Raw genomic sequence first — 115,343 nt, 5'->3', positions numbered from 1 at the left:
TCTAGTTTATAAAAGTGTTTCATTTTTAAAATACAGACCTTTTTCGTATCTATACCTTAACCAAATATGGGTCTTAGTCTAAGCCTCTTCATTAATTAAACATAGCCTATACTATATCCTAAGATGGGAGGTAAAAAGTCCAATGCATCGACACTCAATGGTTCCCGTTATTAGATCGCGTTTTGGAGACGGTTATGAAGACGGTTATGCAAACCAAATGTTGCCCGAATACGGAAACCAAATGTTTCCCGGATACGGAAGCCAAATGTTTCCTGGATACGGAGGCCAAATGTTGCCCGGATACGGAGGCCAAATGTTTCCCGGATACGGAGGCCAAATGTTTCCCGGATACGGAAGCCAAATGTTTCCCGGATACGGAAGCCAAATGTTTCCCGGATACGGAAGCCAAATGTTTCCCGGTTTTCCTAGATAAATAAGAACAAGAGGATACCATGACGGTTCACGCCGTTCAAGGAATCCTTTTTTTAGTTTCTGTTTTGAAAGAGAGGGGTCGAGGAAATCTTATGTAATGCTTTCATTATATATTAATTAATCTGGCTCTACATGAACCTGAATAAACAAATAATCTATCTCAATTTCTTTTGGATCTCGGAAGAATTCGACTTTCTTCTTATTTGTCTCCTTGGTAACGTATGCTTTTTTTCTTGAAATTCTACATCTATCAAACCTTTGAGAATATTTTCTCACGTATTCAACTGAACTGCCCCGAATTAATTTGTCTCTACTTTCTTTACAGAAGACCAATTTTTCCAACTACTCATCACATCCCATAAAAAAGCGAGAAATCCAATATTAGATTCCCCGCCCTTATTATATTATTCCTATTTTTACAGTTACTTTAAATAAGTCTCCATCTACTTCCATTCGTAAACTGCCGCCGTGTAAATCTACGATTGATTGCGCAATGGCAAGGCCAAGTCCAGATCCATCTGTATGGCGCGATGTGTCTGCTCGTTTGAATCGCTCGGTTAATTCATTGACGTCATTGCCTAATTCATACTTTGCAATATTTTTGATAACGAAAACAGCTTCTCCGGCCACTTGATCCAAATTGATATACACCCTTGTATTTGGGAGCGCATATTTCAACGTGTTAATGATTAAATTATCAAGCACTCGCCACCATTTTTGTCCGTCAACGTAGGACATAATTGGTTTTGTTCCAATCGCTACACGGTAATCTAACCCTGATTTATCGATATCTTCTTGGTGTTCGGCAATTGCTTGTTGCAATAATTGCGTTAAATCGACCTTCCGTTTATCTAACTCGATATTACCCGATGCCATTTTCGACACTTCAAACAAGTCCTCAATCAATGTTTTCAAACGCATTGATTTTTTATCCAAAATCGCAATATAGGATGCTCGCTCTTCATCTGTAATATTGGGATTTTTTAATAAGTCCGTATACGTAATGATCGATGTTAACGGGGTGCGAAGATCATGACTTACATTTGTGATAAGCTCCGTTTTTAATCGTTCACTTTTTGCTTGCTCAGAATGAGAAGACTTTATTAGGTTGCGTATTTCATTCAACCCGTTGGCATGCTCTGCAATTGCGGATTTTCCTTTTACTTCAATTTCATTTCCAGTTATGCCTTTTGCCATCTCCTCCGTTTTCACGAAAATGCGGTTTAAGTATGCTGTTCTAGACATTAAAACAACGAGTACTGGAATTCCGATCAATAAAGTCGCTGGTATCCAAACGATTATTACCACTGGTATCATAAGTACAAGTAGGGTTCCAACACCCCAGAAGAACACGACGATTAACATAATCAACGTTTGAAGCCCGATAGATTGCTTCAAGAAAAATCCTTCTAATGATTTCACCCAGCTATAAGTAAGACTACCCTTCCAATCGATTGTACCAAGACCAGCGCGCATCCACTTCCACTGATACAGCGTGAATGCCATAAAAATTACTGCAAAAACAAATGTAAATATTTGCATGTCATAGTCATGGTATATTACGAAATCCTCCAAAACCACAGTAGTAATAATTACTACTAAAATACTCATAAGGAAAAATGCTAATTTTACATCAATCGGCAACTTGCGATACTTTTCTTCCCAAATTTTATGTCGAAACGTTTCGCTATTTTTTCTCCACAATAAAGTAAATGCAACTGCCGCTAAAATTCCTGCTATAAGTACTCCATAAAATACTCGTTGGTTTGTTAAAAAGTATTGATATTCATAAGCTCTATGTCCACTTAAAATACTTGATTCCGGAATAGCAATTGTCCCTTCAAAACGTGCAAATGGATTCCCCATTATATCACTGACTATCCAGCTATCATCCACTTGTTGATAGACAATGCGCGCTTTTAAGTAGCCATATTTACTCGAATATTCTTTTTTATAGGCGTTTTTCGATCTTATTTCCCCGTTCGTAAAGTGCTCACCTGTTTCGACATTCTTTAAGTCATATACAAAGTCTTCTTTTTGATTTAATAAATCATTTTTTGCACGTTCGATCGATTTGTAATAAGCATCTACTTGCGCTTCTTTTTCCGCTCGAACCTTGTTTTCTACGTAACTATCATCTTCGAAGTTTTTCGTGATATCCGCTAACTTTTTATCACGTTCTGCAAGTAAAGTCTCGTCCGGTGTTTGCACTGATGTGGTTACCTCTTCAGATGCCCCTTCTTGTACTGCGTCTGTCGCTGTTTCTGTTGTCACTTCTCCTGTGTCACTTTGGTATTGATGTCTTATCGAATCTAATTGGCTTTGCAGGTCCCCGTATCGATAGCGGTATTCCTCTATTTCCTCTGGCGTTACTGTAATTTTTTTCTTCACTTCTTCTTTATCTGGTGGTGCTAACACTAGTGGGACAATAGAGTCCTCAAATTCGGATAGCTGCCGCCCAAAATCATCACTATCGAAATAGCTTGTACCGATAAAGTTTCGACCTTGTTCTATTAGTATAAACAGCGCTAATACAGTGATTACCGCCAACACGCTAAGTAAAATATTTCTTCCTATTGCATGCTTCATCCTGCAACGCCCCCTTTCATATTTCGTATAATTTGAACAAAACTTTCTTTAATTTCTATTAGTGGCATCCAGTTAGCTAGACAGTAGGTGAAACAAATGATGCCGCACGCAATTGCTAAAATAGACAATAGTAAACTCCATTTACTTGTCGATTTTATAGCCAACTCCCCACACCACCTTCACATATCTTGGATTTTTCGGATCTGCTTCTATTTTTTCTCGTATTTTTCGAATATGTACCGCCACAATATTCTCGGCATTATAGGCAGGCTCATGCCAAACACGTTCGTATATTTCATTGATGGAAAAAACTCGTCCTGCGTTTACCATTAATAGTTCTGTTATTTTGAACTCAATTGGTGTTAGTTTCACCGGTTCCCCTTCGACCGTGAGTTCTTTTGCTTCTTTGTTTAGCACCAGTCCATCGACTTCAATCGTTGCTTTCTGCCCTTGATACGTACCTAGCTTTGTATAGCGTCTTAGCTGCGACTTCACGCGTGCTACAAGTTCCATTGGATGGAATGGCTTCGTTACATAATCATCTGCTCCAACGGATAATCCATGGATTTTATCCGAATCCTCTGCTTTAGCACTGAGCATAATAATCGGGAGGTTTTTTTGTTCTCTTATTTTAAATGTTGCTGCAATCCCGTCCATTTTCGGCATCATAATGTCTAACACAATGACGTGCACTTCATTTTCTTCTATTAACTGCAATGCTTCTAATCCATCAGCTGCTTTCAATACATTGTAGCCTTCATTTTTCAGATAAATTTCGATGCCGTCTCGAATATCCTGATCATCATCGGTCACTAATACTGTAAACTGTGTCATTTGCTTACCTCCTATCGCTTCTTTCTTATGTTTCTTATTGTACCGTTCATTTCTTAACATTTCAGAAGGATAATTATGAAGAATTTCTTAAGAAAATTGAAAATGATTAGAATGTAACTTTCTACGAGGTGAACAGTCTAATCCTATAAAGGAGTGATTCCATGAAAAAACTTATTTGGGGCATATTATCGATTTTCATTATTTTGCTCCTAGCGAGCTGTGGAACAAGTAATGCAGATTCGACTACAGGCGGAGACCCGCAACCGGAGGAACAGAAAACTATTTTGACTAAATTGAAAGTAAATGAGGATGGTAATGCTTCCTTTACGATTAAAAATGAAACAGAAGTTGATACGACATTAACATATCCAAGTGGACAGGAAATTGAATATCAACTTTTAGACAATGAAAATAATATTGTTTATACGTATTCAGCTGATAAAACGTTTATCTTAATGCTTCAAGAAAAAGTACTAAAGCCAAATGAAGAAATTGTCATTCGACTTGAGTTACTAACAGAGTTAGCAGAAGTACCCGCTGGTTCTTATACGCTTATAGCGTGGTCTACTTCTGATGAATTAAGTGAACAAAAAGAACAGGTTGCTTATAAGTGGCCAGGAAAAGAACAACCGGAAAGCACTGTATCAACGGATACAATTACCGTCTATCAAGGAGATGCAAATGCTGAGTATGTTGAACCATATGAAATTACAATTGATCCTTCAGGTGATGTAGTCCATCAGATTTTTGAAAAAATAATGGTGCTTGAAGTTGGATTAATTGATTATCGTTTTGAGAATAATAACACAAAACTAATATTGAATATGGACAGTGGATTAAATAATGTACAAGGAAGTGCCGGGGAGATGATGTTCATCGGAACGATTGTACATTCCTATTTCGATAACTTTCCCGAGGTAGAGGAAATATATTTTGAAAAGGAAGGAAAGTCTCCCGTTACACTCGCTCATCTAGTAGTGTCGGAGCCATTTACACGAGATCGAGTCTATACTAATTCACCTAACTAAAAAATACTCTTTTATAACCATAGTCTGAAATGCTTCTAACGTATACACTTACGTATAAATAGCAAAGCAAATATTTCAACAAGGTGGGCTTCACATGACAAATGATGAAAAAACAAATTTACCTCCAAAAACATGTTCAATTGAACGATTAATCACCAAAGAATCCGATATAGAACTAGTATTACAAGGGAAGAAAACCGCCACTCGACGTAACGGACGTTATGCAGATGTAGGTGAAGTGATGGAACTTAGCGGTCAGTCTTTTGTTATTAACGATGTATATAGTCAAGCGCTCGGTGATTTAACCGATGCACATGCACAGCAAGAAGGTTTTGAATCGGTAGAAGACTATAAACAATCAATCCTGTCTTATCATCCTGGTATGCCATGGTTACCCCATATGACTGTATGGGTTCATGAATTTAGTCCTGTAAAAGCTTAGATCCGGAAACTTTCCTCAATTACGCCTAGGCGTAATTGCGTCCAGATTTTGAATCGAGCTTGCTCGATTAACTCCTTTCAAAATCTGTGACATCCGCCAGAGGCTTTATCTTTGTTCAGCAGGCGTTTAGACATCCGCTGAACAGAAAACAAAACTGCATTCATCTCGCCACCTATTAAGGTGGGTGTCTTCTGCTCCTGCGCAAGCTCGTCGCAAAAAAGAAATGCTGAATAAAGATAAAACCACCTGCCATTATTGGTTGGTGGTTTGTTTTACGTCTTTTCGTTCATAATAGTATAGTTACATCCACAATTTCATCTAGTTGCAAGGCGAATGATGTAAGAATGTCTTCCATTTCAATTTTCCTTCTATTTATATCCACCCAAGTTACCTTTCCTAAATGACTATAGTATGCTCCGTTTCTCCATGTTTTTATTTCAACTTCTACATTTCGTTTCATCGCTAGTTGAATATTTTCTTGAATGATATCTAAATCCCATTCATCCAGATCAGGACGGGGAGCTTTCTTTTGATCTTCGATATATTCTCTGAGAAGTTTGACGTGTTCTGGCAACATCATTGCAACCCATTTTTTACTTCCTCGATCCTGTACTTTTGATAAGTCTAGTCTCCCCATCGTTTCATCCAAATTATCCACCTAGATCACCTTGCTTTCTTTTTGACTGACAGGAGCGATTGCCAATACGTTTGTTATTAGAAATGTTCGCTTTGCCTTCCTTTTAAAGCAATACGCTTGAAAAGAGTTGTCTTGTACCTTCAGTATTTTAACTCTTCTCCTACTGATTTCACTCAATTTAGATAGGTATACTAATTCCACATGCTGTCCTCGGCTAAAGTATTTCTCCAACGCTATACGCACAAACGTTCCCTCCTTTTGTTTAGTATATGAAACATACGTTCTTTTTACAACAAGAAAATACTGCTAAATTCATTTTATTTCACTTGTTGTCCGCTCCATTGGTTTCCGAAGCTTTCCGCGAGCGAGTAACCTAGCCTCCTCGTCGCAAGCTAGGTTACTGAAAAGTACATAGAATTTGTCTTTACTAATAATGTCGACCGATAAATAAGAAAAACGTTGAAACGGCTCCCTTTCCGCGGGCGTTGCCTTAGCCTCCTCACTGCGCTGCGGGGTCTTCGGCTAACGCTATCCCTGCAGGAGTGTCGCCTTTTTCAACGATTTTCGATAAATCCTAATTGAAAAGATTTAAGTGATAAAAACTTACTCCTTTAATAGCATGACGGTTTTCTAGCGGAAATCAACAGTTTCAAATTTCGCGCAACATTAATAGGCATATGCGCAATATAGAGTAGATTACCTGCAACATTAAATCCATTTGTACAACAAATAAATAGCTTTTACATAAAAAGCCCCATCCCTCTCGTAAAAGAAGGATAGGGCTTTCGTCTGTGGAATTATTCTTCGTTCATGCCAATGCAACGTTCGCATTCGTAAAGGGATGACTCTACTTTCTCATGAATTTCACATCCACATTCACGACAATGTTTTGTGTTTACCTCTTGAGTAGTTGTTTTCATGCAAATCACCTCCTATAATTTTTCATAACCAGGCAACGTGAGAAATTCTACAAAATCTTGTTCACTAATTAAGGAAAGGAATAGCTCAGCTGCTTCATCGTAACGACCATTTGCATAGTTTTTGCTGCCAAATGCTTTTTCCAGCTTATCTAATTCCTCTTGTAATGTTACTCGTACTAAACTTTCTGTAACCTTACGACCATCTTCTAGTTTTCCTTCTGGATGGCGAATCCACTGCCATACTTGCGTGCGCGAAATTTCAGCGGTAGCGGCATCTTCCATTAAGTTATTGATCGGTGCTGCTCCGTTTCCACGTAACCATGATGCAATATATTGAACCCCTACACTACAATTTAAACGCAGGCCATCTTCTGTAATGGAGCCTTGCGGTACTTCCAATAAATTCTTAGCTGCCACCTTCACATCTTCTCGTTTACGATGAATCTGATTAGGCGTAGGCATATGCTCATCAAATTCTCCTAATGCTACAGCGACTAGACCCGGATGTGCTACCCATGTTCCATCATGCCCGTCAGTGGCTTCTCTACGTTTGTCTTCTCGCACTTTTGCAAATGCTGCTTCATTCGCTGCTTCGTCACCTTTAATCGGAATTTGTGCTGCCATTCCGCCGATTGCCGGGGCATTTCTACGATGACATGTTTGAATACAAAGTTGTGTATAAGCTCGCATAAATGGCGAGGTCATCGTCACTTGACCACGATCCGGTAAAATCACATTGGGTTGATTGCGAAGTCGTTTAATGTAACTGAAAATATAATCCCAACGCCCGCAGTTCAGCCCAGCAGAATGGTCTTTCAGTTCATATAATATTTCATCCATTTCAAAAGCGGCCATTATTGTTTCGATTAAGACAGTTGCTTTAATCGTTCCATTCGGAACACCTAATTGCTTTTCTGCAAAGATGAAAATGTCGTTCCATAATCTCGCTTCTAGATGGCTCTCAAGCTTTGGTAAGTAAAAGTAAGGACCAGTTCCACGAGCTAGTGATTCCTTTACATTATGGTAAAAATATAATCCGAAATCGAAGAAACTCCCGGCAATCTGCTCCCCATCTACTAGCACATGTTTCTCAAGCAAATGGAGACCCCGTGGGCGAACCATTAGAACAGCCGTATCTTTTTTTAAGTTGTATTCTTTTCCATTGTCTTGTTTAAAAGAAATCGTTTTTCGAACAGCATCACGCATATTCACTTGACCTTCAATCATATTATCCCAAGTCGGAGATGTCGCATCCTCGAAACAAGCCATAAATGTCTTGGCACCGGAGTTTAATGCATTAATAACCATCTTACGATTGACAGGACCTGTAATTTCTACTCGGCGGTCTTTTAGATCTTCCGGAAGAGCAGCAATTGTCCAGTCTCCTTCTCGAATGGTCTTTGTTTCTTGTAAGAAGTCTAGTGTTCCTCCATTATCTAGCTGTTTTTGTCGTTCTTCCCTAGTTTCCAAAAGTCCTTTTCTTCTTTCATTAAACAAGTGGTGAATCGATGCTATGAATTCTAATGCACCTGGTGTTAGAATTTCTCTACTTGCTTCTGTTTCTTTTCCAACTATTTCTATGTTTTTAGCAGTGGTTTGTTCCATCTATTAATAACCTCCCATCCCCATGATTGATTATATAAATTGTGCTACTTCTGTAGAACCTTGCATCGCTGTAGTAGAGGAAGTTCCTCCAGAAATTACTTGTGAAATTTCATCGAAGTATCCAGTACCTACTTCACGTTGGTGTTTCGTCGCCGTGTAACCTTTTGCTTCATTCGTAAATTCTGCTTGTTGGAGCTTCGAGTAAGCAGCCATTCCATTTGTTTTATAGTCATGTGCTAGTTCGAACATACTGTGGTTTAATGCATGGAATCCAGCAAGTGTTACGAATTGGAATTTGTAACCCATTTTACCTAACTCCACTTGGTATTTTGCAATCGTCTCATCATCTAAATTTGCTTTCCAGTTGAATGAAGGTGAGCAGTTATATGCAAGCAACTTCCCAGGAAACTTTGCATGAATAGCATCGGCGAATTGTTTTGCTTCGTCTAAGCTTGGATGTGAAGTTTCACACCAGATAAGATCCGCATATGGTGCATATGCTAAACCTCGTGCAATTGCTTGTTCGATGCCTGGTTTAGTGCGGAAAAATCCTTCTGGTGTTCTTTCACCTGTGATAAATTCTGCATCTCGTGGATCGATATCGCTTGTGACCATATCTGCCGCATCCGCATCTGTGCGTGCGATTAATACAGTTGGTACACCAGATACGTCTGCTGCTAAACGAGCGGCGATTAAATTACGAATCGCATTTTGTGTAGGTAGCAGTACTTTACCACCGAGATGACCACATTTCTTTTCAGATGCTAACTGATCTTCTAAGTGAACACCTGCAGCTCCAGCTTCAATCATGCCTTTCATTAGCTCGAATACATTTAACGGTCCACCAAACCCAGCTTCTGCATCGGCAATAATTGGTGCAAACCAGTCGAAATGATCTTCTCTACCTTCTGCCTGATCGATTTGATCGGCACGTTGTAGTGCTTGGTTAATACGTTTTACGACTGCTGGCACACTATTTGCCGGATAAAGACTTTGGTCAGGGTACATTTGTCCAGAAAGGTTTGCATCTGCTGCAACTTGCCAACCACTTAAGTAAATCGCTTGAAGTCCCGCTTTTACTTGTTGAACTGCCTGATTTCCTGTTAAGGCCCCAAGTGCATTAACAAATTCTTCCTTGTGTAAGGAATTCCATAAACGCTCTGCTCCTTTTCGAGCCAATGTATGTTCAATTTGTAAGGAACCGCGAAGCTTTATTACTTCTTCTGGTGAATAAGGGCGTTCAATCCCTTTCCAGCGGTTCTCTTGATCCCATTCCGTACGTAATTGTTCGATTTGTTCTTGTCTAGTTAACATATTTTACATCCTCTCTTCATCTAATTTATTAAACTGTTAAAAACATTACTTTCTCACTGTTCCATAACAGTTTGTTTTCTTGTAATCTACTATATAACAATATTCAGAATTTTGCATAGACTTTTAGATAAACGACCTTTTTAAGAGGATGAAACGTAAATAAGGTGGATGAACGAAGAATTTTTATACTGGAGGGAAATGGATGGAAGTATCGAAGGAGCAATTAAAGAAATATACGGGATTATTGGAAGATTGGATCCCAAAAGGAGCTTCAATCGCTATCGCAGTGAGGGGAGAGTACATTTATTATGTTGCAGGGAGTCAAGATTTACAGCTTCAAAAAGGACAGAAAGTAAAGGAAGGAAGCATCGCGGAAATAGCTATGCAGACCTGTTGTAGAACAGAGGGGATAGTGGAAGATGCGATTATTAACGTACCTTATAATGGTATCGCCTATCCAATCGATATTTTAGGAGAAACTGGGGCGCTAGTTGTAATATTGCCTCCAAAACATTCGGTAGTCCAACAAGCCCCCTATCGTTTTTTAACCGGTAAACAAGAAGAAGAATGGCGACCAATACCAATCGAAAAAGTTGCATATATGGAAAGCCTACAGAAAAAAACGTGGTTTTATGCGAATAAAGAACCTTACAAAACGAATATTCCATTGAAAGAATTACAACAACGACTACCCGAATCATTTTTACGTATTCATCGATCCTATATTGTAAATGTTTCATTTATTGATAGAATCATACGAGATTTTTCATCTAACCTCCTTGTATTACTCCACGACGGGACTGAACTTCCCGTAAGTCAGACGTATACGGCAGATGTTCGAAGTGCTTTAGGTTTTTGAATGCGAAAAGAGCTGTCTCAGCTGGAGATAGCTCTTTATTACTTTATTCAGCTAAACTTTACTGTTAATTTCCGTGCGCGGTTAGCTTGGGTTCCAAGTATAACCATTGCACAGTTGTTTTACAACGAAAACTAAACAGAAAGCAAGCATGCAATGCCCAACCATCACTCAGTTGTAAAACTGGATACTGAATAATAAAAAGCGCAAGTTTTGATCGCTGTTTCTTCCAAAACTTACACTTTCCGCTAAGCGTCAAGCAGCAAAAGTTAAGGAGTAATTTTTTATCATCTACTTTTGGTGGTCCGTACTCAATCTACTTCTCTTGCTTTCTGCGTATCTCTGACATTTTTCTGAACTGTTATTGCTGCAAATATACTAAGAACAAAAGCCATACCATAAAACCCTTTTTCGCTTAAAACAATACTTCCTGCATTGTATAAACCGATGCCCATTAATAAAATAGATATAATTAGCGCAACCCAGCTAATACCATAGTAAATATTTGTAACTGGTATCCCCTCTTCTTTATCTCGTACTGCTTTTTGTAGAGATACAGATGCATAGAGTCCAAATATTAAAATTGCAAAGTAATAGCCTTTTTCATTCAGTTCCATAGCTGCATTGAACAAACCTATGAGATAAGCAGAGATACCTATTAACAGTGCTGCCAAGGAAGCTCCTTTAAAAGCTATAGTAGGTTCACCATCTTTTCTCTCCATTTTCATTATTGGGCCATTTTGTTTTTCCTTATCAAATAAGCCTTCATTATCATTAGCCATTGAATGTTTCCCTCCTCTTTAGACAATCATATCCAAACGACTATTAATCAGCAATGTTTTTTAAACAGTCCATCTTTTCTAATGATAGTTGCAAGTATCATTACTATTCCGTTTCGCACATAAAAATCCTCTTTGAGAACACTAAAGAAAACCAAAAATAATCGTGTAAAAAAGTGAGTAAAGGCAAAAATATTTTAGAATAAGGTCTAGTACTACACTCCACATAGAGGGAAGTATTGGTTTTATTCATTGGACATGAGCCATCTCTGCCTGTAACGTAAATCCAATAAATGAATTAAAAATATCAAAAACAGTTATACTAAGTCATTTATCAACTATTAACAGTTATTTGCTTCGCTGGTCTACTACTAATTGTCAGCACAACGATACTGCCAAGCAATAACAAAATACCGATCCAAGAAGTTACACTAAGTATTTCTCCAACGATAAATACACCTAACAAAGCAGCTGTTGTGGGTTCTGCTAGAGACAGCGTTAATGCAGATGAAGAGGGAATCTTATGTAGTCCTCTCCCATATAACACATACGCTACACTCGTCGTTGCAAGTCCTAAGTAAAAGATAATTCCTACATTTCCTGTACTCTGTAGCCAACTAACATCATATAAAAACCAAAACGGTGACAATAACAAAGCACTAACAGAAAAAGTCATTGCGACAACAGGAATGGCTTCTTCTTTTTGAAGGAGCGATTTACTCGAAAGTGTATATATTGCAAACCCTAGTCCAGCAATAAGTGAATATATGACACCAACCGGATTGATTGTAATTTGTCCTTTATTAATAAATAAAAAGATACATCCTAGTAGCGCGAAAGCTGTCGATATTCCCCAAATTTTTGACGGTCTTAACTTTAGAAACACCCACTCGATCAACCCCGAAAATACAGGAGCGCTTCCTATCGCTACTACACTCGCAATTGCTACTCCCGTTAATTTAACAGATGAAAAAAACAGTAGCTGAAACAAGGATATGCATACTGCCGCATGGATTGTCTCTTTCCATGGCCAACTTGTAAACTTTATTTTCTTTAAAAGAATCATAGCAATTAATAATGAAAAACCACCGACCGCTGAACGTCCTGCGCTAATAACAAAAGGATGTGCACTTTCCGGTAAAAATGTTTGTGCCGTCCCCGTTGTCCCCCATAAAACAGCTCCAAGTAATACGAATATATATGGTATTACAGACAAACCCATCGCCCCTCCTGAAAATTCTCTTTTCACTTTCGATATAGCACATATTGAGATAGTAACTATCGTATCTTATACTTATATAGATAGGAGGCATTCCCCATGTATATGACAGTAGAAGAAACTTCGAATTATTTATCTATGCCTATTGAACAAGTGAAACGTTATATAGCTGAAAAAAAGATTCGTGCAATCTTCGATGGAGAAGATTATTACGTTAATAGTGCTCAATTCCAAACACATTTGGAGCAAGTAGAAGAGTTAAAACGCCAAATTGACGAATGGCGAAACACGCCCATTCCAGATGATATTGATGTAAAAGACGAGGATTAGTATGTAAATGCATATTAAAAATGACTTCGACACAAATTGTCGAAGTCATTTTTTTGTGCTTTAGGAAATAATAAAACGCAAGCTCGTCGCAAACAAAATCGCTTGTGGTGGCTGAGGAGCTGCCTCCTGGGCCCGCACGATGCGGGTCATGCAGTAGTTGCGACACGATGTCGCGAACTACGACTGTATTCCTCTGACATAGGCGCTTGCGCTTTTGTTCTTTTAAATAGTAATAAAAAATCCTGCTCGCTTACCTATAATTTCCGCGTAGTCTTCTACCATGACACTCGCAGTTGGGTACATTCCCGCTCCCGGTCCTACTAATGTCAGTGTACCGATATAATTTGTATCTAGTGATACAGCGTTATTTACTCCCTCTATCGCATATAAAGGATGATCTGGGCCAACTAATTGTGGTCCAACCGATGCAAATAGTTCTCCATTTTCGTCTTGTTCAATTTCTGCGACATGGCGATAACGGAGCCCTTCTTGTTTCGCTTTTCTTACATCCTCTAGGGAAATCTCGTTAATCCCCACTACTTCTACATCATTCCAGTTTGGCTGTTTCCCAAAAGCGAGCGCACTTAAAATCATTAATTTACGGAAGGCGTCTTGACCTGAGACATCATTATATGGATCTGCTTCTGCATAACCTAGGAGCTGAGCCTCATTCAATGCATCTTCAAACTGGCATTCATCTAAACGCATTTGCGTTAAAATGTAATTCGATGTACCATTTAATATCCCCTGAATTTTCTTCACTGAATTGACTTGAAGCAAATTCTTCAATGTTTTAATAACAGGGACTCCACCAGCAGTCGTCGCTTCATACCCGACGAATACACCGCGTGATTTTGCGCGTTCTTGTAGTGGAATGCTGTATTTCGAGAACATCACTTTATTTGCCGTAATGACGTGACATCCTTTATCAATCGCGCGACATAAATAGCCATACGCCGGTTCTTCATTGACAATAGCTTCAAAAACTACTTGAAGACCTGGGATGTTAATAATGTCTTCAAAGTCATCTGTCACTAGTACACCAGGCGTTTCTATTCTTTCTTTTGTTAGGTTATTGACAAGAATAGCGCTAATTTCAATATCCAATCCTAGCGATTTTTTTAAGTCTTCTTTTTTTTCATTGACAATATGATATATCCCTTGGCCGACTGTTCCGAAACCTAAGATTGCTGCTTTTATTTTCGCCATACTTTCTCCTCCAACTAAATCTGCACAATTGAGCTTTTAACATATTGTAGACTATTTTCACCCAATTAACAACAAAATTCTATCTAGAGAGGACATTTGTTTTTTCTACGAGTACTTTTTCTAAAGCATTTTGTAAATCCTCTACTGCCTCTAACCCAACAGACAAGCGAATTAGATCCTCTGTTACCCCAGTTTTTAATAAGTCTTCTGGTGTTAATTGTTGATGCGTTGTAGATGCTGGGTGAATAATTAATGATTTTGCATCACCTACATTAGCTACATGCGACCAAATCTCTATATTATCGATAATGCGACGGCCTGCTTCTCTACCGCCTTTAACGCCAAAGTTCAAGATAGAACCGAAGCCATTTTGTAAATATTTTTTCGCCAATTCATGAGACGGATGATCTTCCAACCCTAAATAGTTCACCCATTCCACGCCTTCATGGTTTACTAAAAATTCAGCAATTTTTTGTGCATTTTCATTGTGTTTAGGTACTCGAAGATGTAGCGTTTCTAAACCTTGTAAGAATGAAAAAGCGGCTTCTGGACTTAACGTAGGACCAAAATCACGTAGAAGCTGGACACGTAATTTAATCGCAAATGCAACGTTTGGTACATCAATTCCATATCGTAGACCGTGATAGGTTACGTCCGGCTCTGTATACCCAGGGAATTTATCTGAGTTCCAGTCGAAGTTTCCTCCGTCTACCACGATTCCACCGATTGTCGTTCCATGTCCGCCAATCCATTTCGTTGCGGAATGGATAACAACATGAGCACCATGTTTAATCGGGTTCGTTCCATACGGAGTAGCGAATGTGTTATCTATTAATAGCGGAACGCCTACTTCATTTGCAATTGCTGCTACCTTTTCTATATCTAATATATTTAAGCTTGGGTTTCCGATAGTTTCCGCAAAGAATCCTTTTGTTTTATCCGTCACTGCAGCACGGAAGTTTTCTGGATTGGTAGAGTCAACAAATTTTACCGTAATGCCGTAACGAGGCAATGTATGTGCGAATAAATTAAATGTACCACCATATAAGTTTTCTGCTGCAATAATTTCGTCCCCTGCTCCTGCAATATTCAAAATCGAAAACGCAATGGCTGCCATACCTGAAGATACCGCAACTGCCGCTGTTCCACCTTCAAGAAGAGCTACTCGTTGTTCGAAGACATCAACAGTCGGGTTCATAATTCGAGAGTAAATATTACCCGTTTCTTTTAATGCAAAAAGATTTTGTGCATGCTCTGTATCACGAAATACGTAAGAAGTCGTTTTGTGAATAGGTACTGCTCGTGAACCTGTTACTGGATCTGGCTGTTGACCACCGTGCAAAAGAACTGTTTCTTTTTGAAGATTTGTCAATTTGAATTCCTCCTAATAAATAGTTTAGATGGACGCATTGGAAACGAAAGAGAGATCCTTAGGACAAACAAAAACCCCACTTCGATTAAGAAGAGGGGTGCAGTTTCGCATGTTCCTCCTCTTATCTTCCAAATTCGAGTAACCGAATTTGTAGGAATTAGCACCTTTCCAAGTTTAGAACTCGGTGGTTGCCGGGCATCGCAGGGCCTAGTCCCTCCGCCACTCTTGATAAGAGTATTAGATTTAGTTTTCCATCTTGATATAAAGTATAAGATTCTATGAATCTATTCGTCAAGTGTTTTTCTTAAAAATTCTGAAACTTCTCGGGTTAGTTTACGTTTAATGTATTGTAGTTATTTGATAGAGAGGTGATATGATGACAGTTTGGATTTTGACTATATTGCTCATTAGCTATTTAATCGGAGCAATCCACGGTTCGAAAGTCGCGCAGGTTTTTAGTGGTGTCAATATTAAAAAAGAAGGGCTTAAAAACTCTGGTGCTTCAAATGCAGCAATTGTTTTAGGTATGAAATATGGCATACTAGTTGCTGTAATCGATATTTTAAAAGGTGTGCTCGTTATTGTTAGCGTTCGCTTTAGTATCCAGCAATACGGGAACTTTTCTGCTATAGAACAGGATTTATTACTTTATTTGGCTGGAGCCGCTGTTATCTTAGGGCATAATTTCCCGATTTACACTGGATTTAAAGGTGGGAAAGGGACTGCTTCGATTATCGGCATTCTTTTTGCTATTTATTGGCCTATTGGACTTATTGGATTTTTATTATTAGTAGGTACGACTTTATTAACGGACTTTTTATTGATAGGTGTATTTGTATTTTATGTAGCTTTTATTGTAGCTTCTATTTGGTTTGCCAAGGGTATTGGACCTATTGCCGTTGCGGGGTTTTTATTCGTCATGGCGCTTATTTTACATATCGAAAATTTTCGCCGTCTAGCGCGTAAGGAAGAACCAAGAATATCGGCATTTTTAAAGAAAAAGAAAACTTCTGTCTAAAATGAAATGAGTGAGTTGTATGAAGAAAAAAATGAGGTGGATTGTGCTTATTCCTTTAGTAATCATTGCAACCGGTGGATTCAGCGCGTGGATCGTCACGACTAAATGGTTGGAGGAAGGACTTGAACCGAAAGCAAATGGATCCAATGAATACGCCATCGTGCTCGGTGCAAAAGTGAACAAAGGGAATGTCCCTTCACTTTCATTGCAATATCGTTTAGAAGCGGCACTCGCGTATGCTGTAGAAAATCCTCATGTGAAGCTCGTCGTATCTGGTGGACAAGGTCCCGATGAAGATATAGAGGAAGCGCTAGTAATGAAGAACTTTCTTTTAGATAACGGGATAGCAGAGGAACGGATTATTGTAGAAAGCCGGTCAACTTCTACTTATGAAAACTTGTTATTTTCGCAAGAGTTGTTGCCGGACGGTGTTGATTCTGTAACGATTATTACGAGTGATTACCATTTGCATCGTGCAAAAAAGCTTGCTCTGAAGCTGGGTTGGGATACGGATGTTGTGGCTGCCGAAACGCCGGAAGTGGTGGCGGGAAAAGTGCGATTGCGGGAACGGGCTGCGCTTTTAAAGACTTATATTGTAGGGAAATAACTCCGAGATACTCGGAGTTATTTTGTCTAAGAAATTCGTGCTTTTCTGCCTTCCCTACAAACGAATTTCATAAGAAAACGGTGGGCTGTAGGAACCAGTGTGAAAAAGATGTCCATCGTTCTACGCAATGGCATTGGACAAATAATGGGTTTGTTTTTATGAACGCCATCCAAAGCAATTTTAGCTAGTTTTTCTGGGGACATCAGCTTTTGCCTTTCTAATTGTTTGGACATAGCGGCTTTGTCAATATTGATTGCCTTGGCACTAGCAAAAATAGGTGTATCAACAAATGTTGGACAAAGCGTGCTCACTTTTATCCCATATTCTTCTGCTTCAAAATGTAGAGAATTAGTCAAGCCTACAATAGCATGTTTGGTTGTCGAGTAAGCAGTAGTAAGAGGGGATGGTCCAAGCCCAGCAGCTGATGCTGTATTGACGAGATGACCGAAGCCTTGCTCTTTCATGATACGATATCCAACCTGTGTTCCATTGATCACTCCCCACAAATTGACGTTCACAATTTCCTTCCAGTCTTCCATCTTCATATCGTATAACTCTCCATACATTGTAATACCCGCATTGTTAAATAGATAATCTAATCGCCCAAATTCTTTGTACGTATATTCAATTACACTCTCCACGCTTTTATAATCGGTAACATCCATATGCTCATACCTAGCATTTGGCCCCGTTTCGTTAAGTTGAAGCTCCACAGTTTTTCCCTCTTTTTCATTTATATCTGCAATAATTACAAATACATCTTGGGACACGAGTTCTTTGCATAATGCCCTACCTATTCCCGAAGCACCGCCTGTTACAATAGCAATCTTTTTGTAGTCTTCCATACGAACCCCCAATTTTTTATAACTGATTTATGTTTGTTGCATATACGTCCGCTACGATTTGTGCACCCGTACTATTTAAATGAATTCCATCTAATGTAAGGTGTAACCCTCTTTTCTTTGATAACTTGTCAATTTTAGTAGGTTTCTTATAGAAGAAAACATCCAGCATGACTCTCATCGGATTTGTGCTAATGTAATCTGAACTATTTACTTTGACTAAGTGCTCCTTAAATACTGCTTGTATATTCACATAATCTACACTCTTCTTTTTACTAATGGATTCGATTAGTGAGGCAAATTCATTCGTTTCTTGATTGGGAGAGTTCTGAAGGTCTTCGCCAACTATTGATGGCGATACGGTAACTACCTTTCTTGATGAAGCAATTATCATATCTAAAATTTGCTGATAAACCTCTTTAAACTCTTCATGGCTATTTACCACTGGCTGTGCTTGAATACTTAAGAGTTTAGAATAGACATCATTGACACCGATCCAAAGGAATATCAAATCATAATCAGTGGCTAGCTTCGTTTTTGTTAACCGTACATGCAAGCTTTTTACTGTTTCCCCTGGTTTCCCAAGATTGACTAACGTGACAGTTGGATACCTTTCTTTTAATATGTGAAAGAAAGAAACGCCAGGTCTACCATCTGTTAGACTGTCACCAATGAACCCAATTTTCATATCAATCCCCCCTTTTTTTAATCGAAGCTAAAAAGATAGTAATCGCCTGTTTAAAAAGTGGCTCTAACGTACTTAAATCTTGGGTGGTGTTCGTAAGTTGGCATAAGCCACCTAGCCATGTTCCTAATAGTGCAGTCCACTCCTCAACATTTCCTTCTTTAAACTCTCCATGTTCAACCCCTTCTTGAAAAATGGAACGGTAAGAATCCATTGGTATTACTGCTAACTCAAATAATTTCTTCACGGATTCTGGGCTTGATTTTGGATCAGATGCTAACTCCTGCCCTGCTTTTAATAGTGGTGTCTGATAATTGTATAAAACATGCATAGCCATTCCATACCATTTCTCTGTAGCAGTTGAAAAAGACGGTTCCTTTTCCAACCATTTTGCAAACCATTCACGCATTGATTTTTGTGCTAATAGAACAAAAAGCTTTTCTTTATTTTCAAAATGATAATAAATATGTCCCTTGCTATAACCAGAGGCTTTTGAAATATCCTCTACGGATGTTTGAGTATATCCCTTTTCAGAAAATAACAGAAATGCATTTTCCATTATTACTTGTCTTGCTTTATCGCTATCATAACGTCTTTTATTCAATATATTAGAAGCTCCTTCTTACATTTGAACGGTCGTTCTAATTTAATTATAAATTATTAACAGAGAAATTGAAACACTTTTATGATAATTCTAAAAATTGACGGTATGATTAAAATATATCCCTTTAAAATGTTTCCCCCACTGTTATTACATTTGGTATATTATTTGTACTACGCCTACTAATGGGTATTGTAGAAGTTCCAGTTCAATCATAGTTAGAAGTAAGAAAAGCGAGAGGCTGGTCGTGACCAACCACAACCAACCTCTCTTTTCTTTTAGAATCTAGACACTGAGTTTCAAATAATGAAACTCAGTCTTTTTATTTTGAGTCTTAAAGATAGAGCATTTATACTTTGGGAAGACTGAGGTGAGCAAAATGGCAAAGAATGAAGTTTCGACACTAAAAAAAGGACTTCGGGTTTTAGAATTGGTAAAGAATCATCAAGGCATTACTTTAAGAGAAGTGATGGACGAACATGACCTAAGTAAATCTACTGCGTTTCGTTTATTAACAACGTTAGAAGAAATGGGTTATATATATAAAATTCATACTCAGTATTTTATTAATCACAAAATGTTTTGTGAGAGTTTTGAAAAACGTTCCGCAATGGATTGGGCAACGTTACGTTCCATTTATCAAGTTGCTAAAAATTTACAGATGAGTACATATATAGGCAAAGTTGACGGTACGGACTTAGTCATGACACAAATATTACATGCCCCATTTCACGCGTCAGCAGACACGGAAATTGGAAATCGTTCAAAACTACATCAATCCGCCTTAGGTAAAGTAATACTAGCCAATTTAGCTGAAGAACCATTAGCGTCTTTACTTGAAAAAATGTCACTTGAACGTGCCACGAAAAATACGTTTCAAGACTCACAGCTATTTCGCTATCATCTAAAAGCAATACGTGAAGATGGCTTTGCTTTTGATGATGAGGAACGGATCATTGGTATTCGTTGTATAGCCGTTCCTGTGTTTCGTAATCAAGAAGTGATTGCCGCATTAGCAATTGCAGCACCTGCTGAACAAATTTCTCGAAGCAATATAAAACAGATTGTTTCAAAGCTCAATACAGGAAGCAAAGCCATTACTAAGGAAATAGAAACTCTAGTCAACATTCATTAAACTTTGGAGGAATTCACATGAAAGTAGTAGCAATCGTAGGAAGTATTCGAAAAGATTCATATAATTTACAACTGGCAAAGCATGTACAAAAACGCTATGCTAGCCAATTTGAGTTAGAAATTTTAGATTTATCTACTTTACCTATGTACAACCAAGATATCGAATTAGATGCACCAAACGAAGTCCTTGATTTTAAAGCAAAAGTTAAAGGAGCGGATGCAGTTCTTTGGGTAACGCCCGAATACAATTCAACTATTCCGGGTGTATTAGGAAATGCGATCGACTGGTTGAGCCGAGTGGAAAAAGTAATGAACGGTAAACCTTCTATTATTATGGGCTCATCAATGGGTATTTTAGGATCAGTTAAAGCACAAATGCATTTACGAGATATACTTTTTGCGAGTGGCTTAAACTCACCATTATTACCAATGAATGAAGTATATGTAGGTGCAGTACATGAGAAGTTTGATGCAGAAGGTAACTTAACAGACGAATCGACTATCGATTTCTTAGACTCTGTCATTTCAAACTTCCAGGAATGGATGAAACAATTCGTATAAAAATAGTACATCTCTTCTCTTACATGAAGAGGTGTTTTTTTAAAAGGAGATTACAATGAAAACCAACTATCAAAAACTATTTCAAGACTATACTTTTAAAAGTGGTGTCTATGTGAAAAATCGTCTCATGATGGCTCCGATGACAACCTTTTCCGCTGATGAGAACGACTATGTATCACAAGAAGAACTTGATTATTACAAAGAGCGTGCAAATGGGGTCGGTACAATTATAACGGCATGTGCATATGTTTCAAAAAGTGGAAAAGGATTCGATGGTCAAATGGGCATAGATCATGACGGAACGATTAAAGGGCTAGCTCAATTGGTAGAGGGTATTCATTCTGGTGGAGCGAAAGGTGTTGTTCAACTTTATCATGGTGGTCGTTTAGCTGTCCCGAGACTTATTCCAAATGAAGAAACAGTTAGTGCTAGCTCCATTGCCCCTCTTGAAGATCGTGGATTTTATAGTATTACTCAGGCTCCAAGAGCGCTAACGACGGAAGAAGTATATGGAATTATTACTGATTTTGGGGAAGCAACACGTCGGGCTATTGAAGCAGGATTTGATGGTGTGGAGTTACACGGAGCAAGTGGATATTTAATCCAACAATTCGTCTCCCCGCACTCTAACCATAGAACAGATGAATTTCAAAATCCAAGTCTATTCTCTTTAAAATTAATCAACGAAGTAAAAAAGGTAATTGAAGAATATGCAACAAAACCATTTTTAATCGGCTATCGTTTTTCACCAGAAGAGCCAGAAACACCTGGAATTACAATGAAAGAAACCTTTTCATTAATCGATGAATTAATCCAAGCAGATATCGATTATCTTCATATTGCAACAACAGACGCTTGGGCAAAACCACGTAGAGGTATCGTAAGTGATAAATCACGTACGGAGTGCATTGCTGAATATATTAATAAACGTATACCACTAATTGGTGTAGGGAGTGTTCATACGCCTGGTGATGCAGCACTTATACTAGAAAAAGGCGCAACAGACTTTGTGGCAATTGGACGAGCACTAATTGTTGATCCACACTGGGTTGAAAAAGCAGAAAAAAACGAAGCGGATACCATCTCTCTTCAATTAACAAAAAATGATCAGCGTCAGGCTGTTATTCCAACTCCTTTATGGAAATTAATTTTAGAAATTGAAGGTTGGTTTCCTGTTGAGCGATAAGTGAATTTGTTTATGCGGAAAAGTAGCCTAATAAGCTACTTTTTCTGCATTCTTTTTCAGTTTAACAATCCTGTTTATTAATTTTTTACCCAATATCCACTACCGTCATCTTTGCGATCTAAAAATCCATATTCGATTAAATAACGTCTTAAAGTGACGAAGTCTGCATATACATTTTTGAGTACTTCGTTTATTTCTTTTTCGCTGTACACTTTCTCTAGTTCAAAACGTTTAACGATGACGCGCAGTGTTGCTAGCTTTTGCTTTTCTTTTTTCGGGAATTTTATTAGTGGTCCATCTGTACCTTCCGGGAAAAATTTCTTTTCCACATCTTGTTGTTCTTCTTCCGTCATATTGTATCTGTCGTCTACCATTGTTGCATTTTTATGAAGAGGTAAGAATGACGGTGCATGGTCGTCTTTTTCCTTCAAGAGTTCCATCATTGTTAAGAAAATTTTCGCTTGGCGTTCTTTTTCTTTTAGAACGAAGCGATGATTTCTTATCGTGGAACTGCTACCTATATTTAATCCGGCTTGAATTTCCGTATCACTTTTCCCTTCATAAAATAATCGAAGTAAGCTATTTTGATGATCGGTTAGTCCTGTCAGTTTTTTGTTTAGGCTGATTAGGTAATGAAACATGGATCCATGCTCTTGTTCTATATGTAGCTTCATAAATCGTTCTGCTTCCAATAGAACCGCTTGATGTGGATAAATAATACCCTTTTCTACTTTTTCACCGCAGACTAAACATATAAAAGTTTCTTTTTCTTCCACATATCCTGCTTTCAATTGTTCTATGTCAGCGTTCCAGAATAACTCCGAAATATCCATTTCAACAAACACATCCGTTCATTGTTTATTATTTTATAAACATAATATAATAATGTCTATAAATTATCAAGTTGTCATTATATAGTTGCAATATATCAGAAAATAATGAACAATAAAAAGGAAAACGTTTCGGATTTCGAAGAAGCGACCGGGAGGAGAATAGCATTGGTTACATTTAAAGACTACGAATACAATAGACCAAATTTAGAAGAAGACAAGGTAAAGTTTAGCGAAGCTTTAACAAAATTTAAGCAAGCTTCTACTATGGAAGAGCAAAGTCTAGCAATAGGAGAACTAAACAAATTGCGCAACGACTTTTCGACACAAGCAAACTTGGTGTACATTCGGGCATCGATTGATACAAACGATGAATATTATCAAAAAGAACGGGATTATTTTGATGAAATCAGTCCTGAGGTAGATGAACTTGTCACGGAATACTATAAAGCGCTTGTAGCTTCTCCATTTCGAAATGAATTAGAAGAAAAATGGGGAAGTCAGCTTTTTGATCTAGCAGACTTTCAAATTAAAGCATTTTCTTCCGAAGTCATTTCTCTTATGCAAAAGGAAAACAAACTGGCTTCGGATTATTCTAAGTTAGTTGCTTCAGCACAAGTAGAATTTAACGGAGAAACATTAACACTTGCACAGCTTGGACCTTACTCAGAATCAACCGACCGTGATGTACGCAAGAAAGCTACAGAAGCAAGATTCGGTTTCTTTCAAGAACATGAAGCAAAATTTGATGATATTTATGATCAACTCGTAAAAGTTCGTCATGAGATTGCAACGAAATTGGGCTATAAAAACTTCGTCGAACTTGGATATGTTCGTATGAATCGCATCGACTATAATGCAGAAATGGTGAAAAAGTTCCGCGATCAAGTGCGTGATTTCATCGTTCCTCTAGCAACTAAGTTATATGATCGCCAAGCGAAACGTATTGGCGTTGATCAAATGAAGTATTTCGATGAGTCACTAAATTTCTTAACAGGTAACGCAACTCCACAAGGTTCACCAGAATGGATTGTGGAAAATGGGAAGAAAATGTATGACGAGCTTTCACCTGAAACAGCTGAGTTTTTCCAATTTATGATCGATCGGGATTTGATGGATTTAGTTGCGAAGAAAGGAAAAGAATCTGGAGGATATTGTACGTTTATCGATGACTACGAGTCCCCATTCATTTTCTCCAATTTTAACGGTACGTCCGGTGATATCGACGTGTTAACGCATGAAGCAGGTCACGCTTTCCAAGTGTACACGAGTCGCAATATTGGGATTCCAGAATACATTTGGCCAACATTTGAGTCTTGTGAAATTCACTCGATGAGTATGGAATTTTTCACATGGCCTTGGATGGAATTATTTTTTAAAGAACAAACGGATAAATATAAATTTGCACATTTGAGCAGTGGACTCCTGTTCTTGCCTTATGGAGTTGCAGTCGATGAATTCCAACACGCTGTTTATGAAAATCCAGAAATGACACCAGCAGAAAGAAAAGCTGCTTGGAAAAAAATTGAGGAAATTTATTTACCGCACCGTGATTATGATGGAAATAGTTATTTAGAAGCCGGAGCTTTTTGGCAACGTCAAGGACATATTTACGCGAGCCCATTTTATTATATTGACTACACATTAGCACAAATTTGTGCGTTCCAATTTTGGAAGCGTTCAAGAGAAGATCACAAAGCTGCTTGGAAAGATTATTTACACTTATGCCAATTAGGCGGTTCGAAATCTTTCACTAAATTAGTAGAGGAAGCGAATTTAATCTCCCCATTTGAAGAAGGTTGTGTGGAATCCGTTGTAGGCACGATTGAAACGTATTTAAATAGTGTGGATGACTCTGCTTTATAATAATTGATTAAGGAGTGTAATGTTGAATCCAGCTGGTTTTTGGGCACGACTTGGTGCAAGCCTTCTAGATAGTTTGATTATTGGGATTCCATTAGCTATCATTAGCTACCTTATTGTCGGTGATTGGGAAGACACACCGATTACTAGCTTTGGTAATATGTTATATTCATTAATTGTTCCTGTTTTATGGTACGGGTATACTGTTGGAAAGAAAATGTTGGGTATCAGAATTGTAAAAGTAGATGGTTCAAAACTCGGTTATGGTGCAATGATTTTACGAGTTATTGTTAGTGGTCTTGTATATATTTTCACGCTAGGAATTGCTCTAATTGTCAGTGCGTTTATGGTAGGTATACGTGAAGATAAGCGAGCAATTCACGATTTCATCGCTGGAACATATGTAACATACGATCCACCGGAAGAAAAAGAATAGTTTTTTGAAGTAAAGGCTACCGAAAGTTCATCTTTTCGGTAGCCTTTTTATGTGGGAATTAAGTTAGTTATAATAATGGGGGATTTAGTCGGAAGCAGAAGGAGTTAGTTGTAATTCTTGAAGGTTTAGTTGTAAAAAACACTATTTAAGTTGTAATTGTATTTTTATGGATTAATTATTACGGGTGTCTGACACCAGTAATAATTCCGCAAGTTGAAAGAATCTGTTAAAATGGGTGTATACGTTTTAATTTGAAAGGGGAGTTTTTCTCATGAAAGAAACATTAATCGAGCGTCTATCTCGTTATGCAAAAATAGACACACAATCGGACGCAGCTAGTACGACTTGCCCGTCGACGGAAGGTCAATGGGATTTACTCCATGTATTAGAGAAAGAGCTTGCGGAAATTGGTTTAGAAGAAATCACATTAGATGAAAATGGGTATTTGTTTGCCACATTGCCAGCTAATACAGATAAAGACCTTCCAACAATCGGGTTTTTAGCACATGTTGATACGGCAACAGACTACACGGGGAAAAACGTTAACCCACAGCGTATTGATAACTACGATGGAAAAGACATCAAGTTAAATGCATCGACAGTGATGGCTGTGAAGGATTTTCCTGAGCTTACAAACTATGTTGGGCACACACTTCTTACTACAGACGGCACGACACTTTTAGGTGCAGATGATAAAGCGGGTATCGCGATTATTATGACAGCGATGGAGTATTTCGTTCAAAACCCAGACGTGAAACACGGAAAAATTCGCGTAGCATTTAATCCTGATGAGGAAATCGGTCGTGGACCACATAAATTTGACGTGGAAAAATTCGGTGCAAAGTTCGCTTATACAATGGATGGAGGTCCACTTGGTGAATTGCAATACGAAAGCTTCAATGCTGCTGGAGCACGAGTAATTACGAATGGCACAAGCGTACATCCTGGTTCTGCCAAAGACAAAATGGTGAACTCGATTACCATCGCAACAAAATTCCAATCACATATGCCAGTAGATGCTGTTCCTGAAAAAACAGAGGACTACGAAGGATTTATCCACTTAATGAATTTCAATGGAGATGTGGAAAAAACAGAGCTCGGCTATATTATCCGCGATCATGACCGTGAAAAATTCGAAGCGAAAAAGCAATTGTTCCTAGATACCGCGGAAAAAATCAAAGCAGAATACGGAGAAGCTTCTATTTCTGTTGAACTAGAAGACCAATACTACAATATGGGTGAAAAAATTACTCCTGTGATGGAAATTGTAGATATAGCAAGAGATGTAATGGTTGCTCAAAACATTGAACCACTTATTATTCCAGTTCGCGGTGGTACAGATGGTTCTCAACTTTCTTATATGGGTATGCCGACACCTAACATATTTACTGGTGGTGAAAACTATCATGGTAAATATGAATATGTTTCCTTAGACGTTATGGAAAAAGCAACGGAAGTTGTAAAAGGCATTATTCAAGCTTTTGAAAAACAAGCATAAGTAGGTGAGTTCATGCGGGAAATATTGTTAGGGATTCTTGCCTCATTATTTTTTGCGGTGACGTTCATTCTTAATCGTTCGATGGAAGTATCGGGTGGAAGCTGGCTTTGGAGCTCTTCCCTCCGCTTCTTCTTTATGCTCCCTTTTCTTTTTCTCATTGTTTCTTATCGAAAAGGGTTATCCCAAACATTTCATGAACTTAAATCTGCTCCTGCTCCGTGGCTTATATGGAGTTTTGTTGGCTTCGTATTATTTTACGCACCACTCACATTTGCAGCCGGCTATGGACCAGGATGGCTAATCTCCGGAATGTGGCAGTTTACAATTGTCGCTGGTGTTTTACTTGCACCATTTTTTTCGGTGAAAATAAAAGATCGAATGATCAAACAAAAAATTCCATTCATTTCACTATTAATCTCACTCGTCATTTTAATAGGTATTATTCTTATTCAAATTCCAAATACAAATTCCCTTTCGATGAGCGCTGTTTTTCTTGGTATATTACCTGTAATCGTGGCTGCATTTGCCTATCCACTAGGAAACCGGAAAATGATGGGGCATTTAAACGGCAAACTGGATACATTTCAACGAGTGCTTGGGATGACGGTTGCTTCCCTTCCGGCTTGGATTATTTTTATAATAATCGCATTATTCACAGTTGGACTCCCTTCTATGAATCAAGTTGTTCAATCATTAATAGTAGCTGTTAGTTCTGGTGTTATCGCTACTACGTTGTTTTTTATGGCAACGGATCGCGTCCGTAATCATCAAGGAAAGCTTGCTGCTGTTGAAGCGACCCAGTCTACTGAAATACTATTCGTGATTGCCGGGGAAATGATCATTCTCCATATTCCGTTACCTGAACCGATTGCTTTAATTGGACTTGGTATTATTATTTTAGGTATGTTTTTACACAGCTACTATACGAAGGTTTTAAATATGAGAGCAACTATACTAAATCCAAAGAAAGTAGCATAAAAAGTTCAATGGGCTATACCAGTTTGACTTGGTATAGCCCATTTTTATTGCCTGTTGCATGCGCATGCGGTTTTATCATGTACAGGTTTATTTTCCCCGAAAACTAGTAAAGGTTACTTATACGATGTATCCTCCCAGGGCTTTTTCAACACTATTTACAAAATTGCCTCCTGCTCCCCAATCAAAGCGAAAAATAGCACCTGATCCTGCTCCCGAAGAGGCAGCATGCACTTTTGTTTTGTTTTCTAAATTATCAATCGTAATAGTTAATGAAGCACGATTACTTGTGCGCATATAATACTTCTCTAGTACGCACACCACCACTTGATGTTCGCCTACTACTCGCTCGTACACATCTATAATCGTGCCTGAAATACTTCCTTGCACGATATGTTGTTGCAAAACATCTAGAGCAGCTTTTGGAGCCAACGAAACGTAAAAATCGCGTATATCCATTAGAATTCCCCCATTTCCTCTTATACTTGTTTTTACGTTTGAATGAGGAAATAGTTTCTATGAAAAAGGGAAAGAAAAAAACGTTCGATAGAGGTGTTTTCTCTAGGAACGTTTTTTATATTACGCTTATTTCAACGCAGGTTGAAATAAGGTCGAAACTCCAGAATGAATAGCTGCTTCACTTACTGCCCTCGCAACGGCGTCTACAACCTGTTCATTAAACGCATCTGGAATAATATAATCCTCTCTTATCCCATGCTCTTCAAGAAGAGATACAATTACACGGAAACCACTAGTCCCGTATTTTCGTAAAAGAAACGAATATTGTTATTTTTATCAAATATTTCCCATTTTAGTTATAAAAAATTTCTTATGCTTATCCCAACGCAGGTTGAAATAAAGTCGAAACTCCTGATTGGATAGCTGCTTCACTTACTGCCTTTGCAACAGCGTCTACAACCTGTTCATTAAACGCATCTGGAATAATATAATCCTCTCTAATTTCATGCTCCTCAATAAGAGAGGCAATTGCATGGACAGCCGCTAGTTTCATGTCTTCATTAATATCAGTTGCTCTTACGTCTAGTGCCCCTCTAAAAATACCTGGGAATGCTAGCACATTATTTACTTGGTTTGGATGATCAGAGCGACCAGTTGCAATAACTTTTACTCCCCATTCTTTCGCTAAATCATATGCCAACTCAGGGTTTGGATTCGCCAAAGCAAATATAATTGGATCATTATTCATGGAATCAATCATATCTTTTGTTAAAAGATTAGCTACAGAAACACCTATAAATACGTCAGAACCTTCCATTGCATCTTGTAAAGATCCTTTTATATTATGCGGATTCGTACTACTTGCAATCATTGCTTTTACCGAGTTCATTCCTTCTTCTCGACCTTCATAAATAATTCCCGTAGAATCGCACATAATAATTTCACGGTAGCCTAGTAGTTGCAATATACGTAAAATAGCCATTCCTGCTGCACCCGCACCGTTAATCACTACTTTCAGTGCTGGTATTTGTTTATTTACAAGCTTCACTGCATTTTGAAGTCCAGCAGCAACTACAATCGCTGTTCCATGCTGATCATCGTGAAATACTGGGATATTTAGCTCTGCACGAAGACGATCTTCTATTTCAAAACAACGTGGTGCAGATATATCTTCTAAGTTAATCGCACCAAACGTTGGGCTTAAAGCTTTTACAATTTGGACAATTTCATCAACATTTTTTGTATCAAGACAAATTGGAAAGGCATCGACATTCGCAAATCTTTTTAAAAGTATCGCTTTCCCTTCCATTACTGGTAAAGCAGCTTCAGGGCCAATATCCCCGAGTCCTAGAACGGCTGTACCATCCGTTACTACTCCGACGAGATTGCCTTTTGCTGTGTATTCATAAATAGCGGAGGGGTCATTTTTTATCTCTATACAAGGTTCTGCTACCCCTGGAGAATAGGCTAAACTTAAATCCTCCATACTTTCCATTGGTACCTTTGCTACTAACTCCAACTTACCTTTACTCTCCCGATGTAAATCCAATGCACGTGTTCTCAAATCCATCTTCTCACTCACCCATCCTCTAGATTTATCAAAATGCTCCCCTTACCTATAATGAAAATCAGATGCGCACATCCAACAGACTCTATATTCTGAAAATTATAGAGGGTGTATATTTTAATGTCAATGCTAAAGCCTTAGTGAAATTGTTCACAAATATTTTCCTATGTTTATATTTATATGTAAAATTATTCAAAAATAATTTTACATAATGAAAAAATAAGGTTATCCCATGTAAAGTATCGTTCACGCAGTATAGAGATACTGCGTCACAGAAACCACCGAACTAGCAACTAGCGCATCTGCTTTGTCCAGGTTTGTCGTGTTCAGCGGGCGTTTGTGGCTTTCGAGATAGGCTTTGTCGTGTTCGAAGGTTAGTTTGTCGCGTTCACAGCATGTTATGTCTCGTTCAACCATTTATTGGATTTTATCTTCATCAAGTATTCCATAAGTTGGACTTCAAATCAGTGACGATAATTTGCTTGCGGTATTTTTTGTGGATTGTAGCGAAGGGCGGCGACTCCTGCGGAGGCTAACAGGATGTTGGTCACGAAGGCGTTGCCACACGATGTGGCGCTCTTAGCCTTTGTTCCTCTGTGAGACAGATGAGACATCACAACGTACGCGAGAGCTGTGGTGATGACTCATCGCTCACCCCGCGGAAAGCGTCCGCCTGAAGCGAAAATCATAGCGGACATTTAATCGAGCTTTTTAATGCGCATTATTCCTATTGCGTGAACGATCTTTTATATTGTTTAAAGAAAGCTATCTATATAATATTAATTTTTTATTTCCTAAGACAAAAAAAAATCGGCAACCATTTTTGGTCACCGATACGTATATATGCACTAACTTAACTTGAGGGGGGTTAAGTGTGCGAAAGCCAGCTTCAATTTTGGAGAAAAGTCGCTGGTAAGAATCTTCTCACATTAAGAGTAAGTTTCTATGTGGCAATGATAATCATTTTCATTTAAAAAGTCAACTGTTTTGATAAAATTCTGTATAATACATATATGACTACTTTATCGAATGATCAAATCAAACAATTGAATAATTATAGTGTGTATTTAGAGCCTGTTGGAACTCCTCTTTTCCATGCTAAAAACGTGAACAGTGCACTTTCGGTGATTAAGTTAATCTCTGATGCTCCTACTGATCCAATTGCAGCTTCTTTTTTCATGCGTAGAGTTGGTATGTTCATTTCTATGCAGTTTTATATGATGACAATGTACGATGAAATTTGGGATGGACCATTAGAAGATTTAACGTTTTTTTCAACAACCGAGTATGGAAATAAAACAATCAGCACATATATACGAGAAGAACATTTTCGCGAGATAAGCGAAAATCGTGCCGAAGACGTACAACTTATTTGGGAGCAACAATGCTATCCCATTATTCAACAATTGCGTGCAAAATGCAGTGTTTCACCACTCACACTATGGGAAAACGTCTTTGGTTATTTACTATGGCATTATTACGTTTTTTTCGATAATGAAGTAATTGTAGACCAAGCAAAGCATGATTGGGCCCTCATGCAGGATAAAGGTATTTGGACTACTTTTACTTCAAAATCTTTTTTATCCAACTATTTGAAAGGGAAAATTCCGGCACAATTAATCAATAGCCCCGTTCGCACAACATGTTGTTTTTCAAAAGATATCCCAGGATTGCAAAAATGCGGTTTTTGTCCACTTTATCCCTAAAATATGTATGCATGATTGCTTCTTCTCTGGACATAACTATAAATGATTCTAAGAGAAGGGAGTGTATGTGAATGGCGATGAATATTGATGACCGTCTTGACGCTAAGCTAAATAGTATTAATACGGAAGAAAAAGAAGAAATCCTCAAAAACTTTACTACCTTTAAATCATATTTAGCTGGTAAAGTTGCCGCTGGTGAAAAAATGGGACTAAGCGAAGAAGTACTAGCCAAAGCTACTGAGAAGGTAGCAGGTTACCTTGCAAACCATGAGGAACCACGAAATCGTGAAGAGCATCTTTTACAACAACTTTGGAAAAGTGGAGACAAGGAGCAACAGCACGCTCTTAGTCATATGCTTTTGAACCTTGTAAAAAATGAAGGATAAAGTCCGCAAAGATGCACAAGGACGTTTTCTTGATAATCCTGATGGTGTGCGAACAACAAAGGAAAGCTTGTTCGACATGCATGAAGACATGCAAACTGTAGATGCCATATCAGTAGAAGATCTCAACATCCAAGTACAGGATGAGCAATACCACCACCACACAAAAAATCGTTCTTTAAGTGAAGAACGATACCCCTAAAATATAAACTTGCCTGAATCCCCTCAGGCAAGTTATTTTATATTAGTTTTGCTGTTACTAAGCGTTTTCTTATAAGAACCCCTATAATAGCAGCAACAATTGCTTTTACTAAATCCGGTAAAATAAAGGGGAGCATTCCACCTTTAAGCGCACCATTCCAAGGGAGATCCGCTACAAACTTTAACCAAACCGTACCGAGAGCCAAAATTATAAATACAGCCAACATATTCGCTATGATTGCCTGTACTTTTGTATGCCCAAAACTCTCTAAATACCAACCAACGAATAACGTAGCGGGAATAATTGCTACTATATATCCACCAGTTGGACCTAACACGATTCCGAATCCACCTTTCATTCCTGCAAACACAGGGATACCAATTATTCCCATCAAGACATAAACAGAGACTGCGAGTGTACCATATTTTGCTCCGAGAATCGTTGCTGTCAGCATAACGGCTATCGTCATTAGCGTAAAAGGTATTGGTGGAATATTAATGATTATCTGCGCGGCAACAGCTATAATTGCAGCGAATAATGCAGCTACAATCATCATTTTTAAACGGTTATTTCTCATTTAGTTTTCCCCTTCGCACAATGAGTTAACTTCGTTTTTTTACCTAGTTAACTAAAATTCATCATAATAAAAATGCATCTTCCAGTCAATATAAAAAAATAGAGCTCCCGTGGGAACTCTAATTATTTACCACATTTTAATAAAAAACGATCTCGCTATTGTTTATAGATCATAGTTTATCTATTTAAACAGATTCTGTTGCAGCTTCTTTAATCCCTTCACGATGTGCGTAAATATTTTTCAATATCGCTTTTACTACCGCATACGTAGGAACGCCTAAGATAATTCCCCATAAACCTGCAATATTACCTGCTGCTAAAATAATTGTAATAACGGTCAAAGGATGAATATCTAATGATTTCCCCATTACATTTGGTGTAATTAGATTGCTTTCAATTTGCTGCGAAACGAGCATAATAATGGCTACATATATCGCAAGCTTGGGCTCTTGTATTAATGCAATGATAAGTGCGGGTACAAGAGCAATATAAGGTCCTAAAAATGGAATTACATTCATCATCATTCCAAATACTCCAAGTAACAATGCATATTGAAGTCCAATTGCATAATACCCAATGAATAACATGACACCAACTAAAAAGCTGACAAATAGTTGTCCTTGAATATAAGCACGTAGTGTATCATCAATATCCGCTAATGTTTTACGAATCCAAGTTTTCTTATCCCCTTTAAAAAATTGCGCTATAAAAGGAGCAAACTTTTCATGGTCCTTCAACATATACACAAGGAAAAATGGCACAAGAACGAATAAGAAAACTCCTTGGAAAACATTTTGTATAAACTTAATTAATAAAGAACCAGCACCAACCGCAATTGTATCAACTTTACCTGATACTTCTTTAATTGTTTTTTGTAGAAACTCCGGAAATCTTTCTTGGTTTGCAAATACATACTCTGAAAACTCCTGGACTTCTGATACAATCTCTGGCGTATTTTTCACAAGCGCGTTTACTTGTTTGGTTAGAGGTGGACCGACTAGTGCATAAAAACCCCACCCAACTAATCCAATCACAACAAATATGGACAGTATACTAGCCCATTTTGGAAATTTTATAGACTCTAACCATTTTAACAGTGGCCTTGTTAAATAAAACAAAACGCCTCCTATCAATAATGGCATAAAGATCGTTTGTCCAACAATAATTAGTGGTGAGAAAATATTTTTCACTTTTATAAATAGAAAAATGATTAATAATGTCAGCAGTATTGCTACTCCTATTTGAAACCAACGTTTGTTTGTCACCGACGATCACATCCTTACTTTTTACTCAGGTAATAGAATATACGAACCCCTTTCTCGGAGGTTTCACATTATTATGTATCTTACCACTTTTTACTGTAAACTAATAATAGAATCTTACTCTGGAAAGGATAAAGTATATGGAATATTACAAGGAACTCCGAAAATATGTCGGCCATCGTCCACTAATACTTCCTGGCTCCGTTGTGCTAATAGTGAATGAGCATAACGAAGTATTGCTACAAGAAAGAGAACTTGGAGTTTATGGCTTACCGGGTGGGCTAATGGAGCTTGGGGAAAGTCTAGAGGACACTGCTCGTCGTGAAGTTTTAGAGGAAACGGGATTACATATTGAAGGACTAACACTATGTCATGTATATTCAGGTCCAGAATATTATATGGAAAATCCTAATGGAGATATGTTTTATTCGGTAACAGCGGTTTATAAAACGAAGGAATATGGGGGGAATCTTTCTCCGGATGGGATTGAAACTTTGAGTCTCCAATTTTATAATCGGAATAACCTACCAGAAGGTTTACTGCCATCCTATCGAACATTTATTGAAAACGAGCTTGGAGTTTAGTTAACTCTAAGCTCGTTTATATCCATGCTGTTGTATATGATAGAAATAAAACGTAACATTATGGTCCAATTGCGAAATGTATAGTCTAGCTAATTAGAAAATGTCATCTTATGAAAAGTGAACGCTTTACTGTGAGAAAAAGATTTCCCTCGACAATTAATTGATGCTTTAAAGGTTTAATTTAGTTGCGTGCCATAACCAGCCTGTTTGCTTAAGCTATTTTCTAAACATACATTGTAAAACTTCATATAAATTAGGATTTAGCACAGTGGTCCTAATGAATCTATAACATGTGTTAAGTGAGATGCTAATTATTTAGTAATATTCCATTGATTGCAGCGGAAGGCGGCGACTCCAACGGAGGTCAACAGAATGTTGTTCACGAAGGCGTTGCCACACGATGTGGCGCTCTTAGCCTTTGTTCCTCTGTGAGACAGATGAGCCATCATAACGTACGCGTTAGCGGCGGTGATGGCTCATCGCTCACCCCGCGGAAAGCGTCCGCCTGCAGCGGAAATCACAGCGTTTACTTAAAAGAGCATTTTATGATCTATTTATGCGCAATATGCACTTTTAGTTGTTTGCCTTTAATAGTTGTGTTTCTCATCGTTTTTAAAACAAGTGGACCTTTGCCATTTAGAATTTCTACATAGGTTACGTTGTCTTGAATTGTGATGATCCCGATGTCATCAGCAGACACTCCATTTATTTTTGCTAACGTACCTACGAAATCTACTGCACGAAGCTTTTTCTTCTTACCGCCATTGAAATATAGTTTTGTTATATTGGCGTTTAAATGTTCGCTTTTCGATTTTTTTATTTCTGGCTGTTCTTGCATTTTCAAATCAAATGCAGCGCGATTTTTTGCTACTGCTTCCGCAGATAACGCTGGACCAACTGGAATTTCAAAGCCTATAAATGCTTCAATTTCTTTTACAAATTTATCTTCAAATGGGGTTGCAAGCATAATCGATTTACCGCTACGACCCGCACGTCCTGTTCGGCCTGTTCTATGCACATAACTTTCTTGCTCAAGTGGAACATCATAATGAACAACATGCGTAATATCTTCAATATCAATTCCTCGAGCCGCAACATCCGTGGCAATTAGATAGCGGAAATCGCCTCTCCGAAAATCGTCCATTACTTCAAAGCGGTCTTCTTGCATCATACCGCCATGAATTTTATCTGCTGTATATCCTTTTTCGTCTAATATATCTACAAGCTGTTCCACTCGTTCTTTTGTACGACAGAAGATGATGCAACTATCAGGATTTTCAATAATCGTTAGTTTTTCAAGGAATGAAAGCTTAAGTTCCTCTTGCACTACAAACTTCACATGCTCAATATTCGGAGCATTTTCTTCGGCAACATCGATTTCAATCGAAACAGGTTGCTTCATATACTTACTGCTCAACTTTTTAATCTCATCAGATAAAGTAGCTGAAAATAACATCGTTGTGCGTTTTGTAGGAAGTAATTTAATGATTGATGTAACTTGCTCTAAGAAGCCCATATTTAGCATTTCATCTGCTTCATCAATCACTAGATATTCAATCTTCGATACATCAAGCGTCCCTTTTTCGATATGATCTAGGACACGGCCTGGAGTACCAACAACGATATGTGTTTTTTGCTTTAATGCAAGCTTTTGTTTTGCAAATGGAGATTTCCCGTATAGGGAAAGTCCTTTAATACGTTTATAACGACCAATATTCGTAATGTCTTCTTGTACTTGAACAGCTAGTTCTCTTGTGGGTGTTAGTACTAGTGCTTGTGGTTTGTTTTCTTCCCACTCGACCATTTCACAAAGTGGTGTGGCAAACGCTGCTGTTTTTCCGCTACCTGTTTTCGATTTCACAAGAATGTCTTGTTTTTTTAGTGCAACAGGAATGACTTTCTGTTGTACTTCTGTCGGCTCTGTATAACCTAATTGTTCGATTGCTTGTAAAATCTTTTCGTCTAGTTTTAGTTCTTTAAAATGCACTATGCATAATCTCCTCTTAAATTCCAATTTTAATAACGATTACGTCTGCATCTTCCACTGCTTTTAATGCATGTTTTTCTAGTGGGTTCATATGAAGGACGTGTCCCGTCGTTACTAGTTGTTCTACACCATCTACTGTAAATAATACTTTCCCTTTTTTTACAACAACTAAAACATATTCTTTTGCATCATGCTCTTTTATTTCTTCTCCTATTCGCAATTGAATATTCATCACTTGATGGTTATCAAATTGAACAATTTTCGACACATACTTCTCTTTTTCTTCTAATAAATACGGCGTTTCGATTAAATTCATGAGTGCTCCTCCTCAAAACTAATCTTCTAACACTATCATATACAGTTTTTTCTAGAAATCAAAAACTATATCTTATTGTTCACTTCTTACCGAAGCTTACTGCCAATTACATCTAATAATCTCCACTTCCTATTTTAATAGTTTATTTGTGTTATAATAGAAGTATCGCTATTTGCGTAAAAAAACTAGAATAGAGGCAGATACATGAGTTTCCAACGACAACCAAAAGAAGTTTCAGACTTCGTAGCAGCACGGAAAATTGATGAGAAGATCTCTTTTTCTCGTAACGATCATGAAATACAAGGTACTATCTTCAAGATTTTAGAACACTCAGTTATTGTTGAGATATCTACAGAAGATGCGAAAAAGATCAATGTTCCTTCTAACTTAACAGTCGTATCACATAAAAATTATACAGTAGAATAACGGTTAATTTCTTCAAGGAAAGCTTTTCCGTATTTATCTTTTTTGTTTGCACCTACACCGTGCACCTCTAAAAATTGTTCTTCGGTTTGCGGACGCTTTACACACATATCTTGCAGTGTTTTATCAGAAAAAATTACAAATGGTGGTACACCTGCTTCGTCCGCAAGTTTTTTCCGAAGTACTCTTAATCCTTCAAATAACGGATCGTTTTTCGCGATTTGTTTCGTTACCGCTACTCCTTTACGCATTACTTGCCTTTTCCCAAGTAATACATCCTTTCCTTTATCGGAAACGTATATCGTTGGCAGACTGCCGTGATTTACTAATAATATTCCTTCTGAAATCATAAACTCCATTAATCCAGAGACATCTTTTAACGACTTATGCTTTAATATTCCATAAGTAGAGAGCTTTGTAAAACCAAAATCGAGTACTTTTTTGTTCTTTGAACCTGTTAATACTTGCGCTGTAATTGTTTTTCCGAACTTCTGTCCCATTCGAACAACACATGATAATACCATCTGTACTTCTTTTGTTACATCTTGAACTTCCCTCTCATCCTTACAGTTCGCACATCGACCACATATTTGCGCATCTAGTTCCCCGAAATAGGTAACGATAAACTGCTGTAAACAATTTTCTGTATGACAATAATCGACCATTCCTTGCAACTTCTCTAGCTCTCCAGGAATTCGTTCACGGTCTAAAGCTTGATCGATTAAAAAACGTTGTGTTTGCACGTCTTGTGATGCATATAACACTACACATTCACTTTGAAGCCCGTCTCGCCCAGCTCTTCCCGCTTCCTGGTAATAACTTTCCATATTTTTAGGAAGCTGATAATGTATCACGTATCTTACATTCGATTTATCGATTCCCATTCCGAATGCATTTGTTGCTACCATTACTTGCGCTTCATCCGTTAGAAAACGTTCCTGTTCTTTATTGCGAAAAGCTTCTGGAAGCCCTGCATGGTATTTGGCCGTGCGCACCCCAGCTTTATTTAATGTATCGTATAGCTGATCAACTGTTTTCCGGGTTGCCGCGTAAATAATCCCTACTTCTTGCCCATTTTTCTTAATAAAGTCTTTTAAAAATTTGTTTTTGTCTTGTCCAAGTACGACAGAAAACGTTAAATTTGTACGTGCAAAACCGGTAATTACGGTGCTATCTTCTTCGATTTGTAGCAATCTGCATATATCGGCACGAACTTCTGGAGTCGCTGTCGCTGTTAGAGCAAGAACAACTGGTTCTATTTCAAATACATCCTTAAGTTTATGAATAGCACGGTAGCTTGGTCTAAAATCATGCCCCCATTGGGAAATACAGTGTGCTTCATCAACCGCAATTAGCGGTACTTTGACACGCTTCAATTGGTTTAAGAAGGTTTGAGATTCTAATCGTTCGGGCGCTATATATAGTAAACGATACTGTCCATTTTGGACCTCTTCCATCGTTTCTCTTACTTCTTCTGCAGTTAATGTACTATTGATAAAAGTGGCCGAAATACCTGCTTGTATTAAGGTATCTACTTGATCTTTCATAAGGGAAATAAGCGGGGAAATGACAATCGTAGTTCCATCTAACATTAAAGAGGGGATTTGATAACAAAGTGATTTCCCACCTCCTGTCGGCATAACACAAAGGCTTGAATGATTGTTTAGCACATAGTTAATAATCGTTTCTTGTCCTTCTCGAAAGGAATCGTATCCAAAATAATTTTGTAATAATTGACGTGCATTTTCGAGCATTCTCGTACCTCCTGTCTATTTTAGAAAAAGATCCTAGCTATATCTTTCATTTCCATTATCGGCAGACGCTCTTTAGCAGTCGTTCACCTGGACACGCTTTTCCCGCTGGAGTCATCGCACATTACTACAATCAAGTAAATGTGTCAAAAACAACTATTACATCTACCATAGCTTAGAAAAAAGGAAAACAGATTACTTTCTGCTTCCCTTTTTGTTTGTATGTTGCTGATTTGGTTTCGGGTCAACTTTTTGAACATCAGATCCTAATAATAGGTAACCAAGTCCTCCCGATATTATACAAGCACCTATTGTAATAATGATCTTATTGAGCATTGGTACGTCCGTATGGTCTTTCAGCATCCATGTAGCTAGTACTGCAACTACGACCATAATCGGAATAACAACTTTCGACTTTTTCACAACGAACTTCCTTCCTCGTACATATGTATTGTATATTGTACCATAAACAATTCTATTAGGAGGAGGTGAAAGTATATCCAACTAGTCTTCTTTACAATATTCCCTTTGATATTCTTAATAATAAAAAGCCGCATTTTCCAGGTAGAAAATGCGGCTTTAAATTAATTACGCCTCGGCGTATTTGCTTGGAGCCTCACTTTGTTCAGCTCCGCAGAAGTTATTGCTCCTTCGCGAGCTCGTCGCAGAAAACAATGCTTCCAGATCAGGTAAGGAAGTTAGCCAAAGAATGTTGCATCCTTGCGACAAAAGCTAAATGACCTGTCTCACGTAAGCCTGAGCTCGCTCGATAAATTCCACCGGAGGCTTTAACTAGATTATTGGCCTGTATAACTAACTTTACCTGTTTCGACTAATTCTTTCAGTCCCATGAACATTAAATTCCAACCATGTTCAGATCCATCGTGATATTCTCCTAGTGCTTTCTCAATATCAGATTCTGTCCAATTTTCTTCATGAGCAACGTGAATATTTTGTGAAAATGTCATTTCGCATCCTTGAGGAAGTTCTTTTAGCTCTACTGTGATTGTATCCTCTAAATCACTGAATTGAGGCATTTTAAAAGTAAATACTAATTTTTGAGGAGGATCTATTTCAAGATATTCCCCAATTGCTCGGTAATCTTTACCGTCTCGGTGATCTACAATTTCCCAAGTCCCCCCTACTTGAGGACTGTTTTGTGCGACCTTGTTTGTCCCCTCTAATGTAAAAAACCATTTTCTCATCATCTCAGGATTCAACCATGCGTCAAACACTCGCTCTGGTGCTACGTCGAATACTCTTTTCATTGTTAAAGTCGTTGTGGATAAATTGTTCATATTATTGCTCCTTTTCCATTTAATTTTCTTTCCTTTTCGCCTTCATTAGCTCACTTTCAAGAAGATCAAAACGTTTGCTCCAAAATTTCTCATAAAAGTTAAGCCATTCGGTCGCTTGAGATAATGACTCTGTCTTTAAGCGACATATATGCGTTCTTCCGTTTATTATCCGCTCGACTAAATTTGCTTTTTCCAAAACTTTTATATGCTTTGAAATAGCAGCCAGGGACATATCAAACGGCTCCGCTAGTTCAGAAACCGTCCTTTCATTCAGAGCCATCATACGAACTATGTCTCTTCTTGTTTCATTCGCTAATGCATGGAATATTTCATTTAAATTCTCTTCATTTTGATTAACCATGTAGTTAAATATAACTGATTACCAATGTATATTCAACTATATAGTTAAATATAATTTGTGAAACTATTCCTTCCCCTATCCTTATTAATTCCCTTCCATCTTTGGCCATTGTTATAAGAGATAACCACAGGAAGTTCGATAAGTGTTATCCATTTAATTTAACGCATTTCTTTTTTAATATGGCTTCATATGGGATAATAAACAAAACGAACTTAAGGATGACGATATCATGCATAAAGAAATAGATATAAAAATTATAGATTCTCTAGCGCAAGACCTACAAAAAGGAGTTCCTATTTTACTAAAAGACGGCTTCCACGAAATGGACTCTTTACCTGAAGGAGCGATTTTAAAACTGCGCAATACTGCTGGCAAGTTTGTTGCTAAAGGGTATGTAGGAAAGCAAAATAAAGGAATCGGATGGCTTTTAACGAAAAATGAAAACGAACCAATTGATACGCATTTTTTCCAGAAGAAAATCGCAGCTGCAATTAAATATCGTGAGGATTATTTTAATAGTAGCGATACAACCGCTTTCCGAGTATTTAATGGAGAAGGTGATGGAATTGGCGGCTTAACGATTGATTATTTTGAAGGATTTTATTTATTAAGCTGGTATAGTGAAGGGATTTACTCCTTTAAAGAAATGATCTTAGCTGGACTGGAAGCTTCTGTTAGTTATAAAGGGATTTATGAGAAGAAACGTTTCGATACGAAAGGTCAATATTTAGAGGACGATGATTTTGTAAAAGGCGAACGTGGAGAGTTTCCACTAATCGTGAAGGAAAGTGGACAAAACTTTGCCATTTACTTGAACGATGGAGCAATGGTCGGTGTATTTTTAGACCAACGTGACGTTCGTAAGAAGATTCGTGATGCTTATTCTAAAGGAAAAACGGTTTTAAATACTTTTTCCTATACAGGTGCATTTTCTATTTTTGCTGCTGCAGGTGGCGCAACGAAAACGACAAGTGTTGATCTAGCAAAACGTAGCTTAAGCAAAACAACGGAGCAATTTGAGGTAAATGGGATCGATGCGGGGAAACAAGATATTATTGTGATGGACGTATTTGATTATTTTAAATATGCTAAACGGAAAGAGTTATCATTTGATGTAGTGATCCTCGATCCACCGAGCTTTGCACGATCAAAGAAGTATACATTTAGTTCTGCAAAAGACTACACGAACCTACTGAAAGATGCTATTGCTATTACAGAAAAGAACGGAGTCATCGTTGCATCTACTAACAATGCTACATTTGGGATGAAAAAGTTTAAAGCCTTTGTAGAAAAGGCATTCAAAGAAAGTAATCGTAAGTACACTATTGAAGAAGAATTTTCACTTCCTAATGATTTTAGAACTTCTCCGCTTTTTAAAGAGGGTAATTATTTGAAGGTATTGTTTGTTAGAGCTAAATAGCAGAAATTGTGTTTAGTACAAATTTAAATTTTTAGTTGAAATGAAATAATGAATATATTGCCAAACCTCCCGATTACTAAATAATCAGGAGGTTTTTTATTATCGCTTTGCTCATTTACTTTTATTTCACTGAAAATATAGAAAAGTATAGTAATATGAATATAAATAAAGTTTGATGGAACTTTAGATAATTAGTTACTCGAGTATTAAAGGAGCTTATGTAAAATTGGACGCATTAATTGAAGCTATCGATTATAAAAAAATTTGTGATGAATTATACGATGGGATTTATATCGCTGATGAAAAAGGAAAGACTTTATATGTCAACAAGTCTTATAGCAGAATAACCGGATTGTCACCAGACCTAGTAATAGGTAAGTATGTAAATGATCTCATGGAGGAAGGTTTATATAAAAATGCTATCACACCTGACATTATTAAAACAAAAAAACCAATTAACGCGATGGCAGAAATCCGTACAGGGGTAAAAGTATTGTTATCAGGATCACCTATTTTAGATCAGGACGGAACTCTAAAAAAGGTCGTCGTTATTAATCGGGATATGTCGGATTTATTGGATATGCAAAAGAAACTTGTTGCATCTCAAAACGAAATAGAACATCTGAGGAATTTGCAAATAAATAATAAGTTAATAGGAAATAGCGATGAAATTCAACCTATTATTGAACTGGTTCATCAAGTAGCCAATTTGGATGTAACTGTCCTTATAACGGGAGAAACAGGAGTAGGTAAAGAAGTTATAGGAAATGAAATTTATGTAACTAGCAATAGACATGACAAACCTTTTATAAAAGTCAATTGTGCAGCGATCCCCGCTAATCTACTAGAAGCAGAATTGTTTGGATACGAAGCCGGCTCTTTCACTGGAGCATCTAGTAAAGGGAAAATTGGTATGTTCGAATTGGCGGACAAGGGCACATTACTCTTAGATGAAATCGGGGAGATGCCCATTGAATTACAATCAAAACTCTTAAGAATCATCCAAGAAAAAGAGGTTACCCGTGTTGGCGGAACGAAACCGATTAAATTTGATGTTAGAATTCTTGCTGCGACCAATTGTGATTTATATGAACTAGTGAAAAAGGGAAAATTCAGGGAAGACTTATATTACAGGTTAAATGTATTTCCTATTCATATCCCTCCCCTTCGAGATCGATTTTCAGATATTGAATTATTAACGAAACATTATTTGCACATTTATAACACGAAGTATGGAAAACAAGTATTGTTTGAACGTGAAGTATATGAAGTGTTCAAAATGTACAAATGGCCAGGAAACATACGAGAGTTGCAAAATGTAGTTGAACGCTTAGTAATTACATCAGAAAAACATAATAAAATTAACGCGGAATTCTCGAGAAAAATATTAAATATGGAGCCAGAAAGTACAGAAACATCAACTAGTGAACTCAGTCTTAAAGAGATTGTCGAAACAGTAGAACGAAAGATTATAGAAAAGGCATTAAAAGATTATGGCAGTACAAGAAAAGCGGCTGTAGTCTTAAAAATTAGCCAATCCTCAGTAGTAAAAAAGGCAAAAAAATTAGGTATTCATATAAGTGATTAATAAAGGAATCAATGCGATTCCTTTTTTAATCACTTATAAACCGATGAATGATCGAATCATTTTGAATCACCATAAAAAACGATGAATATTTTCATCACCTTACTTTAAACCAAGATAAAAACCCGTTGATATAGCCCTTTTTATGTTTGGCACAGAAATTGCATTATATAAAGTGAATAACAAATTTATAGAATGCGAGGAGAAAAGTGATGGAAAAGTTAATCATTACAGTAGCACCAACAGGAGCACAAACTACTAGAGAGCATACACCATATGTGCCGTTATCTCCAAAAGAGATTGCAGATTCAGTTTATGAATCGTGGAAAGAAGGGGCAGCCATTGCCCATATCCATGTTAGGGATTACAAAGGAGATAATACCCTTGATTTAGACACATATAAAGAGGTAATTGATCGAGTTCAGGATAAGTGTGATATTATTTTGAACTTAACAACTGCTGGAGGCTTGGGCAATGATGATGAAGCTAGATTAAGAGTTTGCGAGCTAAACCCCGAAATGGCTACATTTGATGCAGGTACGATGAACTTTGGACAAGACGTTTTTCATAATACACCTGTTTTTTTAGATGCATTGGCGACTGTTATAAAAGAACGCCAAATAAAACCAGAAATTGAGATTTTTGATGTCGGGATGATAGATAATGCTTTAAGAATTGCGAAAAAAGGTTTATTGGAAGAACCATTTCATTTTCAATTTGTATTAGGTGTCCATGGTGGCATGGCGGCTACCCCTAAAAATCTAATGTTTTTAGCGGATAGCATCCCGATGGATTCAACATGGTCAGCAATAGGTGCTAGTAAAGATCAATTAACCATTAATACGATGAGTATACTTTTAGGCGGTCATGTTCGAGTAGGAATGGAAGATAGTGTGTACTATCGAAAAGGAGAGTTAGCTACTACTAATGCTCAATTTGTAAAAAGAATAGTAGAGTTAGCTGGCATTCTAGGAAGAGAAGTTGCTACACCAGATGAGGCAAGAAAAATTTTACAACTATCCAAAAAACTAGTTAAGGGGTGACTATTTATGAAAATAGGCGTATTAGGAGTAGGTTCACTAGGGACAATTATCGGTGCACTTATCACTAAAGGGGGATATGATGTTGATTTAATCGATATTAATCAACAAAATGTAGATGGACTAAATCAAAATGGTGCAAAAATAACAGGATTTTTAGATGAGACAATTCCTGTAAAAGCTAAACATCCAAACGATTTAACTGGAAAATATGATGTGATATTCCTTCTTACAAAGCAAGTTTATACAAAAGATTCATTGGAATCCATACTTCCTTTTTTACATGACGACAGTGTGGTGTGTACATTGCAAAACGGAATACCTGAAGAAAACGTTGCTGCTATTGTTGGAAAGCAAAGAACGATTGGTGGCGTAGTTGGCTTTGGGGCTACTTGGATAGGACCTGGGATATCCGAGCTAACAACGGAACTAGAAGTAGTAAAGAAATATGCTTTTGATATTGGGGAACTTACCGGAGAAATCACCGAAAGATTAAAAACGATCAAAGACATTTTAGAAACGGTTGGTTATTGCGAAATTATTACTAATATTAATGGAATGAAATGGTCTAAGCTGTTAATGAATGCCACCTTTAGTGGTATGTCTGCAGCATTAGGATGCACGTTCGGGGAAGTATTATATAACCAAGATGCAATGAGAAGTTTGGCAAACATTGCTGACGAAACGATTAAAGTAGCTCGAGCAAATAATGTTCGACTAGTTGAAATGCAAGGGAAAGACTTTGAGTTTTTAGAGTTGGAAAAGCAAGAAGACATCTCTGAAAAAATAGCATTTTACGAAGAAGTCTGGGGACCTCACGCAAACCTCAAAGCTAGTATGTTACAAGATTTAGAGAAAGGTATAAAATCAGAAATTGATTTTATTAATGGTCACGTTTCGAAAAAAGGAAGAGAGAAAAACATCCCAACCCCTTATAATGATTTGGTCTGTACCCTTGTAAAAAAATCAGAAGAAACAAAAGAACTGCCTGTTTTTGTGGAAAATATTAAAGAATTTAACTTAGTGAGCGATGAGCAAAAAGCATTCAATTGAAAGAAATAAAATGTAGGAATGGGCGGGAATAATCCCGCTTTTTCAAGCAAGGTATATGAAAAGGACGGTGCAGCCAATGTTTATTGAAGTTATTGCTATTCTCATCTCATTAGGATTACTTATATTTTTAGCCTATCGTGGTTTTCCAGTCATAGTCATTGCCCCCATTGTCACATTATTGGCAGTTGCTCTTTCCGGGGTGGCTTTATTACCTAGTTATACAGAAGTTTACATGCCGAATTTAGCAAACTATATTAAAACATGGTTCCCTATTTTTATTTTAGGTGCGGTATTCGGAAAACTAATGGAGTTAAACGGAGCTACGACCGCAATTGCGAAAAAAATTATGGACATCTTTGGTATTAAAAGAGCACTTCTAGCGACAATACTCGCTTGTTCTATTTTGACTTATGGCGGAGTTTCTCTATTCGTTGTAGTTTTTGCAGTATATCCATTTGCCGCAGCAGTTTTTCGTGAGGCAGGTATACCTAAGAGATTCATCCCTGCAGTAATTGTTTTGGGTGGTTGTACATATACAATGGATGCCTTTCCAGGTACACCTCAAATCCAAAATATTATTCCGACAAACTATTTTGGCACGGATGCTTACGCTGCCCCTATAACAGGACTTGTTGCAGGATCAGTCATTTTCTTACTGGGCTATCTTTGGTTATCAAGAAGAGTTAATAAAGCAAATTTAGCTGGGGAAGGTTATGGAGAAGGACATACAAACGAACCAGTTATCAATCCAAATGAAAAAGTAATAAACTTTTGGTTAGCAATTATACCTTTAGTAGTGGTAGTCGTTCTTAACTTTGTATTTACTAAAACAAGTTTTGCAGTTAGTCACTGGTATGCACCTGAATTATTGCAAGAAACATTTAATGTTCAAAACTTGAGCAGTTTGAGTTCCACATGGGCACTTATTGTTGCACTTGTTGTAGGGATTATTGCTGCGTTATTTATCAATATAAAATCATTTACGCCTTCAAAGCTTTCTTCCGGACTCACTTTGGCAGCAAGCGGTTCCTTACTAGCTGTATTCAATGTAGCGTCAGAAGTAGGTTTTGGAAATGTTGTGAAAACACTACCTGGTTTTGAAGTAATCAGAAATGCAATTACGGGAGTCTCTTCTCATCCATTGATATCCGAGTCTATTGCCGTTAATGTACTTGCTGGTGTAGTCGGATCCGCATCAGGTGGGATGTCGATTGCTCTAGAAGTAATGGGGCAACATTATCTTGACTTAGCGAATTCCATGGGGATTGATCCAGAATTTCTTCATAGGGTAGCCTCTATGTCAGCAGGTGGCTTAGACTCCCTGCCACATAGTGGTGCAACGATAACTATACTTGCCATTTGTGGTCTTACGCATCGCCAATCATATGGGGACATTTTCGTTATTACGATTATGAAAGCACTTGTAGCGTTTGGTACCGCTGTAATACTTTCTTTCATTGTATAATTTGATAGATGACAAATAGAAAGGGTGTCCCAATAAACAAGTTGGGGCACCCTTTTCTTTGTAAAAATCAATAAATATCTCGTCTTTTTTCTTTAAAAAAATTGCACTTAAATCGGTGTAATAGTTATTAAACTACGTGAAAAGTAATATACCTGCAATGGCTACTATATTTCCGACAATAAATAATAGAACGGAGAAACCAATCAAATCACGTAAATCGATTTTAACGATAGCAATCAATGGTAGCGCCCAGAATGGACATACGATATTCCAAATACTTTCGCCCCAAGCAACCCCCATTGCTACTTTCCAGGACTCTACACCTAAAGCCTCAGCTGCTGGCAGCATAAACGGCGCTTGCACAGCCCAATGTCCCCCAGCTGAAGGAACAAATATACTAATAACTAAAGAAGAAAAATAACTAAATAACTCGAATGTTTCATATGTAGCAAAGCTTAATATCCAATCGGAAATAAGCATGACTAGTCCGCTTTCATCCATAATTCCCATAATCCCTGCATAAAAAGGAAACTGCAATATAATACCAGCCGCGGATGATGTCCCAGCTGTAATGGCATTCGAATAATTAATTAGGGATCCGTGCGCTAAAATCCCTAAAACAATAAAAATAAGGATGACAGTATTAATATTTAAGTTAAAGCCGTTGTTGAAGAAGTAATGTAATAGATATCCTAAGCCAACAAGCCCTAGTGATAATCCGATAATTCTACTTTTATCAAGTCGTTCTGCTAACGTAAGACTGGATATATCAACTTTCTCAGGCTCCTTTAATTCGTCTTCAAATAAAGAAGTATCTACAAGTACTTCTTGTCCTTTCTTTGGCGTCATTAATACACATAAAAGTGGGATCAAAATAACTAATGAAATGGTAATAAATAATGCTTGTGGCGCAAAAATTGTTTCTGTTAATGGAATCAATCCCATTTGTTCTTCCGCAAAATGTCCCGCCGTATTAATAAGAAGTGGTACAGATGCTGATAAACCACCGTGTGTAATAATAATACCTGAAAATGCAGCTGTTACTAATAGACGGAAATCAACGTCTTTATGATGCCGAGCAGCTTCCTTTGCTAAAAAACCACCTGCAATTAAGCCTAGACCCCAGTTCAAGTAGTACAGACCCATTGATGCTAAAGCGACAAACAATACTGTTTGCTTCGGCGTACGAGGTAACTTTACAAGCTTTGCCAACAATTTTTTTACGACCTGTGAGGATGCTAAAGCATAGCCCGTTATAAGAATTAAACTCATTTGCATGGCAAATGGTAAAAGTGAAAATAAACCACCACCCCAATCGACGACTAGATCCGTCGGTGCTGTATCCGTAAAAACTAATGCTAAAACTGCTACGACTAGCGTAATGAGCCAGGCTAGCGTAAATGGATTCGGTAAATAGTTGCGCATCACTTTTACGAAAAACAACAATGATTTGTTGATCATGAAAAGTCCCCCTTGTTTGCTACATATAACTTTCCGATGCTTTTAACTGGTGAATAAGCCTTCTATTAAATTGTTTTTTAATCTCTGCACTTTGCTTTTCATCGTACTCAAAAAAACCTTTTCCCGTTTTAATCCCAAGCTCTCCATTAAATACTTTACTTCTTAATAGTTCATTAGATTGTTGACGATTGTCCATTACCTTTAACAAATTATCCCCAACCGTACACCAAATATCGAGTCCACCCATATCGGCAATTTCTAGCTGACCAGCCGTGGCATAACGGAAGGCAGGACCGAATTTCAGTGCTCGGTCCACATCCTCGTAAGAAGCAATGCCTTGCTCAATTATCGAAAATACTTCCCTTGCTATACCTTGTTGAATTCGATTCGCAACTAGGCCCGGCACGTCCTTTAAAACTTTAACGCATTGCTTGTTAATTGATTGATAGAGCTTCTCGACTTTTTCATAAATATGTAGTGGCATATTGCCAAAGAAGGATAGCTCAACAATTGGCATAATATGAGCCGGATTATACCAATGATTGATCATCATACGTTGTTTACGCTCTTCGCTCACGAGCACCATCATACTTTCCAAATCTAGACTAGATGTATTGCTTGCTAAAATCGTATGCTCAGGACAATAGGCATCTAATTGTTTAAAAAGGTTTTGTTTAAGCTCTATAATTTCAGGTGCCGCTTCTATCACATAATCGCATTGTGAAACGGCTTCACGTAAGTCATTGAAATAGCTTATTTTTTGGAGTGCTTTCAAAACAGTGGATTCTTCGATCACTTTTTCATCACTTAATATACGAAGCTCTTGTTCTATATCCTCTGCTACACTGTTTACTCGTCCCTCGTCAACATCGTATAAATGGATTTCATATCCGCTAATTGCAAAACTCGTTGCAATACCATGACCCATTGTGCCAGCACCGATAACGCCGATAGTCTTTATCATTTGCTCCCACTCTCCCTTATTTCAAGCCTAAAATTTGTCGTGCCTCAGCAGGAGTTGCTACTTCTTTATTTAATTCATGAATAATACGAACGGCTCTTTCCACAAACTCTGCATTTGACTTTGCAATTTGGCCTTTTGCATAATATATATTGTCTTCCATCCCAACTCGAATATGTCCACCTAGCGCTAATGTCGTATAAAGGATTGGTAAATGACCTTGCCCGATACCAAAAGCGGACCATGTACAATTTTCAGGGAGTAAACTTTTTAAATATACGAGATTTTCAACAGTAGCTGCTGTACCACCTGGCGCGCCAAGAACGAATTGATAATGTGTTGGTTCTGCTACTAATCCCTTTTTTACGTAATGAAGCGTATTGTATAGCATACCTGAATCAAAGACTTCAATTTCTGGTTTCACGTTGTTATCTATCATCACTTGTCCAAGCTTTTCTAAAAAAGTAGGGGTGTTTAAAAAAATCGTTTTGTGCATCCAGTTCATACTTCCTGCATCAAATGATGCCATCTCAGGTTTTAGTTCGATTAAATGAGCCATACGTGTTTCATCCGTCGCATTCAAATCGCCTGAGGTTGTTAAATTTAAGATAATATCACATTCGCGTTGACGAATAAGCTGTACCGTTTCTTTAAACCTTTCTTTATCCATCGTACCGTTACCTTCTTCGTCAGTCATATGCAAATGCGCTATGGCAGCTCCTGCTTTCCACACTTCGATAACATCATCTGCGATTTCTTTAGGTGTCAAAGGAATATTCGGGTTTTTGTCCTTCGCCGGAAATGCACCTGTCAAAGCTGCTGTAATAATTACTTTATCTTTCATTTATACCACTCCTTCTTTTTGTTACTTATCTGTATTGCAAGAAGCATGCCAAATTACTAATTGCGTAATATAGGGGATTGGTAAAATAAAAAAGGAAAAAATGATGACTTTTTTCATCACTTTTTCCTTTTTTATTTATAAATCGCGCTATTTCAAGATTCACTTAGATGACATTTTTCATCACAGCCGATGATTAATATCATCGATGTAACTAATCATTAAGTTCTTCACCCTTTTAACCGAGTCCAATCAACTGCATTTTATAATAAAAAGCTATTGAAACGATCGCTTAAGAAATTCGATGAAGCTTTGCATCATAGGACTGAAATGCTGATTTTTTCGGTAGATTAGATAAATATGCCGCTCGTTCACATAGTTCGGTAATGGTCGGATGGTTTAATCGACTTAACGAACAGTATTCAATACCGTATTTCCGTTACAAATCCGCTACTTGCTGAAGTCGATGTTCTGATGTTTCCTAGTGTTATTAATTGAAATCCAATAAATCCCAAGAAAGTCCATCTTGGGATTTTAACCGTTAGTATGATCATTCAAAGTAAATCGGATAATGTGCCGCACATCTTTCATTAAAACTTGCCCTACAATGCGTACAGCTATCCGTATGCATATACTCATGAATCGTTAACTCCGTCTGGCAACTACCACAAAGAATAGCTAGTTCACCAAACTGTTGCTTGGACCAACGCTCAATACTATGGTCAGCATCTTCCTCATGGCATTTATAACAAGGATAGTAACGATTACAGCATTTAAATTTAATCGCTATAATATCTTTTTCTGTATGATAATGCGTACAGCGCGTTTCATTGTCCACGACAGCACCATATACTTTCATCTACACTCCCCCTAACCGTATGATGAACACCGTTATCACAAATAAAAAAACGACCGTCCCTACTACGTAATCTATTTGCTGAAATTGCAATAGCTTATAGGCAGTTCTTCCTTTGCCTTTGCCATAAGCACGAGCATCAATTGCGTAGGTTAGCTGCTCCGCTCGCTGAATAGTAGTGAACAGTAAAGGAACTAGAATCGGAATATAAGCAAGCATACGCTTTATTAACGGTAAATTACCGATATCATGCCCTCTTGCTTTTTGAGCGAGCACAATTCGGTCTAGTTCCTGCAATATTGTTGGGATAAAGCGAATCGCAATAACGATCATTAAGGAAAACTGTTCTACTGGGACACGGAGTTTGGATAGTGGTGCTAATAGCTTTTCAAGACCACTAGCTAATTCTAATGGTTTTGTCGTTAACGTTAAAATAGAAGCTAATAGCACAAGTAAAACAATGCGCCAGACGAAACGCACGCCATTTTGTAGCCCTTCCATAGTCAACTCTATAAATGACCAAGACCAAATGACAGTCCCTTTTGTGAGCATGACATTGTATACGAAGGTAAAGGTCAAAATAAATAATATCGGCTTTAACCCTTTCATAAAAACAGAAAACGGGATTTTCGATAGCTTTAAAATTCCAAATACAAACATAGTTGCAATTAAATAACTCGTTCCAGTTTTGAGCATTAGAAAACTCAGCATGATGATAAAGATACTTAAAATCTTCGTCCTCGGATCAAGTCGGTGAAACACAGAATTCGTTTCCATATACTGACCTATTAAAACGGTATCAGACATTTTGAAGCCCCCTTGCCCTCCAAAGCGGGAGAACCTTTTCGAAGATTTCCTGCTCTCTACAACTAGAGACCTTAATCTTCTCACCTGACAATTCTTCTACTATTTTCAAGAACTGCACAGATTCTGGCAAAGACAATCCTATTTTCTCTAGCAAATGGGATTGTTCCAAAAATAATGTACAAGTGTCCAATTGGCCCATAAGGTGACCTTCATGAAATACCATTACCTCATCCGAGTACTCTGCAACATCTTCCATTTGATGCGACACAAATATAATCGTACGGTTTTCTTGTTGCTGCCATTTTTTCAGTAATTGTAGCAATGCGGCTTTACTAACTGGATCTAGACCAGCAGTTGGTTCATCTACAATAAGAAGCTTTGGTTCCATCATTAATACGGAGGCAATTGCTACGCGGCGCTTAAGACCACCACTTAATTGGAACGGAGCTAATGGTAAAATGTCTTCTGTCAGTCCAAGTTGCGGTAATATTTTTGATATTCTCTCTGTTATTTGCGTACTCGACAAGCCCAGTTGCTTTGGTGCAAAAGAAAGTTCCTTGAAGACAGTCGTTTCAAATAGTTGGTGCTCTGGATATTGAAAAACAAAGCCGATTTCTGGAATAACCATTAGTTGTCCCTTGGCATCTCTTTTAACAGGATATTGATCGATTAAATAGTCCCCATCAATATTAGCAATCAACCCTTTCAGCACTTGGACGAACGTGGACTTTCCTGCACCTGTTTGACCAATAATGGATATCCACTTACCTTCTTCGATTGTGCAACTTACATTTCGCAGGGCCATTCGAAGAGAATAGTTCATACTCACATTGTTTAATTGATAGACCATTGTGAACGAATCCCTTCTTTCCAATCTACAGCTAAAGGCTTTTCTAGTTGAAGGATTTTATGTAAACGAACTGTAAAAGGTAGCTGTAATTGATAGTCTGTAATAGCTACTGTTTCAAATAATGTCAACGGGTCACCATCAAATTGAAGACATCCTCCGTGTATAAGTAAAATACGCTCAGCCGTCAGTGCTTCCTCCATATGATGTGTGATATGAATAATCGTCATGCCCTGGCGATGTAAATCGTGCATAATAGATAACACTTGCTTTCTTCCTTGTGGATCAAGCATAGATGTTGCTTCGTCGAAAATAATAACTTGAGGTTGCATTGCCAATATAGAAGCAATAGCTACACGTTGTTTCTGACCTCCTGATAATTGGTGAGGCATCGCTTCTAGAAAATCCTCCATCTGTACAGCACGCAATGCAGCATCCACTCTGCCACGCATTTCTTCCCTTGGGACACGTATATTTTGCAATCCAAAAAGTACTTCATCCATAACGGTTGTTGTGATAAATTGATCCTCTGGATTTTGAAATACGAAGCCTATTTGCTGATGGATTTCGTCAAGATCAGCCGGCTTTGCCGTATCTAGTTGATGAAGCTTTACAGTTCCACTCCTTGGTAATAACAATCCGTCTATTAGCTTTGCAACAGTAGATTTCCCACTACCATTTGCTCCCACAATCGACACAAACTCCCCCGTTCTAATAGTAAAGCTAATATCATCTATGATGGGCTGCCCTTTTTTATAATAAAAATAAACGTGATCGAAAGTAAGCATTTACTCACTTCCCTTTTGGCTTTGCCAAGTAGTAAAAAATGCATCTATACTATTTTCAGAGAATGCTGGAACAGGCTTTTGCCACTTCGTCACTTCCGAACCATTTATACCAAATATTTCACCGGTTAAATCTGTATCTTCCTGTGCAAGAAGCGTCACTACAAAGCGAGCAACATCATCCGCCTCTCCTACTTCCCAAAATTCCGGAAACGGCTCATTTTTACTCGTGTATTTCTTCTTTATATGTTCAATTACGGGTCTAGTCATATCTGTTAAGGCGGCTGGTGAAATGGCATTCACTCTAATATGATTGCGCTTTAGTTCAGCCGCAAGCGTCCACATCATACCGAGCATCCCTGCTTTTGCCGCACTATAATTTACCTGACCAATAGAGCCCCCTAATCCGGCTGTAGAGGTCATTAATAGTATGTCGCCACCATTTTCTTGCATATGAGGAAGTACTCGCTGAATGCTATAAAAAGCACCGTTCAAATGCACATCTATTACCGATTGCCACTCTTCATCTGTCATACGTAGACATTTTTGATCATGCAAATTCCCTGCATTATGTATTAGCACATCTATGTGGCCAAATTGTGCTATAACTGCATCAACCATTTTAGTGACGCCACTCGGATCTGCGACGTCGGCAAGATAGCCTATCGCCTCACCACCAGCTTTATGAACTGCTTGAACAACTTCGTCTATTAACACTTGCTTAGTGCCATTAATGACAACTTGATAATGTGATTGCGCTAGTTGCATGGCAATCCCTTTTCCGATGCCCCTAGTTGAACCCGTAATGATTGCTACTTTTTTCATCGTTGCAACTCCTTTACTAAAAAAGACCCCGCAGCAATCCTATCGCCAGTATCCGCTGTAACCGTCACCTCAATTCTATCTTCCACGCGCTCAAACTTAAAAACTGCTACCATGTCTACAAAAAGTGGTTTTTGAAATTTCATATTGTATGCTGTAATCCATTGCGTAGGATGCTCTTTTATATACAAGGATTGCGCTAGTCCCATGATATACATGCCATGTGCGAGAGGACGCTCGAATCCAGCCTTTTGTGCAGCATCCACATCTAGATGAATGCCCGCTTTATCTTTTGAAACAGCTGCATATTTTTTTATTGCTTCAACTGTTATATGTTTTTTCATGTGGTTCACCTACTTGGATTAATACTGTTTCCGCTGTAACAATGAGATCACCTTCACATTTACAAACGAGCGTATGTGTCAAAAAAGTAAGGACTCCCTGTTTACCTACCTTTTTTTCGACTTTCGTTAACTCTAGCTCACAATCCAACACCATGCCCGCAACTATCGGTGCCTCGTACGAAAAATGCTGCGTACCATGAATCAATGGTATCTCCTCTTTAAGCCATGGAATATCGAACTCTTGCCAAAATATTATAGGCATTGTGGAAGGTGCGATTAATATACCATTGAGCGTTTGCAAAGGAGCTTCTATACTTTGTGCGTACTTTGAAATCCACTCAGACGTCACATATAGTTGTTGCTGTGGCTTTTTCATTCGACTGCCTCCACAAGCGTTGCAAGCCCTATCCCACCGCCAATGCCCAGTGTAGCAAGCCCCTTTTTATAAGGTTTATGTAACATTTCAGCACATAATCGTGTCATTAATATTGCACCCGATGCTCCGTAGGGATGACCAATCGCTAATGCACCGCCTCCTCGGTTTACCTTTTCTAATGGAATATGAAGCTCCTTTAGCGAAGCTAGTACTTGGGAGGCAAATGCTTCATTGAATTCAACTATATCTAATTCATCTACTGTAAGTTGCTGACGCTTTAACACCTTTTGCACAGCTGGAATTGGGCCAATTCCTAAATAGTTTGGATCTACGCCAACTGCTTGAGCATCTACTACTCGTAATATCGGCTTAAGGTTTAGCTCTTCACATTTTTCACGAGACATGATTAATATAAGTGCAGCCCCGTCATTTAGCGGACATGCATTTCCCGCCGTGACCGTACCGTTTTCTTGAAAAACGGGTAACAACTTTTGCAATTTTTCCATACTCGTATTAGCTCTAGGACATTCATCTTCGGCAATCCATTCCCCATTCACTTGAAGAGGCACAATCTCCTGTTCAAATCTCGCATTTTGTTGAGAGTCAACTGCTTTTCGATGACTCTCTAAGGAAAATCGGTCTTGTTCTTCTCTTGTAATTGCATATTTTTTTGCAACATTCTCAGCGGCAATTCCCATATCTGGATCACCAAAAGCACTTGGTGTGAAATGAGCACGTGTATATAATTCTGGGGTACCCATTAACGTTTGAGGCTTAGCCATTTTCCAAGGTGCACGGCTCGTACTTTCAACACCACCCGCTAAATAGACCTCACCAGCACCACTTTGAATTAATCTAGTAGCAATATTGATTGCCTCTAAACCAGAGCCACATTGACGGTCTACAGTAACGCCTGGAATGGTGACAGGTAGCCCTGCTTCTAGCGCAGAAACTCGAGCAATATTGCCTCCCGGTCCTACAACATTTCCAATAATGACATCATCAATGATATCCTTTGGCAAGTTTGTTTCCGTTACAATATGGTTTATAAGCGGTGCAAGTAACTTCTCCGGCTCAAGTGTGCTTAACATGCCACCCATCTTTCCTATTGGCGTGCGTTTCGCCATGACAATCACCGCTTCTGTCATACCATCACCTTCTCCACATAGTCTTTCATCGCTTGACGTGCCAATTTTCCGCTACTTGTATAAATAAAATCATTCACAGTTATAAGTTGCTTCGGTAATTTGTAACTCGCTAAATTATTTCGACAATAATCTTTTATTTCTTCTATTGATAGACGTTGTTGCCCATCCCATTTTATAAGGGCCGTTACTCGTTCTCCCCAGTATTCATCAGGCATCCCAAGCACCATCACTTCTTGAATTGCAGGATGTTGTTGTAGCACCGCTTCTACCTCTTCTGGGTAAATATTAAGACCACCCGATACCAACATATTTTTAACACGACCCGCCAAGTACAAACTCCCATCTTCGTCCATCGATATGTAATCTCCAAGCATGAGCCAACCGTCTCGAAAAACTGCTTCCGTCTCTTTCGGCATATGATGGTATCCTAAAAATATCATGTCACTTTGGATATACAGCTGTCCTATTGTTCCAAATGGTACCTCCTGAAAACGTTCATCGCGAATCGATACTTGAACACCTGCAAAAGGTTTCCCTAAAGAGTTTGGTTTGTTTTCTGCATATACATCTAAATAACTAATATAACTCGCTTCAGATGAACCGTAGAATTCATATAACCTTGCTTCACCGAACATTTCCTTCGCCTTTTTCTTGGACGCCTCTGACCATTTTGAACCTGAGGAAATCAGCGCTTGGATATGCACCTGTCCTGATGCAGTTTGCTCAAGCATTGATTCAATCATCGTTGGAACTACAAATAAAATTGCATTGGGATGCTGATGGCAAAGCAGTAAAACTTCCGTAGCATTAAACTTAGGCAAAATATGAAAAGTAGCCCCACTATACAAGCTCTGCATTAAAGCAAACAATGACAATGATTGGACGAACGGACCTGGAGCTAAAATATGCTCCATCTCTTCGAATCGGAATGCTTCATTCGTCACGGCAAAGCTCTTAATCCACGACAAATGAGTACGCATATATCCTTTTGGAATACCTGTTGTACCTGATGTAAAACCGATAAATAATAATTCGTTCGTGTTATCCATCTTGGCTTCCGTTTTTAAATGAGCTATCCAGTTGTTATAGGAGGCCGCTTCACCAGCAGAAAAGGTCAACATTTGCATCTCTTTCTCTTGTAAATTCAGATTTGCTACTAATGTTTCCTCTACAAAAATCATTTTAGGTTTACACTGCTGTAAAATGGTCATTAATTCATTTGTACTCCATTTTGGATCTAGCGGGATAGGGACGCAGCCCGCATAAATAGCACCGAGAAAAACTTCCACAAACTCAATACGATTGGCGGATAAAATAGCTATATTTTCGTGTTTAAAATCATTTTGCTGGAAACCGCAAGCTACTTTTTTCATCGATTGCACAAGCTCTGAATATGTACGGGATTCCTTTCCATCTGTTAAGGCAATTTTGTCAGGGTGCTCTTTTGCATTATGTAACAATGGTTCTACTAGATTCATCTCTCATCATCCTAATTTAATCGTTCTATATTTTAGATATTAACTTTCTGCTCAATTGGACTAACAGCTTTTATTTGCACAGCAATTATGGCTACAATTATAGCTTTCATTAAATCTCCTGGTAAAAATGCTACAGCCCCCACAAGTCCAGCCCAAACGGAAGTATTTGTGATAATTGCCATTACCGGTGCGCCTATTAAACTAACAAGTACAACGCCAAAAATAAAATTGATAACAATCACTTTCCATACTTTTAACGTTGGCCATACTTTTTCAATAGCAAGTCCGATACAAAATGCAGCAATCGGCCAACTTAATATATACCCAGCAGATGGACCTACTAATGGAGCAAGACCTCCTCGCCCACCTGACAACAAAGGTAGACCTAGAGCGACTAATACGATAAATAAAATCAAACTAAGTGCACCCGTTTTCTTTCCTAAAAAGCTCCCTGCTAGCATAACTCCAAGTGTTTGTGCTGTGATTGGTACAGGAATAAAGCCCAGTGGAATTGGAGGAATCATCCCCAATACCCCTATTAATGCAGCAAATAATGCGGCAAATACCATCTCTTTTGTTTTCATTTTCTTCCCCCGTTAATATAGCGAACTATTATAAATTTTCAAAAGAAGTCGACATCTATGAATAAATAAATCATAGCTTGAATTTTCACTTGTGTAAACATTTTTATGGAAATTAGTTAACTCATTCCCCTGTTAACATAAAAAATCCCAAGAAGAATTGCTTTTCTTCTTGGGATTTTCTATTTGATTAATTAAATCATTATTAACTGCTATTATTTATGCTTCATTCGGTGTAAATGTACGTGACGCTAGCTCAGAATCTAGCATAAAGATTGCATTTGAGTCATTTTGAATTCGTTTAATTTTGTTAATTAGTGTGTCGAATGTTGATTCTTCTTCTACTTGCTCATCGATAAACCATTTTAGAAACGCCATCGTTGCATGTTCGCGCTCGTCTAAAGCGATATCAGATAAGTTATAAATACGACGTGTTACTTCTTTTTCATGTGCTAATGCGGATTCAAATGCATTTAAAATAGATGTGAATTCATTATGTGGTTGATCGAAACCATCAATTGTTGCTCTATATCCTAGGTCACTTAAAAAGTTGTAAAATTTCATCGCATGGTAGCGTTCCTCTTCAGCTTGTACTAAAAAGAAATTGGCGAATCCATCATACGTTTCTACTGTGCAGTATGCTGCCATAGCTAGATAAGCATGTGCAGAATAAAATTCGAAATTCATTTGCTCGTTCAATGCTTCATGTAGTTTTTTAGATAACATTTGTAATACCTCCTCGTATAGTAAATATGGTATGTGGAAATCTTCACCTTCAATTATAAGTATACAACTAGCCATATTATGAAGGAAACTAATTTCCACTATAAACTCATATTAACGCCCCACATACTCAAATGAATAAATATGTGTTTTTGATAGGTCAATTACGTCTTGGATAAATTCCTCCTGGGGAGTATGGAAGTCGTTTGAAATCCAATGGATGATAAGTCCGTAAAAACCATAAGACGTATAACGTTTAAAATAATCCATATTGACGGGAATATCGTTAATCGTTTTGAAGATAAATTGTTCATTGTAAATTTTGGTAATCGTTGATGGTAATTGCGTATGTAAACCAGGTAATGTGTCCTCATATTTAATAAGTTCAAAAAAATGGCGATGTTCATAAATATAAGTCACCAGATTAAATGAGGGAAAATTCAACTTCGTTGTATATACTTTTTGCCCATGAACATATGGCTTCCCAACTGAATCTTCCAGACCTTGAAGCATTGAATGAAGTAAATCATCCGCTAATTCTATTTTATCTTGGAAATGCAAGTAAAAAGTACTACGATTGTAAGCGGCTTGATCCACAATATCTTTCACAGTAACAGCATGATAACCTTTTTCTTTTATCAGTTGGATAAAGGCTTGTTTTAAATGTTCTCTTGTCCGATTTTGTCGTTGTGAAAGTTCATATTGTTCGTTGTTCATTAAATAACCTCCTGTAAATAGACGAATCAATTCAGGGTGTCTACCGTTTAGACACTTAATGATTAAGTAGTGATTGTTTAGTGAAAGTAAAGTGATAAAATTAACTTGTAAACGAATAGTCTAATTAGTCATATATCTGTCAATTATAACAACATACAATTGTTCTCGTGCAATATTAATTTTGGAGGAGATTCTTATGGGTAAATTACAAAACAAAGTAGCAGTTATCACAGGTGGCGCATCAGGTATTGGTGCTGCAACAGCAAGACTTTTCGTTTCAGAAGGTGCAAAAGTAGTTCTTGTTGATTTAAATGAGGAAAAAGGGAAAGCATTCCAAGCAGAATTAAAAACAAACAATGCCGAAGCAATTTTTGTGAAAGCAAATATTACAAGTGAAGAAGATGTACAAGCTATTTTCAAACAAACAATTGAAGCTTTCGGTAAAGTAGACATCGTTTTCAATAACGCAGGAATTGGTCGTGTTCATCCATCACATACGCTAGAATACGCTGAATGGCGCAACACAGTAAACGTTGACTTAGATGGCGTATTTTTAGTCGCTCGTGAAGCAATTCGTGAAATGCTAAAATCAGGTGGCGGCTCGATTGTCAACACAGCCTCTATGTATGGATGGGTTGGATCACCTGGCTCGGCAGCTTACAATGCAGCAAAAGGCGGCGTTATTAACTTAACACGCTCACTTGCACTGGAATATGCAGAGCAAAATATTCGTGTAAACTCATTATGCCCAGGTTTCATCGACACACCGATTATTCCTGAAGAAAGCAAACAAATACTTGCAACGATGACACCAATGAAGCGCCTTGGTCAATCAGAAGAAATGGCAAAAGCTGTACTATTCATGGCTTCAGATGATTCTTCATTCATGACAGGTAATAGCTTAACAATTGATGGTGGGTATACAGCTCAATAATAGATCCTTGCATACAAAAAACCAGACAAAATTTGTCTGGTTTTTATTATTATAATCACTTTATTTCATTAAACCTCTGTTTGCACTTCTTCCACCGTTGCTTCTACTTCCGCACGAGTCATTTTCTCTTTCCCACTCTTTAACGCTTTTAATGTTTTGTGTGCAAGTGCTAGTGGTAGCTTACAGAATAATTTAATGTTACGACGATTGATGGATTTCATGTATTCATCCGCTTTGGCTAAATTACCTTCCGCATATTGAAACATGTCTTCACGTGTCCACCCTTCTGGGAAGAACTGAACTCCGCGTTCTTTATCTTCGTCTTTATTGCGCAATATATTTACTGCCTGCAAACCTCGTCCGTATGCAATTGCCAGCTCTCGGTCTGTATGGACATCTGCACTAGCCTTCCATAAGTTAGAAAGCATTACTCCTACTAAACCTGCAACGTAATATGTATACTCATCAAGATCTTCTTTTGTTTTTACTTGCCAATTCTTTTCTACCCATTTGGCCATACCTTCTGCCATCTCGCTTGAAGACTCTTTTACTTTGTCCACTAAATCCACTGGACAAATTTCAAGCCAATCGCCAAGTCTTAATGAAACCTCTGGCAATATATCTTTAAAAGGTTCTACTAATTGTTCGTACTCTTTTGTATTAAATCCAGTTGCTAACATTTTACTCGTTGCACGCAATAGTGCTTGTTTCTCCTTTGATCCTAGTGCTTCATGATCCTCTATTTCATCTATTGCACGCATCACTAAATAAGCAGATCCAACGGCCTTTTTAAGTTTCGGTTCCAAAAAAGTGATTGGTATATAAAAAGTTCTGCTTGTCTTTTTTAGCATGTCCATTGCTTCTTTTTGTAAAGTTACTGCTTTAGGCACAACGAAATCCTCCATTTCACCACTAAATGTTCTTATCTACTATTGTATCGGATTTTCACGAAAAGACAAAATGACTTCCCTGGTTATTAAAGAAGAAATGTAGCCTTCTTCTTCCCTTTGAATAAAATAGGAATAATGGGAAGTTGCACGGGAACACTAGACAATAATAAACATAGTAAAGGAGGTCAATACCATCCATTATTTAGATATCGGTCAAGGTGAACCTGTAGTGTTAATTCATGGATTAGGAAGTATAAAGGAATCCTGGGAAAACCAATACGAATTATCCTCCAATTATCGATTGATCATACCCGACCTTCGCGGACATGGTGAATCGGAAGAATATGATAATATTTCAATTTCGGTATTTGCACAAGATATTTTATCGCTTCTTGCCTCTTTAGGCATTGAAAAAGCTCATTTTTGTGGACTTTCAATGGGAGGACTAGTCGTTCAAGAAATTTATTGTCAAAATAATAATATCGTCCAATCTATGGTTTTATCTAATACATTTTCTTATGCTCCCACATATTTGGGGCAATTGACGGTTATGAAAGGTGCAAGTAATTTGCATTCATCAACAAGCGACGAGTATACAACCTACACCGCTGAAAAGTGTTTGTATAGAAAAGAGCCCAATTTAATTCATGCGGCTAAAAAAATGTTTCTTATTAAAAAAATGCCCTACATCGCATCCTCTTTTTCAGCGATAAAATCGAATTATCTTCCTATCTTACCGTTTGTTCGTGTTCCTACTTTAATCATCGGAGGACAGTATGATGAGGTAAATCCTTTGTTTAGCGTCCTACAAACGAAATGGTTTATGCCACAAGCTGAATTGGTCATTCTAGGTAACTGTGGACATTTACCTATTTTGGAGAAAACACAAGAATATAATCGTTTACTCACTCGTTTTTTTGCATAAGTAGCAGGAAAGTACCCTTTTAATTATTAGGCATTTGCTCAAGATAGCGACGAACCGCTAGATAGGGACTACAAATCGCAAGATGCTTCTTCCCCTGAAATACACTACGCCTACTGAAAAAGCTATCCTTTGAGTGAACCACCCCGTAATATTTACAGGGTAGTTCAATTTAGGATAGCCTTTTTAGTTAGTTCGCTCTTTCCAAAATAGAGAAATTACAAAGCTAAGTGCAAGTACATACATCGCTAGTACATATGGGTAATCGATATTCACGTCAAACAAAATTCCCGCTATACTAGGACCAATAATATTTCCTACACTCGTAAAAGTGGAATTTAATCCTCCTACAAAGCCTTGCTCATTGCCAGCTATTTTAGACAAATAGGTTGTCAGTGCAGGACGTATTAAATCAAACATTAGGAAAATAACAAAAGTCACAAGTAATATCGACCAGTACGATGACACTTTAATCATAGCGAATATAAATATTGTCGATACGCCCATACAAACTTGGATTAGCCTAATCTCGCCAATTTTTCCTACGATACGGTCAAAGGATAAAACTTGAGCAATGACACCTAAAATGCCACTAACTGTAATGATTAAAGCAATATCTTTTGGTGTAAAGGCGAATTTATGATCGACGAAAAGAGAATAGACCGTTTCAAAAGCAGCCAAGCCAAAGCTTGATACAAGAATGATAATCATAGGAATGAGATAAATTGGTTCCAATACTTTGCGGAATCCTGATTTTGCTACTTGCTTTTCTGCTTTCTTTTCTTCTATTTCTGGTCGTTTGGGCTCCTTCAAAATAATTAGTGAAAAAGCAGATCCTAAAAACCCTAAAGCCGCTGCGAAAAAGAAAGGAAGTCTCGTACCATGTTCAGCCAAAAATCCACCAATTCCAGGTCCAATGATAAATCCTGTGCTAATGGCTGCTGCAACATAACCCATTGCTTTCGGACGTTCTTTTAATGAAGTGATGTCCGCAACAAAAGCGGTCACCGCTGGCATCATGAATGCCGCACTAATACCGCCTAACATTCTAGATATATACAATACCGTGACGTCTTTCCCAAATCCGAAAAGCAGCTCCGACAGTGCAAAAAGAAGCATACCGATCACGATCATTTTCTTACGGCCAAACGTATCAACCCATTTTCCTGCGATAGGAGATACTAATAGTTGTGTAAACGCAAAGGCCGCTACTAAGTAACCCATTGTAGAACCTTCTAGATGCATTTCTCTCATTAGCGTAGGCATAACAGGAATAACTAATCCTATCCCTAAAAACACAACAAATAAATTTACAAGTACTAAATATATTGTCTTATCCAAACTACTTTTTTGCATACCAATTTCATGCTCCTTACTAACTAGTAAAATATACTTTCTATCTATAAAAATAAACCCTATAGTAACTATAGGGTCAAGTAGCTTGAATACGGATTTTTAATTCGATTAAAAATTCATCCTCATTGGAAGCGCTAAAATTTATCGGCATCCAAACGTCATATACAATCGGCTCTATTTCCATCTGATGTTGATCAATATAGTCCATTAATTTTTGATAACAAGTTTCATATGCATTGTCTTTTAATGCAAAAGTGATACTGAGATATTCTCCCTCAGGTATGGTGCTTATTTCTACGTCCTCAAAGTTAATCTCAATTTCCTTGTCTGTCACAGCATGTGTAAATAGGTAGTCGTAATTGATATCTTCTAGCGATTCATATTTACGCAAAGCATATGCACCACCATACAATGTATCAAATACACTTCCCATATCTTCTAGCACCTTACTAATAAGTCCATATTCCTTATTTGGGATATCATTCACACTTATGTTGGATGTTTTTATCTTCACTATTTTTTGAGCAGGCATTCTCTTAACACAAACATGCATCCTATCGGACTCAACTACAAATGATTGTATTTGTTCCTTTTTTCGTTTTAATACTTCTTTAGTTTCTAACAATCTCCGAAATTCCTCGTCAATTCTATTTTCTTGATCCGCCAAATAATTAACTAGTTCTTCAGGGGTCAATGTTAGTACAGATTTAACTTCTTCCAAGGATAGACCAAGGTATTTCAGTGATTTAATAATGTCTAAATAATATAATTGGGTATTTTGATAATATCTATACTGATTGTTCGGGTCAATTTTTAATGGTTTAAATAAATCTATTCGATCATAAAAACGTAAAGTTTGGATAGATATATTACTGAGTTTGGCCACTTCACCTATCGTTAAGTAGTGAATTTTCAAGATATCACCCCTTTTGAGTAAGAAAAGCTATCCTATACAACTAGGATAGCTCCAGACTGTAGCGTATTTGATTTTCACTGACTTTCAATTCCTCTAATCGTTACCTCTTTAACAGGTAAGAATAGTTCTCCTGTGTCTAGGTATGTTACTTGAACAATATCTCCTTCTGCCATATAAACTGCAAGTGGAGCTATTTCAGAAGATACTATATAATTTTCTTTATTATTAAGTAAGAACGAAACTTGAGTGAAGTCTCCAATACGTTCCTTGAACACGCGTGCAACTGTACCATTTACCGATTTTTCTTCAGCATTTGAGCTGCCGTCTACTGTACTTCCACCACGTTGAATAGCTGTTTTATACAGCTTCAATGCTTCGTTTGGTGTGTTTCCGTATACAGATATTTCCGGATTTGCCGCTGATACGATGAAGTAATTTTGTAAAAATCCATTGGAATCCAGCACTGGTGTTAACCAACTTGCCTCACCATAGAAATTATACAGGACTGGCATTTCACCTTCCCATTTCTTTTCGATAAATTTCTTTTCAATGATTTGTAGTGCACCTTGCGAATCCATATATGAATCTTCCAAGTTTCCAGTATAGTAAGTCGCTTTACCAGTTCGACCATCCGTTAATGAATAACCAAGCATCGAATCTACGCCTTCTTTCGGACTTGTAAAGTCGGTAAAGTAATACATTTTACCGTCCTCTCCGAAAATCGGACTAACATTTGCTTCCGTTCCTTCATCAGAAGGCAACTTCACGTCTTTTTTACCGAACAAACTATTCATGAATCCATGTATATATTTCCCATAATAACTATTTTGCAAGCTAACCGTTTCCGGTGATACTGCTCCATCGATAAACGTTGGAGAATCCGCTAGTGCATACGATTCGGTTTGACCAGTTGCTGGATCTACTACTACGATTCCTTCTACATCAAATCCGTTACGAGCAGAGATGAATTTCCCGTAAGAGCGAATGTAATATGGTTTTCCATCCTCATCGATTTCCAATTGTGCATCGCCGTAAAATATTTTCGTCGGATGCTTCATACGCATATGTCTTTCTAAGTTTTTGTGGAAATAAGAAGACGGGGTATAGCTCATTTCCGCTTCAATAAATTCAGGATTATCTGATGAGTCTGTTGCACTCATAGTGAAATAACCAGGCGTTACATCACCATTCCACCATTTGAAGAGTCCCGAGAACTCGACCGGTGCAATATATACATATTCTTCATTTACTTTTTGAATTTGTAAATTGCCTAATTCATAATAGCTTGTATTTGGAACTTGCCCAAATGCTTTTTTCATTTTATTTCGTGCAAATTGGGGAGGTACGCTAGCAGGTGTTTTCGTTTCATCAAACGCTTCGATTTCTACTTTTTCGTCCATTTTAGCCACTTCATATTTTTCATTTGCATTTCCAAAAGGCGCAAATAACATATAACCTGCAACTATTAAACTACCAAGGAATAGCACACCTTTTGCTTTTTGTTCGATTCCTCTTGAAAGAATCATCCCAGCTAAAGTAGCAAGTACGAGCCAAGGCCATAAAGCCGTCCAGTTTCGGTCTAAATTCGTTAAATAATATACAATCGATAATAATATAAATGCTAAAATTGCTAGACCCACGAGAGAAGACACCATGTTCTTCCTCTTAGCAGTTAGCGGTACGACTAATAGTGCAGTAACAACGGCTGCGACGGCCGAAATAATAAATACAAATGTCATACAATCATCTCTCTTTCATATTTTCTACTTAGCTATTATACGGATAGAAGGCCAAACGGTTTCAGGGAAAATTTGTATAGTATAATATAGTGATCTGAACCTTCAGATATATATAGGTATTGATTTCCACAAATGCTATACTATTACCATATACATCCACGTTATCAAAACAAATAAAGGTGATGATGGTTTGCTAAGTCATATACTTATACACCCAATCGCAAAAATATTAATAGCCTTCTTATTATTCATCCCTATCTTCATTTCAACCTTTACTACTACTCTACTTACCGCTGGGATTTCCGCTGCAGGGCGGACGCTTTCCACGGGGTGAGCGTTGAGCCATCACCGACGCTACGCTTACGCTTGTGATGTCTCATCTGTCTCACTCATCCCGTAGGAGTCGCCGCCCTTTCGCTCCAATCCAAGAAAAGTGCTAGCTAATCAAAGTCACTGTTTTTAAATTCAATCTTATATAGTATTTCTTGAAATTAAAATCAATAAATGATTTGACGAGACATAACACGCTGTGAACGCTACAAATCTGTCTTAATGATGCGATTACAGCAATCTACGTTGCCCATGAAGTGATTATTACTATTCATTTGTTGCTATTGTTAAGTACTTATTTCATATTTAATGCATACGAATGGAGGAAACAGTATCCCCTAAACCCTATGAGCATTTTAGGAATAAGGAGCAACAATTAGATTCCACTAGGATTTCCGCTGCAGGGCGGACGCTTTCCGCGGGGTGAGCGATGAGCCATCGCCACCCTTTCGCTCCAATCAATCATTTACATGGCTTTACTTAAGCTGATTAAAGACTCTTTAATACTATAAAGGGGGGAAATTAAATGGCTTTCCATGCTAAAATCCAAAGATTGTTTTTAGCTGTATTTTTGTTATTACCAGTGATAAATATTATATTTAGTATTATCACTCAATCTATTGGGTACTTTTTCTATTATAATATTTTGCTTACTCTCTTCATTATTACTCTATTCTTTTTAAAATATACTTTCACCATTCATGATGGACATTTGAATTTCGAAACTTATCTTATGACTATTTGTATTTACAAAAGAGTAATTTATCCTTCCCAAATGAAAATTGTTGAGTTCAAACGTTATAGTTGGACTACACAAGGGGCCCTCATTCGTATTAGAAAGGGTTTAAATTTACGACTTGTTCTTTTCTCACCTAATGAGATTTTCAATGAATTACTTACATTTGCATATAAACATGACATACAGACATCTAAATCTAAAGATTATCAACTACTAGAGAGAAGAAGTAAATATATTACGAAGGAGAAAACTTTATGAGAGCAATAACCGGACTATATATCATCATCGTATTAATGCAATTTATTACGCTAACCAATATTACATTATTTAATGGAGAATGGAATGGAATAGCTATGTTGTTAAGTACCTGCTTGTTTATAGCTGGAACAGCATTTTTCTTTATGAATCGAAAAACAAAACGTTCGTAAAAGTGCCCCCTCTTATTACTGAATAAGTGATAAGAAGGGGTTTTTATTCTTTTAAGAGACAAGTTTTAATCCTATTGCTGCTCCTAATACCATTGCGATAAAAAGAAGTCTTTTCCAGTCTTTTGCCTCCCCGTATAAGATCATACCTAAAATAGCACCCCCAGATGCGCCGATTCCTGTCCATATGGCATAAGCTGTTCCCATAGGAAGTGTTTTCATCGCATAGGCTAGAAAAAAGAAGCTACCTCCAAATCCAAGAAACAGAAGAACAAACGCTTGCCAGTTACGATCCTTATGCAATTTGTTAATCATCGCCACACCAAACATTTCAAAAACCCCTGCTACCATTAGTGAGATCCACGCCATTATTGCTCATCTCCTTCTTGCACTTTGTCTTTTGTAACTAATTTCAAACCAACTACACCGGCCAATAAAATAACAATCAACAGTATTTTACTTAGTTTAAAGTCTTCTCCAAAGAAGAGAATTTCAGAAATGACAGTTCCCGCTGTTCCCATTCCGACAAAAACAGCATATACAGTCCCGACAGGAAGCTTTCGACCAGCAATTATCATCAAATAAAAGCTAACAATAATCGAAATAACCGTCCCCGACCAAGTCCAGAAATCACTGGCATGCTTTAAACCGATAACCCAAAAAACTTCAAAGAAAGCTGCAATATAAACTTTCAACCAATCTTTATTCACAAAAATCCCTCCAAATTTTGATAAAATCAATTACGCCTCGGCGTAATTGCGTCCAGATTTTGAATCGAGCTTGAGGCCTACAGGAAGTAGGTCATGCTCCTGCGGTTACTCGTCGCAGAAAGACATTGCAGTCGTTGCGACAAAAGTTCTTTTGCGACGAGCTTTGCGCAGGAGCAGGACGTCGCGAACTTAGACTGCCCTCTTTGACTCCATTCAAAATCTGTGACATCCGCCGGAGGCTTTATCTTGATTCAGCAAATTTATTTGCTGAATCAAGATAAAAAAAGCCTAAGAGAACTGTAAAAACAGTTTCTCCCAGGCTTTTATCCTTCCGTGACACAGCGTAAGCTGCGAGTTTTCTCTCGGTCACAGACCAACTTCCTCGTTGCGGAACCCTAGAAAACATTTAACGTATGCAATTAATTTACATTATACACATTTTGATGGCTGTTTCAAATTTACTGTTTTACTATTAGTTTGTTTTTCAACGTAAGATCAATAGTTTTTCCATTTGTCTCGATGCCATTTCTCCAGGAAAAAGTCACGAATATAGATGTTATTATTAGTATTCCGCTAAGCGCAATAAAACAATAAATGATTAGACCCGCTGATACCATACCTGTAAAAATGCTAAGTAAAACAATCCTTAATAGAAGTCCAATAGATCGGAATAAGCTATCCACTCTTCCTATTATTTCATTTGGTATTCGGTCCATTAAAAAAGAATTTCGGGCAACACGCGCTCCACTATTTCCTAGCGCAATAAAAAACATAAGTGATAAGTAAAAAGGAATATTAGCGATTACAATCAAAGAAATAGCAATTGTATAAGTAATAACACTATATATTATCGTCTTTTCATCCCCAAATTTTTTAGCAATGATAGGCACGATAATTCCGGCTATTACCGCTCCTACCCCATAAACCATACTTTGTATTCCGTAAAAACTCCCAGAAGCTTTTAGCACATCCGCTAAATATACAGGAAACAGGTAGTTAGTAATCATAACACCTATAAAAGGCATGATAGAGAAAAATAAAAATAGGAACATGGCTGGCCGTCTCCACATGTACGTTAAGCCCTCGGTACCTTTAGATTTGGAATTATCCTTCGCATTACTTTTATTAAATCTCATATAAGGAATTTTTACGTACAAATAAATCGCTGCGATGTAGGCAAATACATTAAGTAGCAAAATATAATGTAAATCCCACTTAGACAGTAAAATACTAGCTAAAGCTCCTGCTATGACACTTGATAGTTGCCCTTGAACTTCCATCGTTCCATTTAGCGTTTTATATTGGTCTTTATTAAATATTTCTTGATTTAAAGCAAACATTGTAGGAAAAAAAACAGTGTAATATAAGCTGCCTATTATATAAATAATTATATAATGCCATATCTCATAAGAAAGGCCTACAAATCCGATAGCTGAAAAAAATAGTAACATAAAAAAACTTGCTATATTGCTCGTTAATAGCAATTTTTTTCGAGATATTTTATCAATTAGACTGCCAACTAGGGGGGTAATCAAGAAACTAATTATTGTCATACATATAGTAACGTAACCAAATACTGCACTGCCATTATCACTGGATACGAGCATCCACGGTATTGCTATCATCGTTATGCCAGATCCAATAGAAGAAGCAATATTAGCAAAAATAATTAGACGGAATCGGGAATCGTTATATAAATCTTTCATGTTAATACATCCCTTCAGTTGTGAAGTTCACTCGGATCCTAAGTTCGCCTCATAAATGTTCTTATTATTCTAACTATAGCGGGAGTTTCCTTTTCTGTATTCAGTCATACGTCTTGAGTGATTCTCCTACTTATTACTGAACTATTAGAAAGTAGTTATTAGAGATGCTATAATCTCTTCCATATTGGCTGATTGTTCTTCAGAAGTTGTTTCATCTTGTATAGGTGTTTTCATTCTTATTGCTTTAACGACATTTGCAATTAAAAAATAGCCTTGCTACACTATTTATAAACAATTACCCACATTCTCATTTCATGGGGTCATTCGTTCATTTTCTATAGAAAATATGAGGTGTTATTTTGTCTAAAATGACCAATAGAATTAAAAGCGCACAATATGTAAGTGGGTTGGAATCCATCTTTAAATGTCCTATTTGCGACTCTCCCATGAGCGTTTATGAATTACAAAGTTTAGTTTGCGCAAACAATCATACATATGATTTTAGTAAACAAGGATATATTAATATGCTTAGTCATCCTATAAAAACAAAATATGGAAATGACCTTTTTGAGGCACGGAGAAAGCTGATTGCAGAAGGTCACTTTTTTGAACCATTGAGCAGCGCGATTGCTCAAGTTATTAAAGAACAAAAAAATCCGGCATTTATCCTTGATACCGGGTGTGGCGAGGGTTCGCATTTATCTCATATATGCGATACGGTTAGTGCTGATTTGGAGAAGCCTGTACACGGGATAGGCATTGATATTTCCAAAGAAGGTATCTTAGCAGCCGCTAAGAACTATACGGATAAAGTTTGGTTAGTAGCAGATCTTGCGAAAATGCCATTTAAAGAAGAACAATTTGATATTATTTTGAATATCCTATCCCCTTCTAATTATGCGGAGTTTAATCGCCTTTTGAACGATGATGGCTTAATAATCAAAGTAGTCCCTCAATCAGATTACTTAAAAGAATTAAGAGAGATTGTCTATGATAAACCAGAGAAGCAAGCATACTCTAATGCAGATACAGTTGATCTATTTAAAGAGAATTTCCAAGTAGTAAATACTTCTCGAATACGTTATACGAAGAGCTTGGACAATCCGCTTATTCATGCATTGGTTCGTATGACTCCTTTAACTTGGGCAGCTTCAGAAGAAAAGCTTAAGGGCTTTTTGGATAGGGAATCTGCAGATATAACTGTGGATTTGGAGATTCTAATCGGCAGAAAAACAATCTGAGTGCAAGAGTGAAACTAGGTGTCTCAGACTGTCGACAAACCCAATTTTGGGTGCATTGAGTTGTATATCAAATTAGGCAAGGACCACCACTTCGCTTTCCGTGGGCTCGGCTTCAGCCTCGGGCCAACACGAGGTTGGTCATGAAGGCGTTGCCGCAGGACGCGGCGTTCTTAGCCTTCCTTCCTCAAGCGTTCCTGCAGGGTCTTCTGCTCAAGCTGTTCCTACAGGAGTCTTCGTGGTGGTCCTTGCCTAATAAACACTTCCTAATATATATCCACGATTATTACTTTTAATTGGCTAAAGCAACCTCTTAGGAGGTTTTATTATCATTCATAATCGATTTTTAAAAACTTTTGTCGTCAACCTGTAACACCTAGTGAAACTAGGTGTTACCCTTTTTTAGGATATTCTTTTTCTTATGTTGCGCATAACTTAAACATACAAACCTTTTTCCTCGTAAGTTACATACCATTCATCTTCTTTTTGCATGATACTTGTACCGATCCAACCTTCTGCAAGTAGCTGCTGTTGTTTTTCCGTATCTGCCATGTTGATATCCAACACTTCGCTACTCGCTTCTCGTTCCTCATCCAATTTTTTATAAAATACATAACGAATCATGTCGCCGTATTTCTTTTTCAATGCACCAATTACCATACCTTGGCTTAGCTTATCTTTTAAGCTTGCAATATTGAATGGAGCGACGGTTGCGCATACATGCGTATACGGAGATGCGTCTAGTATTTCCATTACAATCGTTCCTAGTTTTTTCTGTAGACCAAATCCACGGTAATCCGGGTGCACGTTTGTAATTTCTTGATAGACGACCTTTTCTAACTGCTCCGTTTCAAGTCCGATATCATAGCCAAGATGATGTTCATCTATTTCAGGTATAGCTAATGCACGGAACGCGATTAACTCCCCTTCTACAAATACACCTACCATTAAATTTTTGGAGATTGCATCTTCATATTCTTCTCTAGTTAATGGTGATAGAAAATCATCGTTTATCAATGTTCCTAGTACAATATTTTGAAGGCGCAAAATTTCTTCCACCTTATCTTTTTTCAATACGCGAACTACATAATCTTTATCGCCGAGCATTCCTGACCATTCTTTCATATAAACACCTCTTACTTTGTCACTTTCGTCTGAAATGCGGTTAATTCATGTAATACAGACTCGTCCACGTCTACTCCCAATCCTGGCCGTTCATTCAGTTGAATGAAAGGCACGTCATAGTGCAGATTTCCAACGTCTTTCGAGAATTTTAGTGGACCGGTTAGCTCTACACTCGTAAATGCTTTTTTCGAAAATGCTATGTGGAATCCTGCTGCAGATCCAATGGAAGACTCGACCATGGAGCCAATTTGACACTCGATTCCTGCCATTTCCGCCATATGAGCAAGCTTCATCGCTGGATAAATGCCCCCACATTTCATTAGTTTTATATTTACTTTATGCGCTGCTTGCTTTTCGATTAGCTCACGCATATCACGAAACCCTCTTAAACCTTCGTCCATCATAAGGGGTGTGCTTGTTTTCGCTTTTACTTCTACCATTCCATTGAAATCATCTGCTATTACCGGTTGCTCTAGCCAATCAAGCCCCAAATGCTCCAGTTGACGCATTGCCATAATTGTATTGGCACTGTTTTTCCAGCCTTGGTTCACATCTACACGGATAGCGATGTCTTTTCCTACTTTTTCGCGCACTGCCTGGATACGTTCTACATCTGCTTGAACTTCTGTTCCAACTTTCATCTTGAACGATGAATAGCCTTCTTTCATACGCTTTTCCGCTTCTGCTGCCATCGATTCAGGACTACCAATGCTTAATACATGTGTAATCGGGAACTTTTCGTGGTAGCGACCACCGAGTAACTGATAGACCGGTACGCCTAGTTTTTTTCCTACTACGTCATAGCAAGCAATATCAAGAGCCGCTTTTGCAGCAGGTGCTTGATAGACCGCTTTGTCCATTTTTTCATGTAGGCGTTCAAACTCCATTGGATTCTCACCGATTAGTAACGGCGCTAATGTATTTTGAAGTAGTGCATATGTAGCTTCCCATGTTTCGCCCGTTACATGCTCATCCGCCACAGCCTCTCCGTATCCTATTAAGCCATCCTCTGTAGTTAGCTTTACGATAATTGAAGGCATATCGTCGTATGTATGGTAACTAATAATAAATGGATCTACTAAAGGTAATCTTATAGCGAATATCTCTATTTCTTTAATTTTCATTTTATTTCACTACTTTCTTTACAAGTTATAATTTTCTCGTTATAGTTGTCGTTAAATAGACGTTAATATTTTAAAAAAGGGGGATCAATTATGGATATTCGAATCGCTGTACTAGGCTCCTCTAACTTTATTGGCCGCTTAAAAAGATTGGAACATGAATTAGTTTCTATTCGATTGGATTATTATATCTATCAATCGCCAGTTGATGCAACCGAAATAGTACAAAAGATTAAACCTTGCGATGTCTTGTTTTTCTCTGGTTCCCTTCCATACATATTTGCAAAAGAAGCAAGTGAAAAGTTACCTGTACCAACCCATTATTTAAAACAAGATGAAGCAGTTATTACAACTACTTTATTATCGGTTTATTTTTCTAATAATATTCCAATTGAACAGCTTTCTATTGATTTAATTGAACCTCAATTGATAAAAAATGTATTGGAAGATATCGGGCAACTGGAACAGTATCCGCATATGCTAAAAATTGATCCGACCTTCGAATTAGAAGAAGTCGTCAAATTTCATACTGAATTACACTACAGCGGAAAAGGTTCACTTGCAATTACTAGTGTTCACGCCGTTTTCCATGCATTACAAGACAAAAAGGTTCCTGTCATCCGAATGTTAGATTCAAAGGGCTCCATTTTAAAAGGTTTGGAAGATGCGAAATCTATGGCTCTTTTAGTAAAAAGCCAATCCGCAAAAATTGCCATTGGGTGCATCCAATCAAACAACATAATTTCAGAAGAAGTATTAAAGAAGATAGCTAGCACAATTCAAGCGAATCATGTTCAAACAGATAATCATTTATATACTTTTATTTCGACTCAAGGAAATATACAAATAGCGCTTGAAAGTAATGCCATTCAACATTGGCGCGACCTTGTTCCAACCCCTATCAAAATAGCGTTTGGTTACGGAAAAACAGTCATAGAAGCAACACAAAACGCAAAAGATGCTTTGCCGTATACAACTGAGAACACAGCATATTTAATAACCGATCATAAAGAGCTATTTGGTCCATATCCTAATAATCAACAGCAAATACAACTCAAAACAAATGATCCAAAACTAGTGCAAATAGCAAAAGATACGACGTTAAGTCCAGCAAATTTATCTAAAATCATGCAATTTAGTCGTTCACATAGCTCCGTTGAATTTACAACAAATGATTTAGAAGCTTATTTACAAGTGAGTAGACGTACGACGGAACGATTATTGAAAAAGTTAGTGGATCACGGGTATGCCCGAGTGGTTGGGGAAGAAATGACTTACCAACAAGGACGTCCCCGTGCCATTTATGAATTTAATTTTCCTACTTATTGATAAGTCCAGTTATACTATACACCGTTGATTTCCGTTACACGTGGGACGCTTTCCACTACAATCAAGTAAATATGTCAAAATCAATAATTAATTCTATACAGAATAACGAAAAGGAAAGTTCCAGCAATCTGAACTTTCCTTTTTCTTTATGCTTCCACAGTTTCTTTTTGTTGTAAGGCTACTATTTCTGCTTTCGATAACTTTTGAATTGTAAATCCAGTTACTGCATATCCAATAGATAAGAGAGGAACAACATAATTCAATACCGCATACGGAGCATATTCAAATGCCCCTACCCCTAAAGTCCCCAATATAAATACACCACAAGTATTCCAAGGGATAAATACAGACGTTAACGTTCCACCATCTTCTAATGCACGGGAAAGGTTTTTCGAATGTAATCCCATTTTTGTATAAGCAGTTGCAAACATCCGAGAAGGTACGACAATTGAAATGTATTGTTCTGAACATGTTGCATTCGTAGCAAAACAAGCTAGAATCGTTGAAGCTACTAGTGAACCAGCCGACTTCGCTAGTTTTAGTATTTGATTCATCATCGATTGCAGCATGCCTGAATACTCTAAAATCCCTCCAAATGTCATGGCGACAATGGTCATTGATACGGTATACATCATCGAATCTAAACCACCACTATTAAATAAACCATCTACCATCTCATTCCCGGTTTCAATCACATAACCACTTTGAAGTGCTGTGATAGCCCCGGAAAGGCTGCCACCTTGCACAACTACTTGTGCGAAAGAACCTAAAATAATCCCTATTACTAACGCAGGAATTGCAGGTACCTTTTTAACCACAAGCCCGATTACAGCAACTGGCACCAACAGTAACCACGGAGAAATAACAAAGCTTTTCTCTAACATCAGAATTACTTGCTGAATACTCTCCTGATCGATATTACTTTCTTTATATTTCATGCCAAGAAAACCATATACCGTTAAAGCAATAATGACTCCTGGTACTGTAGTAAACAACATATGGCGAATATGTACAAACAAATCAGTACCCGTTAAACCTGCTGCTAAATTCGTTGTATCCGATAAAGGAGACATTTTATCTCCAAAGTACGATCCGGAGATAATTGCTCCTGCAATGATCGGGGCTGGTATTCCCATACTTAGTCCAATTCCCATCCCCGCAACTCCTATTGTCCCCATAGTTGACCAAGAACTGCCTATTGCTAAAGAAACAATCATACAAATAACACAAATTGTTACTAAGAAAAATGCTGGAGTGATAATTTGAAGGCCAAAATAAACCATCGAAGCGACTATCCCCCCACCAATCCAAGCACCAATTGTCAACCCTACTAACATAATAATAATTACAGCAGGTAATGCTAGTTTAATACCCTTGTACATCATCTCTTCAATATCATTCCACTTAAAACCATGCTTCCAAGCTACTAATGCAGCAACGGATGTCCCGATTATTAACGGTATATGTGGTCCTTGTTCCAAAACAACAATTGCAATTATCATGGAAATAATCATAACTACTAATGGTACAACTGCCCAAAATAAGGACATCTCTTTTTTAGAAATTACTTTCCCCTTTTTCTCCATATCAGTTCCCCCCCTTAACTTTTTAGATAATTCGGAGTTGTCGTTTAATAGTCGCTAATATGGTTTATGATAAAGCTAAATAGACTTATCGTCAATCGTTTTTAGAACTATTTGAAAGCGTTTTCGCTATAACTTTTGCACCAATTGCAAGTGCATCATAGTTAAATGTCATATTCGGATGATGCAATCCTGGTGCAAGATCTGCTCCAATCCCAATCATCGCTGCTTTCACTTCGGGATATCTAATCGTATAAAAATGAAAGTCATCACTTCCAGAAGTAATCACTTCTTCCGCAAGGTTTTCCATTCCAACTACTTCTATTATTCCTTCTCTCGCTATAGCGGCTGCTTCTTTTGAAACCTCTGCACCTGGCGTGATATCTTCCCATTTCCATTCCATTTCAATATCGAATAATAGTTTTATAGCGTGTAAATCCTTCTCTATTTGTTCTTTCATTTGAAATAATACAGCATTTTTTTGTGCACGAGCATCAATTGAAAATGTTGCTGCGCCTGGAATAATATTCGCATTTTCCCCACCAGCTTGGATTTTCGTTAGTTTGGCTGAATACGCTTCAAACGGGGAAAAGTAAAGATTTTTCAAAGCTTGATGAATCGCTACTGTAACGTCTATTGCGTTTTTACCTTGATATGGGCGGGCCCCATGTGCATCGATCCCAGTAATTTTCCCTTCTAAGAACATCGCTGCTCCGTGATGAATTGCAGGGGATATTTTTCCGAAAGGAAGCTCTTCAATTGGACGTAAGTGCACACCAAATAAATGCGTTACATCTTCCAGTGCCCCTCGATCAATCATCGCATTTGAACCATTGCCTTTTTCCTCTGCTGGCTGAAAAATAAAGCGGATACGTTTATTTAGTTTTTCATCTTTTAGTAATATTAACGCTCCTAATACCATGGAGATATTTGCATCATGCCCACATGAATGATTTGCGCGAAATTCTCCATCAACTTCTTGCCAAAGTGCGTCGATGTCTGCACGAACGGCAATTACTTCGTCTCCTTGACCGATCTCCGCAAGTAGCCCTGTTACATCATCAAAGCGACGATACGGTACTTCTAGTCCATCCAAAATTTCTGCAATCTTGTTCGTCGTTTCATATTCTTTCCAACTGATTTCTGGATACTTATGAAAGTGGTCAAACCATTGCATTATTTGCGATTCTACTTTCATGTTATTTACCCTCCTTATTTTTTTATAATTTCACATACACGCCCTACTTGTCCATCGGTTAATCGTACTTTTATGCCATGTGGGTGGAAGGATGAATTTGTTAACAAGTCTTTTACAATACCTCTTGTTTTTTCGCCTGTTCGTTGGTCTTTTTTCAAAATGATATATACTTCTAATCCTGGTTTGACATCTTTTCTATTTTGTCCGTTCATTATGACTCACCTCTTTTTGTATCTTATCATTTTCGTGCTATACATACACCATTTTGTAAAATATTTAGATGCTTTATTGCGAACCATAAACTAAGTACTAATCGAAAAAAACCAAACAAAAAAACCTTTAGAAAAAGTTCTAAAAGTTCTTTCTTTGCATAAAATAGCATATTCTCCTACTAAGATGCTTCCTGACTTTATTATCATTGGCGCACAATTGGCATTGAACAACATCGGAATGATCCACCTGATTTAATTATTTCTGAGAAATCGACCTCTAACACTTGATATCCACGCTGTCTCAGCTGATGATTAACGTCATGATTTATTGGCAAACTAAACACTCGATTACTTCCAATAGACAACACATTGGTGCCCATCGAGAACTGCTCACTTTCGCTCACTTCTATTAAATAATATATGCTCGACAAACGGTCCACGATTTTTGGGTCTAGTGCATCGGGATAAATCAACGCATCTTTCGAGGAAAGGATATTGAACACACAGTCTAGATGCAAATACTTTGGGTTAAAAGGAATTGGTATAATCTCAAAATCCGGTAATTCTTTTTGCAAAGCTTGAACAGAATTCAAGCATGTACGATTGCTAATTCCAATAAACACACGATGGCCATCCACGATGACATCGCCACCTTCAATGGAATCTGTTGAAAGCTTCTTATACGGAATGTCGTGTTCATTCATCCAATGAGCTAATACTTTCTCTTCGCCTTGACGAATCGGATTGGCCATTTCAGAAATAAATAAGCGATTGCCCAAAGTAAAACCAATATCTCTAGTGAAGACTTGTTCAGGGTGGTCTTTACTTGGTCGTAGTTTAATCACTTCCACTCCTGCATTCCGTAAAGTTTGTTCAAACATCCGATGTTGCGATATAGCAAGTGAACGGTCAATATTATCATTTATATATTGTTTTTGAACATCATTAATCACTTCTCTAATTTCCATGAATTGAGGTTCACATAAGACGACTTTTTGAAGTGTTTCATATTCATTTTGACAATGTATTTTAGATTGATCTTGAATTATTTTCACAATAAGTAATCCTCCACTTTCTTTTTTCGTTCATTCCTTTTCTATTCCCTTAATTTTTCATTCCATAACCTTTTTGTGAAAATTATTTTCATTTGAAATCTTTGTTTCAGGAAATTTCGGTTGGGGTAAAGACTAGACATAGAGATGTGTGAATAAAGATAGTGGAGGAGAACCTATGATTCCGAAGGAACAAGCTTTATTAACAAAAGAAGATTTTCATACTAGAACAAACTTGCCAAGTTGGCTCTATAAAGAATATGAAACTTTTCATAACACGGTAACGGATAAAACGTTTCCATGTTTTTTTGGGATGAGTGGCCAACTAAAAGGAGAGCTCCGCTATGCTTATATCAATCAAGATGACTGGAGTAATCTACCTTCTGCAGTGGAAGGCTTTCTAGATTTATTTAAATTACCAAATTACAAGAGACACGGCCTCTTTGTATTTGTAGAGCCTTTTGAACAAGAGGGTTCTATCGATGATTACCGAAAACAATTTTGGGAGATCCTCCAATACTTACATGAAGTCGATAAAGTGGAATGGCCGGAAGACAGTCCTCGCGACCCTGAGCACTATTTATGGGATTTTCGATTCAATGGAGAGCCTATATTCGTGTTTGGAAATGCTCCTGCATATAAGAAGCGAAAGACACGTCATCTTGGAAATGCGATGGTTCTTGGATTCCAACCTCGTAAGATATTTCAAGGATTAGAGGGAACTGAAAAAGGTGGTATTATGTCACGTGAAAAAGTCCGTAAACGTGTAGAAGCTTGGGATCAGCTGCCTAAACATCCAGATATCGGCCACTTCGGCGACCCAACGCATAATGAATGGAAGCAATCCTTTATTGGGGATGATATAGAGCCAATTCAAGGCAAATGTCCATTCCACCATAAATCACAAGCAAAAATCAAATCCCCATTTTCATAGGGGATTTTTTGGGGGATTCTCCATGACCATATTTCAAACCCTTGTGCGCAACTGTTTTTGGAAAAAGCTATAAGTACGTGCTATACTGATGAAGGATTTATTTTGAAAAAGGAGTGTTTTGAATGGCGAAAAAAGGTTATTTTTTAATGGATACTGGCGAAAAAATTGAATTTGATTTATTCCCAAATGAAGCACCAAACACAGTTGCAAACTTTGAAGAGCTAGCAAACAGCGGATTTTACAACGGGGTTATTTTCCACCGCGTTATTCCTGGTTTTGTAAGTCAAGGTGGAGATCCAACTGGTACAGGTATGGGTGGTAGCGGCAAAACGATTAAATGTGAAACTGCCGGTAACCCACATAAACACGAAGCGGGTAGCTTATCAATGGCACATGCTGGGAAAGATACGGGTTCAAGTCAGTTCTTTATCGTACACGAACCACAACCACACTTAAACGGTGTTCACACTGTTTTTGGTAAAGTAACAAGCGGTCTTGAAGTAGCAACAGCTATGAAAAACGGCGCTAAAATGGAAAAAGTAGAAGTTTTCGACGCTGAATAATTAGAAAAGCGTAAGCGCCTATGTCTGCCCCGAGGGGCATGGCGCTGGAGCTGGACAGTAATGAAAGAAAGCAGCTTCCTTTTGGATAAGCTGCTTTTTACTATGCTCAGAAAGTGTGGTGAAGATAATGACTCCTCTATTTACAGGTAATTGGATTGGTATTATATCTACTCTGTGCGGTATTTTATGCTTTTATTTCACCTTAACCTTTTTTGAAAACTTACGTAAAGGTGACGAGCGCATTACAAAGCAGTCTAAGTATGCTGCAATCATATTCTTATCATTTGCTTTGTTGCTACCTGCTATATATAATTTTTACTTATTTGTAAATATGCATAACTGACGGAAGGCGTTTCTTTTAGAGACGCTTCTCTCGGAAAAGTCTCTATTCTTTCTTATAAAAACGTTCACCAGTTTTAGGATTATAATACACCCTCGTTTTTTCACTGGTAACAGGGTCGATATTGACCTCTTCTGTTCGCTCAAAGCCTTCCGCAACTTTCGTGCCATGATTGCGTCTAAACCGTTTGTCATAAATAAAGTAACCGAGCAAAATAAAAGCTATAACTGCTATAATTTGCACTAAATAAAATCCGACTATAACAATGATTGCTGTCATTGTTTCTCAACAACAACTGCTGTTCCGTATGCTAAAATCTCACTCATATTATTACCAATTTCACCAGAGTCAAATCGCATCATAACAATGGCATTCGCATTCATGTGATGGGCATTATTAATCATACGATCCATCGCTTCTTTTCTTGAATCCTCTAGCATCGCGGTATATTGCTTGATCTCCCCACCTACTAAGCCTTTTAAACCCGCCATAATATCTCCACCGATCCCTCTACTTCTCACAATTAGACCAAATACAGGACCTTTTACTTCCACTATTTTAAATCCTTCAATTTTTTCCGTTGTGACTACTAACACATAAATCGCCTCCCTACTAATCTCAACCTACAAACTAAAAGCAATGACGAAAATCAGAATAAGCGGTCCGAATAAAACAATCCAACTAAGTGGTCTACCGAAATTGAGTGTCCAACCTACACCAAATCTTTTTTCAACTAGGATACTTGGATCGTCTTTATTGATATAGATTATTCCGCCTTTCCAATACTTATCATCATCGACTGCAATTTTATCCACTAAACTTGGGCTATCGTCTTCAATCTTCAAACGCGAGCCACTTTGCCCAACCTTTACTATATATATTCCTACTCCAACAAAAGTAAGTACTAAAAAAACAAGCGGAAGTGCGAACATAACCCATGGCGATCCGATTTCTGGATGGATCGTTTGTAAATGAAAATAACCCATCATTAATGTCATCGTTATTGTGATAAATAAGGCAAACCAGCTGCTATATTTACGGAACGCAAGTTGTTGTGAAACAGATGTTTTTTTATTTGCTGGATTGATCTTTGCTCCTGAAAACTTCATCCCTTCGCTCATCATCAGGAACATTGCTTGCATCACGAGTAAAATAAGTGGCATTGAAATAACGCTAAAATATGTTTTCTCGCTAAATGCATCCGGTTGCCCAGAAGGCCCCCAATGGGTAGGAATCATGTCTGGCATTTGCGGATACTTCATAAATGTGTAAATGATTAAGCCTACCGTAATAATCATTGGAATGATAAAAACTATACGTGGTATTAACTGAAGCTTTTCTTGGAATTGCAAATCTACTACACGTACTTCCTTTTTCCCCTTCGTCCATCCCTGCTCTTCTTTTAGCCTTTTCACGCGTACATGCATCATGAAATAATAGCCTAAGCCAATAAAAAGAATGCAAAATTGTACACCTACACTAATAAGCGATAGAATTTCTTCTGTCGGAGATTGCGCTAATGCCCAAATAAGATAAGCCGCTAACACAATAATCCCTAATGTTAAAACTACGGTAGTATACCTCTTTTTATATGCTACGATTGTTTGTTCTTTTGCATATTGCTCTGGTACATATACGCCAAATGCTTCCGTTTGCTTAAGTAGTTTCGGCATAAACGCTTGCAATACGGTAATAAATAATAAAATAAAGCCAAATAAGAAAACTATCATGACGTCCCCTCCTTAATGTGTTGTACGAGTTCCCGTACCATATCAACCATTTCTTCCTCCGAGAGTTTTAACACTAATCCTTCTGCTACTAACGGACGGATTCGTTCTGCCAATAGTTGTTTTTCCTCTGCTGTTGCTTTAGGTATTCCATTTGGTTGTATAATAACCCCTGATTTTGCGACGATTTGAATAAATTCTTTTTCTTCTAAATAATGATAAGCCTTATTCACTGTATGCATATTCATCCCTAGATCTGCAGCGAACGCTCGAACCGATGGCAATGAGTCTCCCGGTTTTAGCTCGCCCCTTGCAATCCCCTCGATGAGTTGTTGTGCTAGTTGTAAATAGATTGGCACAGATGAGTTTGTTTGTATTTCAATGAACATGGTACAACCTCCTCTACTTACCCTTGTTCTACTTCTAGTGTAACACATTTGTTATATATTTTATAGAGCAAAAACACCTTATTTCGATCAGCATAATATTTCAAATGAATTAATCTAAAAATATAAAAGGTCTTTAAGTGAGTGTGTCCTGTTTACCGGAGTCCCCACAAAGGATAGTTTGTACACAATATAGGGATAATGCGCATTAATGAAGATCTATTAAGCGACCACTATGATTTCCGCTACAGGCGGACGCTTTCCGCGGGCATGGCTTCAATCTCCTCGTCGCTATGCTCCTGTGGGGCTTTCAGCTCATGCTATTCCCGCTGGAGTCGCCGCCTTCCGCTGTAATCAACGAAATATGCTAGCTAATTAGCGTTTAGCTAAACAAACCAATAAGAAATATTAGAACCGCTGCACAAAGCTAAAAGTGGCAGCTATCACTATATGAGAAAAATTGGTATTAAACAGTGAACATGAGCTTCACTATGTCACTAAAATTAATGGTCGCCTTTTATTAAGTAAACTCTTGATCTGGGAAATGATTCTTCTGTACATAAATTGGTTGCTTTCGTGCTAATTTGGTTGCTTATCTTATAGAACTAGTTGCTTTCGATGACCAGTTGGTTGCTCTTATCCATTTACGGATCAGTTTTCACGAGATACTTACTAATAATTGATTTCCCTCTTCGATTCTAATAAAACTTTTGGTTTATAAAGCGAGAAACTAATTAGTCAGCAAGCTCCTTTGATTTTCGCGGAAGGGCGGCGACTCCAGCCGGATGAGTGAGACAGATGAAACATCGCAGGCGAACGCGCAGCGTCGGCGATGGTTCATCGCTCACCCGGCGGAAAGCGTCCGCCCTGCAGCGGAAATCCCTAGTCGTAACTTCTTTAAGACGCTTTATCCTTAATAAGTGGCATACCTTATTTTGTTGAAAAGAAGGTTATCCATATTCCATAGACCTTCTAATTACCTAAATCATAAAAAAAGCCCCACCCACGTATGTGAGTAGGGCTAATCATTCTTTATTTCACTCTCAACACTTGTCCAATATAAATAGTGTAGTTAGCATCCAGACCATTCCAATCCTTAATTTGTTGCGCTGTACTACCATAAGCCTGACTTAATGAATAAACCGTATCACCACTTTTTACAGTATGGTAAACTGCTGTGCTTTTATTGGGAAGATTGAAGCAATTTGCAATTCCATTCACATGACTTCGTGCCAGTGATTCAATGAAGGATGATGTTTTCAATTTTGCCGCAGCATGAGTACCTATCAAAAGTAGTTCAGTTAATAGAAAAATTTGGGCAATAAAACCTATAACCCAAATCTTATTCTTAAAACGTACTTTCCAGTTAATCTTCATACTTGCTGGGTTTCCTGAATTACTTTGAGATTATCGAATCTTTTGTGAGCATGCTTCGAGCTTTCCTCCACTCTTGCTACACGTTCTGCTAATACGTCCATTTGCTTCTCATTCGCTTTCAAATCGATTCGAATCAATTCCACACCATTACTAATAGTGTCTAGCGTCGTTTCAATAACTGCTCTTTTAGCGGCATCTGCCTTTACATCTTTGTCGCGGTTACGACCAAATGTAAGTAGTCCTATTAATAAACCCAACATAGTGCAACCAATACCGATATATGCCTCCATTTTGCACCTCCAATCTCATGTATCAAATAACTCTCTTCACTACTAGGTGGGTTTATACGTCAAGCGTACGTCAAGAAACGAGTACTTTGACTTTGTCCTTTGCACGATTAATGTACTGTTGCACGGTCCTTTTCTTTAAATTTAGCTCCTCTGCGATCTCTGTCAGACTCATCCCATATGCCATATGCATTAAATAGCATTGTCTTTCTCTATGTGAAAACTCTACTAAAATAGATATAATCTTCTGTTTCTGTTCTTCGCTTAAACTAGTTTGTTTTGTGTCTAATTCAATTGTTGGAAATAAATCCATATCCAATAATGCACGACGTTGATATATAGACCGTTTATCTGCACCATGAAGATTACCTGGTCTTCTCCCCTTCTTCATCCATTCAAGGGCATAAGACATATCATCGATCATGCTATTAATAATTTTTAGTTCTGCACTATCTTTAGGATTCGTTGGATCTAATCGTTCCTTTAGGTGCTCCAGCTCTTTTTTATGATATGAATACTCTTGTATCAATTTATCCGCCCAATTTAACATAGGAAATTCCTCCCTTTTCTTATAAAACCCTTTAAAAAAAAGAGGACAACAAATGACCAGCTAGATGCTGAAATCGTTTGTTGTCCTCCAGATGACCGGTGGGACTATTATGTTTTATTCTACTCCGTTTTAAAAATCTTCTCCCTCATTCCATTTAACACGCACGACTTTTCCTTGATGTGTCTTAATGGTCGTGTCAGCGAATGGCGGTAGCTCTATCATTTTTGCTGTATTTTTACTAATTACTACGACGCATGGATTTGGAATTTCCTTTGTATTGAGATTTATATTACCTTTGGAATCAACTTCTATGTCTTTCATTCTCATAAATTTCCTCTCCTCACTATTTCCGAAAACGGAACTAAATAAAGAACATAAGTTCTGTTTATTGAATAAATCTATCATAGTACTAACAGAAATCTATGTCAACAGAAAAATTCCCTAAACGGAACTAATTATTTCATTTGTTGCATTATCGGAAATATTAAGTTAGAATTCAGAATACAGATAATATGTAAGGGGATTACAGTTGTGAAGAACTTTGGAACATTATTAAAAGAGCTAAGACTGAACAGAAAACTCACTATTGAACAATTGGCTGATTCTTTAAATTCTAAATTTGGTAGTAAAATTAGTAAGAGCTCTATAAGTCGTTGGGAAAATGGAGAAGCCGATCCTAAGTTAGAGTTTGTTCGATTACTCGCTGATTTTTTTCAAGTTCCAGGCCAATATTTTTTAGGAGAAGACGCTGAAAATAGATTTGATAGCCAGAAAACCGTAACTATTGCAGCCCATATTGATGAAGATGTCACTGAGGAAGAAATGGAAGACATTAAGAAATATATTGAGTTTATTAAATCGCAACGCGGATAAATGAGGTGTATACATGACGTATGATCGACTGATAATGGAGTACCCACATATTAAAATTATTGAGAAAGTATTACCTAAAGGTCTCCCGGGTTTATATTATGATAACGTCATTGAAATTGATAAATTCATAGATAAATATGAAAAGCATTGTATTTTAGCGGAAGAGCTTGGTCATTATGAGACGACCTATGGAGACATTACAGACTTAAATGATATGAGAAGTGTGAAATTAGAACTAATCGCACGAAGATGGGGTTATGAAAAAATCGTCTCTTTGGATCAGCTAATTGATTGCTACGAAAAAGGACAAACAACACTGGAAGAAGTGTGTACGAATCTTGAAGTAACTCCGGAGTATTTAAAAAACGTAATAGATTATTATATTGAAAAATATGGTCTCTTTAAGTTACACAAAGAATACAGGATTACCTTCGAGCCACTTAGTATTAAGAGGGTAGAAAAAGAAGATTAAATAAATAATAAGGATGACTTAAAAGCAATTCTTCCTTTAAGTCATCCTTCTTTACTCCTTGGAAGAGAAAATTATAAAGTTTACTAGTTAAGTAATAGTTTTCCTTTTTCGTAGTACATTTCTTTCACATGCTCCGGTACCATTCCTCCACCAGTTGCCCAAACGATATGTGTTGCGTTATTCAAAGCAACTCCATTTCTAGCTAGATGAATTGGTCCTGTCATTCCAGCTAGTGCAGACGGTTCTAAATGGATTCGTTCCGTATCTGATAGTAGTGCAAGTAATGTGTACATCATCTCATCACTAATCGTATAGCTTCCGCTTAGAAGCTGCTCCAGTGTTTTGCCGACAAATCCAGAAGGTCGACCAACCGCTAGACCATCTGCGTCGGTTTTATTGTCTAAACCGATTTCATCTACTGCTATATCTTCATGTAATCCGGTCATCATCCCAAGTAACATACAAGGAGAGTGAGTCGGTTCTGCAAAGTAGCAATGAACATTGTCACCGAACAAAAGCTTTAAGCCGAATGCCACGCCGCCAGGTCCACCACCAACGCCACAAGGTAAATAGACAAACAGAGGATGATCTTCATCTACTTTTTTTCCTTGCTGCTCCAACTGTTTCTTTAATCTACTAGCTGCAACTGCATAGCCCATAAATAAGTCTGTAGAATTTTCGTCATCGATAAAAAAGCATGTCGGATCTTTCTCCGCTTGTTTTCTACCTTCTTCCACCGCGATACTGTAGTCGGAAGCGTATTCGATTACTTCCACTCCATTTTCCCGAAGCATATCTTTTTTCCATTGCTTAGCATCGCTCGACATATGGACTGTCACGCCAAATCCGATTTTCGCACTCATAATTCCAATGCTCAAGCCCAGATTACCAGTTGAACCAACTGCAATGGAATACCCTGCGAAAAACTTTCGCATCTTTTCATTTGCAAGAATACTGTAATCATCTGTTACTTTCAATAAACCTTCCTGAATAGCAAGTGTCTCTGCAATTTTCAACACTTCATAAATGCCACCACGTGCTTTAATAGAACCCGAAATCGGCAAATTATTATCGCATTTTAATAAAAGCTCCCCGTTGAATTCTTGTTGGAATAACTTCTTCGTCGCAGTAGCCATTTGTGGAATAGCTACAAGTGGAGATTCGATAATGCCATTCGTTTTCGCTGTTTCAGGGAAAGCAATTTGTAAGTAAGATGCAAATCGATCTAGGCGATCGCTTGCATCCTGTACCATTTCACTTGTAACAGACAGATTTTTTAAGGCGTCTTTTGTTTTTGATAAATTTGGATTAAACCAAATTACTTCTTCTGCTTTTTTCATTTTTTCAATTAAAGGAAATTGCTCCATTAGATTTTGTCTATTCAAAGTTGTCTATCCCTTTCTATTATAAGCTGTACACATGTGTTATATCAGGTGAACGCTCGTCAAATTGGAATCCATTAGCTCGGTAAAATGCATCCGCTTTTGACGATTCCGTTTTCGTTGTAATTTCGTTGAATTCACCCTTTGCATGGACGAAAAGCGCATTAAAAAGTTCACTTCCGATTCCTTTTCTGCGATAGGACGGTAATGTATAAGCTCTTTGTAGCCTAGCAGCTCCCTGACTCTTGGAATTTCTATTTAATCCTCCAATTGCTACAAGCTCTTCCCCGTCCCAAGCACCAAAAAGCGCTTCACCTTGTTCACTGAATCGATTCGTACCATCTTCATACTCAGAGGCAAGTCTAGATACGAAACGATATCCTTCTTTTTCGCTTTCTTGAATTAGCTTGGATACGTCTACTTCATTTAAATCAGAAATCTTTCTCACTTCGATTGCCATATACGTTCCCCCATCCTTTTTTTAAAACGAACTCTGTACTAATATTCGGTATATGTAAGCGATTTCCCTTTAAATAATAAGTAGCAATAAAAAATCCCACCTTGCTTTTAAGCAGGGTGGGATTTTAAGTTTTTATACTGTTGCTTCAATTACAGCTATTCTTTCTGCTACTTCTTCTTCGGAAAGATTATGCTCTACTTTGTAGCGGTTGCGTGGGTGTACGCGACACTCGTGTGAACAGCTACGAAGGTATTTATGTTCGTTTTCTTCAGAACAAAGAATTTTATCATTACAGTCTGGGTTTGCACAGTTTACATAACGCTCACATGGTTCGCCAGTAAAATGATCCTTCCCTACAATTACCTGCTCTACTTGGTTGATCGGAACAGCGATACGCTCGTCAAATACGTACATTTGACCATCCCATAATTGACCGCGAACTTCTGGGTCTTTTGCATATGTTGCTATACCACCATGTAGTTGGGCAACATCTTCGAATCCTTCTCGTACTAACCAGCCCGAGAACTTTTCACAACGAATTCCACCTGTGCAGTATGTTAATACTTTTTTTCCTTCGAACATTTCTCTATTTTCCAGCATCCAATCCGGAAGATCACGGAAGTTACGAATATCCGGGCGAATTGCTCCACGGAAATGTCCTAGGTCAAATTCATAGTCATTACGAGCATCGATTACAATTGTATCTTCTGCTTGCATTTGTTCAAAAAACTCTTTTGGAGAAAGGTATTTTCCTGTTAATTCATTTGGATTAATATCATCCGCTAATCCTAAATGAACAATTTCTCGTTTAGGGCGAACATGCATTTTTTTGAATGCGTGTCCTTCTGCTTCATCTATTTTATAGGCCATGTCAGCAAAACGATTGTCCGCTTTCATCATGTCCATGTATGCGTCGGTTTGTTCGATTGTTCCCGAGCATGTGCCGTTTATTCCTTCATCGGATACTAAAATACGCCCTTTTAACCCAATTTCTTTACAAGCAGCAAGATGTTCTTGTGCAAATGTTACTGGATCTTCTATCGGGACATATTTATAGTAAAGTAATACTCTGTATGCATTTGTTTCCATTTTTTACTCCACCTTTTCTAATTTTGTCCATCGTACATTATAACAAAATTAGTGGTGGTTGTTAACTATTACGATTGAATTCGAAACAGTCAGTCTTTCACTGCCACTTTACAAAGTTCTATAAAGCTTCTTTCAAATTTTTCGTTATCTTCTTTTTGACGTTTCCTCGGTCCTTTTAGTCTACCTCCAGCTTGCCTAATTTTTTTAGACATATGGCGACTATCTAATAGCTGGTCAATGTTTTCATGTGTATACCAACGTCCATTTTGATCGATTGCGAAGCCTTGTTTTGCTAATACCATTGCCGCAAGCCCATAATCCTGCGTTACAACGATATCACCTTTTTTTACTCGGTTTACTAATACAAAGTCAACCGCGTCAGCACCTTTAGAGACCATTACCGTTTCTGCCCCATCTCTTTGCATATAGTGGGCAGTATCGCATAACAATGTAACTTTTATATCAAACTTTTTCGCTACCGCTATTGTCAAATCTACAACTGGACATCCATCTGCATCTACTAAAATACTCACCATTTTACGCACCTCATTCAAACGTCCTTTTTACCCCATTGTATTACACACTTTCTAAGAAAGTACAATCTAAGAAAAAAGCGCCCACGCAACCGGACGCTTTATCGTTCATATGCTCCTAAAATCTCTACTGCTTTTTCTGTGATAGATGTGTCGACTGCTTTATCAAAATCAACGTCTCCACTTATTGCTCCGTTTGCTTTATATGCATCATACTGCTTTACTATATCATCTAAAAACATTTTACCGTCTGGATCTAGACCCGTTACAAATACTTTTTCCCATAATGCCGGATCTTTCAAAGCTGTATGCTTCGTCATGATATCAATTATTTCTTCTTTTCCTTCTTCTTTTATGAAGGCATCGTTATAGTCACGTACCCCTTTTAAATAAGCAGCCATAAAGCGTAAGGAAACATTCTTTTCCTCATTCATAAACTGAGGAGACCCCAGTACTAGCGCTATTTGGGATTCAGGCGCGTAATCGGTCGCATCGCCAAAACGAATGTGGAAGTCATTTTCAATCCCTTGTGTAATGAGGGGCTCAATTTGAAGTGCAGCATCAATTGAACCATTTTCAATTGCACCTAACATACTACCGAAATCTCCAAGTAATACAAACTCCACATCATCTTGCGATAATCCCGCGTGCTTTAACATTTCTAAGTAAATATATTCGTCAATTGAGTTTTTAGAAGAGATAGCAATACGTTTTCCTTTAAAGTCTTCGTAATCTTTGATGACATCTTTCATTTGATTGCCAATAACGAATGTAAAGTACGATTTCCCTGGCACATTATGTCCTTTATCGGCGATAATTTTCACGTCAATCCCTTGTGCAATAGCATTGAAGAATGATGCAGTGGATACGCCTCCCGCTATGTCTACTTCACCGGATGCAAGTGCTGGTAGCATTTCGTCACTATTTGCAAACTGGGCAAATTCTACATCAATATTATAGTCTTCGAAATATCCTTTTTCTTTTGCGATATAAAACCCTGCTCCAGAAGCTGCACCATCTTCTGCGATTCTCACTTTTACTTTCGTTTCTAGTGGAGCCAAATCACCTGATGGGTTATTTGTATTTACCTCATCGTCAATTGCATCAGTGCTCTCTTTTTCTTTAGAACTACACGCACCCAATAAAAGCACTAACGATGCAAATAGTATGAACCAACGCTTTTTCACTAGCTTCCTCCCTTATCCTCTCGATCGCTGTACTTCTTGTTGTAAATGATTCCAAATAGTTATGAATTGTTGCGCCATCTCTGCATTTGCCCGCACTTGCTCCATTGTTCGCGGTCTTGGTATTGGCACTTTAATTTCGTTGACGATTTCTCCGGGATGCGCGCTCATTAATACAATCCGGTCGCTTAGCAGTAATGCTTCATCGATGCTATGCGTAATAAATAAAACCGTCTTTTTCGTTTCGGACCAAATAGAAAGTAATTCTTCTTGCAATATGAACTTGTTTTGTTCGTCGAGTGCTGCAAATGGTTCATCCATTAATAAAATTTCAGGGTCATTTGCAAAAGCTCTCGCAATACTTATCCTTTGCTTCATGCCTCCTGATAGCTCTTTTGGATATAGCTTAGAAAAATTACTTAGACCCACTTTTTTCAAATAATTATTCGTTTGCTTACGGATAAATTCTTTCGGTAGATGGCGCATATTAAGTCCGAATGCTACGTTTTCTTCGACCGTCATCCAAGGGATGACTCCTTTTTCTTGGAAGACCATCGACTGCAAGGGACGAAAATCCGAATCAGCTCCAATCGTAAATTGACCAGAACTGGGGTGTTCTAAGCCTGCAAGTATGCGTAATAAAGTCGTCTTTCCGCAACCACTCGGTCCGACTAAACAAACAAACTCACCTTCTTTTACTTCAAGTGATACATTTTTAAACGCTGTCACACTATTACTTTTCTTATAAAACACTTTCGTTAAATCTTCAATAAAAATTTTCACATCATTACTCACCTATTCACCTCCATGGGACTATTTTCTTTTGAAGCCCACGTAGGAAAAGGGAAAATAGAAATCCGAAGAAGGAGATGAGTATTAAACCTACGAACATTTCTTTTAACATAAATGCTTTATAAGAGGTCCATATTAAATACCCTATCCCTGATGTGGCTCCCATCATTTCCGCAGCAACAATTGTAAGCAGCGCAATCGCCTGCCCCATTTGAATACCTTCTAGCATGACAGGCAGTGCACCCGGAAATGCTATTTTAAAGAAAAAATCTTTCGGACTTGCTCCGTAATTTTTCGCAACGTCTAAATGCACTTTTTCTATATTGAGAACGCCAGCAACTGTATTAATGACCACTGGGAAAAATACGCTTCCTGCAATCGTTACTATTTTGGAGAAGTCTCCAATTCCAAAAAAGATAATAATGATAGGGAGTAATGCAAGTGTAGGTATCGGCATAAGTGCCATTACAATCGGAGATATAAAATGTCGTATCGGTGCATATAGTCCCATTAGTAAGCCAATGACGACCCCCGGTATTACGCCGAGTAAAAATCCTGCAGCAATTCTATATAAAGATACGGAAACATGTGTCCATAAAAGTCCGTTCGTTGCCAGCTCAAAAAATGTGGATAGTATGGCAGACGGCGGTGGGAAAAATCGAATATCCAAAATTCCCGCACGAGAGCACATTTCCCAAAGTAAAAGAAGTAGAATAGGTGAAATAATTGTTAATAGTTGCTTGCTCCGCTCTTTTACTTGTTGCTTTTTCCATTCTTGTTGCTCGGTTTCATAGGAATCGAAAAGTCCATTCCCTTTTTCATCGCGCATTTTTCACCACCTCTTCTCCAAATAATATGTTGTATGTCGGGAATATGTGAAAGGCACGTCAAATACTAGCCGACATGCTTTTTATAAAATATTTTGATTTGACCAAAATCACATTATTTGGTAAGTTTATAAGTATTTTAAGGGAGGTAATTAATTTGTCGCCAAGAGAGTTAATGTCTAATAGAGAAATGCCATATTTCGTTATTAGTCTTATTTTCAGTTTGCTATTATACATACTTGCTATCGTTTCTTTATTTGGAATCGCTATTTTACTAGTTCTTTTCGCATTTTTGCTTTATGCGAATATGATTATGCTTGGATCCATTCGTGGTAATGGGGTACGTATTAGTGAAAAACAGTTTCCAGATGTTTATGAGCGCGTGTTATCTTTATCCACTGAGATGAACATAAAAAAAGTTCCGGATGTGTTCGTTATTCATTCGGAAGGTGCATTTAATGCATTTGCCACAAGATTTCTCGGGAGAAATATGGTAGTTATTTATTCGGAAGTATTTGAGCTTGCTAGAGAACGAGGAGAGGCTGAGCTCGATTTTATCATTGCTCACGAGCTTTCCCATGTTAAAAGAAGACATGTATGGAAAAACATTTTAATCATGCCTGCACAATTTATACCTTTTCTATCTCAAGCATATAGTCGATCTTGTGAATATACTTGTGACCGGGAAGCGGCCTACTATATACAAAATGGAGAAGCTGCTAAGCGAGCACTTACCATTCTTGGTATCGGAAAAAATTTATATAAAGAAGTGAACGAAGATGCTTATCTAGAACAAATTCATACGGAATCGAATGTGGCCGTGTGGTTAAGCGAAGTATTATCCAGTCATCCGCTTTTACCTAAACGAATTCAAGCAGTTGGAAACTTTATGAAAATAGATGGCACACCTACCTACTACTCCAACTCAACAAAAATTGCTTTAGGCATTGGTGCTTTCATTGGAATTTTCTTTGTTTGTTATCTTGCGGTTATTGCCTTGCTTACAGCCGGGACTTTCACGTATGCCAGTTTATTTTCCGGTAGTGTATTTAATGAATTATCTTCAGGAGATGAATTATCTTCAGAAGAGGATTTTTTGAGTAGCGATTATTCATTAACATTAACTCCTCTAATGGAAGCTGTTTCAAATGGAGATGACAGAATGGTTAGAGAGCTCCTATCTACCGGAGCTGAGTTAGAAGAGACGGATTCGGAGAACACCACTGCTCTTCATTATGCAATTTACGGCGACAATATTACAATGGCAGAACTATTATTGGTTAGAGGAGCTAATCCAAATACAGTCGATGATTACACAAATGCGTTAACAGCTGCATTGGAAACCCAAAACTTTGAGATGGCTTCCCTTCTATATGCGCATGGAGCCAATCCAACAATGAAGGATCCACAAGGCTATTCAGCCTTAGACATGCTTGGTGTGAATAGCGAAGAAGATTTTATAAATATAATTAATAATAATTAACAAAAAGGTGAGTCTAATAATCAGACTCACCTTTTCTTATTTAATAACAAATTTCGTTTTACTATATCCTTCTTTTGCCTTCTCTACTTCTAAAATTGCTGGCATTGCAGCTTTTAATTCCGCAACATGTGATATAACACCAATCATGCGTCCTGATTTTTGTAAGTCAACCAACGTATCAATGGCTTTGTTCAATGATTCTTCATCAAGTGAACCAAATCCTTCATCGATAAACATCGTATCAATCCGGATGCTACCTTGGAAGCTTTGAATGACATCAGCCATTCCAAGTGCTAGACATAGCGATGCATTAAACTTTTCGCCACCCGAGAGTGTTTTGACATCCCTCGTCTGACCTGTATATGCATCATATACATCCAATCCAAGTCCACTTTGTTTGCCATGTGTTTCTTGTCGTTCACTTCGAAGCAACTGGAATTGACCATTGGACATATGCTTTAGTCGTTCATTTGCGGCAGCAACAATTTGCTCTAAATATTCAATTTGGACATAACGTTCGAACGAAATTTTTAAATGATTTTGCCCTCGGAGCATATCATACAAATCGATTATTCGATGAACTCGCTGCTCCAAAGCCGTAATTCGTTCGCTTGTAGCAGCAATCTTTTCTTCTAATATACGACCTGCTTTTTCATACTCTTTTGTACTATTTAATGCGGTTAATGCTAGTTCGTACGTTTCTTTTAACTGGAGGAGTTCCTCCTCTAGTGGCACTAGCTCTACTTTCACTTTCGAATCTAGCTGTTGCCTTCCTTCTTTCACTTGCTCCGTTAATGTATGGACTACTTGTTTATACTCCATGCATTGTTCTTTTAGCATCATTCGGTCTCTCTCGGGTAATTTAGCTGCTTCATACGCCTCGACCGATTCAAAAGATGCTTTTACTAATGCTTCCTGAAAATTTACATACGCTTTATCACGTTTTTCTTTTGTTTCTTTTTCAGCTATCTCCGTATGTTCAAGCGTTAAAATTGCTTTCGTACAAGTATGTTGAGCAGATTTCAGCCTGTTCTGCACTTCTTCCCAAGCGCTTTCTAATGCTTCTTTTTGTCTTCTGGCAGCGGTCAATTGAAGTTGGAGCTCCTGCAAACTTGAAATATGAGCTGGGATTGCTGTTTTTTTCGATTCATATACAGCCTTTGCTTGCTCTAATAGACTAAGTTGATGCTGATAGTTTGTTTCTAATTGAACTTTTTCTTGTTCCATTTTTTCTATTTTTGCTAGCAAGTCTTTATAAGGTTGCTTTAATAAAGAGAGATTGTTTTTTTCTACTCGGAGTGCAGACACAACCGTTTCTAACTGTTTTAATTCCACTGACACTTGCTCCGCTTGTTCCATGTTTACTTGGAGCTGTTCTAATCGTTCTTGCAGTTTTTCTAGCTGTTTCATAGCCGCTTCCTTACTTGCATGAATAGTTAACCAGTTCGTTTCTAGTTTCGTCAGCTTTTCTTTTAGTCGTTGCAATTCCTCTTCGTTCACTGACTCTTCATGCGTATCCACGCTAATCGAATTATGCTCCTTACTTCCACATACCGGGCAAGGTTCACCTGGTAGTAGTTTAGAGGCAAGAATATTCGCTTGGTTACTCATCCATTTCCGTTCTTCTATATCATATGCTTCTTTCATACTATGGAAAAAGTTTTGCTGTTCTATTTCCTTTACCAAGAGTGCTTGCATTTCATTTTCATTCCAACTATATTCTTGTAGTGCCGTATGCTGCTCTTGTAATAGGCTAAGTTGTTGAACTTTTGTATCGAGCGGTTCTACCAGGTCTTCTAGCTTGTCTATCATACTTTTTTGCTTCCTAATGGATTCTTTTTCTTGGAAGAAAAGCTCCGACTTTTTGTCTAATTGACTTTTCATCTCTGCTGTACTTTTTTCCAACTGAAGCATTTCATTTCTTTTCATATCCAGTTGTTCAAATAAAGGGACTAGTCCATTTAACTGAATAACAGTTTCGACGCTTTTTTCACGTATTTCTTTTTTACTTGCCTCATTGTCATAAACAATATTTACTTGCTTTAGTATTTCTTCTGCCTTGGTCATTTCATCTCGAGCTACTTCAAGCAACTTTGTTTTATTTTGTACTTCTTTCTGTAGATCTGAATAGTAAGCTTCGATTGTTTCCATCGTACTTGCACGTTCGGCTGCTTCTAGCTGACTTTGTTTGTGTGCGTATTTCTCGGTTTGCTCTTTTAAGCTTTCAAGTTGCTGTTCTTTTGTTTCTAGCTCTTGGAATCGTTCGTTTATTGCTTTTGCTTCAAAATAGGCAATTTGTTTCGTGGCGTGTTGTGTGTAAGCCTGATTGTACGTGAGTTCGTCTAGTTGAATCTTTTCTTTATAATAGTTCGTTTCTTCTTTTAATGCATCGACTAATTGATACGTGTTAAAGCTACTAGACTCAATCAATTCAAACACGCTTGATTCACGTACTGGGAAGGACGCTAAAATTTGTTCAGTGTAACCATTACGCGTTAACTCTTCTTTTTTAAGTTCCGCTTCTGCAATTAGTTTTTTGTCCTTTAACTTCTCACTAATCATTTTATATGGTTCTGTTTTGAATATTTTACGTAAAATAGCTTCTTTGTTTTCTGTTGCAGACGTAAGAAGTTTTCTAAATTCACCTTGTGGAAGCATAACAATTTGACTGAACTGGTCCAGTGTTAGCCCAATTATTTCTTCTACTTTTTCTTTAATCTCGGAAACGATTTGTCTTTCTACTACTGGGACTTCTCCTGTTTCCAGTACTTCATAAAATTCGTATCGTTCACCCGTAGCACCTTTGTTGCCTTTTTTCACATGTGGGAGTTGTCGTAAAATGCGATACTTGCGATTATGTATTTCAAATATCAACTCGACAGCTGTATGAGTATCGTCTGTAGCGAAATCGCTTCGCATCATTTTCGTGTCACGTCGATCTTCACCGCTTCCAGACCCGTACAATGCAAAACAAATCCCGTCAAATATGGTCGTTTTTCCAGCCCCTGTAGCACCGGAAATAACAAAAAGTCGATTGTCCTTTAACTCTGTAAAATCAATCGTCTCGGTGAATTTATATGGACCAAAAGCGGTCATTTTCAGTTGAAGTGGCTTCACTCTTTTTCTCCTCCTTCCCGTTCTTCCAGAATCGTTTGTCCCAATACTTCTTTAAATAGTGTTTCTGTTTCTTCTGTGGGCATATTCCCACTCACTTCCTCATAAAATGCTTGAAACAACGTAAAGTCATCCATCTTTCTTCGAGGTATCGATTCACCTTCCGTAGAATTACTATGTGAGCGAAGTATTTTTCTTTCGACATGCATTGCATTTGGATAGACCGTTCGGATTTGCTCCATTGGCGATAAAATAGGTGTCTCATCGAGCAGCTTTACAAATACAAAATCTTCACTTACCGGCTGCTGTAAAATATCTTGCATATACCCCTCTACTGTTCGCATATCACGATTCGGAGTTAATAATCTTTTTTCTATCGTGACATTTCCGACTTCATCCAGTTCAACAATGAAGAAACCTTTTTTATGATGCTCTTCCGAAATAGAGTATTTTAATGGAGAACCCGCATATTGAATAGTCTCGTTTAATACATAATGTGCTTGGTGAAGATGTCCAAGTGCTGTGTAATGAAAGCTTTTAAAAAGCGATGCATCTACATACTCTGCACCACCAATCGCAAGTGGACGCTCTGATTCACTCGTATTTTCTTCCTCCTGCCCATGGGGAGTCACGAATGCATGTCCTACAAAAACATGTCTTTTAGTTGGATCTACTCGTTTTTCTATCTCTTCTGTAATTGCTTTCATTGCAGTTTGATGACTTATAACAGATCCATCGTCTAAAATATGACGTACTTGAGAGGGATCCGTATATGGTATCAAATGAAAGTATACATCTCCGTATGCATCTTTTAATATGACTGGTTTTGGTTCATTTGTTAATTGACCGACAATATGTAAACCTGTTTCTTTCATCAGTTTACTTCCAAAGTTCAAGCGTCCAGGGCTATCATGATTTCCTGCAATACTGAGTACGGGAATTTGTCGTTTTAAGACGATTTCAGCGAGTATTTCATCTAGTAAATTTACCGCTTCTGTCGGTGGAACGGCACGGTCATATAAATCGCCAGCGATAATAACAGCGTCTGGTTTTTCTTGATCAATAGCTTCTATTAATTGTTTTAAAACAAATTGTTGTTCTTCCGTCATGTATACACCTTGCACTAGTTTCCCTAGATGCCAGTCAGCTGTATGGAAAAATTTCAATTAAAAAACTCCTCTCGAATATATGTCCTATTATTTTATCATAATGTATTATTTGAAAAATATGTAATTTCTAAAATATTATTTAAGTCTTTTACCTACCGTGTTATTATGAGAAAAGGGAGGAGATTGTTTATGTCATCAGAAGCTTATCAACTAACAGCCATAATTATTTATATGGTTGCAATGCTAGCTATTGGCTGGTATGCGTATAGAAAAACATCGAATCTAACAGATTATATGCTCGGTGGTCGTTCACTCGGTCCTGCTGTTACTGCATTAAGTGCTGGTGCTGCAGATATGTCTGGTTGGTTATTAATGGGGTTACCTGGAGCAATTTATCTATCAGGTATGGGGCAAGCTTGGATCGCAATTGGTCTTACAATCGGGGCTTATTTAAACTGGTTATTCGTTGCACCGAGACTACGCGTGTATACACAAGTATCCAATGATTCGATCACAATTCCAAGTTATTTGGAGAGTCGTTTAAAACAATCATCTCGATTATTACGCGTGGCGTCTGGTCTAATTATTTTATTATTCTTCACGTTTTATGTATCTTCAGGAATGGTATCAGGTGGGGTTTTCTTTGAAAGCTCATTTGGTCTAGATTACCACACTGGTCTTTTAATTGTTTCTGGAGTAACTGTTGCCTATACATTATTCGGGGGCTTCCTAGCAGTTAGTTACACAGATTTCCTTCAAGGTCTTCTAATGTTCCTAGCTCTAGTTACTGTACCTATTGTAGGAGTATTTGCAACAGGTGGTTTAGGAGAAACAATAGAGTCTATTAAAGCTGTAAATCCAACACATTTAAGCCTTTTCGCAGGAACAACTTTAGTTGGTGGAATTTCTGCAGTAGCTTGGGGTCTTGGCTATTTTGGCCAGCCGCATATTATTGTACGCTTTATGGCAATTAGCTCTGTAAAAGAAACTAAACAAGCACGACGTATAGGTATTGGTTGGATGATATTAAGCTTAGGTGGAGCAATTGCAACTGCTTTAGTCGGAGTTGCTTACTTTCAACAAAATCCAGGACTAAGTCTAGATAATCCAGAAACTGTATTCATAGCACTTGGACAAATAATATTCCATCCATTTATCGCAGGTATTATGCTGGCAGCTATTTTGGCAGCAGTTATGAGTACAATTTCTTCACAATTAATTGTAACTTCTTCTGCATTAGTCGAGGATTTATACAAAGCAGTTATTAAAACTGATGCTCCCGACAAAACGTATGTATTGTATGGTCGTTTGGCAGTACTTATAGTCTCTCTTGCTGCATTAGCTGTTGGATGGGATCAAAATTCGACCATATTGAAACTTGTATCTTTTGCATGGGCAGGTTTTGGAGCAGCATTTGGTCCAATTATTTTATTAACACTTTACTGGAGAAAGATTACTTCAGCTGGTGCTTTAGCGGGTATGCTTGTTGGTGCAATAACTGTCTTAATTTGGGGCACAAATGACGTGCTTTCAGGTGCATTATATGAAATCGTACCTGGTTTCGTTTTAGCCTTAATCTCTGCAGTAGTTGTTAGCTTAATGACTTATAAGCCTAATGCTGAGATTGACAAAGAATTTGACGAAACAGAACGTTTATTAAAAAGAGATCGTTAATTAGTAGAAGAAGCTGGCCGAATTATTCGGTCAGCTTTTTTTATTGCCGGAAGCAAGATAAAGTTGTGCATATGTCCCTGAATTTGGCGAGTATAGCTGTCTTATATTCCGCATAATAAGGATACTGCGCACTAATCGAGATCTACAAAGCGACCACTATGATTTCCGCTGCAGGCGGACGCTTTCCGCGGGCATGGCTTCAATCAATGAGAATTTCTTGCTAAGATGGTGTCTGTAGTATTAGAGAGATAATTATGAGATCCACTACGCAATAATTATTAAAGCTAATTAGAAAATACTGTCTCCCAATAAGTGAAGCATTCATTAGGAAAAAGCTCTTTATCTTTCAACTATTTTCGTAATTACTCCTTGTATTTCATCTCATCCAGTTACGCTGATTAGCTAGCAAATTTTATGGATTGGAGCGTAAGCGTCGGCGATGGCTTATCGCTCACCCGGCGGAAATCAACTGCCCTTGCGGTATTCCACTACGACGCATTATCCTTATACTATTGATTTGTTAATTTATTTTTACATAAATATTTCAAGCCTGGTGACACTATGCACATGAAGGATATACTGTACTTTTCTAATATATTCTTTGTTCCTATATGACACTTGTCATACTTAAGACTTGACGTTTATGCCTACTCCTAATGACGGCGTACCTTTATAGTTAGGATAATAATTCCCTTGTAGGAGGAATAAAAATGAGTAGAGAAAAAACACTTGAATTACGCAAAAATGTAAAACCATTTGAAAACTCTGAGTTGAAAAAGAGTATTATTCAACTTATTAATACAATTCCACCGTTTTTTATCTTTTGGTATTTAGCCTACATAAGTTTAGATATTTCTGTATGGCTCACAGTTGCTCTATCTATAATCACTGGAGGATTTGTCGTTCGTGTTTTCATTATTTTTCATGACTGTACGCATGGTTCTTTCTTCAAAAATAAAAAAGCTAACAATATTACTGGTACAATCACAGGAATTATTACGTTATTTGCCTATGAAAAATGGAAACGTGAACATAATATCCATCACGCAACAAGTGGAAATTTAGATAAACGCGGTGTCGGTGATATATGGATGATGACCGTTGAAGAATATATAGAATCGAATTTTTGGAAACGACTTTCCTATCGTCTCTATCGAAATCCTATTGTGATGTTCGGTTTAGGACCTGCGTTATTATTTTTAGTCAGCAATAGATTTAATCGAAAAGATGCCCGTCCGAAAGAGCGTAATAACACCTACTTGATCAATATTTCGGTTGTTGTACTGTATGCTCTAATGATTTGGTTAATAGGATGGCAAGCATTCGCAATCATTCAAGGAACCATTTTATTCGTTGCTGGTTCACTAGGTATTTGGTTGTTCTATGTACAGCATCAGTTTGAAGATTCGTATTTTGAAGACGAGTCCGATTGGGATTATGTAAAAGCTGCTGTTGAAGGAAGCTCTTATTACAAGTTACCAAAGGTTTTACAATGGGTAACTGGTAATATCGGATTTCACCATGTGCATCATCTAAGCCCAAGAGTTCCTAACTACAACTTAGAAAAAGCGCATGAATCGACTCCACCTTTACAAAAAGCAACAACGATCAATCTTCGTACTAGCTTAAAATCAATCCATTTCCGCTTGTTTGATGAAGCAAACAAAAACTTTGTAACCTTTAAAGAAATTAAACACTTACTCAAACAACAGAAGCAGTCCACAATGCTACATGCTAAAAATGTAACAAACGAAGGGAAATAAACCTTTAGCAAAAACCATTCCATTGTAACGCGGAATGGTTTTTCATTTATAATAAAGAAAAGTGAGGTGCATTCGTTGCCAAAATGGTATCAGATTTTCCCAAAGTATCCTTGGTTAAGTATTTACGCTTGGATTGTTTTTTGTATTTTTCCTTTCTTTTTTATTTTTAAATCAAGTGCACTAATAGAAATTGTCATTGGATTAACTTTAACTATTTTATTTTTTATTGCGTATCGTCTATCATTTACTTCTACCGGTTGGCTTTTATATGTATGTGTAGCTATTGAAATAGCAATTAGTGTAGCGATGACACAACTTTTTGGTTATATTTATTTTTCCATTTTTTTGTCTTTCTTTATTGGTCATATACAACATAAAGTTAGTTTTTTTATCCTTTATAGCATCCATATAGTTGCTATCATTGTAGCTGTCCTGATTGGATTCTTTGAGCAAACAGAACTTTTTCTGTCACATCTCCCTTTTCTAATCGCTTGTTTAATCGGGGTGATATTATTGCCATTCAATACATATAACCGCAATAAGCGAGAGCTATTAGAAGGTCAGCTTGAAGATGCTCAGAAGCGAATTTCTCAATTTGTCATTATAGAAGAAAGAGAACGGATTGCACGAGATTTACATGATACACTCGGACAAAAGCTATCCCTCATTGGGTTAAAAAGTGATTTAGCAGGTCGACTTATTGAAAAAAATCCCATAGAAGCCAAAAATGAAATTAATGATATTAATCAGACTGCGCGCTCTGTTTTGAAAGAGGTACGAGAACTAGTGGCAAATATGCGCGGGAATAAACTGGAAGATGAACTTTTTCGAGTGAAACAAATACTTCTCGCAGCAGAAATTTCCTGCAAAATAACCGGAACATTAGAACTTAGAAATACCCCGTTACTTGTCGAAAATGTACTTAGCATGTGCTTAAAAGAAGCGGTCACTAACGTTGTAAAACATAGCGGTGCTTCTTCATGTTCAATCTCGATTAAACAATCCACCAAAGAAACATTGCTTAAAGTACATGATAATGGCGCTGGAATCGATACGATAAATGATTGGTCAAAAGGTCATGGCCTTCGTGGTATAAAGGAAAGACTAGACTTTGTGAATGGTAGTTTAGACATTCACTCGAAAAACGGTACAACACTGAATATACGTGTGCCCATTGTGATTCAACAAACAAGACAGGAGGATGAGACATGATACGAATTGTCATTGCAGAGGATCAACGAATGGTACTTGGAGCACTTGGTTCACTTTTAGACTTGGAAGAGGATATGGAAGTTGTCGGAAAAGCGAATAATGGGGAAGAAGCCTTGATGTTAATCGAACAACTGCAGCCTGATATTTGTATAATGGATATTGAAATGCCGGTCAAAAGTGGACTAGATGCTGCAGAACAATTAAAAGAAAATAATTGTAAAATCATTATTTTAACTACTTTTGCAAGATCTGGCTATTTTGAACGTGCACGAAAAGCTGGGGTAAGTGGTTATTTACTGAAAGATAGCCCCAGTGAAGAACTCGCGAATTCCATCCGCATTATTATGGATGGTCGCCGTATCTATGCACCAGAGCTAGTCGATATCGCGTATGAAGGTGAAAATCCTTTAACCGAGCGGGAAAGCCAGGTACTGGAATTGATTGCAAACGGGAGAAATACAAAAGAAATTGCAAAAGAACTTTATATTACTACGGGTACTGTACGCAATTATATCTCCGTTATTTTGGATAAGTTAGATGTAGGTAATCGAATTGAAGCGATTGCCAGATTTAAAGAAAAAGGTTGGTTTAAATAGTCATTTCCACTGCTTAAAGTATTTACTTTAAGCTTTTTTTATTTCCACTAAACTTTTTGCTCCCTTGAAGGGTATATATAAGTGAAAGGAGGGAACAAGTTACATGCATGAAGATATTTTAAAAGAAATTAAAAAAGGAAATAGAGAGGCATTTCACAAGTTTTACGATGAGTATGCTGGATATGCCATTCGAACAGCAAAAGCCATTACTCGGGACGATGAGCTTGCAAAAGATGCCGTGCAAGAAGCTTTTATTCGTGTATATCGCAATATATCGTCTTATAATCCTACCCTTTCTTTTGGTGCTTGGTTTTATCGAATTTTAGTCAATGAATGTAACCGAATTTTATCAAAGGAAAAAAAGGTTGTGCCTATAGATACTTCGTTAATGGAGGGAAATCCACAGTTAACGGAGCATTCAAACGAAGGTGTTAGTGATTTATACGGAGTCATCCAGCATATGGCGGATTTGTACCGTATTCCACTATTGCTGAAATATATAAAAGGATTTTCCGAAAAAGAAATTGCAGATATTTTAGATCTGAACCAAAACACCGTCAAGTCAAGGCTTTTTAACGGGAGAAACCTGTTGAAAGACCAACTATATCTAATTGAAACGGAGGGGAAATGAGCATGGATCAAATGGATAAAAAAATAAAAAAAGAAATACTCGATCAAACAGAGGACTCCCAAGATAAAATAAAAGTCGATATTTGGAATCATATAGATCAAGAGCTTTTCCAACAAAAGAGTAGAAAGGAAAAATTCATGAAAAAGAAATCTAAAATAACACCAATTATTATTACCGCTGCAGCTTTGATAATGATATTGTTTAGCACACAAACAGACACAGGGATGGCATTTATAAAACAAATAAAGGACATGTTCGAACCAGAGAAGGAAATTACCCAAAGTATAGAGGGAACAGAAGAAGAAACAGATGTGGTTCTCCAAGAAGGAAAAGATGCGGAATATGTGATTTATATCGATGAAGCACGATACAAACTTGTGAAAGGCGAAAACTTCGATATAATTACGACTAAAGAGCCATTAGAAGAAAGATATCCGGAAGTTTCGATGAAAATTGAACAATTTAAAGGCCTTACTCCAGAAGAGATAGTGGCTTCAAAAGAAACAGAACTTGCTTCAGAATATTCCAAAGTGACGGCAACAGAATCTGTAAGTGATCCTGTAGAAGGTTATAAACTGCACGCAATCGATGGCGGCACAGAGTGGGATAGTCCCGTTACGAACGTATATGTAGTAGACAATAAAAATGGTGGAAGCTTTGTCATAACGGAAAAGTACTTCCTAGAAGCAGCTGAAGGTCACGGGGCAAGATTCTATGCAATGTTGAAGCAATTTGTGATTATAGAATAAGTTATATAGTTTCATATTTATCCCACTTGGGTATATACCTCATAGAACCGTAATTTGAGGAGGAATACACATGAGTGGATTATCGGACAAATTAAAAGGTACTGTAAACAAAGTCAAAGGCGAAACAAAAGATCAAATTGGAAATGCAACCGATGACATGAGATTACAAGCTGAAGGTAAGCTTGATAAAGTCAAAGGCGAAGCACAACAAGAATTTGGGGAATTTAAAGAACGATTGGATAGAAAAGATAATAAGTAGTTACTAGTCCCCTACAAAAATGCAGGGGGCTTTTTATGTGGCTTTTAATGTAACAACAATAATTTCCGGTGTATTAAACACCCTAACAGGCATAACACTATTTCCTAAACCTCTACTAACGATCATATTTGTTTCATTTTCCGTATACATTCCCGCTGTATATTTCGGTAATAAACCTTGACCTGGAGCTACAAGTCCTCCTAATCCGGGAATTCGAATCTGACCACCGTGGGCGTGTCCTGTAAATACAAGCTCCACTCCATTATCTACATAATCCCGAAACGTTTCTGGGCGATGAGATAGAACTAGTGTATAGGCATCCATCTTATCGAACTTGCTCAATGCATCCCCAACCGATACCCCATTCAATGGATCTTCAATTCCTATAATGCGTAACTGCTCTCCATCTTTTTCTATTATTTTTTCTTCATTTGATAATACTTTTACACCTAAATCAGTCAATGAAGCTTTAATATGATCCACATCATTCGTCGCAATTTCATGATTACCTGTAACATAATAAACAGGTGCAAGCGAAATAATTTGCTTTACCACATCTAAACTATTTTCCAAGTCATAGCGATTACTGTCTATCAAATCTCCTGTTAAGAAGATGAAATCCGGCTCCGCATTTCGGACTTTTTTTGCAAGTTTTTCTTGGTTTTCACCGAATGTTGCATCGTGTAAATCAGAAATTTGTACAATCTTTAAACCATTAAATGCTATTGGGATGTTACCAGATTCTACTGTAATTTCTGTTGTTTTAATCCCATAATTCCCTATGTATAAAGCAATTGCTATAACAATTAATCCTACTAACCACTTTTTCATTTATTTTCTCCTAAATTACTCGGGACTCATAATACCTACTCTATAACCAATATGTTTATTCTCGATGAATTCGTTATATGCAAATAAAGCTGTATCTCCAGTTGTCGTTCGAACTGCTCCAACTGGTAACCTATCTCGTTCGATCATATACTCATTAGTTGCTGTGCCAGTAGGCAAATACGTTGGACAAATAATCGTCCAATCTAGCGATGATACACTTAACATCATAAAGACTCGATGATGTTCTTTTGCAGCTACTTTTGATCTCTGTTTCGATTCGGATGATTCATAACGAAGAAGATCCGGCTCTAGCCTACTTGTCAATATGCCTGCTGTTCCAATAGTTATTATACGATTAATATTCCGATTTTTCATCTCTGCAATAATATGTGAAATAGACTCTGTTAATACAGTCTTCCGATCTGTCCCAAGGGCACTTATCACTGCATCTGCATTTTTTAATGTACGCTGTATATCAGATGCTTCTCTTGCATCCCCTTGTAGGACGGTCAATCTATCGTGAGGTTGCACTTTCTCTAAATCTCTTACAAGCGCTGTTACTTCTATATTGTTTTTCAAAAGTAATAAAAGTATGTCACTTCCCACACGTCCAGTAGCTCCAAACAAAGCAATTCTCATATTAACTCACTCCTTGTTCATTATTATATCAAATGTAAAAAAGTATCCGTGTATTTAGCACAAGGATACTTTACCATGTCGAATAATGTTATTTCCCGGGAAATAAATTTAAAATGAACTCGTAGAGAAAATTATTGCGAAAATAGCACCATAAAAAATTATAATAAGTACAATACTAATAGCCATCCAAATGAGTGATGCTCGAGCATAGTTACGACGTTTGTCTGGACTTCCAAATCCCCAGACAAAAAGCATGACGATGTTTACGATTGGGATAATCATAATAAGCATCGTAATGAGCCACTCCCCTACTGACATGTCACCGGCTGGCTGTTGTTGAACCTTTTCATGCTGTTCCAAATGTTAATCCTCCTTTCCCTAATGTATGACACTTCCATTTTACTCGAAAACGGACGAGAAAAGACGACTTTTGGAGAAATTCATTCGGATTATTTAATTTTCATCAAACTCATCGGTGTAACAATTCCAATCAGTTTGTTATTTGGCTTACCGTCATCAGTGATTAGCAGTGCTTCTAAACGCCGCCCTCTTGTTACCGCTGCCTTAAAAATTTCCAATGCTTCATAAACGGATTCTTGCTTGGCCATAAATTGATGATTTTCCCTGTCATTTTCATGTGCAAGAATTTCACCTAATGTCGTCCGTGATCTAGAAAAGTCTTTAGACTCCACCATGCTAGCCATCCACATTGTAATTCCAACTGGTGTAATTAACCCTTTAAACTGCGTACCGTCATACACTGGAAATTGGTTATACTTTTTGTCTTTAATGACTTTTAACGCATAACTCAAGGAATCCGTTTGTTGAAACATCGTCACATTCGTTCGGAACATGCTGCCGACTGTTACCGGAGTCCTCAAAGCCGTTTCAATTTCTTCCATTTTTAGTACAACATCTTCATGCGGTTCTGCAATTGCAAAATCCATCGAGGTGCGATTATGAATAATTGCATTTCGAAGATCACCATACTCTCGCAAATCTAGTTCATATTTCCTTATTACTGCATTCTTTTTTTTCGCGTAATCGATCAATCGATAAAATGCCATATGCTCTTGCGTTCCAATAACGTCTTTCATAAGTTGATCTATTCGATTATATGCTGTTACAAATCGATCAGAATTGCGAGTTGGCATCTTTTTTCACCTCGAAATAGTTTTTTTATATTTTTGTCTTTGAAATATTCCTTTTAGCGAAATAAACTGCTCCGAGTATCAATATAACAATCGCTAATAAAGTAATTATTAAACTCCAAATAAATGGTGTTTTATCCACGCTTCCATTTAATACATACCCTGCATACATAGGTATTTTCCAAGGTGAAATTGTCCAGTAAGCTCCAAGTAAAGCATCGATAAATTGAACAAATAAAACGAGTGCAAGAGAAACAATTGAAGCAATTGCAGTAGAAAATGCCGCGCTTGAGAATAGGACAATGCTAACTACAAACAACAACCAGACGATATATGTTCCAAGAAAGCCTACAAATGCTCCTGCACCCACTGCACCGAAGAGAACATTCGTATAATATAAATTTGCTAATAATCCAAGTATGACACTACCAATCACTAGTATGCACATCACACTAAATTTACTATACACATAGCTCATATACGAAATTGGACGCACATATAAAAACGTTGAAGTCCCGTTCTTTCGCTCCCTTGAAATAATACCTGCAAATCCGAGCGTTATTACTAACATCCCGATAAACTGGTACTGACTGACCGTCGTCATGACGATTTGCTCCGGTGTTAATTCAGGAAACGGAAAAACAGTTCCTTCTGGCATATTTCCTACTGCATTCAGTATTTGCGGTAAATAATAATTGGTCAAAGGGTCCGAGATACCAAACAACAAAAACACGAGTGGTATCCAAAGAATTTTAAAGTTCCGTACATTTTCTCGCCACTCTTTTTGAAATAATACCGAAAAATTACTCATCCTTATTCACCACCTGTAAAAATATTTCTTCTAAACTAGCAGTCGCTCGCTCTACTTTTAACAAACTCGAATTACTATCTGCAAGTATACGCAGTACTTCGTTCATTACCGGTTTTTTCTCGTCTATATGAATAAAAGCAATTGAATCTTCCTGTCTAGCTGGCCATGGAGAGATTTCAACAAATTTTGCTGCTTCCTCAGTAGAAGTAAAATAAATCTTATACATAGGATTTGCATATTTCTCCCGGAATTCTTGCATGGAACCTTGCTCCACTAATTTTCCTTTTCGTAAAAACACTAATTGATCCGTCATTTCTTCTGCGTCATTTAAAATATGAGTCGAATATAAAATGGTCGTTGTTACTTGTAACTCTTTTAGTAAGTTCATTATTTCACGCCTGCCTAATGGATCCAATGCAGAGACTGGTTCATCTAAAAGCAATAACGCTGGTTTATGAACGATTGCTTGTGCAAGCCCTAGGCGCTGTTTCATGCCCCCGGAAAATGTGCCTGTTTTTTTATTTTTCGCATCTGTTAGACCTACAAATTCTAGTGTTTTTTCTGCTTCCTGCTTTGCTATTTTGGGATCAACCCCACTTAACTTTGCAGCCATTTCGGTAAATTCTAGAGCAGTCAACCAAGAGTAAAACTTAGGATATTGCGGTAAAAACCCGATTACTTTTCGAATATCCTCTGTAATTTCTCCATCAAATACAATCGTTCCGGATGTTTGTTTTAGTAGTCCTGCGAGCATCGACAAAGTCGTTGTTTTCCCTGCTCCATTTGGTCCAATAAGTGCAGTTGACGTGTTTTTGATTAGTGAAAAGGTTAGACTATCTACCGCTTTTTCTTTTCCATATTGTTTTGTTAAACCTTGCATATGAAGTAATGTTTTCATTCGTTTCGTCTCCCTACGATGAAATAGATAATTGGTCCGATTAGATTACCTAAAACAATGATCAATGCCCACAACCATTTAGGGCCGTTTGTATTACTTACCCTGATTAAGTCAATAATAGCAACAAGTATTAATATAAGTTGGATAACCAATAGCGGCAATATAAGCATCCAGGGTATTGATTCGAAGTCCATTGTCATTCCTCCTTTAATTGTTCTCCTCTATTCTACTATATGTAGAACAAAAAGGTTTCAAAATTTTTTTACAAAAATTATAAAATCTTTTGTATAAGGGTTTCTCCATTCCAACTCCTACGCACAGCTCGGTGCAAACAAGTGAATTAGTAACACTAGAGGAACTTGCCTATTGGACTTCACGATGAGGGACATACAATGGTTGCGAAATGTTTTTTTGTTTTGCGAAGAGCTTTGCGCAGGAGCACCAGGATACAGCGTACTTGGATTCTACTAACATAGCCTTTGGGGCCATAGTTCTGTTATAATGTTTCATTGGGAAGGTGGATGAACAATGAACATTTCTATTAGAAATGCACGTAAAGAAGACGCCCAAAATGCGGTTCCTCTAATCATGGAAGCAATTGGGGATATCGCTATGCATATCACAGGAGAAACAGAGGAAACAAAAGTAACGAAAGAATTCGAGCATTTGTTTACTCGGACCGATAATCGTCATTCTTATTTATATACGTATATTGCAGAAGTAGAAAGTAAGATTGCTGGTGTGCTAGTGTTTTATTCGGCTGAACAATCTAGTACACTCGATGCAAACTTAGAAGCATACCTTTCTAATAAAAAGGGAACTGCAGTCAAAATAGATCCCGAAACGTTACCTGGGGAATGGTATATAGATACAGTTGTCGTGGACCCTACTTATCGTGGTCAAGGCATTGGCACAATGCTTTTAAATTACGCTGAGCAATTAGTAAAAAGCTTCGGAGGCGGCAAACTATCTCTAAATGTAGAAACAGGAAAATATGCCGCAATAAGCTTGTATAATCGACTAAGTTTTGATAATGTATGTCCTTGGACAATTATCGGAGAACCTTTTTATCATATGGTAAAAACAGTAAAGGCCGATTAAAGGAGAAATTTTATGAAATTATGGATTTACCCACTGATGGTTGTTTTTGCAGCCAGCTCTTATGGGACTTTATCAACAATGGTGAAACTCGCAATTGGAGAGGGCTACACAGCTTCTGAAGCCGTTGCGAGTCAATATATTATAGGTTTTCTTTTAGCTTTAATTATCTATCTAGTAACGCAGCGGAAACTCCCTCGTTTATATGGCGGGGGCAAAATTATATTATTAGCAGGTATCTTTACAGGTATGACAGGGATAGTTTATGGACAAGCGCTAATCTACTTGCCTGCTTCTTTAGCGGTCGTAATGTTATTCCAATTCACATGGATTGGCACGTTAATCGATTGTATTTTAAGAAAAAGATTGCCTACGAGACCAGAAGTAATTTCACTTATTATTCTATTTATCGGAACGATATTAGCTGCTGGTGTTCTTGATGTCGATTTAAGTGGTATTGACTGGAGAGGCTGGGTGTACGGATTTGCAGCTGCGGTTTCGTTCTCGTTGAATATGAACGTCAATACGAAGCAAGTAGAAGGGATGAATACCACTACTCGTCTCCTATTTGTTTCGTTTATTGCAGCTGTCATGATAGCCTTTTTTCAAAGCCCTGAAATTGTTTGGAACGGGAAATTATTTACGGAATCACTACTATTTTACGGACTAGCTCTTGGACTACTTGGCATTATTATTCCAATTTACTTATTCGTAATTGCTGTTCCAAAAGTTGGAGGTGCCGTTTCTTCTATATTAAGCGCTATGGAGTTACCGGTTGCTGTAATTGTTTCGGTACTTGTGTTGAAAGAGGCCTTATCGTGGCTACAAGTGCTTGGAATTCTCGTTATTTTAGTTGGTATGTCTATTCCGACGCTAGCTACTACTTTGAAAAACAAAAAACGAAGAACTACTTCATAACTTACTAAAAAGAGTCTAATTCATACTAGAATTTAGACTCTTTTTTGCTTTTAGATATTACAAGAAGATGGAAAAGTCACTTATCCCTGCATATGGCGTTTTGTTCGAAATTTTTTCCTCCAAGTCCACCAAAGTATACTCTTGCCATTCTTCCAAATTATTCTTATCCCACTTCTGAGTAAATAGCTGGTATAAATAGATCTCCCTTATTTTCAGGAATATAGGAATTTGCCTTATAACGTCCTTATGAAGCAAATTTTCCGTTTGATAACCCGAAAGAAAATGGTTCATAAATATCTGAGAAAAAGCTTTTGAATTGCCATTGTAAGAGCTATGTTGCCAATATGCATGGTAGAAGGCAACTGCTATATCTTGCGCATACCAATTGAATGCACAGTCATCAAAGTCAATCGTAGTAATAATACCTTCATTTGTAATGATTAGATTCCCTTGATGAAAGTCATTGTGAATCATACCAAATGTGCTTTCCATGCTATAAAACGCACTCAGGCTTTGCATCAACCTGTCGTAACGATCCCTTAACAGTGAGGATAAGCTTGCTCTAATACCAAACACATCCGTATTCTCCACTGTCCAAACAGGTCGATGTATTTCTTCTACCTGGAACCTTTTAGATAGAACATGCATCCTTCCTAAGGTCTTTCCCCATTGTTCAAATACTTTTTCATTCCAATGTAATGCGTTTGTCACATCCATCACATCGCCCTTAACAAATTCGAAATACGTTATCACCCGGCTGTTTTCCTCTTCCAAATGCATTTCGGGCTTGGGAACGGCAACTGCATGTTTGTATAGGAAATTCATCCATTCAATTTCCTGTAAAACCATTTCCTTTGTTTTTCTAGCATTAGACACTCTAACTATTTTTCCTTTTTTCTCCATGTAATAAACGTCGTTATGAAACCCTCCATCTAGTCGGATAGCATTTTCTCTCATCCTATTTCCCCCTATAACAAAACGCTGAACTCCAAAAAGTTCAGCATTTTATTTTCAGCCATCTATTCATTTTACACGTTCTTGTAAGAATTCCACTATACCATCTATTAAACCTTTTGCTAATGGAAGATTCGGATCAGAATAGGTAGCGATATTTCCTTCTCGATCGGATGGTGCTTCCTTCAATATATGGTTCATCTTATCAACAATGAGTAAATCTGAATCTTTATTAGCTTGATGTAATAGCTCTGCATCTTTTACAGGGACTTGAATATCTAAATTGCCATTCACTAGGAGTACAGGTCCATTAAACTTTTGCAATTGTTCAAGGGGGTCATATTTTAGCCAGGATATCACATATGGTTGAACCGATGAGCGGAATATACTTTGCAATTCTGGGCTTACCGTTTTCACTTGCTCACCTTTTTTTAACGATTCTAGAATATCGATAGACTCTTCCAATAGGTTTGGTGGAAGTTGTGTTTGGAGTTGTTCAAGGAGTACCTGATCAATAGGTCTTCCAGCTCCAGCAATGGAAATGAACATATCTGCGTCTGCTTTTTGACTAGCGACCATTCCAATAAGAGAACCTTCACTGTGACCGATTATTCCAACCTTCGAAAAGCGTTCATCAACCTTTGCAAATTGTACCAATGCAGCCGCATCATCAATGTATTGTTCAAATCGCAAATCTTCTTCCTTGCCTGCCAAACCTGTGTTATTACCAACTCCTCGCTTGTCGTAGCGCAAAGTTGCCACGCCTTCTACTGCTAAATCTTCAGCAAGCATTTTCAAGCTATTGTTTTTCCCCGGTAATGCAATAGAGTTTCCATTTCGATCCGTGGGACCAGAACCAGCAATGATGACCATAAGCGGGAAGGGCCCCTCCCCTTGAGGAATTTCTAGTTGGCTAAATATGATACCATCTTTTACCTTCACTTCAACCAAACGATCTTTTTCTACTTCCTCTTCCTTACTTCCTTTTACCAATTCAAAAGGGAAAGCCTGCCCTTGCTGAGTAAATGTTCCCGTAATCTTTTCTTGTTCGACTTTACCATCAAACGTTAACTTTTGACCTTGTATATTCATATTAAAGAACAGGTCCGATTCCGTTAATTTCACACTTGTTAATGGATAATCGTTTAATCCTTGTAATGGAATACTAATCATCCCTTTGTCCGCTTCAAATTCCACGATAATTGGTAGTGGTTGGTTTGAAATATTGATGGTCCCCTCCCATACACCTTCTATGTTTCCTAAAGAACCCATTTCTGATGCCTCCTCTTTTTCCTTACTACACGCAGTAAGTGACAAAAAGACACTTGCTATTAAAGAAAAAACAATTCCCAATCTCATCATACAATCCCCTCACCTTTGTTCTATAATCAATATAACAAAGGCGAGATTGAGAGTAAAGACTGATGAACTCTATTTCAATGTTTAAATTAAAAAAAGCAGAAGTGCAGATTAAATTGCACTTCTACTTTCAACTGACTAAAACAAATACAGCAAAACAGATTAGTATATCTTTCGATCTACAATATATACGATTAACGCGACTGTCTCATTTATCTGGTAAGGGTGTATCATCTTGAAATACATATCTAATGTCAGTCCCACTGTTCTAATTAGGTCCCTTTCATATATTCTCGCATTCCATGTGATACGTTATACCCTTCAATATAGTTCCTTAAATTATAACTATATAGTCTTCTTTGCTATTTTCCACTAATAATATACCCAGGGTTATCCTGAGTATCAATGGTCTGTAGAAGCGACCCTAGGTTAGTTAAATTTGATGTGTTGATAAGTTCCACAATAGAATCCCAAACCATAGTAATTTGTACTCCCATTTTGTATCTCAGCTATGCACTTCATTATTATATGTACACTTAATTTTTGTTCATTCCCTTCAAAGTCGAATATTTGCAGCAAGAGAAACCAGTTTCCCCTATGAAAGCAACCAAATATAGATAGCCTTAATAGTTTTACTTCTTTCTGGCGGTGCATTATTATTTTACAAACAAAAAAAGTCGTTACCGGTTACTCGGTAACGACTTTTTTATTAGTGCCCAGCGACGTCCTACTCTCACAGGGGGAATCCCCCAACTACCATCGGCGCAAAAGAGCTTAACTTCCGTGTTCGGTATGGGAACGGGTGT

General features: G+C 37.6%; 123 protein-coding genes, 1 rRNA gene and 2 riboswitches (1 of these 126 running past the window's edge). Of the genes, 44 read left to right on the top strand and 80 right to left on the bottom strand.

Annotated elements, in window-relative coordinates; genetic code table 11:
* Positions 1-23, bottom strand: the 5' end (the start) of a protein-coding gene (locus BMZ04_RS22825) for an ATP-binding protein (RefSeq protein WP_255367912.1). Its footprint begins 109 nt before the window's first position; only the first 23 of its 132 coding nucleotides appear in the window; its start codon is at positions 21-23; its stop codon lies beyond the left edge, outside the window.
* Positions 24-142: 119 nt separating this feature from the next.
* Here BMZ04_RS22825 and BMZ04_RS12960 point away from each other — a divergent pair, with 119 nt between their 5' ends.
* A complete protein-coding gene (locus BMZ04_RS12960) occupies positions 143-433 on the top strand; it encodes a hypothetical protein (RefSeq protein WP_093271175.1) in 291 nt (96 codons plus the stop codon).
* A 398-nt stretch (positions 434-831) separates the two neighbouring features.
* Here the strand turns inward: BMZ04_RS12960 and BMZ04_RS12950 are convergent, their stop codons facing one another.
* Positions 832-3,021 carry an MFS domain-containing histidine kinase gene (locus tag BMZ04_RS12950; protein WP_093271170.1) on the bottom strand — a complete coding sequence of 730 codons (2,190 nt, stop codon included), beginning with the start codon at positions 3,019-3,021 and terminating at the stop codon, positions 832-834.
* 141 nt (positions 3,022-3,162) lie between these two features.
* Positions 3,163-3,855 carry a response regulator transcription factor gene (locus BMZ04_RS12945; RefSeq protein ID WP_093271166.1) on the bottom strand — a complete coding sequence of 231 codons (693 nt, stop codon included), beginning with the start codon at positions 3,853-3,855 and terminating at the stop codon, positions 3,163-3,165.
* A 161-nt stretch (positions 3,856-4,016) separates the two neighbouring features.
* Here BMZ04_RS12945 and BMZ04_RS12940 point away from each other — a divergent pair, with 161 nt between their 5' ends.
* Positions 4,017-4,883 (top strand): BsuPI-related putative proteinase inhibitor, encoded by an 867-nt coding sequence (locus tag BMZ04_RS12940; RefSeq protein WP_093271162.1) that lies wholly within the window; start codon positions 4,017-4,019, stop codon positions 4,881-4,883.
* A gap of 94 nt (positions 4,884-4,977) precedes the next feature.
* Entirely contained in the window at positions 4,978-5,325 is a 348-nt protein-coding gene (locus BMZ04_RS12935; RefSeq protein WP_093271157.1) for an ASCH domain-containing protein, read from the top strand.
* A gap of 286 nt (positions 5,326-5,611) precedes the next feature.
* Here the strand turns inward: BMZ04_RS12935 and BMZ04_RS12930 are convergent, their stop codons facing one another.
* From BMZ04_RS12930 to aceA, 4 genes are all read right to left on the bottom strand, one after another.
* Positions 5,612-5,983, bottom strand: a complete 372-nt coding sequence (locus BMZ04_RS12930; RefSeq protein ID WP_143128301.1) for a YolD-like family protein — start codon at positions 5,981-5,983, stop codon at positions 5,612-5,614.
* 776 nt (positions 5,984-6,759) lie between these two features.
* The gene (locus tag BMZ04_RS22595; protein ID WP_218145522.1) at positions 6,760-6,882 is read right to left on the bottom strand and encodes a YhfH family protein; all 123 of its coding nucleotides are present in this window, start codon (positions 6,880-6,882) and stop codon (positions 6,760-6,762) included.
* Between the two features lie 12 nt (positions 6,883-6,894).
* Positions 6,895-8,487: a malate synthase A gene (aceB, locus tag BMZ04_RS12920; RefSeq protein WP_093271143.1), complete on the bottom strand. Its 1,593-nt coding sequence runs from the start codon at positions 8,485-8,487 to the stop codon at positions 6,895-6,897.
* A gap of 30 nt (positions 8,488-8,517) precedes the next feature.
* Entirely contained in the window at positions 8,518-9,801 is a 1,284-nt protein-coding gene (gene aceA, locus BMZ04_RS12915) for an isocitrate lyase (protein WP_093271139.1), read from the bottom strand.
* Positions 9,802-10,003: 202 nt separating this feature from the next.
* On the opposite strand from aceA, the gene BMZ04_RS12910 reads away from it, so the two are divergent.
* On the top strand, positions 10,004-10,660 hold the full coding sequence (locus tag BMZ04_RS12910) for a LytR/AlgR family response regulator transcription factor (RefSeq protein WP_093271134.1): 657 nt from the start codon (positions 10,004-10,006) through the stop codon (positions 10,658-10,660).
* 308 nt (positions 10,661-10,968) lie between these two features.
* On the opposite strand, the gene yiaA is transcribed toward BMZ04_RS12910, so the two are convergent.
* Positions 10,969-11,439, bottom strand: coding sequence for an inner membrane protein YiaA (gene yiaA, locus BMZ04_RS12905; RefSeq protein ID WP_093271130.1), 471 nt, complete (start codon positions 11,437-11,439; stop codon positions 10,969-10,971).
* A 331-nt stretch (positions 11,440-11,770) separates the two neighbouring features.
* Entirely contained in the window at positions 11,771-12,658 is an 888-nt protein-coding gene (locus tag BMZ04_RS12900) for a DMT family transporter (protein WP_177184434.1), read from the bottom strand.
* Between the two features lie 96 nt (positions 12,659-12,754).
* Between BMZ04_RS12900 and BMZ04_RS12895 the strand changes: the two genes are divergently transcribed.
* Entirely contained in the window at positions 12,755-12,985 is a 231-nt protein-coding gene (locus BMZ04_RS12895; RefSeq protein WP_093271126.1) for an excisionase family DNA-binding protein, read from the top strand.
* Positions 12,986-13,207: 222 nt separating this feature from the next.
* Here BMZ04_RS12895 and BMZ04_RS12890 read toward each other — a convergent pair whose 3' ends face one another.
* Entirely contained in the window at positions 13,208-14,194 is a 987-nt protein-coding gene (locus tag BMZ04_RS12890) for a homoserine dehydrogenase (protein WP_093271121.1), read from the bottom strand.
* A 79-nt stretch (positions 14,195-14,273) separates the two neighbouring features.
* The gene (locus tag BMZ04_RS12885; RefSeq protein WP_093271118.1) at positions 14,274-15,566 is read right to left on the bottom strand and encodes an O-acetylhomoserine aminocarboxypropyltransferase/cysteine synthase family protein; all 1,293 of its coding nucleotides are present in this window, start codon (positions 15,564-15,566) and stop codon (positions 14,274-14,276) included.
* A 118-nt stretch (positions 15,567-15,684) separates the two neighbouring features.
* Positions 15,685-15,801: riboswitch (SAM riboswitch) on the bottom strand.
* Positions 15,802-15,942: 141 nt separating this feature from the next.
* On the opposite strand from BMZ04_RS12885, the gene BMZ04_RS12880 reads away from it, so the two are divergent.
* Both BMZ04_RS12880 and BMZ04_RS12875 read left to right on the top strand, forming a co-directional pair.
* The gene (locus BMZ04_RS12880; protein ID WP_093271113.1) at positions 15,943-16,584 is read left to right on the top strand and encodes a glycerol-3-phosphate acyltransferase; all 642 of its coding nucleotides are present in this window, start codon (positions 15,943-15,945) and stop codon (positions 16,582-16,584) included.
* Between the two features lie 19 nt (positions 16,585-16,603).
* Complete coding sequence (locus tag BMZ04_RS12875; RefSeq protein WP_093271108.1) at positions 16,604-17,191, top strand: YdcF family protein; 588 nt, start codon at positions 16,604-16,606, stop codon at positions 17,189-17,191.
* A gap of 26 nt (positions 17,192-17,217) precedes the next feature.
* On the opposite strand, the gene BMZ04_RS12870 is transcribed toward BMZ04_RS12875, so the two are convergent.
* Genes BMZ04_RS12870 through BMZ04_RS12860 form a run of 3 tightly spaced genes read right to left on the bottom strand, consistent with a single transcriptional unit; the run spans position 17,218 to position 19,322 of the window.
* Positions 17,218-18,036: an SDR family NAD(P)-dependent oxidoreductase gene (locus tag BMZ04_RS12870; RefSeq protein WP_093271104.1), complete on the bottom strand. Its 819-nt coding sequence runs from the start codon at positions 18,034-18,036 to the stop codon at positions 17,218-17,220.
* 16 nt (positions 18,037-18,052) lie between these two features.
* Positions 18,053-18,721: a GDSL-type esterase/lipase family protein gene (locus BMZ04_RS12865; RefSeq protein WP_093271100.1), complete on the bottom strand. Its 669-nt coding sequence runs from the start codon at positions 18,719-18,721 to the stop codon at positions 18,053-18,055.
* Position 18,722: 1 nt separating this feature from the next.
* Positions 18,723-19,322 carry a TetR/AcrR family transcriptional regulator gene (locus BMZ04_RS12860; RefSeq protein WP_093271096.1) on the bottom strand — a complete coding sequence of 200 codons (600 nt, stop codon included), beginning with the start codon at positions 19,320-19,322 and terminating at the stop codon, positions 18,723-18,725.
* Between the two features lie 376 nt (positions 19,323-19,698).
* Between BMZ04_RS12860 and BMZ04_RS12855 the strand changes: the two genes are divergently transcribed.
* The 3 genes from BMZ04_RS12855 to BMZ04_RS12845 are packed head-to-tail and all read left to right on the top strand — an operon-like array spanning position 19,699 to position 22,200.
* Positions 19,699-20,454, top strand: a complete 756-nt coding sequence (locus BMZ04_RS12855; RefSeq protein ID WP_093271092.1) for an IclR family transcriptional regulator — start codon at positions 19,699-19,701, stop codon at positions 20,452-20,454.
* A 17-nt stretch (positions 20,455-20,471) separates the two neighbouring features.
* The gene (locus BMZ04_RS12850; RefSeq protein WP_093271088.1) at positions 20,472-21,014 is read left to right on the top strand and encodes an NADPH-dependent FMN reductase; all 543 of its coding nucleotides are present in this window, start codon (positions 20,472-20,474) and stop codon (positions 21,012-21,014) included.
* Positions 21,015-21,069: 55 nt separating this feature from the next.
* Positions 21,070-22,200: an NADH-dependent flavin oxidoreductase gene (locus tag BMZ04_RS12845; RefSeq protein WP_093271083.1), complete on the top strand. Its 1,131-nt coding sequence runs from the start codon at positions 21,070-21,072 to the stop codon at positions 22,198-22,200.
* A 77-nt stretch (positions 22,201-22,277) separates the two neighbouring features.
* Here BMZ04_RS12845 and BMZ04_RS12840 read toward each other — a convergent pair whose 3' ends face one another.
* Positions 22,278-23,033, bottom strand: a complete 756-nt coding sequence (locus BMZ04_RS12840) for a DUF2087 domain-containing protein (protein ID WP_093271079.1) — start codon at positions 23,031-23,033, stop codon at positions 22,278-22,280.
* A gap of 165 nt (positions 23,034-23,198) precedes the next feature.
* Here BMZ04_RS12840 and BMZ04_RS12835 point away from each other — a divergent pair, with 165 nt between their 5' ends.
* The 4 genes from BMZ04_RS12835 (at position 23,199) to BMZ04_RS12820 (ending at position 27,805) form a co-directional block, all read left to right on the top strand.
* A complete protein-coding gene (locus tag BMZ04_RS12835; RefSeq protein WP_093271074.1) occupies positions 23,199-24,896 on the top strand; it encodes a M3 family oligoendopeptidase in 1,698 nt (565 codons plus the stop codon).
* Between the two features lie 19 nt (positions 24,897-24,915).
* Positions 24,916-25,329 (top strand): RDD family protein, encoded by a 414-nt coding sequence (locus tag BMZ04_RS12830; protein ID WP_093271070.1) that lies wholly within the window; start codon positions 24,916-24,918, stop codon positions 25,327-25,329.
* Between the two features lie 271 nt (positions 25,330-25,600).
* Positions 25,601-26,827, top strand: a complete 1,227-nt coding sequence (gene pepT, locus BMZ04_RS12825; protein ID WP_093271066.1) for a peptidase T — start codon at positions 25,601-25,603, stop codon at positions 26,825-26,827.
* Positions 26,828-26,839: 12 nt separating this feature from the next.
* Positions 26,840-27,805, top strand: coding sequence for a DMT family transporter (locus BMZ04_RS12820; RefSeq protein WP_093271063.1), 966 nt, complete (start codon positions 26,840-26,842; stop codon positions 27,803-27,805).
* Between the two features lie 117 nt (positions 27,806-27,922).
* On the opposite strand, the gene BMZ04_RS12815 is transcribed toward BMZ04_RS12820, so the two are convergent.
* Positions 27,923-28,261, bottom strand: coding sequence for a DUF6054 family protein (locus tag BMZ04_RS12815; protein WP_093271059.1), 339 nt, complete (start codon positions 28,259-28,261; stop codon positions 27,923-27,925).
* Positions 28,262-28,637: 376 nt separating this feature from the next.
* Positions 28,638-29,831, bottom strand: coding sequence for an NAD(P)-dependent malic enzyme (locus BMZ04_RS12810; RefSeq protein WP_093271055.1), 1,194 nt, complete (start codon positions 29,829-29,831; stop codon positions 28,638-28,640).
* Positions 29,832-30,841: 1,010 nt separating this feature from the next.
* Between BMZ04_RS12810 and BMZ04_RS12805 the strand changes: the two genes are divergently transcribed.
* From BMZ04_RS12805 to BMZ04_RS12795, 3 genes are all read left to right on the top strand, one after another.
* Positions 30,842-31,534 (top strand): hypothetical protein, encoded by a 693-nt coding sequence (locus tag BMZ04_RS12805; protein ID WP_255367911.1) that lies wholly within the window; start codon positions 30,842-30,844, stop codon positions 31,532-31,534.
* A 77-nt stretch (positions 31,535-31,611) separates the two neighbouring features.
* Positions 31,612-31,920 (top strand): DUF3243 domain-containing protein, encoded by a 309-nt coding sequence (locus tag BMZ04_RS12800; RefSeq protein ID WP_369802667.1) that lies wholly within the window; start codon positions 31,612-31,614, stop codon positions 31,918-31,920.
* Entirely contained in the window at positions 31,910-32,119 is a 210-nt protein-coding gene (locus BMZ04_RS12795) for a hypothetical protein (RefSeq protein ID WP_093271042.1), read from the top strand. The genes BMZ04_RS12800 and BMZ04_RS12795 overlap by 11 nt, the downstream gene beginning before the upstream one ends.
* A 37-nt stretch (positions 32,120-32,156) precedes the next feature.
* Here BMZ04_RS12795 and BMZ04_RS12790 read toward each other — a convergent pair whose 3' ends face one another.
* Both BMZ04_RS12790 and BMZ04_RS12785 read right to left on the bottom strand, forming a co-directional pair.
* Entirely contained in the window at positions 32,157-32,696 is a 540-nt protein-coding gene (locus BMZ04_RS12790; protein WP_093271037.1) for a biotin transporter BioY, read from the bottom strand.
* 184 nt (positions 32,697-32,880) lie between these two features.
* Positions 32,881-33,960, bottom strand: coding sequence for an AI-2E family transporter (locus tag BMZ04_RS12785; protein ID WP_093271032.1), 1,080 nt, complete (start codon positions 33,958-33,960; stop codon positions 32,881-32,883).
* A gap of 137 nt (positions 33,961-34,097) precedes the next feature.
* On the opposite strand from BMZ04_RS12785, the gene BMZ04_RS12780 reads away from it, so the two are divergent.
* Positions 34,098-34,541, top strand: coding sequence for an NUDIX hydrolase (locus tag BMZ04_RS12780; RefSeq protein ID WP_093271027.1), 444 nt, complete (start codon positions 34,098-34,100; stop codon positions 34,539-34,541).
* Positions 34,542-35,091: 550 nt separating this feature from the next.
* Here BMZ04_RS12780 and BMZ04_RS12775 read toward each other — a convergent pair.
* Both BMZ04_RS12775 and BMZ04_RS12770 read right to left on the bottom strand, forming a co-directional pair.
* Positions 35,092-36,531, bottom strand: a complete 1,440-nt coding sequence (locus BMZ04_RS12775; protein ID WP_093271766.1) for a DEAD/DEAH box helicase — start codon at positions 36,529-36,531, stop codon at positions 35,092-35,094.
* Between the two features lie 13 nt (positions 36,532-36,544).
* Positions 36,545-36,844 (bottom strand): AraC family ligand binding domain-containing protein, encoded by a 300-nt coding sequence (locus BMZ04_RS12770; protein ID WP_093271023.1) that lies wholly within the window; start codon positions 36,842-36,844, stop codon positions 36,545-36,547.
* A gap of 204 nt (positions 36,845-37,048) precedes the next feature.
* Between BMZ04_RS12770 and BMZ04_RS12765 the strand changes: the two genes are divergently transcribed.
* Entirely contained in the window at positions 37,049-37,270 is a 222-nt protein-coding gene (locus tag BMZ04_RS12765) for a DUF2187 family protein (protein WP_093271018.1), read from the top strand.
* On the opposite strand, the gene recQ is transcribed toward BMZ04_RS12765, so the two are convergent.
* The 4 genes from recQ to BMZ04_RS12745 form a co-directional block, all read right to left on the bottom strand.
* On the bottom strand, positions 37,255-39,021 hold the full coding sequence (gene recQ / locus BMZ04_RS12760; protein WP_093271014.1) for a DNA helicase RecQ: 1,767 nt from the start codon (positions 39,019-39,021) through the stop codon (positions 37,255-37,257). The two genes, BMZ04_RS12765 and recQ, sit on opposite strands and share 16 nt — an antisense overlap.
* 192 nt (positions 39,022-39,213) lie before the next feature.
* Positions 39,214-39,441: a hypothetical protein gene (locus tag BMZ04_RS12755; protein WP_093271011.1), complete on the bottom strand. Its 228-nt coding sequence runs from the start codon at positions 39,439-39,441 to the stop codon at positions 39,214-39,216.
* A gap of 374 nt (positions 39,442-39,815) precedes the next feature.
* Positions 39,816-40,316: an SRPBCC family protein gene (locus tag BMZ04_RS12750; protein WP_093271007.1), complete on the bottom strand. Its 501-nt coding sequence runs from the start codon at positions 40,314-40,316 to the stop codon at positions 39,816-39,818.
* Between the two features lie 19 nt (positions 40,317-40,335).
* The gene (locus BMZ04_RS12745; protein ID WP_093271004.1) at positions 40,336-40,677 is read right to left on the bottom strand and encodes an ArsR/SmtB family transcription factor; all 342 of its coding nucleotides are present in this window, start codon (positions 40,675-40,677) and stop codon (positions 40,336-40,338) included.
* 229 nt (positions 40,678-40,906) lie between these two features.
* Between BMZ04_RS12745 and BMZ04_RS12740 the strand changes: the two genes are divergently transcribed.
* The 5 genes from BMZ04_RS12740 to BMZ04_RS12720 all read left to right on the top strand — a co-directional run bounded on the left by BMZ04_RS12740 (position 40,907) and on the right by BMZ04_RS12720 (position 47,240).
* Entirely contained in the window at positions 40,907-42,097 is a 1,191-nt protein-coding gene (locus tag BMZ04_RS12740; RefSeq protein ID WP_093271000.1) for a class I SAM-dependent rRNA methyltransferase, read from the top strand.
* A gap of 226 nt (positions 42,098-42,323) precedes the next feature.
* Positions 42,324-43,685 carry a sigma-54 interaction domain-containing protein gene (locus tag BMZ04_RS12735; protein ID WP_255367910.1) on the top strand — a complete coding sequence of 454 codons (1,362 nt, stop codon included), beginning with the start codon at positions 42,324-42,326 and terminating at the stop codon, positions 43,683-43,685.
* Between the two features lie 209 nt (positions 43,686-43,894).
* Complete coding sequence (locus tag BMZ04_RS12730; protein WP_093270994.1) at positions 43,895-44,725, top strand: beta-keto acid cleavage family enzyme; 831 nt, start codon at positions 43,895-43,897, stop codon at positions 44,723-44,725.
* A gap of 6 nt (positions 44,726-44,731) precedes the next feature.
* Entirely contained in the window at positions 44,732-45,775 is a 1,044-nt protein-coding gene (locus BMZ04_RS12725; protein WP_093270991.1) for a ketopantoate reductase family protein, read from the top strand.
* Positions 45,776-45,851: 76 nt separating this feature from the next.
* Positions 45,852-47,240, top strand: a complete 1,389-nt coding sequence (locus BMZ04_RS12720; RefSeq protein ID WP_093270987.1) for a GntP family permease — start codon at positions 45,852-45,854, stop codon at positions 47,238-47,240.
* Positions 47,241-47,372: 132 nt separating this feature from the next.
* On the opposite strand, the gene BMZ04_RS12715 is transcribed toward BMZ04_RS12720, so the two are convergent.
* The 15 genes from BMZ04_RS12715 to BMZ04_RS12645 all read right to left on the bottom strand — a co-directional run bounded on the left by BMZ04_RS12715 (position 47,373) and on the right by BMZ04_RS12645 (position 59,987).
* Positions 47,373-48,701 (bottom strand): short-chain fatty acid transporter, encoded by a 1,329-nt coding sequence (locus tag BMZ04_RS12715; protein WP_093270984.1) that lies wholly within the window; start codon positions 48,699-48,701, stop codon positions 47,373-47,375.
* 19 nt (positions 48,702-48,720) lie between these two features.
* A complete protein-coding gene (locus BMZ04_RS12710) occupies positions 48,721-49,665 on the bottom strand; it encodes a 3-hydroxyacyl-CoA dehydrogenase family protein (RefSeq protein WP_093270980.1) in 945 nt (314 codons plus the stop codon).
* A 16-nt stretch (positions 49,666-49,681) separates the two neighbouring features.
* Complete coding sequence (locus tag BMZ04_RS12705) at positions 49,682-50,506, bottom strand: beta-keto acid cleavage family enzyme (RefSeq protein WP_093270975.1); 825 nt, start codon at positions 50,504-50,506, stop codon at positions 49,682-49,684.
* A gap of 547 nt (positions 50,507-51,053) precedes the next feature.
* The gene (locus BMZ04_RS12700) at positions 51,054-51,362 is read right to left on the bottom strand and encodes a CHY zinc finger protein (protein WP_093270970.1); all 309 of its coding nucleotides are present in this window, start codon (positions 51,360-51,362) and stop codon (positions 51,054-51,056) included.
* Positions 51,363-52,166 (bottom strand): energy-coupling factor transporter transmembrane component T family protein, encoded by an 804-nt coding sequence (locus BMZ04_RS12695; RefSeq protein WP_093270966.1) that lies wholly within the window; start codon positions 52,164-52,166, stop codon positions 51,363-51,365.
* Positions 52,159-52,989 (bottom strand): ATP-binding cassette domain-containing protein, encoded by an 831-nt coding sequence (locus BMZ04_RS12690; protein WP_255367921.1) that lies wholly within the window; start codon positions 52,987-52,989, stop codon positions 52,159-52,161. Before BMZ04_RS12690 ends, BMZ04_RS12695 begins: the two co-directional genes overlap by 8 nt.
* Before the next feature lie 11 nt (positions 52,990-53,000).
* Positions 53,001-53,801, bottom strand: a complete 801-nt coding sequence (locus BMZ04_RS12685) for an energy-coupling factor transporter ATPase (RefSeq protein WP_093270959.1) — start codon at positions 53,799-53,801, stop codon at positions 53,001-53,003.
* On the bottom strand, positions 53,802-54,623 hold the full coding sequence (locus tag BMZ04_RS12680) for an SDR family NAD(P)-dependent oxidoreductase (RefSeq protein WP_093270956.1): 822 nt from the start codon (positions 54,621-54,623) through the stop codon (positions 53,802-53,804).
* Positions 54,620-54,964 carry a MaoC family dehydratase gene (locus tag BMZ04_RS12675; protein ID WP_093270952.1) on the bottom strand — a complete coding sequence of 115 codons (345 nt, stop codon included), beginning with the start codon at positions 54,962-54,964 and terminating at the stop codon, positions 54,620-54,622. Before BMZ04_RS12675 ends, BMZ04_RS12680 begins: the two co-directional genes overlap by 4 nt.
* Complete coding sequence (locus BMZ04_RS12670; protein ID WP_093270947.1) at positions 54,942-55,340, bottom strand: FAS1-like dehydratase domain-containing protein; 399 nt, start codon at positions 55,338-55,340, stop codon at positions 54,942-54,944. The genes BMZ04_RS12675 and BMZ04_RS12670 overlap by 23 nt, the downstream gene beginning before the upstream one ends.
* Positions 55,337-56,488: a thiolase family protein gene (locus BMZ04_RS12665; RefSeq protein WP_093270943.1), complete on the bottom strand. Its 1,152-nt coding sequence runs from the start codon at positions 56,486-56,488 to the stop codon at positions 55,337-55,339. Before BMZ04_RS12665 ends, BMZ04_RS12670 begins: the two co-directional genes overlap by 4 nt.
* Positions 56,485-57,966 carry an AMP-binding protein gene (locus BMZ04_RS12660; RefSeq protein ID WP_093270939.1) on the bottom strand — a complete coding sequence of 494 codons (1,482 nt, stop codon included), beginning with the start codon at positions 57,964-57,966 and terminating at the stop codon, positions 56,485-56,487. Before BMZ04_RS12660 ends, BMZ04_RS12665 begins: the two co-directional genes overlap by 4 nt.
* 32 nt (positions 57,967-57,998) lie before the next feature.
* Positions 57,999-58,550 (bottom strand): biotin transporter BioY, encoded by a 552-nt coding sequence (locus BMZ04_RS12655; RefSeq protein WP_093270935.1) that lies wholly within the window; start codon positions 58,548-58,550, stop codon positions 57,999-58,001.
* Between the two features lie 216 nt (positions 58,551-58,766).
* Positions 58,767-59,273: a ferritin gene (locus BMZ04_RS12650; protein WP_093270930.1), complete on the bottom strand. Its 507-nt coding sequence runs from the start codon at positions 59,271-59,273 to the stop codon at positions 58,767-58,769.
* 111 nt (positions 59,274-59,384) lie between these two features.
* A complete protein-coding gene (locus tag BMZ04_RS12645) occupies positions 59,385-59,987 on the bottom strand; it encodes a TetR/AcrR family transcriptional regulator (protein ID WP_093270926.1) in 603 nt (200 codons plus the stop codon).
* Between the two features lie 196 nt (positions 59,988-60,183).
* Here BMZ04_RS12645 and BMZ04_RS12640 point away from each other — a divergent pair, with 196 nt between their 5' ends.
* Positions 60,184-60,921, top strand: coding sequence for an SDR family NAD(P)-dependent oxidoreductase (locus BMZ04_RS12640; protein ID WP_093270923.1), 738 nt, complete (start codon positions 60,184-60,186; stop codon positions 60,919-60,921).
* 68 nt (positions 60,922-60,989) lie between these two features.
* Here BMZ04_RS12640 and BMZ04_RS12635 read toward each other — a convergent pair whose 3' ends face one another.
* Complete coding sequence (locus tag BMZ04_RS12635; RefSeq protein WP_093270920.1) at positions 60,990-61,826, bottom strand: squalene/phytoene synthase family protein; 837 nt, start codon at positions 61,824-61,826, stop codon at positions 60,990-60,992.
* Positions 61,827-62,040: 214 nt separating this feature from the next.
* Here BMZ04_RS12635 and BMZ04_RS12630 point away from each other — a divergent pair, with 214 nt between their 5' ends.
* Positions 62,041-62,736, top strand: coding sequence for an alpha/beta fold hydrolase (locus BMZ04_RS12630; RefSeq protein WP_177184433.1), 696 nt, complete (start codon positions 62,041-62,043; stop codon positions 62,734-62,736).
* 183 nt (positions 62,737-62,919) lie between these two features.
* Here the strand turns inward: BMZ04_RS12630 and BMZ04_RS12625 are convergent, their stop codons facing one another.
* The 3 genes from BMZ04_RS12625 to BMZ04_RS12615 all read right to left on the bottom strand — a co-directional run bounded on the left by BMZ04_RS12625 (position 62,920) and on the right by BMZ04_RS12615 (position 66,744).
* Positions 62,920-64,089 carry an MFS transporter gene (locus BMZ04_RS12625; protein ID WP_093270912.1) on the bottom strand — a complete coding sequence of 390 codons (1,170 nt, stop codon included), beginning with the start codon at positions 64,087-64,089 and terminating at the stop codon, positions 62,920-62,922.
* A 76-nt stretch (positions 64,090-64,165) separates the two neighbouring features.
* A complete protein-coding gene (locus tag BMZ04_RS12620) occupies positions 64,166-65,005 on the bottom strand; it encodes a MerR family transcriptional regulator (protein WP_177184432.1) in 840 nt (279 codons plus the stop codon).
* A gap of 74 nt (positions 65,006-65,079) precedes the next feature.
* Positions 65,080-66,744 (bottom strand): hypothetical protein, encoded by a 1,665-nt coding sequence (locus BMZ04_RS12615; RefSeq protein ID WP_093270904.1) that lies wholly within the window; start codon positions 66,742-66,744, stop codon positions 65,080-65,082.
* Positions 66,745-67,849: 1,105 nt separating this feature from the next.
* Here BMZ04_RS12615 and BMZ04_RS22020 point away from each other — a divergent pair.
* Complete coding sequence (locus BMZ04_RS22020) at positions 67,850-68,071, top strand: hypothetical protein (protein WP_143128300.1); 222 nt, start codon at positions 67,850-67,852, stop codon at positions 68,069-68,071.
* Positions 68,068-68,241: a hypothetical protein gene (locus tag BMZ04_RS22410; RefSeq protein ID WP_177184431.1), complete on the top strand. Its 174-nt coding sequence runs from the start codon at positions 68,068-68,070 to the stop codon at positions 68,239-68,241. The genes BMZ04_RS22020 and BMZ04_RS22410 overlap by 4 nt, the downstream gene beginning before the upstream one ends.
* A gap of 51 nt (positions 68,242-68,292) precedes the next feature.
* Here the strand turns inward: BMZ04_RS22410 and BMZ04_RS12605 are convergent, their stop codons facing one another.
* From BMZ04_RS12605 to BMZ04_RS12595, 3 genes are all read right to left on the bottom strand, one after another.
* On the bottom strand, positions 68,293-68,607 hold the full coding sequence (locus BMZ04_RS12605; RefSeq protein WP_093270898.1) for a DMT family transporter: 315 nt from the start codon (positions 68,605-68,607) through the stop codon (positions 68,293-68,295).
* Positions 68,607-68,948, bottom strand: a complete 342-nt coding sequence (locus tag BMZ04_RS12600) for a DMT family transporter (protein WP_093270894.1) — start codon at positions 68,946-68,948, stop codon at positions 68,607-68,609. The genes BMZ04_RS12605 and BMZ04_RS12600 overlap by 1 nt, the downstream gene beginning before the upstream one ends.
* 310 nt (positions 68,949-69,258) lie before the next feature.
* Positions 69,259-69,358: riboswitch (guanidine-I (ykkC/yxkD leader) on the bottom strand.
* Positions 69,359-69,406: 48 nt separating this feature from the next.
* Positions 69,407-70,654 (bottom strand): MFS transporter, encoded by a 1,248-nt coding sequence (locus BMZ04_RS12595; protein WP_093270891.1) that lies wholly within the window; start codon positions 70,652-70,654, stop codon positions 69,407-69,409.
* Between the two features lie 368 nt (positions 70,655-71,022).
* Between BMZ04_RS12595 and BMZ04_RS12590 the strand changes: the two genes are divergently transcribed.
* On the top strand, positions 71,023-71,895 hold the full coding sequence (locus BMZ04_RS12590) for a putative RNA methyltransferase (RefSeq protein ID WP_093271761.1): 873 nt from the start codon (positions 71,023-71,025) through the stop codon (positions 71,893-71,895).
* A gap of 432 nt (positions 71,896-72,327) precedes the next feature.
* On the opposite strand, the gene BMZ04_RS12585 is transcribed toward BMZ04_RS12590, so the two are convergent.
* Positions 72,328-73,017, bottom strand: coding sequence for a GNAT family N-acetyltransferase (locus tag BMZ04_RS12585; protein ID WP_093270888.1), 690 nt, complete (start codon positions 73,015-73,017; stop codon positions 72,328-72,330).
* 11 nt (positions 73,018-73,028) lie between these two features.
* On the bottom strand, positions 73,029-74,141 hold the full coding sequence (locus BMZ04_RS12580) for a mandelate racemase/muconate lactonizing enzyme family protein (RefSeq protein ID WP_093270884.1): 1,113 nt from the start codon (positions 74,139-74,141) through the stop codon (positions 73,029-73,031).
* 90 nt (positions 74,142-74,231) lie between these two features.
* Between BMZ04_RS12580 and BMZ04_RS12575 the strand changes: the two genes are divergently transcribed.
* On the top strand, positions 74,232-75,467 hold the full coding sequence (locus BMZ04_RS12575; protein ID WP_093270880.1) for a hypothetical protein: 1,236 nt from the start codon (positions 74,232-74,234) through the stop codon (positions 75,465-75,467).
* Positions 75,468-75,613: 146 nt separating this feature from the next.
* Here BMZ04_RS12575 and nhaC read toward each other — a convergent pair whose 3' ends face one another.
* The 4 genes from nhaC to BMZ04_RS12555 form a co-directional block, all read right to left on the bottom strand.
* Positions 75,614-77,017 (bottom strand): Na+/H+ antiporter NhaC, encoded by a 1,404-nt coding sequence (gene nhaC, locus BMZ04_RS12570; RefSeq protein ID WP_255367919.1) that lies wholly within the window; start codon positions 77,015-77,017, stop codon positions 75,614-75,616.
* A 127-nt stretch (positions 77,018-77,144) separates the two neighbouring features.
* A complete protein-coding gene (locus BMZ04_RS12565) occupies positions 77,145-78,248 on the bottom strand; it encodes an amidohydrolase (RefSeq protein ID WP_093270872.1) in 1,104 nt (367 codons plus the stop codon).
* Between the two features lie 14 nt (positions 78,249-78,262).
* Positions 78,263-78,460 (bottom strand): YwbE family protein, encoded by a 198-nt coding sequence (locus tag BMZ04_RS12560; protein ID WP_093270868.1) that lies wholly within the window; start codon positions 78,458-78,460, stop codon positions 78,263-78,265.
* Positions 78,461-78,663: 203 nt separating this feature from the next.
* A complete protein-coding gene (locus tag BMZ04_RS12555; RefSeq protein ID WP_093270864.1) occupies positions 78,664-79,518 on the bottom strand; it encodes a dimethylarginine dimethylaminohydrolase family protein in 855 nt (284 codons plus the stop codon).
* A gap of 172 nt (positions 79,519-79,690) precedes the next feature.
* Here BMZ04_RS12555 and BMZ04_RS12550 point away from each other — a divergent pair, with 172 nt between their 5' ends.
* Together BMZ04_RS12550 and BMZ04_RS12545 are read left to right on the top strand one after the other, a co-directional pair.
* Positions 79,691-80,446 (top strand): YqcI/YcgG family protein, encoded by a 756-nt coding sequence (locus BMZ04_RS12550; RefSeq protein ID WP_093270859.1) that lies wholly within the window; start codon positions 79,691-79,693, stop codon positions 80,444-80,446.
* A 122-nt stretch (positions 80,447-80,568) separates the two neighbouring features.
* On the top strand, positions 80,569-81,009 hold the full coding sequence (locus BMZ04_RS12545; RefSeq protein WP_093270855.1) for a peptidylprolyl isomerase: 441 nt from the start codon (positions 80,569-80,571) through the stop codon (positions 81,007-81,009).
* A 385-nt stretch (positions 81,010-81,394) separates the two neighbouring features.
* Here BMZ04_RS12545 and BMZ04_RS12535 read toward each other — a convergent pair whose 3' ends face one another.
* The 8 genes from BMZ04_RS12535 to BMZ04_RS12500 all read right to left on the bottom strand — a co-directional run bounded on the left by BMZ04_RS12535 (position 81,395) and on the right by BMZ04_RS12500 (position 86,003).
* A complete protein-coding gene (locus tag BMZ04_RS12535) occupies positions 81,395-81,628 on the bottom strand; it encodes a hypothetical protein (protein ID WP_369802664.1) in 234 nt (77 codons plus the stop codon).
* A complete protein-coding gene (locus BMZ04_RS12530; RefSeq protein ID WP_093270848.1) occupies positions 81,625-81,945 on the bottom strand; it encodes a YbjQ family protein in 321 nt (106 codons plus the stop codon). Before BMZ04_RS12530 ends, BMZ04_RS12535 begins: the two co-directional genes overlap by 4 nt.
* Before the next feature lie 27 nt (positions 81,946-81,972).
* Complete coding sequence (locus BMZ04_RS12525; protein ID WP_093270845.1) at positions 81,973-83,079, bottom strand: DUF1648 domain-containing protein; 1,107 nt, start codon at positions 83,077-83,079, stop codon at positions 81,973-81,975.
* The gene (locus BMZ04_RS12520; protein WP_093270842.1) at positions 83,076-83,465 is read right to left on the bottom strand and encodes a GntR family transcriptional regulator; all 390 of its coding nucleotides are present in this window, start codon (positions 83,463-83,465) and stop codon (positions 83,076-83,078) included. Before BMZ04_RS12520 ends, BMZ04_RS12525 begins: the two co-directional genes overlap by 4 nt.
* A 1,029-nt stretch (positions 83,466-84,494) precedes the next feature.
* Positions 84,495-84,839, bottom strand: coding sequence for a LysM peptidoglycan-binding domain-containing protein (locus BMZ04_RS12515; protein WP_093270839.1), 345 nt, complete (start codon positions 84,837-84,839; stop codon positions 84,495-84,497).
* Complete coding sequence (locus BMZ04_RS12510; RefSeq protein WP_093270834.1) at positions 84,836-85,129, bottom strand: hypothetical protein; 294 nt, start codon at positions 85,127-85,129, stop codon at positions 84,836-84,838. Before BMZ04_RS12510 ends, BMZ04_RS12515 begins: the two co-directional genes overlap by 4 nt.
* Before the next feature lie 70 nt (positions 85,130-85,199).
* A complete protein-coding gene (locus BMZ04_RS12505; protein WP_093270830.1) occupies positions 85,200-85,676 on the bottom strand; it encodes a sigma factor-like helix-turn-helix DNA-binding protein in 477 nt (158 codons plus the stop codon).
* Positions 85,677-85,805: 129 nt separating this feature from the next.
* Entirely contained in the window at positions 85,806-86,003 is a 198-nt protein-coding gene (locus BMZ04_RS12500; RefSeq protein WP_093270825.1) for an XtrA/YqaO family protein, read from the bottom strand.
* A gap of 204 nt (positions 86,004-86,207) precedes the next feature.
* Between BMZ04_RS12500 and BMZ04_RS12495 the strand changes: the two genes are divergently transcribed.
* On the top strand, positions 86,208-86,549 hold the full coding sequence (locus BMZ04_RS12495) for a helix-turn-helix domain-containing protein (RefSeq protein ID WP_093270822.1): 342 nt from the start codon (positions 86,208-86,210) through the stop codon (positions 86,547-86,549).
* A 13-nt stretch (positions 86,550-86,562) separates the two neighbouring features.
* Entirely contained in the window at positions 86,563-87,021 is a 459-nt protein-coding gene (locus BMZ04_RS12490; RefSeq protein ID WP_093270819.1) for an ImmA/IrrE family metallo-endopeptidase, read from the top strand.
* An 83-nt stretch (positions 87,022-87,104) separates the two neighbouring features.
* On the opposite strand, the gene BMZ04_RS12485 is transcribed toward BMZ04_RS12490, so the two are convergent.
* The 7 genes from BMZ04_RS12485 to BMZ04_RS12455 form a co-directional block, all read right to left on the bottom strand.
* A complete protein-coding gene (locus BMZ04_RS12485; RefSeq protein ID WP_304442099.1) occupies positions 87,105-88,406 on the bottom strand; it encodes a D-serine ammonia-lyase in 1,302 nt (433 codons plus the stop codon).
* A 19-nt stretch (positions 88,407-88,425) separates the two neighbouring features.
* Positions 88,426-88,863 carry a GNAT family N-acetyltransferase gene (locus BMZ04_RS12480; RefSeq protein WP_093270814.1) on the bottom strand — a complete coding sequence of 146 codons (438 nt, stop codon included), beginning with the start codon at positions 88,861-88,863 and terminating at the stop codon, positions 88,426-88,428.
* Positions 88,864-88,995: 132 nt separating this feature from the next.
* Positions 88,996-89,952: an oxygen-dependent tRNA uridine(34) hydroxylase TrhO gene (locus tag BMZ04_RS12475; RefSeq protein WP_093270810.1), complete on the bottom strand. Its 957-nt coding sequence runs from the start codon at positions 89,950-89,952 to the stop codon at positions 88,996-88,998.
* Positions 89,953-90,041: 89 nt separating this feature from the next.
* On the bottom strand, positions 90,042-90,488 hold the full coding sequence (locus BMZ04_RS12470) for a YaiI/YqxD family protein (protein ID WP_093270806.1): 447 nt from the start codon (positions 90,486-90,488) through the stop codon (positions 90,042-90,044).
* Positions 90,489-90,586: 98 nt separating this feature from the next.
* Positions 90,587-91,672: an ABC transporter substrate-binding protein gene (locus BMZ04_RS12465; protein ID WP_093270803.1), complete on the bottom strand. Its 1,086-nt coding sequence runs from the start codon at positions 91,670-91,672 to the stop codon at positions 90,587-90,589.
* Between the two features lie 12 nt (positions 91,673-91,684).
* On the bottom strand, positions 91,685-92,464 hold the full coding sequence (locus BMZ04_RS12460) for an ABC transporter ATP-binding protein (RefSeq protein WP_093270800.1): 780 nt from the start codon (positions 92,462-92,464) through the stop codon (positions 91,685-91,687).
* A gap of 4 nt (positions 92,465-92,468) precedes the next feature.
* Positions 92,469-93,290 (bottom strand): ABC transporter permease, encoded by an 822-nt coding sequence (locus BMZ04_RS12455; RefSeq protein WP_093270797.1) that lies wholly within the window; start codon positions 93,288-93,290, stop codon positions 92,469-92,471.
* Positions 93,291-93,445: 155 nt separating this feature from the next.
* Here BMZ04_RS12455 and BMZ04_RS12450 point away from each other — a divergent pair, with 155 nt between their 5' ends.
* Complete coding sequence (locus BMZ04_RS12450; RefSeq protein WP_255367909.1) at positions 93,446-94,771, top strand: M48 family metallopeptidase; 1,326 nt, start codon at positions 93,446-93,448, stop codon at positions 94,769-94,771.
* A gap of 36 nt (positions 94,772-94,807) precedes the next feature.
* Here the strand turns inward: BMZ04_RS12450 and BMZ04_RS12445 are convergent, their stop codons facing one another.
* A complete protein-coding gene (locus BMZ04_RS12445) occupies positions 94,808-97,888 on the bottom strand; it encodes an AAA family ATPase (RefSeq protein ID WP_093270793.1) in 3,081 nt (1,026 codons plus the stop codon).
* A complete protein-coding gene (locus BMZ04_RS12440; protein WP_093270789.1) occupies positions 97,885-99,051 on the bottom strand; it encodes an exonuclease SbcCD subunit D in 1,167 nt (388 codons plus the stop codon). The genes BMZ04_RS12445 and BMZ04_RS12440 overlap by 4 nt, the downstream gene beginning before the upstream one ends.
* A gap of 132 nt (positions 99,052-99,183) precedes the next feature.
* On the opposite strand from BMZ04_RS12440, the gene putP reads away from it, so the two are divergent.
* The 7 genes from putP (at position 99,184) to BMZ04_RS12405 (ending at position 105,878) form a co-directional block, all read left to right on the top strand.
* Complete coding sequence (putP, locus tag BMZ04_RS12435; RefSeq protein ID WP_093270785.1) at positions 99,184-100,668, top strand: sodium/proline symporter PutP; 1,485 nt, start codon at positions 99,184-99,186, stop codon at positions 100,666-100,668.
* Positions 100,669-101,378: 710 nt separating this feature from the next.
* Positions 101,379-102,431 (top strand): Delta(5) desaturase DesA, encoded by a 1,053-nt coding sequence (locus BMZ04_RS12430; protein WP_093270782.1) that lies wholly within the window; start codon positions 101,379-101,381, stop codon positions 102,429-102,431.
* A gap of 75 nt (positions 102,432-102,506) precedes the next feature.
* Entirely contained in the window at positions 102,507-103,643 is a 1,137-nt protein-coding gene (locus tag BMZ04_RS12425; protein WP_093270779.1) for a sensor histidine kinase, read from the top strand.
* Complete coding sequence (locus tag BMZ04_RS12420; RefSeq protein WP_093270776.1) at positions 103,640-104,239, top strand: response regulator transcription factor; 600 nt, start codon at positions 103,640-103,642, stop codon at positions 104,237-104,239. The genes BMZ04_RS12425 and BMZ04_RS12420 overlap by 4 nt, the downstream gene beginning before the upstream one ends.
* A gap of 103 nt (positions 104,240-104,342) precedes the next feature.
* Positions 104,343-104,870 (top strand): RNA polymerase sigma factor, encoded by a 528-nt coding sequence (locus tag BMZ04_RS12415; RefSeq protein WP_093270773.1) that lies wholly within the window; start codon positions 104,343-104,345, stop codon positions 104,868-104,870.
* A 2-nt stretch (positions 104,871-104,872) separates the two neighbouring features.
* Positions 104,873-105,619 (top strand): hypothetical protein, encoded by a 747-nt coding sequence (locus tag BMZ04_RS12410; protein ID WP_093270769.1) that lies wholly within the window; start codon positions 104,873-104,875, stop codon positions 105,617-105,619.
* Between the two features lie 70 nt (positions 105,620-105,689).
* The gene (locus tag BMZ04_RS12405) at positions 105,690-105,878 is read left to right on the top strand and encodes a CsbD family protein (protein WP_369802663.1); all 189 of its coding nucleotides are present in this window, start codon (positions 105,690-105,692) and stop codon (positions 105,876-105,878) included.
* 33 nt (positions 105,879-105,911) lie between these two features.
* Here BMZ04_RS12405 and BMZ04_RS12400 read toward each other — a convergent pair whose 3' ends face one another.
* From BMZ04_RS12400 to BMZ04_RS12370, 7 genes are all read right to left on the bottom strand, one after another.
* Positions 105,912-106,709: a metallophosphoesterase gene (locus BMZ04_RS12400; protein WP_093270763.1), complete on the bottom strand. Its 798-nt coding sequence runs from the start codon at positions 106,707-106,709 to the stop codon at positions 105,912-105,914.
* 15 nt (positions 106,710-106,724) lie between these two features.
* Entirely contained in the window at positions 106,725-107,348 is a 624-nt protein-coding gene (locus BMZ04_RS12395; RefSeq protein WP_093270760.1) for an NAD(P)-dependent oxidoreductase, read from the bottom strand.
* 108 nt (positions 107,349-107,456) lie between these two features.
* A complete protein-coding gene (locus tag BMZ04_RS12390) occupies positions 107,457-107,708 on the bottom strand; it encodes a hypothetical protein (RefSeq protein WP_255367908.1) in 252 nt (83 codons plus the stop codon).
* 89 nt (positions 107,709-107,797) lie between these two features.
* Positions 107,798-108,502, bottom strand: a complete 705-nt coding sequence (locus BMZ04_RS12385) for a CBS domain-containing protein (RefSeq protein ID WP_093270757.1) — start codon at positions 108,500-108,502, stop codon at positions 107,798-107,800.
* Between the two features lie 25 nt (positions 108,503-108,527).
* Entirely contained in the window at positions 108,528-109,310 is a 783-nt protein-coding gene (locus BMZ04_RS12380) for an ABC transporter permease (RefSeq protein WP_093270754.1), read from the bottom strand.
* Positions 109,303-110,208 carry an ABC transporter ATP-binding protein gene (locus tag BMZ04_RS12375; protein ID WP_093270751.1) on the bottom strand — a complete coding sequence of 302 codons (906 nt, stop codon included), beginning with the start codon at positions 110,206-110,208 and terminating at the stop codon, positions 109,303-109,305. Before BMZ04_RS12375 ends, BMZ04_RS12380 begins: the two co-directional genes overlap by 8 nt.
* Positions 110,205-110,402 carry a PLD nuclease N-terminal domain-containing protein gene (locus tag BMZ04_RS12370; protein ID WP_093270748.1) on the bottom strand — a complete coding sequence of 66 codons (198 nt, stop codon included), beginning with the start codon at positions 110,400-110,402 and terminating at the stop codon, positions 110,205-110,207. The genes BMZ04_RS12375 and BMZ04_RS12370 overlap by 4 nt, the downstream gene beginning before the upstream one ends.
* Before the next feature lie 334 nt (positions 110,403-110,736).
* On the opposite strand from BMZ04_RS12370, the gene BMZ04_RS12365 reads away from it, so the two are divergent.
* Together BMZ04_RS12365 and BMZ04_RS12360 are read left to right on the top strand one after the other, a co-directional pair.
* Entirely contained in the window at positions 110,737-111,309 is a 573-nt protein-coding gene (locus tag BMZ04_RS12365; protein ID WP_093270745.1) for a GNAT family N-acetyltransferase, read from the top strand.
* 12 nt (positions 111,310-111,321) lie between these two features.
* Entirely contained in the window at positions 111,322-112,224 is a 903-nt protein-coding gene (locus BMZ04_RS12360) for an EamA family transporter (RefSeq protein WP_093270742.1), read from the top strand.
* Positions 112,225-112,281: 57 nt separating this feature from the next.
* On the opposite strand, the gene BMZ04_RS12355 is transcribed toward BMZ04_RS12360, so the two are convergent.
* The 3 genes from BMZ04_RS12355 to rrf form a co-directional block, all read right to left on the bottom strand.
* Entirely contained in the window at positions 112,282-113,181 is a 900-nt protein-coding gene (locus BMZ04_RS12355) for a phosphotransferase enzyme family protein (protein ID WP_093270739.1), read from the bottom strand.
* A gap of 66 nt (positions 113,182-113,247) precedes the next feature.
* Positions 113,248-114,537, bottom strand: coding sequence for an alpha/beta hydrolase family protein (locus tag BMZ04_RS12350; protein ID WP_255367907.1), 1,290 nt, complete (start codon positions 114,535-114,537; stop codon positions 113,248-113,250).
* Positions 114,538-115,251: 714 nt separating this feature from the next.
* Positions 115,252-115,343: ribosomal RNA gene (rrf, locus tag BMZ04_RS12345) — 5S ribosomal RNA — on the bottom strand; the annotation flags it as partial.

It is taken from the genome of Psychrobacillus sp. OK032 (genome assembly GCF_900111345.1).
Classification (GTDB): Bacteria; Bacillota; Bacilli; order Bacillales_A; family Planococcaceae; genus Psychrobacillus.
This window is presented reverse-complemented; position numbering and strand designations above follow the sequence as displayed.

Excerpts from the sequence above, each read along its gene's own strand:
- BMZ04_RS12900 (WP_177184434.1), bottom strand. The coding sequence starts at position 12,658 with ATGGGTTTGTCTGTAATACCATATATATTCGTATTACTTGGAGCTGTT.
- BMZ04_RS12500 (WP_093270825.1), bottom strand. The coding sequence starts at position 86,003 with ATGAGAATGAAAGACATAGAAGTTGATTCCAAAGGTAATATAAATCTC.
- BMZ04_RS12415 (WP_093270773.1), top strand. The coding sequence starts at position 104,343 with ATGCATGAAGATATTTTAAAAGAAATTAAAAAAGGAAATAGAGAGGCA.
- BMZ04_RS12765 (WP_093271018.1), top strand. The coding sequence starts at position 37,049 with ATGAGTTTCCAACGACAACCAAAAGAAGTTTCAGACTTCGTAGCAGCA.
- BMZ04_RS12535 (WP_369802664.1), bottom strand. The coding sequence starts at position 81,628 with ATGACAGCAATCATTGTTATAGTCGGATTTTATTTAGTGCAAATTATA.
- BMZ04_RS12820 (WP_093271063.1), top strand. The coding sequence starts at position 26,840 with ATGCGGGAAATATTGTTAGGGATTCTTGCCTCATTATTTTTTGCGGTG.
- BMZ04_RS12805 (WP_255367911.1), top strand. The coding sequence starts at position 30,842 with ATGACTACTTTATCGAATGATCAAATCAAACAATTGAATAATTATAGT.
- BMZ04_RS12715 (WP_093270984.1), bottom strand. The coding sequence starts at position 48,701 with ATGATCAACAAATCATTGTTGTTTTTCGTAAAAGTGATGCGCAACTAT.
- BMZ04_RS12700 (WP_093270970.1), bottom strand. The coding sequence starts at position 51,362 with ATGAAAGTATATGGTGCTGTCGTGGACAATGAAACGCGCTGTACGCAT.
- BMZ04_RS12475 (WP_093270810.1), bottom strand. The coding sequence starts at position 89,952 with ATGGAAACAAATGCATACAGAGTATTACTTTACTATAAATATGTCCCG.
- BMZ04_RS12660 (WP_093270939.1), bottom strand. The coding sequence starts at position 57,966 with ATGAATCTAGTAGAACCATTGTTACATAATGCAAAAGAGCACCCTGAC.
- BMZ04_RS12840 (WP_093271079.1), bottom strand. The coding sequence starts at position 23,033 with ATGGATATTTCGGAGTTATTCTGGAACGCTGACATAGAACAATTGAAA.
- BMZ04_RS12740 (WP_093271000.1), top strand. The coding sequence starts at position 40,907 with ATGCATAAAGAAATAGATATAAAAATTATAGATTCTCTAGCGCAAGAC.
- BMZ04_RS12355 (WP_093270739.1), bottom strand. The coding sequence starts at position 113,181 with ATGAGAGAAAATGCTATCCGACTAGATGGAGGGTTTCATAACGACGTT.
- BMZ04_RS12575 (WP_093270880.1), top strand. The coding sequence starts at position 74,232 with ATGGATATTCGAATCGCTGTACTAGGCTCCTCTAACTTTATTGGCCGC.
- BMZ04_RS12420 (WP_093270776.1), top strand. The coding sequence starts at position 103,640 with ATGATACGAATTGTCATTGCAGAGGATCAACGAATGGTACTTGGAGCA.
- BMZ04_RS12935 (WP_093271157.1), top strand. The coding sequence starts at position 4,978 with ATGACAAATGATGAAAAAACAAATTTACCTCCAAAAACATGTTCAATT.
- BMZ04_RS12375 (WP_093270751.1), bottom strand. The coding sequence starts at position 110,208 with ATGAAAACATTACTTCATATGCAAGGTTTAACAAAACAATATGGAAAA.
- BMZ04_RS12515 (WP_093270839.1), bottom strand. The coding sequence starts at position 84,839 with ATGAAGATTAACTGGAAAGTACGTTTTAAGAATAAGATTTGGGTTATA.
- BMZ04_RS12560 (WP_093270868.1), bottom strand. The coding sequence starts at position 78,460 with ATGAACGGACAAAATAGAAAAGATGTCAAACCAGGATTAGAAGTATAT.
- BMZ04_RS12845 (WP_093271083.1), top strand. The coding sequence starts at position 21,070 with ATGAAAACCAACTATCAAAAACTATTTCAAGACTATACTTTTAAAAGT.
- BMZ04_RS12380 (WP_093270754.1), bottom strand. The coding sequence starts at position 109,310 with ATGAGTAATTTTTCGGTATTATTTCAAAAAGAGTGGCGAGAAAATGTA.
- BMZ04_RS12855 (WP_093271092.1), top strand. The coding sequence starts at position 19,699 with ATGGCAAAGAATGAAGTTTCGACACTAAAAAAAGGACTTCGGGTTTTA.
- BMZ04_RS12655 (WP_093270935.1), bottom strand. The coding sequence starts at position 58,550 with ATGAAAACAAAAGAGATGGTATTTGCCGCATTATTTGCTGCATTAATA.
- BMZ04_RS12720 (WP_093270987.1), top strand. The coding sequence starts at position 45,852 with ATGTTTATTGAAGTTATTGCTATTCTCATCTCATTAGGATTACTTATA.
- BMZ04_RS12585 (WP_093270888.1), bottom strand. The coding sequence starts at position 73,017 with ATGAAAGAATGGTCAGGAATGCTCGGCGATAAAGATTATGTAGTTCGC.
- BMZ04_RS12400 (WP_093270763.1), bottom strand. The coding sequence starts at position 106,709 with ATGAAAAAGTGGTTAGTAGGATTAATTGTTATAGCAATTGCTTTATAC.
- BMZ04_RS22410 (WP_177184431.1), top strand. The coding sequence starts at position 68,068 with ATGAGAGCAATAACCGGACTATATATCATCATCGTATTAATGCAATTT.
- aceA (WP_093271139.1), bottom strand. The coding sequence starts at position 9,801 with ATGTTAACTAGACAAGAACAAATCGAACAATTACGTACGGAATGGGAT.
- BMZ04_RS12675 (WP_093270952.1), bottom strand. The coding sequence starts at position 54,964 with ATGAAAAAACATATAACAGTTGAAGCAATAAAAAAATATGCAGCTGTT.
- BMZ04_RS12870 (WP_093271104.1), bottom strand. The coding sequence starts at position 18,036 with ATGGAAGACTACAAAAAGATTGCTATTGTAACAGGCGGTGCTTCGGGA.
- BMZ04_RS12365 (WP_093270745.1), top strand. The coding sequence starts at position 110,737 with ATGAACATTTCTATTAGAAATGCACGTAAAGAAGACGCCCAAAATGCG.
- BMZ04_RS12815 (WP_093271059.1), bottom strand. The coding sequence starts at position 28,261 with ATGGATATACGCGATTTTTACGTTTCGTTGGCTCCAAAAGCTGCTCTA.
- BMZ04_RS12865 (WP_093271100.1), bottom strand. The coding sequence starts at position 18,721 with ATGAAAATTGGGTTCATTGGTGACAGTCTAACAGATGGTAGACCTGGC.
- BMZ04_RS12410 (WP_093270769.1), top strand. The coding sequence starts at position 104,873 with ATGGATCAAATGGATAAAAAAATAAAAAAAGAAATACTCGATCAAACA.
- BMZ04_RS12950 (WP_093271170.1), bottom strand. The coding sequence starts at position 3,021 with ATGAAGCATGCAATAGGAAGAAATATTTTACTTAGCGTGTTGGCGGTA.
- BMZ04_RS12795 (WP_093271042.1), top strand. The coding sequence starts at position 31,910 with ATGAAGGATAAAGTCCGCAAAGATGCACAAGGACGTTTTCTTGATAAT.
- BMZ04_RS12360 (WP_093270742.1), top strand. The coding sequence starts at position 111,322 with ATGAAATTATGGATTTACCCACTGATGGTTGTTTTTGCAGCCAGCTCT.
- BMZ04_RS12505 (WP_093270830.1), bottom strand. The coding sequence starts at position 85,676 with ATGTTAAATTGGGCGGATAAATTGATACAAGAGTATTCATATCATAAA.
- BMZ04_RS12960 (WP_093271175.1), top strand. The coding sequence starts at position 143 with ATGCATCGACACTCAATGGTTCCCGTTATTAGATCGCGTTTTGGAGAC.
- BMZ04_RS12470 (WP_093270806.1), bottom strand. The coding sequence starts at position 90,488 with ATGGTGAGTATTTTAGTAGATGCAGATGGATGTCCAGTTGTAGATTTG.
- BMZ04_RS12940 (WP_093271162.1), top strand. The coding sequence starts at position 4,017 with ATGAAAAAACTTATTTGGGGCATATTATCGATTTTCATTATTTTGCTC.
- BMZ04_RS12910 (WP_093271134.1), top strand. The coding sequence starts at position 10,004 with ATGGAAGTATCGAAGGAGCAATTAAAGAAATATACGGGATTATTGGAA.
- BMZ04_RS12725 (WP_093270991.1), top strand. The coding sequence starts at position 44,732 with ATGAAAATAGGCGTATTAGGAGTAGGTTCACTAGGGACAATTATCGGT.
- BMZ04_RS12890 (WP_093271121.1), bottom strand. The coding sequence starts at position 14,194 with ATGGCGAAAATAAAAGCAGCAATCTTAGGTTTCGGAACAGTCGGCCAA.
- BMZ04_RS12680 (WP_093270956.1), bottom strand. The coding sequence starts at position 54,623 with ATGAAAAAAGTAGCAATCATTACGGGTTCAACTAGGGGCATCGGAAAA.
- BMZ04_RS12525 (WP_093270845.1), bottom strand. The coding sequence starts at position 83,079 with ATGATAGTTTTCTTATTTGGCTTTATTTTATTATTTATTACCGTATTG.
- BMZ04_RS12665 (WP_093270943.1), bottom strand. The coding sequence starts at position 56,488 with ATGACAGAAGCGGTGATTGTCATGGCGAAACGCACGCCAATAGGAAAG.
- BMZ04_RS12625 (WP_093270912.1), bottom strand. The coding sequence starts at position 64,089 with ATGCAAAAAAGTAGTTTGGATAAGACAATATATTTAGTACTTGTAAAT.
- BMZ04_RS12650 (WP_093270930.1), bottom strand. The coding sequence starts at position 59,273 with ATGTTATCTAAAAAACTACATGAAGCATTGAACGAGCAAATGAATTTC.
- BMZ04_RS12550 (WP_093270859.1), top strand. The coding sequence starts at position 79,691 with ATGATTCCGAAGGAACAAGCTTTATTAACAAAAGAAGATTTTCATACT.
- BMZ04_RS12645 (WP_093270926.1), bottom strand. The coding sequence starts at position 59,987 with ATGAACAACGAACAATATGAACTTTCACAACGACAAAATCGGACAAGA.
- BMZ04_RS12830 (WP_093271070.1), top strand. The coding sequence starts at position 24,916 with ATGTTGAATCCAGCTGGTTTTTGGGCACGACTTGGTGCAAGCCTTCTA.
- BMZ04_RS12690 (WP_255367921.1), bottom strand. The coding sequence starts at position 52,989 with ATGAACTATTCTCTTCGAATGGCCCTGCGAAATGTAAGTTGCACAATC.
- BMZ04_RS12705 (WP_093270975.1), bottom strand. The coding sequence starts at position 50,506 with ATGAAAGATAAAGTAATTATTACAGCAGCTTTGACAGGTGCATTTCCG.
- aceB (WP_093271143.1), bottom strand. The coding sequence starts at position 8,487 with ATGGAACAAACCACTGCTAAAAACATAGAAATAGTTGGAAAAGAAACA.
- nhaC (WP_255367919.1), bottom strand. The coding sequence starts at position 77,017 with ATGTCCTTATTTTGGGCAGTTGTACCATTAGTAGTTATGATTATTTCC.
- yiaA (WP_093271130.1), bottom strand. The coding sequence starts at position 11,439 with ATGGCTAATGATAATGAAGGCTTATTTGATAAGGAAAAACAAAATGGC.
- BMZ04_RS22020 (WP_143128300.1), top strand. The coding sequence starts at position 67,850 with ATGAAAATTGTTGAGTTCAAACGTTATAGTTGGACTACACAAGGGGCC.
- BMZ04_RS12670 (WP_093270947.1), bottom strand. The coding sequence starts at position 55,340 with ATGAAAAAGCCACAGCAACAACTATATGTGACGTCTGAGTGGATTTCA.
- BMZ04_RS12730 (WP_093270994.1), top strand. The coding sequence starts at position 43,895 with ATGGAAAAGTTAATCATTACAGTAGCACCAACAGGAGCACAAACTACT.
- BMZ04_RS12945 (WP_093271166.1), bottom strand. The coding sequence starts at position 3,855 with ATGACACAGTTTACAGTATTAGTGACCGATGATGATCAGGATATTCGA.
- BMZ04_RS12580 (WP_093270884.1), bottom strand. The coding sequence starts at position 74,141 with ATGAAAATTAAAGAAATAGAGATATTCGCTATAAGATTACCTTTAGTA.
- BMZ04_RS12875 (WP_093271108.1), top strand. The coding sequence starts at position 16,604 with ATGAAGAAAAAAATGAGGTGGATTGTGCTTATTCCTTTAGTAATCATT.
- BMZ04_RS22595 (WP_218145522.1), bottom strand. The coding sequence starts at position 6,882 with ATGAAAACAACTACTCAAGAGGTAAACACAAAACATTGTCGTGAATGT.
- BMZ04_RS12780 (WP_093271027.1), top strand. The coding sequence starts at position 34,098 with ATGGAATATTACAAGGAACTCCGAAAATATGTCGGCCATCGTCCACTA.
- BMZ04_RS12490 (WP_093270819.1), top strand. The coding sequence starts at position 86,563 with ATGACGTATGATCGACTGATAATGGAGTACCCACATATTAAAATTATT.
- BMZ04_RS12810 (WP_093271055.1), bottom strand. The coding sequence starts at position 29,831 with ATGGATTTGAGAACACGTGCATTGGATTTACATCGGGAGAGTAAAGGT.
- BMZ04_RS12750 (WP_093271007.1), bottom strand. The coding sequence starts at position 40,316 with ATGAACAATTTATCCACAACGACTTTAACAATGAAAAGAGTATTCGAC.
- BMZ04_RS12370 (WP_093270748.1), bottom strand. The coding sequence starts at position 110,402 with ATGGACTTCGAATCAATACCCTGGATGCTTATATTGCCGCTATTGGTT.
- putP (WP_093270785.1), top strand. The coding sequence starts at position 99,184 with ATGTCATCAGAAGCTTATCAACTAACAGCCATAATTATTTATATGGTT.
- BMZ04_RS12385 (WP_093270757.1), bottom strand. The coding sequence starts at position 108,502 with ATGCCAACTCGCAATTCTGATCGATTTGTAACAGCATATAATCGAATA.
- BMZ04_RS12895 (WP_093271126.1), top strand. The coding sequence starts at position 12,755 with ATGTATATGACAGTAGAAGAAACTTCGAATTATTTATCTATGCCTATT.
- BMZ04_RS12615 (WP_093270904.1), bottom strand. The coding sequence starts at position 66,744 with ATGACATTTGTATTTATTATTTCGGCCGTCGCAGCCGTTGTTACTGCA.
- BMZ04_RS12545 (WP_093270855.1), top strand. The coding sequence starts at position 80,569 with ATGGCGAAAAAAGGTTATTTTTTAATGGATACTGGCGAAAAAATTGAA.
- BMZ04_RS12595 (WP_093270891.1), bottom strand. The coding sequence starts at position 70,654 with ATGAAAGATTTATATAACGATTCCCGATTCCGTCTAATTATTTTTGCT.
- BMZ04_RS12405 (WP_369802663.1), top strand. The coding sequence starts at position 105,690 with ATGAGTGGATTATCGGACAAATTAAAAGGTACTGTAAACAAAGTCAAA.
- pepT (WP_093271066.1), top strand. The coding sequence starts at position 25,601 with ATGAAAGAAACATTAATCGAGCGTCTATCTCGTTATGCAAAAATAGAC.
- BMZ04_RS12745 (WP_093271004.1), bottom strand. The coding sequence starts at position 40,677 with ATGGTTAATCAAAATGAAGAGAATTTAAATGAAATATTCCATGCATTA.
- BMZ04_RS12350 (WP_255367907.1), bottom strand. The coding sequence starts at position 114,537 with ATGAGATTGGGAATTGTTTTTTCTTTAATAGCAAGTGTCTTTTTGTCA.
- BMZ04_RS12695 (WP_093270966.1), bottom strand. The coding sequence starts at position 52,166 with ATGTCTGATACCGTTTTAATAGGTCAGTATATGGAAACGAATTCTGTG.
- BMZ04_RS12455 (WP_093270797.1), bottom strand. The coding sequence starts at position 93,290 with ATGCGCGATGAAAAAGGGAATGGACTTTTCGATTCCTATGAAACCGAG.
- BMZ04_RS12880 (WP_093271113.1), top strand. The coding sequence starts at position 15,943 with ATGACAGTTTGGATTTTGACTATATTGCTCATTAGCTATTTAATCGGA.
- BMZ04_RS12590 (WP_093271761.1), top strand. The coding sequence starts at position 71,023 with ATGACCAATAGAATTAAAAGCGCACAATATGTAAGTGGGTTGGAATCC.
- BMZ04_RS12605 (WP_093270898.1), bottom strand. The coding sequence starts at position 68,607 with ATGGCGTGGATCTCACTAATGGTAGCAGGGGTTTTTGAAATGTTTGGT.
- BMZ04_RS12640 (WP_093270923.1), top strand. The coding sequence starts at position 60,184 with ATGGGTAAATTACAAAACAAAGTAGCAGTTATCACAGGTGGCGCATCA.
- BMZ04_RS12685 (WP_093270959.1), bottom strand. The coding sequence starts at position 53,801 with ATGCTTACTTTCGATCACGTTTATTTTTATTATAAAAAAGGGCAGCCC.
- BMZ04_RS12710 (WP_093270980.1), bottom strand. The coding sequence starts at position 49,665 with ATGATAAAGACTATCGGCGTTATCGGTGCTGGCACAATGGGTCATGGT.
- BMZ04_RS12480 (WP_093270814.1), bottom strand. The coding sequence starts at position 88,863 with ATGGCAATCGAAGTGAGAAAGATTTCTGATTTAAATGAAGTAGACGTA.
- BMZ04_RS12510 (WP_093270834.1), bottom strand. The coding sequence starts at position 85,129 with ATGGAGGCATATATCGGTATTGGTTGCACTATGTTGGGTTTATTAATA.
- BMZ04_RS12520 (WP_093270842.1), bottom strand. The coding sequence starts at position 83,465 with ATGTTCATTGAAATACAAACAAACTCATCTGTGCCAATCTATTTACAA.
- BMZ04_RS12395 (WP_093270760.1), bottom strand. The coding sequence starts at position 107,348 with ATGAGAATTGCTTTGTTTGGAGCTACTGGACGTGTGGGAAGTGACATA.
- BMZ04_RS12635 (WP_093270920.1), bottom strand. The coding sequence starts at position 61,826 with ATGGAGGATTTCGTTGTGCCTAAAGCAGTAACTTTACAAAAAGAAGCA.
- BMZ04_RS12790 (WP_093271037.1), bottom strand. The coding sequence starts at position 32,696 with ATGAGAAATAACCGTTTAAAAATGATGATTGTAGCTGCATTATTCGCT.
- BMZ04_RS12800 (WP_369802667.1), top strand. The coding sequence starts at position 31,612 with ATGAATATTGATGACCGTCTTGACGCTAAGCTAAATAGTATTAATACG.
- BMZ04_RS12850 (WP_093271088.1), top strand. The coding sequence starts at position 20,472 with ATGAAAGTAGTAGCAATCGTAGGAAGTATTCGAAAAGATTCATATAAT.
- BMZ04_RS12565 (WP_093270872.1), bottom strand. The coding sequence starts at position 78,248 with ATGAAAGTAGAATCGCAAATAATGCAATGGTTTGACCACTTTCATAAG.
- recQ (WP_093271014.1), bottom strand. The coding sequence starts at position 39,021 with ATGCTCGAAAATGCACGTCAATTATTACAAAATTATTTTGGATACGAT.
- BMZ04_RS12770 (WP_093271023.1), bottom strand. The coding sequence starts at position 36,844 with ATGAATTTAATCGAAACGCCGTATTTATTAGAAGAAAAAGAGAAGTAT.
- BMZ04_RS12430 (WP_093270782.1), top strand. The coding sequence starts at position 101,379 with ATGAGTAGAGAAAAAACACTTGAATTACGCAAAAATGTAAAACCATTT.